112 protein-coding genes, 2 tRNA genes and 1 pseudogene (2 of these 115 cut by a window edge) are annotated in these 112661 nt (G+C 62.0%); 64 read left to right on the plus strand and 51 right to left on the minus strand.

Features of this window, described 5'->3' with window-relative positions; translation table 11 throughout:
* Positions 1-725: the 3' portion of a PEP-CTERM-box response regulator transcription factor gene (prsR, locus tag ACYU81_RS12235; RefSeq protein ID WP_460987829.1), read on the plus strand. The gene continues 607 nt to the left of window position 1, outside the view; the window shows 725 of its 1332 coding nt (coding positions 608-1332); its start codon lies off the left edge, out of view; the stop codon is at positions 723-725.
* A gap of 4 nt (positions 726-729) precedes the next feature.
* Here the strand turns inward: prsR and ACYU81_RS12240 are convergent, their stop codons facing one another.
* Positions 730-1074, minus strand: coding sequence for a GntR family transcriptional regulator (locus ACYU81_RS12240; RefSeq protein WP_460987830.1), 345 nt, complete (start codon positions 1072-1074; stop codon positions 730-732).
* Between the two features lie 71 nt (positions 1075-1145).
* Positions 1146-1724 carry a nitroreductase family protein gene (locus ACYU81_RS12245; RefSeq protein WP_460987831.1) on the minus strand — a complete coding sequence of 193 codons (579 nt, stop codon included), beginning with the start codon at positions 1722-1724 and terminating at the stop codon, positions 1146-1148.
* A 108-nt stretch (positions 1725-1832) separates the two neighbouring features.
* Here ACYU81_RS12245 and ACYU81_RS12250 point away from each other — a divergent pair, with 108 nt between their 5' ends.
* A complete protein-coding gene (locus ACYU81_RS12250; protein WP_460987832.1) occupies positions 1833-3404 on the plus strand; it encodes a peptide MFS transporter in 1572 nt (523 codons plus the stop codon).
* 4 nt (positions 3405-3408) lie between these two features.
* On the opposite strand, the gene ACYU81_RS12255 is transcribed toward ACYU81_RS12250, so the two are convergent.
* Positions 3409-3879: an SH3 domain-containing protein gene (locus tag ACYU81_RS12255; protein WP_460987833.1), complete on the minus strand. Its 471-nt coding sequence runs from the start codon at positions 3877-3879 to the stop codon at positions 3409-3411.
* Between the two features lie 125 nt (positions 3880-4004).
* Here ACYU81_RS12255 and ACYU81_RS12260 point away from each other — a divergent pair, with 125 nt between their 5' ends.
* Positions 4005-5003, plus strand: coding sequence for a 2-hydroxyacid dehydrogenase (locus tag ACYU81_RS12260; protein ID WP_460987834.1), 999 nt, complete (start codon positions 4005-4007; stop codon positions 5001-5003).
* Between the two features lie 20 nt (positions 5004-5023).
* Here ACYU81_RS12260 and copC read toward each other — a convergent pair whose 3' ends face one another.
* Positions 5024-5431, minus strand: a complete 408-nt coding sequence (gene copC, locus ACYU81_RS12265; RefSeq protein ID WP_460987835.1) for a copper homeostasis periplasmic binding protein CopC — start codon at positions 5429-5431, stop codon at positions 5024-5026.
* A gap of 102 nt (positions 5432-5533) precedes the next feature.
* On the opposite strand from copC, the gene ACYU81_RS12270 reads away from it, so the two are divergent.
* From ACYU81_RS12270 to ACYU81_RS12285, 4 genes are all read left to right on the plus strand, one after another.
* Entirely contained in the window at positions 5534-7267 is a 1734-nt protein-coding gene (locus tag ACYU81_RS12270) for a copper resistance system multicopper oxidase (protein WP_460987836.1), read from the plus strand.
* Positions 7264-8172 (plus strand): copper resistance protein B, encoded by a 909-nt coding sequence (locus ACYU81_RS12275; protein ID WP_460987837.1) that lies wholly within the window; start codon positions 7264-7266, stop codon positions 8170-8172. Before ACYU81_RS12270 ends, ACYU81_RS12275 begins: the two co-directional genes overlap by 4 nt.
* A 108-nt stretch (positions 8173-8280) precedes the next feature.
* Entirely contained in the window at positions 8281-8466 is a 186-nt protein-coding gene (locus ACYU81_RS12280) for a DUF1328 domain-containing protein (RefSeq protein ID WP_062120434.1), read from the plus strand.
* Positions 8467-8470: 4 nt separating this feature from the next.
* Complete coding sequence (locus tag ACYU81_RS12285; protein WP_460987838.1) at positions 8471-8674, plus strand: DUF5818 domain-containing protein; 204 nt, start codon at positions 8471-8473, stop codon at positions 8672-8674.
* 26 nt (positions 8675-8700) lie between these two features.
* Here the strand turns inward: ACYU81_RS12285 and ACYU81_RS12290 are convergent, their stop codons facing one another.
* Complete coding sequence (locus ACYU81_RS12290) at positions 8701-8979, minus strand: hypothetical protein (protein WP_460987840.1); 279 nt, start codon at positions 8977-8979, stop codon at positions 8701-8703.
* 383 nt (positions 8980-9362) lie between these two features.
* On the opposite strand from ACYU81_RS12290, the gene acnA reads away from it, so the two are divergent.
* The 3 genes from acnA to ACYU81_RS12305 all read left to right on the plus strand — a co-directional run bounded on the left by acnA (position 9363) and on the right by ACYU81_RS12305 (position 13198).
* Positions 9363-12032 carry an aconitate hydratase AcnA gene (acnA, locus tag ACYU81_RS12295; protein ID WP_460987841.1) on the plus strand — a complete coding sequence of 890 codons (2670 nt, stop codon included), beginning with the start codon at positions 9363-9365 and terminating at the stop codon, positions 12030-12032.
* A gap of 134 nt (positions 12033-12166) precedes the next feature.
* Positions 12167-12424 carry a CBU_0592 family membrane protein gene (locus ACYU81_RS12300; protein ID WP_460987843.1) on the plus strand — a complete coding sequence of 86 codons (258 nt, stop codon included), beginning with the start codon at positions 12167-12169 and terminating at the stop codon, positions 12422-12424.
* A gap of 72 nt (positions 12425-12496) precedes the next feature.
* Positions 12497-13198 (plus strand): glutamine amidotransferase, encoded by a 702-nt coding sequence (locus tag ACYU81_RS12305; RefSeq protein ID WP_460987845.1) that lies wholly within the window; start codon positions 12497-12499, stop codon positions 13196-13198.
* Between the two features lie 184 nt (positions 13199-13382).
* Here the strand turns inward: ACYU81_RS12305 and ACYU81_RS12310 are convergent, their stop codons facing one another.
* A complete protein-coding gene (locus ACYU81_RS12310; protein WP_460987846.1) occupies positions 13383-14039 on the minus strand; it encodes a glutathione S-transferase in 657 nt (218 codons plus the stop codon).
* Positions 14040-14162: 123 nt separating this feature from the next.
* On the opposite strand from ACYU81_RS12310, the gene ACYU81_RS12315 reads away from it, so the two are divergent.
* A complete protein-coding gene (locus ACYU81_RS12315) occupies positions 14163-15386 on the plus strand; it encodes a polyhydroxyalkanoate depolymerase (RefSeq protein ID WP_460987847.1) in 1224 nt (407 codons plus the stop codon).
* A gap of 7 nt (positions 15387-15393) precedes the next feature.
* Here ACYU81_RS12315 and ACYU81_RS12320 read toward each other — a convergent pair whose 3' ends face one another.
* The 5 genes and pseudogenes from ACYU81_RS12320 to ACYU81_RS12340 form a co-directional block, all read right to left on the minus strand.
* Complete coding sequence (locus tag ACYU81_RS12320) at positions 15394-15753, minus strand: YbaN family protein (protein WP_460987848.1); 360 nt, start codon at positions 15751-15753, stop codon at positions 15394-15396.
* On the minus strand, positions 15753-17057 hold the full coding sequence (locus tag ACYU81_RS12325; protein ID WP_449474606.1) for a sensor histidine kinase: 1305 nt from the start codon (positions 17055-17057) through the stop codon (positions 15753-15755). The genes ACYU81_RS12320 and ACYU81_RS12325 overlap by 1 nt, the downstream gene beginning before the upstream one ends.
* Before the next feature lie 159 nt (positions 17058-17216).
* Positions 17217-17882, minus strand: coding sequence for a response regulator transcription factor (locus ACYU81_RS12330; protein WP_449471888.1), 666 nt, complete (start codon positions 17880-17882; stop codon positions 17217-17219).
* Positions 17883-17918: 36 nt separating this feature from the next.
* Positions 17919-18255: pseudogene (locus ACYU81_RS12335) on the minus strand (hypothetical protein).
* A gap of 45 nt (positions 18256-18300) precedes the next feature.
* Entirely contained in the window at positions 18301-19032 is a 732-nt protein-coding gene (locus ACYU81_RS12340) for an SIMPL domain-containing protein (RefSeq protein WP_460987849.1), read from the minus strand.
* A gap of 141 nt (positions 19033-19173) precedes the next feature.
* On the opposite strand from ACYU81_RS12340, the gene ACYU81_RS12345 reads away from it, so the two are divergent.
* The 4 genes from ACYU81_RS12345 to ACYU81_RS12360 all read left to right on the plus strand — a co-directional run bounded on the left by ACYU81_RS12345 (position 19174) and on the right by ACYU81_RS12360 (position 23000).
* Positions 19174-20955, plus strand: coding sequence for an ABC-F family ATP-binding cassette domain-containing protein (locus tag ACYU81_RS12345; RefSeq protein ID WP_460987850.1), 1782 nt, complete (start codon positions 19174-19176; stop codon positions 20953-20955).
* 26 nt (positions 20956-20981) lie between these two features.
* Complete coding sequence (locus ACYU81_RS12350; RefSeq protein ID WP_460988185.1) at positions 20982-21707, plus strand: VIT1/CCC1 transporter family protein; 726 nt, start codon at positions 20982-20984, stop codon at positions 21705-21707.
* Between the two features lie 40 nt (positions 21708-21747).
* Positions 21748-22293 carry a glutathione peroxidase gene (locus ACYU81_RS12355; RefSeq protein ID WP_460987851.1) on the plus strand — a complete coding sequence of 182 codons (546 nt, stop codon included), beginning with the start codon at positions 21748-21750 and terminating at the stop codon, positions 22291-22293.
* Between the two features lie 68 nt (positions 22294-22361).
* On the plus strand, positions 22362-23000 hold the full coding sequence (locus ACYU81_RS12360) for a trimeric intracellular cation channel family protein (protein ID WP_460987852.1): 639 nt from the start codon (positions 22362-22364) through the stop codon (positions 22998-23000).
* Positions 23001-23079: 79 nt separating this feature from the next.
* Here ACYU81_RS12360 and sppA read toward each other — a convergent pair whose 3' ends face one another.
* Positions 23080-24963, minus strand: coding sequence for a signal peptide peptidase SppA (gene sppA, locus ACYU81_RS12365; protein ID WP_460987853.1), 1884 nt, complete (start codon positions 24961-24963; stop codon positions 23080-23082).
* Positions 24964-25116: 153 nt separating this feature from the next.
* Between sppA and gpmA the strand changes: the two genes are divergently transcribed.
* The 8 genes from gpmA to ACYU81_RS12405 all read left to right on the plus strand — a co-directional run bounded on the left by gpmA (position 25117) and on the right by ACYU81_RS12405 (position 33265).
* A complete protein-coding gene (gene gpmA, locus ACYU81_RS12370; RefSeq protein ID WP_460987854.1) occupies positions 25117-25803 on the plus strand; it encodes a 2,3-diphosphoglycerate-dependent phosphoglycerate mutase in 687 nt (228 codons plus the stop codon).
* Positions 25804-25884: 81 nt separating this feature from the next.
* Positions 25885-26376, plus strand: coding sequence for a 5-(carboxyamino)imidazole ribonucleotide mutase (gene purE, locus ACYU81_RS12375; protein WP_460987855.1), 492 nt, complete (start codon positions 25885-25887; stop codon positions 26374-26376).
* A gap of 1 nt (position 26377) precedes the next feature.
* The gene (locus tag ACYU81_RS12380) at positions 26378-27448 is read left to right on the plus strand and encodes a 5-(carboxyamino)imidazole ribonucleotide synthase (RefSeq protein WP_460987856.1); all 1071 of its coding nucleotides are present in this window, start codon (positions 26378-26380) and stop codon (positions 27446-27448) included.
* A 119-nt stretch (positions 27449-27567) separates the two neighbouring features.
* Positions 27568-28236 carry a dihydrofolate reductase gene (locus ACYU81_RS12385; protein WP_460987857.1) on the plus strand — a complete coding sequence of 223 codons (669 nt, stop codon included), beginning with the start codon at positions 27568-27570 and terminating at the stop codon, positions 28234-28236.
* A gap of 53 nt (positions 28237-28289) precedes the next feature.
* A complete protein-coding gene (locus ACYU81_RS12390; RefSeq protein ID WP_460987858.1) occupies positions 28290-29231 on the plus strand; it encodes a bifunctional riboflavin kinase/FAD synthetase in 942 nt (313 codons plus the stop codon).
* A gap of 116 nt (positions 29232-29347) precedes the next feature.
* A complete protein-coding gene (gene ileS, locus ACYU81_RS12395; RefSeq protein ID WP_460987859.1) occupies positions 29348-32197 on the plus strand; it encodes an isoleucine--tRNA ligase in 2850 nt (949 codons plus the stop codon).
* A gap of 142 nt (positions 32198-32339) precedes the next feature.
* On the plus strand, positions 32340-32852 hold the full coding sequence (lspA, locus tag ACYU81_RS12400) for a signal peptidase II (protein WP_449471899.1): 513 nt from the start codon (positions 32340-32342) through the stop codon (positions 32850-32852).
* Entirely contained in the window at positions 32852-33265 is a 414-nt protein-coding gene (locus ACYU81_RS12405) for a DUF3035 domain-containing protein (RefSeq protein ID WP_460987860.1), read from the plus strand. The genes lspA and ACYU81_RS12405 overlap by 1 nt, the downstream gene beginning before the upstream one ends.
* A gap of 12 nt (positions 33266-33277) precedes the next feature.
* Here the strand turns inward: ACYU81_RS12405 and ACYU81_RS12410 are convergent, their stop codons facing one another.
* The 8 genes from ACYU81_RS12410 to ACYU81_RS12445 all read right to left on the minus strand — a co-directional run bounded on the left by ACYU81_RS12410 (position 33278) and on the right by ACYU81_RS12445 (position 41372).
* Positions 33278-33607: an ArsR/SmtB family transcription factor gene (locus tag ACYU81_RS12410; protein ID WP_460987861.1), complete on the minus strand. Its 330-nt coding sequence runs from the start codon at positions 33605-33607 to the stop codon at positions 33278-33280.
* Complete coding sequence (locus ACYU81_RS12415; protein ID WP_460987862.1) at positions 33594-34049, minus strand: SRPBCC family protein; 456 nt, start codon at positions 34047-34049, stop codon at positions 33594-33596. Before ACYU81_RS12415 ends, ACYU81_RS12410 begins: the two co-directional genes overlap by 14 nt.
* Before the next feature lie 63 nt (positions 34050-34112).
* Positions 34113-36047: a 1-deoxy-D-xylulose-5-phosphate synthase gene (gene dxs, locus ACYU81_RS12420; RefSeq protein ID WP_460987863.1), complete on the minus strand. Its 1935-nt coding sequence runs from the start codon at positions 36045-36047 to the stop codon at positions 34113-34115.
* Between the two features lie 49 nt (positions 36048-36096).
* Positions 36097-36561 (minus strand): Fur family transcriptional regulator, encoded by a 465-nt coding sequence (locus ACYU81_RS12425; protein WP_449471907.1) that lies wholly within the window; start codon positions 36559-36561, stop codon positions 36097-36099.
* A 46-nt stretch (positions 36562-36607) separates the two neighbouring features.
* Positions 36608-36934, minus strand: coding sequence for a DUF423 domain-containing protein (locus tag ACYU81_RS12430; RefSeq protein WP_460987864.1), 327 nt, complete (start codon positions 36932-36934; stop codon positions 36608-36610).
* Positions 36931-38751: a cation:proton antiporter domain-containing protein gene (locus tag ACYU81_RS12435; RefSeq protein WP_449471911.1), complete on the minus strand. Its 1821-nt coding sequence runs from the start codon at positions 38749-38751 to the stop codon at positions 36931-36933. The genes ACYU81_RS12430 and ACYU81_RS12435 overlap by 4 nt, the downstream gene beginning before the upstream one ends.
* Entirely contained in the window at positions 38751-39173 is a 423-nt protein-coding gene (locus tag ACYU81_RS12440) for an iron-sulfur cluster assembly scaffold protein (protein WP_449471913.1), read from the minus strand. Before ACYU81_RS12440 ends, ACYU81_RS12435 begins: the two co-directional genes overlap by 1 nt.
* A 138-nt stretch (positions 39174-39311) precedes the next feature.
* Entirely contained in the window at positions 39312-41372 is a 2061-nt protein-coding gene (locus ACYU81_RS12445; protein WP_460987865.1) for a transglycosylase domain-containing protein, read from the minus strand.
* Between the two features lie 108 nt (positions 41373-41480).
* Between ACYU81_RS12445 and ACYU81_RS12450 the strand changes: the two genes are divergently transcribed.
* Complete coding sequence (locus tag ACYU81_RS12450) at positions 41481-41663, plus strand: hypothetical protein (RefSeq protein WP_460987866.1); 183 nt, start codon at positions 41481-41483, stop codon at positions 41661-41663.
* A 10-nt stretch (positions 41664-41673) separates the two neighbouring features.
* Here the strand turns inward: ACYU81_RS12450 and ACYU81_RS12455 are convergent, their stop codons facing one another.
* Complete coding sequence (locus tag ACYU81_RS12455; protein WP_460987867.1) at positions 41674-42969, minus strand: MFS transporter; 1296 nt, start codon at positions 42967-42969, stop codon at positions 41674-41676.
* A gap of 146 nt (positions 42970-43115) precedes the next feature.
* On the opposite strand from ACYU81_RS12455, the gene pgsA reads away from it, so the two are divergent.
* From pgsA to ACYU81_RS12470, 3 genes are read left to right on the plus strand one after another with little or no spacing between them, the layout of a single operon-like run.
* Entirely contained in the window at positions 43116-43679 is a 564-nt protein-coding gene (gene pgsA, locus ACYU81_RS12460; RefSeq protein ID WP_460987868.1) for a CDP-diacylglycerol--glycerol-3-phosphate 3-phosphatidyltransferase, read from the plus strand.
* A 3-nt stretch (positions 43680-43682) separates the two neighbouring features.
* Positions 43683-43943: a MoaD/ThiS family protein gene (locus ACYU81_RS12465; protein ID WP_460987869.1), complete on the plus strand. Its 261-nt coding sequence runs from the start codon at positions 43683-43685 to the stop codon at positions 43941-43943.
* Positions 43940-44383, plus strand: coding sequence for a molybdenum cofactor biosynthesis protein MoaE (locus ACYU81_RS12470; protein ID WP_460987870.1), 444 nt, complete (start codon positions 43940-43942; stop codon positions 44381-44383). The genes ACYU81_RS12465 and ACYU81_RS12470 overlap by 4 nt, the downstream gene beginning before the upstream one ends.
* Before the next feature lie 3 nt (positions 44384-44386).
* On the opposite strand, the gene ACYU81_RS12475 is transcribed toward ACYU81_RS12470, so the two are convergent.
* Both ACYU81_RS12475 and ACYU81_RS12480 read right to left on the minus strand, forming a co-directional pair.
* Positions 44387-45313, minus strand: a complete 927-nt coding sequence (locus tag ACYU81_RS12475) for a hydrogen peroxide-inducible genes activator (RefSeq protein WP_460987871.1) — start codon at positions 45311-45313, stop codon at positions 44387-44389.
* A 39-nt stretch (positions 45314-45352) separates the two neighbouring features.
* Positions 45353-46126, minus strand: coding sequence for a sulfite exporter TauE/SafE family protein (locus ACYU81_RS12480; protein WP_460987872.1), 774 nt, complete (start codon positions 46124-46126; stop codon positions 45353-45355).
* Positions 46127-46282: 156 nt separating this feature from the next.
* On the opposite strand from ACYU81_RS12480, the gene epsC reads away from it, so the two are divergent.
* The 3 genes from epsC (at position 46283) to ACYU81_RS12495 (ending at position 48386) form a co-directional block, all read left to right on the plus strand.
* Positions 46283-47005 carry a serine O-acetyltransferase EpsC gene (gene epsC / locus ACYU81_RS12485; RefSeq protein ID WP_460987873.1) on the plus strand — a complete coding sequence of 241 codons (723 nt, stop codon included), beginning with the start codon at positions 46283-46285 and terminating at the stop codon, positions 47003-47005.
* Positions 47005-47349 carry a DUF2794 domain-containing protein gene (locus ACYU81_RS12490; protein WP_449471930.1) on the plus strand — a complete coding sequence of 115 codons (345 nt, stop codon included), beginning with the start codon at positions 47005-47007 and terminating at the stop codon, positions 47347-47349. Before epsC ends, ACYU81_RS12490 begins: the two co-directional genes overlap by 1 nt.
* A 92-nt stretch (positions 47350-47441) precedes the next feature.
* Positions 47442-48386, plus strand: coding sequence for an NAD(P)H-dependent flavin oxidoreductase (locus tag ACYU81_RS12495; protein ID WP_460987874.1), 945 nt, complete (start codon positions 47442-47444; stop codon positions 48384-48386).
* Here ACYU81_RS12495 and ACYU81_RS12500 read toward each other — a convergent pair.
* On the minus strand, positions 48369-49289 hold the full coding sequence (locus tag ACYU81_RS12500) for an alpha/beta fold hydrolase (RefSeq protein WP_460987875.1): 921 nt from the start codon (positions 49287-49289) through the stop codon (positions 48369-48371). The two genes, ACYU81_RS12495 and ACYU81_RS12500, sit on opposite strands and share 18 nt — an antisense overlap.
* Positions 49290-49438: 149 nt before the next feature.
* A complete protein-coding gene (locus tag ACYU81_RS12505; protein WP_460987876.1) occupies positions 49439-51403 on the minus strand; it encodes a hybrid sensor histidine kinase/response regulator in 1965 nt (654 codons plus the stop codon).
* 224 nt (positions 51404-51627) lie between these two features.
* On the opposite strand from ACYU81_RS12505, the gene ACYU81_RS12510 reads away from it, so the two are divergent.
* A tRNA-Gly gene (locus ACYU81_RS12510) sits at positions 51628-51701 on the plus strand.
* A gap of 8 nt (positions 51702-51709) precedes the next feature.
* Here the strand turns inward: ACYU81_RS12510 and ACYU81_RS12515 are convergent.
* The 7 genes from ACYU81_RS12515 to cyoA form a co-directional block, all read right to left on the minus strand.
* Positions 51710-52243: a response regulator transcription factor gene (locus ACYU81_RS12515; RefSeq protein ID WP_460987877.1), complete on the minus strand. Its 534-nt coding sequence runs from the start codon at positions 52241-52243 to the stop codon at positions 51710-51712.
* Positions 52233-53561 carry an ATP-binding protein gene (locus ACYU81_RS12520; RefSeq protein ID WP_460987878.1) on the minus strand — a complete coding sequence of 443 codons (1329 nt, stop codon included), beginning with the start codon at positions 53559-53561 and terminating at the stop codon, positions 52233-52235. Before ACYU81_RS12520 ends, ACYU81_RS12515 begins: the two co-directional genes overlap by 11 nt.
* Positions 53558-54220 carry an SURF1 family protein gene (locus ACYU81_RS12525; protein WP_460988186.1) on the minus strand — a complete coding sequence of 221 codons (663 nt, stop codon included), beginning with the start codon at positions 54218-54220 and terminating at the stop codon, positions 53558-53560. Before ACYU81_RS12525 ends, ACYU81_RS12520 begins: the two co-directional genes overlap by 4 nt.
* Before the next feature lie 50 nt (positions 54221-54270).
* Positions 54271-54660: a cytochrome o ubiquinol oxidase subunit IV gene (gene cyoD, locus ACYU81_RS12530; protein WP_460987879.1), complete on the minus strand. Its 390-nt coding sequence runs from the start codon at positions 54658-54660 to the stop codon at positions 54271-54273.
* A complete protein-coding gene (cyoC, locus tag ACYU81_RS12535) occupies positions 54657-55301 on the minus strand; it encodes a cytochrome o ubiquinol oxidase subunit III (RefSeq protein WP_460987880.1) in 645 nt (214 codons plus the stop codon). The genes cyoD and cyoC overlap by 4 nt, the downstream gene beginning before the upstream one ends.
* A gap of 6 nt (positions 55302-55307) precedes the next feature.
* Entirely contained in the window at positions 55308-57326 is a 2019-nt protein-coding gene (gene cyoB / locus ACYU81_RS12540; RefSeq protein WP_460987881.1) for a cytochrome o ubiquinol oxidase subunit I, read from the minus strand.
* A 207-nt stretch (positions 57327-57533) separates the two neighbouring features.
* Positions 57534-58676 carry a ubiquinol oxidase subunit II gene (gene cyoA, locus ACYU81_RS12545; RefSeq protein WP_460988187.1) on the minus strand — a complete coding sequence of 381 codons (1143 nt, stop codon included), beginning with the start codon at positions 58674-58676 and terminating at the stop codon, positions 57534-57536.
* Positions 58677-58842: 166 nt separating this feature from the next.
* Between cyoA and ACYU81_RS12550 the strand changes: the two genes are divergently transcribed.
* Positions 58843-60174: an MFS transporter gene (locus ACYU81_RS12550; protein WP_460987882.1), complete on the plus strand. Its 1332-nt coding sequence runs from the start codon at positions 58843-58845 to the stop codon at positions 60172-60174.
* Here ACYU81_RS12550 and ACYU81_RS12555 read toward each other — a convergent pair.
* The 4 genes from ACYU81_RS12555 to ACYU81_RS12570 form a co-directional block, all read right to left on the minus strand.
* Entirely contained in the window at positions 60171-61016 is an 846-nt protein-coding gene (locus tag ACYU81_RS12555) for a glycosyltransferase family 2 protein (RefSeq protein ID WP_460987883.1), read from the minus strand. The genes ACYU81_RS12550 and ACYU81_RS12555 overlap by 4 nt on opposite strands.
* Positions 61017-61020: 4 nt before the next feature.
* Entirely contained in the window at positions 61021-62295 is a 1275-nt protein-coding gene (locus tag ACYU81_RS12560) for an ammonium transporter (protein ID WP_460987884.1), read from the minus strand.
* 324 nt (positions 62296-62619) lie between these two features.
* Entirely contained in the window at positions 62620-63297 is a 678-nt protein-coding gene (locus ACYU81_RS12565; RefSeq protein ID WP_460987885.1) for a head GIN domain-containing protein, read from the minus strand.
* Between the two features lie 141 nt (positions 63298-63438).
* A complete protein-coding gene (locus ACYU81_RS12570) occupies positions 63439-64665 on the minus strand; it encodes an NAD(P)/FAD-dependent oxidoreductase (protein WP_460987886.1) in 1227 nt (408 codons plus the stop codon).
* Between the two features lie 188 nt (positions 64666-64853).
* Between ACYU81_RS12570 and ACYU81_RS12575 the strand changes: the two genes are divergently transcribed.
* Positions 64854-66752, plus strand: a complete 1899-nt coding sequence (locus tag ACYU81_RS12575) for a potassium transporter Kup (protein ID WP_460987887.1) — start codon at positions 64854-64856, stop codon at positions 66750-66752.
* A gap of 57 nt (positions 66753-66809) precedes the next feature.
* Here ACYU81_RS12575 and ACYU81_RS12580 read toward each other — a convergent pair whose 3' ends face one another.
* Positions 66810-67241 (minus strand): universal stress protein, encoded by a 432-nt coding sequence (locus tag ACYU81_RS12580; RefSeq protein WP_460987888.1) that lies wholly within the window; start codon positions 67239-67241, stop codon positions 66810-66812.
* 242 nt (positions 67242-67483) lie between these two features.
* Here ACYU81_RS12580 and ACYU81_RS12585 point away from each other — a divergent pair, with 242 nt between their 5' ends.
* Both ACYU81_RS12585 and ACYU81_RS12590 read left to right on the plus strand, forming a co-directional pair.
* A complete protein-coding gene (locus tag ACYU81_RS12585) occupies positions 67484-67771 on the plus strand; it encodes a type II toxin-antitoxin system RelE/ParE family toxin (protein ID WP_449471955.1) in 288 nt (95 codons plus the stop codon).
* Positions 67771-68070, plus strand: a complete 300-nt coding sequence (locus ACYU81_RS12590) for a HigA family addiction module antitoxin (RefSeq protein ID WP_460987889.1) — start codon at positions 67771-67773, stop codon at positions 68068-68070. Before ACYU81_RS12585 ends, ACYU81_RS12590 begins: the two co-directional genes overlap by 1 nt.
* A gap of 160 nt (positions 68071-68230) precedes the next feature.
* On the opposite strand, the gene ACYU81_RS12595 is transcribed toward ACYU81_RS12590, so the two are convergent.
* A tRNA-Met gene (locus ACYU81_RS12595) sits at positions 68231-68307 on the minus strand.
* A 230-nt stretch (positions 68308-68537) separates the two neighbouring features.
* On the opposite strand from ACYU81_RS12595, the gene ACYU81_RS12600 reads away from it, so the two are divergent.
* The 5 genes from ACYU81_RS12600 to trxB all read left to right on the plus strand — a co-directional run bounded on the left by ACYU81_RS12600 (position 68538) and on the right by trxB (position 73750).
* On the plus strand, positions 68538-69947 hold the full coding sequence (locus tag ACYU81_RS12600; RefSeq protein WP_460987890.1) for a circularly permuted type 2 ATP-grasp protein: 1410 nt from the start codon (positions 68538-68540) through the stop codon (positions 69945-69947).
* Positions 69948-70074: 127 nt separating this feature from the next.
* Positions 70075-71007 (plus strand): alpha-E domain-containing protein, encoded by a 933-nt coding sequence (locus ACYU81_RS12605; RefSeq protein WP_449472041.1) that lies wholly within the window; start codon positions 70075-70077, stop codon positions 71005-71007.
* Positions 71008-71023: 16 nt separating this feature from the next.
* Complete coding sequence (locus tag ACYU81_RS12610; RefSeq protein ID WP_460987891.1) at positions 71024-71896, plus strand: transglutaminase family protein; 873 nt, start codon at positions 71024-71026, stop codon at positions 71894-71896.
* 24 nt (positions 71897-71920) lie between these two features.
* Positions 71921-72658, plus strand: coding sequence for a peptidase (locus ACYU81_RS12615; RefSeq protein WP_460987892.1), 738 nt, complete (start codon positions 71921-71923; stop codon positions 72656-72658).
* A 129-nt stretch (positions 72659-72787) separates the two neighbouring features.
* Positions 72788-73750 (plus strand): thioredoxin-disulfide reductase, encoded by a 963-nt coding sequence (gene trxB / locus ACYU81_RS12620; protein WP_460987894.1) that lies wholly within the window; start codon positions 72788-72790, stop codon positions 73748-73750.
* Between the two features lie 174 nt (positions 73751-73924).
* Here trxB and ACYU81_RS12625 read toward each other — a convergent pair whose 3' ends face one another.
* Together ACYU81_RS12625 and ACYU81_RS12630 are read right to left on the minus strand one after the other, a co-directional pair.
* Complete coding sequence (locus ACYU81_RS12625; protein WP_460987895.1) at positions 73925-74215, minus strand: phosphopantetheine-binding protein; 291 nt, start codon at positions 74213-74215, stop codon at positions 73925-73927.
* A gap of 29 nt (positions 74216-74244) precedes the next feature.
* On the minus strand, positions 74245-75252 hold the full coding sequence (locus ACYU81_RS12630; RefSeq protein ID WP_460987896.1) for a GNAT family N-acetyltransferase: 1008 nt from the start codon (positions 75250-75252) through the stop codon (positions 74245-74247).
* A gap of 50 nt (positions 75253-75302) precedes the next feature.
* On the opposite strand from ACYU81_RS12630, the gene ACYU81_RS12635 reads away from it, so the two are divergent.
* The 19 genes from ACYU81_RS12635 to ACYU81_RS12725 all read left to right on the plus strand — a co-directional run bounded on the left by ACYU81_RS12635 (position 75303) and on the right by ACYU81_RS12725 (position 99037).
* Positions 75303-76835 carry an acyl-CoA ligase (AMP-forming), exosortase A system-associated gene (locus ACYU81_RS12635; protein WP_460987897.1) on the plus strand — a complete coding sequence of 511 codons (1533 nt, stop codon included), beginning with the start codon at positions 75303-75305 and terminating at the stop codon, positions 76833-76835.
* A complete protein-coding gene (locus ACYU81_RS12640) occupies positions 76832-78064 on the plus strand; it encodes a pyridoxal-dependent decarboxylase, exosortase A system-associated (protein WP_460987898.1) in 1233 nt (410 codons plus the stop codon). Before ACYU81_RS12635 ends, ACYU81_RS12640 begins: the two co-directional genes overlap by 4 nt.
* Positions 78065-78197: 133 nt before the next feature.
* Positions 78198-78842 carry an XrtA/PEP-CTERM system exopolysaccharide export protein gene (locus tag ACYU81_RS12645; protein ID WP_449472051.1) on the plus strand — a complete coding sequence of 215 codons (645 nt, stop codon included), beginning with the start codon at positions 78198-78200 and terminating at the stop codon, positions 78840-78842.
* Between the two features lies 1 nt (position 78843).
* Positions 78844-80361, plus strand: a complete 1518-nt coding sequence (locus ACYU81_RS12650; protein ID WP_460987899.1) for an XrtA system polysaccharide chain length determinant — start codon at positions 78844-78846, stop codon at positions 80359-80361.
* A gap of 11 nt (positions 80362-80372) precedes the next feature.
* Positions 80373-81290 (plus strand): P-loop NTPase, encoded by a 918-nt coding sequence (locus tag ACYU81_RS12655; RefSeq protein WP_460987900.1) that lies wholly within the window; start codon positions 80373-80375, stop codon positions 81288-81290.
* Positions 81287-82870: a hypothetical protein gene (locus ACYU81_RS12660; RefSeq protein ID WP_460987901.1), complete on the plus strand. Its 1584-nt coding sequence runs from the start codon at positions 81287-81289 to the stop codon at positions 82868-82870. The genes ACYU81_RS12655 and ACYU81_RS12660 overlap by 4 nt, the downstream gene beginning before the upstream one ends.
* A 19-nt stretch (positions 82871-82889) precedes the next feature.
* Positions 82890-84101 carry an XrtA/PEP-CTERM system-associated ATPase gene (locus tag ACYU81_RS12665; RefSeq protein WP_460987903.1) on the plus strand — a complete coding sequence of 404 codons (1212 nt, stop codon included), beginning with the start codon at positions 82890-82892 and terminating at the stop codon, positions 84099-84101.
* Positions 84102-84110: 9 nt separating this feature from the next.
* A complete protein-coding gene (locus ACYU81_RS12670) occupies positions 84111-84959 on the plus strand; it encodes an XrtA system polysaccharide deacetylase (protein ID WP_460987904.1) in 849 nt (282 codons plus the stop codon).
* Entirely contained in the window at positions 84956-86026 is a 1071-nt protein-coding gene (locus tag ACYU81_RS12675; protein ID WP_460987905.1) for a FemAB family XrtA/PEP-CTERM system-associated protein, read from the plus strand. Before ACYU81_RS12670 ends, ACYU81_RS12675 begins: the two co-directional genes overlap by 4 nt.
* Complete coding sequence (locus ACYU81_RS12680; RefSeq protein WP_460987906.1) at positions 86023-87252, plus strand: TIGR03087 family PEP-CTERM/XrtA system glycosyltransferase; 1230 nt, start codon at positions 86023-86025, stop codon at positions 87250-87252. The genes ACYU81_RS12675 and ACYU81_RS12680 overlap by 4 nt, the downstream gene beginning before the upstream one ends.
* Positions 87249-88784 carry an exosortase A gene (gene xrtA, locus ACYU81_RS12685; RefSeq protein WP_460987907.1) on the plus strand — a complete coding sequence of 512 codons (1536 nt, stop codon included), beginning with the start codon at positions 87249-87251 and terminating at the stop codon, positions 88782-88784. The genes ACYU81_RS12680 and xrtA overlap by 4 nt, the downstream gene beginning before the upstream one ends.
* An 11-nt stretch (positions 88785-88795) precedes the next feature.
* A complete protein-coding gene (locus ACYU81_RS12690; protein ID WP_460987908.1) occupies positions 88796-90691 on the plus strand; it encodes an XrtA/PEP-CTERM system amidotransferase in 1896 nt (631 codons plus the stop codon).
* A gap of 94 nt (positions 90692-90785) precedes the next feature.
* Positions 90786-92135 (plus strand): sugar transferase, encoded by a 1350-nt coding sequence (locus ACYU81_RS12695; RefSeq protein WP_460987909.1) that lies wholly within the window; start codon positions 90786-90788, stop codon positions 92133-92135.
* Positions 92135-93268, plus strand: coding sequence for a glycosyltransferase (locus ACYU81_RS12700; RefSeq protein ID WP_460987910.1), 1134 nt, complete (start codon positions 92135-92137; stop codon positions 93266-93268). The genes ACYU81_RS12695 and ACYU81_RS12700 overlap by 1 nt, the downstream gene beginning before the upstream one ends.
* A 63-nt stretch (positions 93269-93331) precedes the next feature.
* Positions 93332-94084 carry a class I SAM-dependent methyltransferase gene (locus tag ACYU81_RS12705; protein WP_460987911.1) on the plus strand — a complete coding sequence of 251 codons (753 nt, stop codon included), beginning with the start codon at positions 93332-93334 and terminating at the stop codon, positions 94082-94084.
* Between the two features lie 29 nt (positions 94085-94113).
* A complete protein-coding gene (locus ACYU81_RS12710; RefSeq protein WP_460988188.1) occupies positions 94114-95403 on the plus strand; it encodes a hypothetical protein in 1290 nt (429 codons plus the stop codon).
* A complete protein-coding gene (locus tag ACYU81_RS12715; protein WP_460987912.1) occupies positions 95400-96545 on the plus strand; it encodes a glycosyltransferase family 4 protein in 1146 nt (381 codons plus the stop codon). The genes ACYU81_RS12710 and ACYU81_RS12715 overlap by 4 nt, the downstream gene beginning before the upstream one ends.
* Positions 96542-97294 carry an FkbM family methyltransferase gene (locus tag ACYU81_RS12720; protein WP_460987913.1) on the plus strand — a complete coding sequence of 251 codons (753 nt, stop codon included), beginning with the start codon at positions 96542-96544 and terminating at the stop codon, positions 97292-97294. Before ACYU81_RS12715 ends, ACYU81_RS12720 begins: the two co-directional genes overlap by 4 nt.
* Positions 97295-99037, plus strand: a complete 1743-nt coding sequence (locus tag ACYU81_RS12725; RefSeq protein WP_460987914.1) for an MFS transporter — start codon at positions 97295-97297, stop codon at positions 99035-99037.
* A 1-nt stretch (position 99038) separates the two neighbouring features.
* Here the strand turns inward: ACYU81_RS12725 and ACYU81_RS12730 are convergent, their stop codons facing one another.
* Together ACYU81_RS12730 and ACYU81_RS12735 are read right to left on the minus strand one after the other, a co-directional pair.
* Positions 99039-100733: an amidohydrolase gene (locus ACYU81_RS12730; protein WP_460987915.1), complete on the minus strand. Its 1695-nt coding sequence runs from the start codon at positions 100731-100733 to the stop codon at positions 99039-99041.
* The gene (locus ACYU81_RS12735; protein ID WP_460987916.1) at positions 100730-101599 is read right to left on the minus strand and encodes an NAD(P)-dependent oxidoreductase; all 870 of its coding nucleotides are present in this window, start codon (positions 101597-101599) and stop codon (positions 100730-100732) included. Before ACYU81_RS12735 ends, ACYU81_RS12730 begins: the two co-directional genes overlap by 4 nt.
* 97 nt (positions 101600-101696) lie before the next feature.
* On the opposite strand from ACYU81_RS12735, the gene ACYU81_RS12740 reads away from it, so the two are divergent.
* Positions 101697-102944 (plus strand): threonine ammonia-lyase, encoded by a 1248-nt coding sequence (locus tag ACYU81_RS12740; RefSeq protein WP_460987917.1) that lies wholly within the window; start codon positions 101697-101699, stop codon positions 102942-102944.
* A gap of 124 nt (positions 102945-103068) precedes the next feature.
* The gene (locus ACYU81_RS12745; RefSeq protein WP_460987918.1) at positions 103069-103887 is read left to right on the plus strand and encodes an arginyltransferase; all 819 of its coding nucleotides are present in this window, start codon (positions 103069-103071) and stop codon (positions 103885-103887) included.
* 36 nt (positions 103888-103923) lie between these two features.
* Here ACYU81_RS12745 and ACYU81_RS12750 read toward each other — a convergent pair whose 3' ends face one another.
* The 5 genes from ACYU81_RS12750 to ACYU81_RS12770 all read right to left on the minus strand — a co-directional run bounded on the left by ACYU81_RS12750 (position 103924) and on the right by ACYU81_RS12770 (position 106898).
* Positions 103924-104301, minus strand: coding sequence for a VOC family protein (locus tag ACYU81_RS12750; RefSeq protein WP_460987919.1), 378 nt, complete (start codon positions 104299-104301; stop codon positions 103924-103926).
* Between the two features lie 54 nt (positions 104302-104355).
* A complete protein-coding gene (locus ACYU81_RS12755; protein ID WP_460987920.1) occupies positions 104356-105207 on the minus strand; it encodes an RcnB family protein in 852 nt (283 codons plus the stop codon).
* 124 nt (positions 105208-105331) lie between these two features.
* Positions 105332-105820, minus strand: a complete 489-nt coding sequence (locus tag ACYU81_RS12760) for a GAF domain-containing protein (protein ID WP_460987921.1) — start codon at positions 105818-105820, stop codon at positions 105332-105334.
* Positions 105821-105829: 9 nt separating this feature from the next.
* Complete coding sequence (arfB, locus tag ACYU81_RS12765; protein ID WP_449472081.1) at positions 105830-106234, minus strand: alternative ribosome rescue aminoacyl-tRNA hydrolase ArfB; 405 nt, start codon at positions 106232-106234, stop codon at positions 105830-105832.
* Positions 106221-106898, minus strand: coding sequence for an RluA family pseudouridine synthase (locus ACYU81_RS12770; protein WP_460987922.1), 678 nt, complete (start codon positions 106896-106898; stop codon positions 106221-106223). The genes arfB and ACYU81_RS12770 overlap by 14 nt, the downstream gene beginning before the upstream one ends.
* Positions 106899-106962: 64 nt before the next feature.
* Between ACYU81_RS12770 and ACYU81_RS12775 the strand changes: the two genes are divergently transcribed.
* Entirely contained in the window at positions 106963-107949 is a 987-nt protein-coding gene (locus ACYU81_RS12775; RefSeq protein ID WP_460987923.1) for an acyltransferase family protein, read from the plus strand.
* A gap of 104 nt (positions 107950-108053) precedes the next feature.
* Here the strand turns inward: ACYU81_RS12775 and wrbA are convergent, their stop codons facing one another.
* Positions 108054-108653 carry an NAD(P)H:quinone oxidoreductase gene (wrbA, locus tag ACYU81_RS12780; RefSeq protein ID WP_460987924.1) on the minus strand — a complete coding sequence of 200 codons (600 nt, stop codon included), beginning with the start codon at positions 108651-108653 and terminating at the stop codon, positions 108054-108056.
* 113 nt (positions 108654-108766) lie between these two features.
* A complete protein-coding gene (locus tag ACYU81_RS12785; RefSeq protein WP_460987925.1) occupies positions 108767-109486 on the minus strand; it encodes a pirin family protein in 720 nt (239 codons plus the stop codon).
* A gap of 108 nt (positions 109487-109594) precedes the next feature.
* Here ACYU81_RS12785 and ACYU81_RS12790 point away from each other — a divergent pair, with 108 nt between their 5' ends.
* Together ACYU81_RS12790 and ctrA are read left to right on the plus strand one after the other, a co-directional pair.
* On the plus strand, positions 109595-110488 hold the full coding sequence (locus ACYU81_RS12790; RefSeq protein WP_460987926.1) for a LysR family transcriptional regulator: 894 nt from the start codon (positions 109595-109597) through the stop codon (positions 110486-110488).
* Positions 110489-110697: 209 nt separating this feature from the next.
* Positions 110698-111405: a response regulator transcription factor CtrA gene (gene ctrA, locus ACYU81_RS12795; protein ID WP_196226306.1), complete on the plus strand. Its 708-nt coding sequence runs from the start codon at positions 110698-110700 to the stop codon at positions 111403-111405.
* Between the two features lie 204 nt (positions 111406-111609).
* Here ctrA and ACYU81_RS12800 read toward each other — a convergent pair whose 3' ends face one another.
* Both ACYU81_RS12800 and ACYU81_RS12805 read right to left on the minus strand, forming a co-directional pair.
* The gene (locus ACYU81_RS12800) at positions 111610-112299 is read right to left on the minus strand and encodes a hypothetical protein (protein WP_460987927.1); all 690 of its coding nucleotides are present in this window, start codon (positions 112297-112299) and stop codon (positions 111610-111612) included.
* Between the two features lie 100 nt (positions 112300-112399).
* On the minus strand, positions 112400-112661 hold the final stretch of the coding sequence (locus ACYU81_RS12805) for a S8 family serine peptidase (RefSeq protein ID WP_460987928.1). 974 nt of this gene lie beyond the right edge of the window; the window shows 262 of its 1236 coding nt (coding positions 975-1236); the start codon falls outside the window, past its right edge; the stop codon is at positions 112400-112402.

Below are 112661 nucleotides of genomic sequence, written 5' to 3' on the forward strand. Positions count from 1 at the left end.
TCGCCGTGAACTGCGCCGCGATCCCGGAGGTGTTGCTGGAAGCCGAACTGTTCGGGCAGGACGGTGCGCCGGGCAAGATCGAACGCGCGCAGGGCGGCACGTTGTTTCTGGATGAAGTCGGCGAATTGCCGCTGGCTTTGCAGATGAAGCTGCTGCGCTTCCTGCAGGATCGAACGGTCGCTAGCGGGCGGGAGACGGTCATGGTGGACACGCGCATCCTGTGCGCAACGCATCAGGACCTGGAGGAGATGATCCGCGCGGGCGACTTCCGCGAGGACCTATATTATCGCCTCGCCGAGATTGTCGTGCGGATACCACCCTTGAAGGATCGGCCCGGAGACCCCGCCTTGCTGGCGCGTCATTTCCTCAATCGCTTCGCCAAGGAAATGAATCCGCAGGTCAAGGGGCTGGCCCCCGACGCTCTTGCCGCGCTCGATGCATGGACGTGGCCGGGCAATGTGCGCGAGCTGGAAAACCGCATGAAGCGCGCGGTGATCATGGCCGATGGCAAGCATGTCACGGCCGCCGATCTGGACCTGGATGGCGACCGGACGGAGGGCAGCGACTTTGTGAATCTGAAGGCCGCGCGGGAAATGGCGGACCGGCGCGTCATCCGGCGGGCGATCGCTCGGACGGATGGGAATATCTCAGGCGCGGCGAAGATGCTGGGGATCAGCCGACCGACGCTGTACGACTTGCTCAAACAATATCAGATACAGGGTTGAGACATCAGGCTAGTTCAAGCCCGAGGTCCTCAGCCGAAATGCCCAGCCGCTTGATCTGATCGGCGACGGGCGGCCATAATTCGTCCAGAAACCGCCGCCGTTCCGCTTCGCGCAGGCGGCGCGCGGCGCCTTCGGCCACGAACATACCGACCCCGCGCCTGACCACTATCAGGCCGTCATCCTGAAAACATTGATAGGCCTTTGCGACCGTCAGCGGATTGGCGCCTTCTTGAGCGGCGAGCGCACGCACGGAAGGGAGGATGTCGCCATCGCGATAGCTGCCGTCGAGTATCGAAGCGGCGATGATATCGCGAAGCCGCAGATAAACGGGTTTTGACTCATCGGCCATGAGTGCATCAGTGCCATAATACAGCGATGCAGGCAATGCGGTGGGCCGAGTCCGCCACCGCAATCGCCTATCTATCTGTCCCAAATGGAAACTATTTTGTCATATTCTGGCCGAGGCCGCTCTTCCTGTGGCCGTCCCGGCGTGCCGATGAAGACGAATCCGGCAAGGCGTTCCTCGCCTTGCGCAAAGGCCTTGCGAACATCTTCGTTATAGGCTGGCCAGCCGGTCAACCACCCCGCCGCAAAGCCCAGCGCATGGCTGGCGTGCAGCAGGTTCATGATCGCCGCGCCCGCGGACAATTGCTGTTCCCAGACCGGAATTTTGCTGCCAGCGACAGGATTGGAAAGAGCAACGATGAGGGTGGGCGCCTGATGGGCGAACTGGCGCATCGCCTCCAGTTCAAGCCGCGCTGCATCCGGCTTCTCGCGTCGATAGGCGTCCTCCAGCAGCGTGGCGAGGCCCTCGCGCTTGTCGTCCGGAACGATGACGAACCGCCAGGGCGCCAGCTTGCCATGATCGGGCGTGCGCAGCGCGATCTCCAATATCTCGCGCAACTGTCCGGCATCGGGGCCGGGCGCGATAAGGTCGCGCGGTTTGCCGGAACGGCGGGTGCGCAAGAGCGAGAGCGGGGTGGTTGCATCGTTGAACATGGCGCTCCAAATGGCGCGGCTCCGCGCAGGGCGCAAGTGCGGCCTGCTTTGACAGGGGCGGGATTTCCGATCTAGGCTTCGTATCACCTTGGTCCGGACGGGAAACGGATGGCGACCTCATCACCTATGACGCCCGCTTCGGGCAGAACATGGCTTGGCCATCCGCGCGGGCTGTTCCTGCTGTTCTTCGTCGAAATGTGGGAGCGCTTTTCCTTCTACGGCATGCGCGCACTGCTGATCTTTTACCTGACGCAGCATTTCCTGTTTTCCGACCGTGACGCCGCCCATTCTTACGGCGCCTACATGTCGCTAATCTATATCTCGCCCCTGATGGGTGGCTATCTGGCCGACCGTTATCTGGGGCAGCGCAAGGCGGTGCTGTTCGGCGGCATCGTCATCGCCGCCGGGCACATCATCCTGGGCATGGAGGCGGACGGGTCGGCGAACAGCATGGGACTCGGCCTCTTCTGGCTGGGCCTTGCGACGGTCATCGTCGGCACCGGATTTCTGAAGGCCAGCGTATCGGCAATGGTGGGACAGCTTTACCCGCGCGACGATATGCGGCGCGACCCGGCCTATACGATCTTCTACATGGGCATCAATGTCGGCGCCACGATCGGGCCAGTGATCTGCGGCTATCTGGGACAGCGCTGGGGCTGGCATTGGGGCTTTGGCGCGGCGTCTGTCGGAATGATCGCTGGCGTCATCGGCTTTGTCCTGTGCAAGCCGCTGCTGCAGGGCAGGGGGGAGCCGCCCGATCCGGCGCGGCTGGCGGAGCGGGTCGGCGGCATCATCAGCCGGGAATGGCTGGTCTATCTGTCCAGCCTTCTGTCCATTCTGCTGTGCTGGCTGCTGATCCAGCAACATGCGGTTGTCGGGTGGATGCTGGCGGGCGCGAGCGTGCTGATGGTGCTCTACATATTGTGGGAAGCGTTCGGCCGGATGGAGCGGATCGGGCGCGACCGCATGCTGGCGGCGCTGTTCCTGCTGGTGATCAACCCGCTTTTCTGGGGCCTGTATGAGCAGACGGGTTCTTCGCTCAGCCTCTTTACCCACCGCTACACGGATAGGAACATTCTTGGCTTCGAAGTGCCCGCTTCGATGTTCCAGTCGGTCAATGCCGCCTATATCCTGATCTTCGGGCCGGTCATGGCCGCCTTGTGGATCGCGCTGGCGAAGAAAGGGCGGGAACCATCGACGCCTGCCAAGTTCGGTCTGGCGCTCATATTGGTCGGCGCGGGGTTTTTGATATTGGTGGCAGGGGCTGGCATGCCCGGAACGCTGACGCCTATCCTGTTCATCTTCCTTCTCTATCTTTGCCACACGCTGGGAGAATTGTGTCTGTCTCCGGTTGGTCTTTCGGCCATGTCGAAGCTGGCCCCGTCGCGGATGATCGGCCTGATGATGGGGATATGGTTCCTGGCGATGGCGCTTGGCGAATATGTCGCCGGGATGATCGCGGCTGCCACCGGCGGCACGGAGGGCGCGGCATCGCGGGACGGCGTGCTGAGCGTCTATGGCGTGATCGGCTGGTGGTCGATCGGTATCGGCGTCTTCGTGATGGTCATCGCGCCGTTGGTGAAGCGGTTGATGCATGCCGATAAGCTAGGCGGCGAAGAGGCTGAGACGCAGCGGGATAGCTTCGCCATAGTCGATCGTGCAAGCGACGAACTGGCCTGAACCGTCAGGAGGTAGCACCCCAAATGTCGGTGGCGCGGACGAAACCGCGCTGACCGCCGACGTCAAAACCGCACCAGCCATCATTGCAGGATGACAGCCGACCGACCACGCCCTTTTCCGCGCGGAAAACGGTGCGTGCCCCATCGCGCGCGGAATCCCGCATGGGCGCGACCGATGCGGTGACGATGGCGGTCGGCGTGTCGCTGAGCAGCCGGACGTGCATCCAGCCCTGCGTGCCGCCCGGATCCTCAATCTTGCGCCACAAGCCCAGGACCTGCACCACCTTCACGGGCAAGTCGCGGCGGCGATAGACCCAGCTTGAAGGATAATCCAGGCTGGGTCCGACGCGCATGCGCGCTTCGTCCTGGTTGAGCGAGGCCCAATAGGGGACGGGTTTGGATGGCGCTGCCGATGTGCCGCTGGCGAACCACAGTGCGGCGGCGACGATCCCCGCTTGAGGCAGATACCTCTTCATCCCCGATCTTTTCCTCTTGAAGTGACAGCCGGTTATAGCGTCGGGCCGATGCGCCCGACAACCATTGTCTTGGGCCTGTGCCATAAGCGCTTGACCACCGCCATCGCCAGGAATAGCGGCTGATCATGGCCAAGAAACCGCGTCCCGCCAAGCCGCGCGTCGTCGTGACGCGCCGCCTGCCTCCCAATGTCGAGGCACGGATGGCCGAACTGTTCGATACGGTTTTCAATGTTGGCGATGTGCCCATGGACCGCACGGCGTTGACCCGGGCGATGGCGCAATGCGACGTGCTCGTGCCTTCTGTGACGGACCAGATAGACGCGGCGCTCATCGACCTTGCGCCCGAACGCCTGCAACTGATCGCCAGCTTCGGCAGCGGGGTCGATCATATCGACCTTGGCGCGGCACGGCGGAAGGGCATCATCGTCACCAATACGCCCGGCGTGCTGACTGAAGACACCGCCGACATGACGATGGCGTTGATCCTGTCCGTACCCCGCAGACTGGCCGAGGGTGAGAAGCTGGTGCGATCGGGGACCTGGTCCGGCTGGAGCCCATCCGGCATGCTGGGCCATCGCATCGGCGGCAAGAAGCTGGGCATTATCGGCATGGGCCGGATCGGCCGGGCGGTCGCGAGGCGTGCGGCGGCCTTCGGCCTGTCGATCGCCTATCATAATCGCCATCGTCTGCCCTTTGAGGTCGAACAGGAGCTGCATGCCACATGGCACGCGGATGTCGATACGCTGCTGAGCGAATGCGACATCGTGTCGATTAACTGTCCGCTCAATGCCGACAGCAGGGCATTGATCGACGCGCGGCGCATCGCGCTGATGCGGGCGGATGCCTATCTCATCAACACCTCCCGCGCGGAAATCACCGACGAGCCTGCGCTGATCGCGGCGCTGGCGGAGGGGCGGATCGCCGGAGCTGGGCTGGACGTCTATGCGCATGAGCCAGCCGTCGACCCGCGCCTGCTCGCGCTGTCCAACGTGGTGCTGCTGCCGCACATGGGATCGGCGACTTTCGAGGGACGGGACGCCACCGGCGCCCGCGTCATCGCCAACATCCGCAGCTGGGCCGACGGACACCGCCCGCCCAATCAGGTGTTGGAAGGCTGGGTCTAGATTGCAGGCGGTGGCGCGGATTATTTGACCGTAAAGCTGTATTTCCCCGAAATCTTGTGTTGGTCGGCGCCAGCCGCATGCCAGTTGAGGTCATAGCTGCCCACCGGCAAGGCGCGGGGGAGGGTGACCGTCAAGGTCCTGCCATCGCCTTCGACCGACGTCTTGAAGCCCTTGATTGGCATGGGCGCGTGGCTGGCCATGCCCGGCATCCCTGTCATGACCAGATCGACGCCGCTCAAGGTCGGAAGCAGCTTTTCGGAGAAGGTCAGGCTGAGCTTTGCAGGCTTGCTGACGGTTGCGTTGGGCGCAGGGGTGGAAGACAGCAATTTCGGCTGTGCGCTTGCCAGGGAGGGCATGGCGGCCAACATAAGGGCGGCGGCGAACAGGGTAGGGCGCATGATGCTGAACTCCGGTAATATTTGGGTCATGGAATATGGGCGGCTTCCCTGACCTCGCAAGGATGGGCATAAATTTTTGCATGAGGCTTTGGAAGGTGCAGCACATATCTTTCGGGAAAGGGGACTGGGATCATGAGCGGCCTTGACCGTCGGGGCGTGATCCGGGGATTGGGCGGCGTTCTGGCGCTGAGCCCGCTATTCCCTGCCTGGGCGCGAAGTGGCACTCCGGGACTGACGCTTCAATCAGGGGTATTGAGCGGCGAAGATATCGCGCTGACCATCAACGAAGGGCATTTTTCCACGGGCGGACGCTCGGCGCATGCAGTCATGGTGAATGGGACGTTGCCCGCGCCGCTCATCCGGTTGAGGGAAGGGCAGAATGTCCGGCTGTCGGTCAGTAACAGGCTGAAGGAAGATACGTCGATCCACTGGCATGGGCTGATCGTGCCTTTCCAGATGGACGGCGTGCCGGGCGTCAGCTTCCCCGGCATCCGGCCGGACGAGACTTTCACCTACGAATTTCCGGTGCGGCAATCAGGCACCTACTGGTATCACAGCCATTCGGGCATGCAGGAAGCGGTCGGCCATTACGGCCCGATCGTCATCGATCCCGCCGACGCCGACCCGGTGGAGGCGGATCGCGAGCATGTGATCGTCCTGTCTGACTGGAGCCCGATCCACCCCCATATGCTGCTGAAGCGGCTGAAGCAGATGGGCGGCTATTTCAACATGCAGAAGCAGACGCTGGCCGGGTTGCTGGCGGGCAAGGATCAAACCGCAAAAGAGCGCCTGCAATGGGGCGCGATGCGGATGGACCCGACCGATATATCGGACGTGACCGGGTCGACATACAGCTTCCTCGTCAATGGGCACGGCACAGCGGAAAACTGGACCGGCCTTTTCACGCCGGGTGAGCGGGTGCGCCTGCGGATCATCAATGCTTCGGCCATGACCAACTTCAATGTCCGGCTGCCGGGGCTGGCGATGACGGTGGTGCAATGCGACGGCCAGCATGTACAGCCGGTCGGAACGGACGAGTTCCAGATCGGCATCGCGGAAACCTATGATGTCGTCGTTCAGCCCGCCGAGCCTAAGCCCTATGGCTTGATTGCGGAAGCGATCGACCGGTCTGGCCTGGTCCGCGCTACACTGGCGCCGCGCATGGGTATGGCTGCGGAGGTGCCAACGCTACGTGAGCGTCCTCTATTGGGCATGAAGGATATGGGCATGGACATGTCCGGGATGGACATGGGGCACGGCGGCGTCATCGACCTCAGTCAGCCTGCCAATGAAGGCATGTCTGGACATTCCATGAAGATGCGGGACAAGTCCGTCGCGCCGCAGGTCAGCATGGGGCCGGGCGTCGCCACGCTTTCTCCCATGCCTGTGGATCGAACGGCTGATCGGCCGACGGGGCTGGAAAATGTTCCGCATCGCGTGTTGACCTATGCCGACCTCAAATCACTGCATCCGCACAAGGACCGGCGGACGCCATCGCGAACGCTCGACATCCATCTCACCGCGAACATGGAACGCTATATGTGGTCGTTCGACGGGGTGAAGCTATCCGACGGCGCCGAGCCTATCCCGTTCCGCCACATGGAGCGGGTGCGCGTGAACCTTATCAACGACACGATGATGCCCCATCCCATCCATCTGCATGGACATTTCTTCGAACTCGTGACGGGGGCGGGCGAACATAACCCGCTCAAGCATACGGTGAACGTTCTTCCCGGCGGCAAGGTGAGTTTCGACCTTACCGCCGATGCGTTGGGGGACTGGGCATTTCACTGCCACATGCTGATGCACATGCATGCGGGGATGATGCGCGTCGTGACGGTACGTCATGAGGGGACGGCGGCATGAGGTTCGCCGTCGCGGCGCTGCTGCTGCTTTCTCCCACGCTCTCCGCTCAGGCTCAGCAGATGGATCACAGCCACATGCACCATGACGCCATGGAGCAGGCGCCGCAGGAGGAGGGTCAATCCCCTACAGATGCGAGCAAAGCTGAGCCTGCTGCGGACCAGGATATTCCTAAAGGAACGCCGCCAGCACCGCCCAGCGACCATGCCGCCGATGCCTTCTACAGCGCGGACGAAATGGCGCGCGCCCGTGCCGCCATGCTCGAGGAAAGCGGCGGGATGCGTTTTTCCAAACTGATGTTGGACCGGCTGGAATATCGTGCAGGCAGGGGGGGCGATGCCTATCATTGGGAAGGCGAGGGCTGGATCGGCGGTGACATCAATCGCCTGGCTTTCAAATCGGAAGGCGAGGGCAAGAAAAGCGGCAGGGTGGAGCATGCGGAGGTGCAGTCGCTCTACAGCCGGGCGATCGATCCCTGGGTCAATCTGGAGGCAGGCGTGAGGCAGGACTTGGGTCCCGATCCCGACCGCACCTATGTGGTCGCCGGGATTGATGGCCTTGCTCCCTACTGGTTTGAGGTGAGCGCTCAGGCGTTCCTGTCCAACAAGGGTGACGGGCATTTGCGGCTGGAGGCGAGCTACGACCAACGCATCACGCAGCGCCTGATCCTGCAACCGGCGGCGGAAGTTAACTTAGCCGTGCAGGATGTTCCAGAACTTGGCATAGGATCAGGATTGTCGGACGTCGAATTGGGGCTGCGGCTGCGCTATGAAATCGCCCGCGAGTTTGCGCCTTATGCAGGCGTGAATTGGGAGCGCAGGCTGGGCGGAACGGCTCGCATGGCAAGGGCCAGTGGGGATAACGCATCTGTCGCCAGTTTCGTGATGGGCGTTCGTTTCTGGTTCTGAGCGCACGTTTCTGAAGCGAGGGGAATAGATCGCAGTCCTAAGGGCTATGGAACCGGCTAGCGCCGTCATCGGTTCAGACAATATCTATTTATAGCGAAGGATTACATCATGATCCGTCTTGCCATCATTTCGCTGGTGATCGCTGCGGTGCTGGCCATTCTCGGCTTTGGCGGCGCGGCTGGCACCTTTGTCGGCATTGCAAAGATTCTCTTCTTCCTGGCGATCGCGCTGTTCGTGATCTTCCTGGTCCTCGGTCTGCTGGCTGGAAAAGGGATCAAGAACGCCATAGATTGAGTGCATGATCAAGATTGGCGCTGGAGTTGACGAAACCGGTAGGCTGACGCGAGACGAAGCCGGTTTCCTGCTCCAGCGCGATCTGGGCGGGACTTTCCGCCTGATTCTGCTGCGCGTTCCTGTAGACCATGTGGAAAAGCGCGTTCGCGTGCAGGGCTATTATGCAGGCGATGAAACCGTGGAGGTGGAGGGCGTCGCTGCCATTTGAATTAGTCCTTTGGCAGCGATCATGATTCAGGCGGTTAGGGGATCACCCGGCGGAACGGTCGTGTGAGTGTGTACGAAACGTGCGCAGGCGCCCACGCCGCGGTTATTTTCAAGCGGCAGGGCGGTTTCGCAATAGGCGCATTCGGCCATCAGACGGCCTACCATCCATTGGCTTCGGCCGCAGCTGGGGCAGTGATTGGCTTCCCCGACATGATAATGGATGATGTATCCCCTTAGGGCCGGGTCAAATGACTTGCCGGTCACGAGGTTGGAAACTGGGCGCATCGTCTCTTCCTCCTCAGACATATTTTATCGGTCATCCAGCGAAGAATATCATCGATATTTCAAAACACTGCGATACAACGACTTAAGTCAGAGCGCGCGACCCGCTTTATTTCCTGGTAACCCGCTCCGTCTGCCAGAACGCGATTACACCTCAATGTATCCCGCGTGCAGGGATGCCGTCTACAATAAAGATTTGCAGAACGTCCCATTTCGCGCCTTCGCATTGACTTGGCGACGGCAGTCGCTATGGCGGCGGCCATCAAGGGACATACCCGCTTCGGCCATCGGTTGGGGCGCATCCCGCCATCTTGCCCCCCGTCATCCGATGTGCGGGTCAGGCTCCCGGCGGAATGTCGTTATCCTCCTAGCCCCTTGGCCGGGCATTGCGAGGAGACGCACGACTCATGACCGCCATCGGACAGGACACTCTCGGCACGCGCGACACTTTGAAGGTCGGCGGCAAGGACATTGCCTATTATTCGCTGAAGAAGGCTGCTGCGAAGCTCGGCGACGTTTCGCGCCTGCCTTTCTCGATGAAGGTGCTGCTGGAAAACCTGCTCCGTTTCGAAGATGGCGTGACCGTCACGACCGACGACATCAAGGCGATCGTCGATTGGCAGAATGACAAGGGCAAGGCCGAGCGCGAGATCCAGTATCGCCCCGCGCGCGTGCTGATGCAGGACTTCACCGGCGTTCCCTGCGTCGTCGACCTCGCGGCGATGCGCGACGCGATGACCGCGCTGGGCGCCGACGCCAGCAAGATCAACCCGCAGGTTCCCGTCCACCTCGTCATCGACCACTCCGTCATGGTCGACGAATTCGGCACGCCCAAGGCGTTCGAACAGAATGTGGAAATCGAATATCAGCGTAACATGGAACGCTACGACTTCCTGAAGTGGGGCAGCAAGTCGCTCGCCAACTTCTACGCCGTGCCCCCCGGCACCGGCATCTGCCATCAGGTGAACCTGGAAAATATCGCGCAGGCCGTGTGGTCGAGCGAAGGCCCCGATGGCGTTACCGTCGCCTATCCCGACACCTGCGTCGGCACTGACAGCCACACCACGATGATCAACGGCCTGGGCGTTCTGGGCTGGGGCGTCGGCGGCATCGAGGCGGAAGCCGCGATGCTGGGTCAGCCCGTCTCCATGCTCATCCCCGAAGTCGTCGGCTTCAAGCTGACCGGCGAACTCAAGGAAGGCGTGACCGCCACCGACCTCGTGCTGACCTGCACGGCCATGCTGCGCCAGAAGGGCGTCGTCGGCCGCTTTGTTGAATATTTCGGTCCCGGCCTTGCCTCGCTGTCGCTGGCCGACCGCGCGACGCTTGCCAACATGGCACCGGAATATGGCGCGACCTGCGGCTTCTTCGGCATCGACGACAAGACGCTGGATTACATGCGCCTGACCGGCCGTACCGAAGAGAATATCGCGCTGGTCGAAGCCTATGCCAAGGAGCAGGGCTTCTGGATCGACCCCGCCGTTGAGCCGGTATTCACCGACACGCTGGAACTGGACCTCGCCACCGTCGTCCCCAGCCTCGCCGGTCCGAAGCGTCCGCAGGACCGCGTTTCGCTGCCCGAAGTTGATGATGTGTTCAACGCCGACCTGGCGAACGTCTACAAGAAGGCGCAGCAGCGGGTTCCGGTTGAAGGCAAGGATTTCGACATTGGTGACGGCGACGTTACCATCGCCGCGATCACGAGCTGCACCAACACGTCGAACCCCGGCGTCATGGTCGCCGCTGGTCTGGTGGCCAAGAAGGCGAACGAACTGGGCCTGAAGCCCAAGCCTTGGGTCAAGACATCGCTTGCACCCGGTAGCCAAGTGGTTACCGATTATTTCGCTAAGGCTGGCCTTCAGGAGCACCTCGACGCTGTCGGCTTCAACCTCGTCGGCTATGGCTGCACCACCTGCATCGGCAACTCCGGCCCGCTGGCTGAGCCGATCAGCAAGGCGATCAACGACAACGGCCTCGTCGCCGCAGCCGTGATCTCCGGCAACCGCAACTTTGAAGGCCGCGTGTCGCCGGACGTTCGCGCCAACTTCCTCGCCTCGCCGCCGCTGGTCGTCGCTTATGCGCTCAAGGGCACGGTGATCGAGGACTTCATCACCACGCCGATCGGTCAGGGCAAGGACGGTCAGGATGTATATCTGAAGGACATCTGGCCGACCAATGACGAAGTCGCCACCACCATGGCGGGCTGCATGGACCGCCCGATGTTCCAGGCGCGCTATGCCGACGTCTACAAGGGCGATGCGCACTGGCAGGCGATCGACGTCACGGGTTCGGCCACGTATAGCTGGCAGGCCGGTTCTACTTATGTCGCCAACCCTCCCTATTTCGAAGGGCTGAGCATGACCCCGGCGCCGGTCACCGACATTGTCGAAGCCAAGCCGCTGGCGATTTTCGGCGACTCGATCACCACCGACCACATCTCGCCGGCCGGTTCGATCAAGGCGACCTCGCCCGCTGGCAAGTGGCTGAGCGAGCATCAGGTCGCGCAGGCCGACTACAACAGCTACGGCGCGCGTCGCGGTCATCATGAAGTGATGATGCGCGGCACGTTCGCCAACATCCGCATCAAGAACCTGATGCTGGACGGCGTTGAAGGCGGCATGACCCGCTATGACGGCGAAGTCATGCCGATCTACGACGCGGCGATGAAGCACAAGGCGGACGGCACTTCGCTGGTCGTCATCGGTGGCAAGGAATATGGCACCGGATCGTCGCGCGACTGGGCGGCGAAGGGCACCAACCTGCTCGGCGTCCGCGCCGTGATCGTCGAAAGCTTCGAGCGCATCCACCGTTCGAACCTGGTCGGCATGGGCGTGTTGCCGCTCCAGTTCAAGAATGGCGAGAGCAAGGACACGTTCGGCTTCACCGGCGATGAAACCTTCACCATCCAGAATGTCGCTGGCCTCAAGCCGCGTCAGGATGTGGATGTGATCGTGAAGCGCGCCGATGGCTCGACCTTCACCTTCACCGCGCTCTGCCGGATCGATACCGTCAATGAGCTGGAATATTTCATGAACGGCGGCATCCTTCAGTACGTCCTGCGCAAGCTGGCTGCCTGATCAGCCGGGGATAATTGCTAGAGAAGAAGGCTCTCTCCGAAAGGAGAGAGCCTTTTTTTATGGGCATCTCTGCGGCCTCTCCGCCACCGCGAAAACTATTCACGCCTTGCCCAAGTCGCTGATAATGGGTCGGCATGACAATTTTCATCGAACTGGTCGGCTGGCTCGGCGCGCTTCTGGTTTTGGGCGCCTATATCCTCGTTTCGGCCGGGCGACTGTCGGGCAGCTCAGTGGTTTTCCAGTGGATGAACGCGCTCGGCGCAGCTTTCTTCGTGCTCAACACCTGGTGGCATGGCGCTATTCCATCCATGGTGCTCAACATCGTCTGGAGCGCTATCGGTTTTACGGCCCTGTGGCGGATTTGGCGGGCCAAGACTGCGAATGGTCGATAGGAGGGTTATCGCCTCCTCAAGAAAGGCTGGGGTGGCGGGCGCACGTTCGATCGATTAGGCATCTCATCAGCAATGAAAAAAGCACTGATCGTCCGTCATGTGCCGCGAGAGGGAGCGGCCGGGTTTCTCCAGCCGATCGAGGCGGCTGGCTATGAGATTGAGCGGATCGATGTCGCCAGCCCCGAATTCGCCCATGTGGATTTGTGTACGCCCGATCTGCTGATCATGATGGGCGGCCCGATGGGCGTTTATGAGCATGACATTCATCCCTGGATTCCGGTGCAGATCGATAAGCTCGCCGCACGGCTGGAACAGGACCTGCCGACTCTGGGAGTATGCCTGGGCAGCCAGATGATCGCGGCGGCGCTCGGCGCGCGCGTTTATCCCGGTGAGGCGATGGAACTCGGCTTCGCACCTGTCACGCTGAACGGATCGGGCGCGGATTCGCCTCTGCGGCATATTCAGGACGTGCCAGTGCTGCACTGGCATAGCGATACGTTCGAGCTGCCGCGCGGCGTTGAACTGCTGGCCTCAACCGATGCATACGCGCATCAGGCATTCCGCCGGGGCCGCAATCTGCTGGCGCTGCAATTCCATGCCGAGATGGGCGAGGACCCGCGCTTTGAGGATTGGTTGACCCATTTCTGGGCCGATCTGGACATCGCCAAACAGTGCGGCGTGGCCCTGCGGCGTGATCATGATGAACATGGGCCGGGCGCGGTCGCGGCGGGCCGCGCGATGATCGGCGATTGGCTGGCGAAGTTAAGCGGTTGACGGGCTGGGCCGGAATTTAGGGCCGATCGACATTCAGGAGATGGCGTGTCGAAAATGGTGGTTTTCCGTGACCCTTGAGGCGAGTCACGCGCCTCGCTTCAACGCAGCGTACTCAAAGTACGTGAGCACCGGAAGCGCGGAGAGCCGCCATTTGCAGGCCGCCAGAACTGAATGTCGATCGGCCCTAGAATTCGACGTCCAGTTCCTCGACCTCATCCGGTTCTTTCCGGGCATCGTCGATCCACTCGCGCATCAGGTGCCAGCTGTTGACCGTGTTGCAATAGGCGGCCGCAGGACCTTGCAACGCCACGGCATAAGTCAGAAACCGCTGTACGACGGGCGCAAACATGGCGTCCGCCACGGTGGGGCTGTCGCCGAACAGCCAAGGGCCGCCGTAGGATCCCAGGCATTCGGTCCAGATCGCCTCGACCCGCTCAATATCCGGCTTGGCCCCTGAAAAGATCGGGAACTTCTTGTGCCGGACTTTCAGGTTCATCGGCAGGGCAGATCTCAGGTTGGCGAAACCGGAATGGATTTCACCCGATATGGAACGGCAATGGGCGCGCGCGATGCGATCCTTGGGGTACATGCCTGCGTTCGGATATAGTTCATGCAGATATTCTGCGATGGCCAGCGTGTCCCAAACGCTCGCGCCTTCATGGGTGAGGCGCGGCACCAGCACGGAAGGCGTCAGCAGCAAAAGCTCAGCGCGGTTTTCCAGATTTTCCAGCGCCACCATCTTCTCGGTGACGCGTAGTCCGGCGAGGCGGCACAGCAGCCAGCCCCGCAGCGACCAAGAGGAATAGATCTTGCTCGATATGGTCAATTCCGCAACGGCCATGACGATCCTCCCGATGTTTATAGTTTTCCATCAAACATGATGCAGCGCAATACGGAAAAATCAGTATAACGAACGACGGCGGCCGAATCGGCCGGGGGAACATTTTGGGGCGCCGTTCATATTATGACGATGCTGTATAGTGGCTATCAGGCTCTGGAAGACATGCTGGCTCCCGCGCGCTTCGGCGCCGAACTGGCCCTGAATCTCCGCGACAAGATGGGTCCGGTGGCTGATTGGCCCATGCCGCGCCGCATGTTCGCGCTAATGGACGTATTCCAAGGTGCCCGGCTCACGCACAAGCGTCGCGCCTATGGCGTCAACGAAGTCCGCAGCGGCAACGCCCTTGTTGCGGTGCGGGAAGAAGTGGTCCTTGACCTGCCCTTCGGCAACCTGCTTCACTTTGCGAAGGACGATGTCGAAACGGAACAGCCCCGCGTGCTGCTCGTGGCGCCGATGTCGGGCCATTTTTCTACCCTATTGCGTAACACCGTGCGGACCTTGCTGCGCGACCATGACGTCTACATCACTGATTGGAAGAATGCGCGCGATGTTCCGTTGTCGGCAGGGCGCTTCGGCTTTGACGACTATGTCGATTATGTCATCACCTTCATGCAGGAGCTTGGCCCCGGCGCGCACATGCTGTCCGTTTGCCAGCCCTGCGTACCGGCCTTTGCCGCTGTCGCGCTGATGGCCGAAGATGGCGATGCCGCGACACCACAATCCATGACGCTGATGGGCGGCCCGATCGACCCCCGTGCGGCGCCGACCGTCGTGAACGAATTGTCCAACGAGCGGCCGATTGAGTGGTTCGAACGGCAACTCATCACTTCCGTCCCGATGCGTTATCGCGGTGCCGGGCGGCGGGTCTATCCGGGCTTCCTGCAACTGTCCGCCTTCCTGTCGATGAACCTGGAACGCCACGGTGCCCAACATCGCGAGCTTTATCAGTTGCTGGCGGATGGGAAGGAAGAAGAGGCCGAGAAGATCAAGGATTTCTATCAGGAATATTTCGCGGTTCTGGACATGACCGCCGAATTCTACCTGGAGACGGTTGAGCGCGTGTTTCAGCGGACTCTTCTCGCGAAGGGCGAACTCAAGCACCGCGGTCGACTCGTCAATCCGGGTGCCATTCGCAAGACGGCGCTGCTGACGGTCGAGGGAGAGAAGGACGATATCTGCGCGGTCGGGCAAACGGCGGCGGCGCACGCGCTTTGCACGGGATTGCGGCCTCATCTGAAGCGGCATCACCTGCAAATCGGCGCCGGTCATTATGGCGTGTTTTCCGGTAGTAAGTGGGAGAAGGAAGTTTTCCCGCAGGTCCGCAACATGATCTTGGCGATGAACTGATCGAGGGCTAAGCGCCGCCTTCCGGTCGCGACCATATCCATGTTCCGCCAATTAGTGCGGCCGCGACCGGGACCAGGAACCAAGGGAAAGGCACCAGGAACAGCGCCAGCACTGCGCTGAATGTGAAAGCCGCAAGCGCCGCCTGCTTTCCCCGGCGGCTGATCGCACCCTTGTCGCGCCAACGGCGAATATGCGGCCCGAAATGCCGATGATCGAGCAGCCTGGCTTCCAGCGCCGGGCTTGACCGGGCGAAGCAGAACGCCGCCAATATCATGAAGGGCACCGTGGGCAGCAGGGGGAGGACAATGCCCAGCGCGCCAAGGCCCAGCGACATAAAGCCGACGGCAAGATAAAGCGCCCGCCTCATCAGGCGGCGGGCAGTCGCAGCCGCACCATCAGCCCGCCCAGATCTTCACTTTCCTCCATCGCCACCGATCCGCCATAGATTTCCGCGACGTCGCGCACGATGGCCAGGCCAAGGCCGGTGCCGGGCTTACCGGAATCCAGCCGGACGCCACGGTCGAAGATGCGGGTCCGTTCCTCCTGCGGGATACCCAGGCCGTCATCTTCGACCAATATCTCGACCATGGTTCCGGCGCGGCCAACTGTGGCGAACACGCTGCCGCCACCATATTTTGCCGCGTTTTCGATAAGGTTGCCCAGCATCTCGTCCAGGTCCTGACGCTCCACCCTGACGGCAACCTCCTTGTCGCCATCCATGTCGATCCGCGCTTCGGGATAGAGGCGCTGGACGGCGCGCTCGACCGCTTGCAGGCTTGTCCATACTTCCGCCCGGCTCTGCGCCGCGCCGCGCCGCCCGACCGCGCGGGCGCGTGCCAGATGGTGATCGACCTGCCTGCGCATCGTCGTGGCTTCCCGAATGACGGTTTCCCCAAGGTCCGCCGATTGCGCGGTCGCGGCGTTCATGATGACGGTCAGCGGCGTTTTCAGCGCGTGGGCAAGATTGCCCGCATGGGTTCGCGCCTCTTCCGCCTGCCGCTCATTATGAGCGAGAAGGGCGTTCAGTTCCTCGACCATGGGTAGCACTTCGGAGGGCATCGGTTCGGTGACGCGGCTCTTTTCGCCCGCCCGCATCCTGACGATTTCCTTGCGCACCCGGCGCAGCGGCCTCAGTCCGTAAAGCGTCTGAAGCGTGGTCAGTACGATCAGGCCGAGCGCGAGAAGGGCAAAACTCTGGGTCAGCGTGGATCGCAACGTGGTGATCTGGTCGTCCAGCCCGGCACGGGCAGCCGCGACCATGAACATCCAGCGCGTATTCGAACCGGGCAGAACGATGGTCCGCTCCATGATCCGCAAGTCTTCGCCCGGAAACTGCTTGCTGTCATAAGCGTGGAAGCTGCGATCATCATGCTCGGGCAGCACCCTCAGTGCCCGGTCCCATAGCGAGCGCGATCGCCAATCCTCATGCCCCTTGGCGCTGATCTGGTAATAGAGACCGCTGTTGGGCTCCAGAAAGCGCTGATCGGCAAGCGGGCGATTGAACAGCACTTCGCCATCCGGCCCGATCTCGGCCGAAGCGATCATCGCCGTCAGAACATAATTGAGCCCGTCGTCGAAATTGCGTGTGATTGCCTGCGACAGGACACGGTCAAGCGCCAGTCCGCCACCCAGCAGCAGGATGCTGATCCACAGCGCCGCGATGCCGATCATGCGCCGACTGAGCGACCCGGTCGAATGGACCGTGGGAGGGGAGGCTGGACTGGTCATTACAGCTGTCTGTTGCCCACTCCGTTCGCCCGGGCTTGCCGAAGATCGTCCCGGCAGAAAAGGGGGCTTTGGCGGAACCAGCCCGAGGCAGAATTTGAGACCTTAGCGGGCGGGCTCGTCCAGGCTGTAGCCAAGACCGCGTATCGTCGTGATGACGTCCGCGCCCAGCTTCTTGCGGATGCGGGTAACGAACACTTCGATCGTGTTGGAATCGCGGTCGAAATCCTGATCGTAGATATGCTCGATCAACTCGGTGCGGCTCACCACCTTGCCCTTATGGTGGAGAAGGTAGGACAGCAGCTTATATTCCTGCGCAGTCAGTTTTACCGGCTCGCCCTTCAGCGTGACCTTGCCCGAGCGCGTGTCCAGCCGGACGTCGCCCGCGATCAGTTCGCTCGATGCATTGCCCGAAGCGCGGCGGATGAGCGCGCGCAACCGCGCGATCAGCTCTTCGCTCTGAAACGGCTTGGCCAGATAATCGTCCGCGCCAGCGTCCAGCCCTGCGACCTTGTCGGACCAGCTGTCGCGCGCGGTCAGCACCAGTACCGGGAAGCTTCGTCCCTCCTTGCGCCAGCGGTCCAGCACCGTCAGCCCGTCAATGGTCGGCAGGCCAAGGTCGAGGACCACGGCATCATAGCTTTCCGTCGTGCCCAGGAAGTGTCCATCCTCGCCATCGGTCGCAAGGTCGACGGCATAGCCTGCGCCCTCCAACGTGTTGCGGAGCTGTTGCCCAAGGCTTGGTTCATCTTCGACGATCAGCAGACGCATATGGCTCCGTTTCTGTGTATTTTGCCCATTGGCGCGTCAGTGCGCCCAGCCGGTTATATCGCCTGTGCGCCCGTCCGCATCAACCCAAACCACCTTGCCGTCCTTCACATATTTCAGGCGATAGCGGTTGGAGGATGGATTGAATTCCGCGCCGAGGTAGGTCGCCCCGCCCATGGCGGCATCTACGCGCCGCTTGATGAGGGAAAATGGCATGGTCTGCCCGTCCAGCATAGCCCGGCGCGCCGCGTCCTGCTCGCCACGCTGACCGGCCTCAGCGGAGGAGGGCACTGCCACCATCGCGGCGATGGCGGCCATACCCGCAATCAGGCTGCTAAGCTTCATCGTCATGTGGCATGCCATAGGCGACAAGCATTGAACAGGTGGTGAATGGTGGCGTCAGCGCGGTGACAGGTGCCGGTCAGCGTTCCAGCGCATATTGGACGGTCAGCGTCACGGACGATCCAACCTGGCCCGGTTCCACCGGCGTCGCCTCCGCCGCATCGGCCTTGAAGCGTGCTGTCATCATCGGCATCGGCGGACGGCCGCCGCTGTTGCTCTCCGCGATGGAGACGAGCCGCGCGGTACGGTAGCCGGCCGCCTGCGCATAGAAGTCCGCCTGCGCCTTGGCGCTCTTCAACGCAGCTCCGCGCGCCTGGACCAGCATCGGGGTCGGGTCCTCGATGGAGAAGGATGGGCCGTTGACGTTGGTCGCGCCCGCTTCGACCAGCGTGTCGAGCAGTTGCCCCGTCTTCTTGATGTCGCGCAGCTTGATCGTCAGCTGGTTTGACGCTTCATAACCAATGAAACGAGGCCCGGCAGGCTGACCGTTCTGATTGCTGTAGTCATATTGGGCGCTGAGATTAATGCCGCTCGTCTGGATGTCCTTCTTTGGGATCCCGGCCTTGGCAAGGGTGGCGATCAGCCGGTCCATCTTCACCGCATTCTCGCGCATAGCCTGCGCGGCTGTGGGCGCGCGCGTTTGAACGCCCGTGCCGATTACGACCTGATCCGGCGCCGCCTCGACCGTCTCGGTTACGTTGAGCGTCACGACAGGAGCGGTCTCGGCGATGGTCACGTTGGTCTGCGCGACCGCCATGGCAGGAATCGATACCGCGGCGGCGGCGGCCATCAGGGCCAGGGCGGACTTCATGAGCGTATCTCCTTGAAAAGCGATGCAGCCCGTTTGTAACGGCTGCGATGAATGGACGCTGACAGGCGTTGAAAGCCGTCAGACAGCATCCGGTTCCACGCACTCTTGCCCCGACGCGCCGGAAGTCCTAGCTGCACGGCCATGGCCGCCCCTATATTCTCCTTCGAAAATCTTGGTCTCAGCCAAGGAAGCCATTGGCTTTTCCGTCATCTCGACATTTTTGTCGGCGATCGTGACCGGCTGGCGCTGATCGGCCGCAATGGCGCGGGCAAGACCACGCTGTTGAAGCTGATCGCGGCGCAGATCGAGCCTGACGAAGGGACGCGATCGGTTCGTCCGGGCGCGCGCGTCATCATGCTGGAGCAGGACCCCGACGTCAGTAGCTTCGCCACCCTGCATGATTTCGCGCTGGCGGGCGAATATGCACCCCCCGCGCATGAGGTGGAGGCGATCGCCAGCCAACTCGGCATCGACCTGTCGCGCGAGGCCGCGACCGCCAGCGGCGGTGAGCGCCGCCGCGCAGCCATTGCCCGCGCGCTGGCGAGTGAGCCCGACCTGTTGCTGCTGGACGAGCCGACCAACCATCTCGACATCGACGCCATCGATTGGCTCGAGGGCTGGCTTGCCCGTTATTCCGGTGCATTCATCGTCATCAGCCATGATCGCGCTTTCCTGACACGCCTGACGCGCCAGACCCTGTGGCTGGATCGCGGGTCGATCCGCCGCAGCGAGATCGGTTTTGGGGGTTTCGAAGAGTGGATGGAGGCCGTCTATGCTGAGGAGGCCCGTGCCGCCGAGAAGCTCGACGCCAAGCTAAAGATCGAGGCGCACTGGCTGGAACGCGGCGTCACCGCGCGCCGCAAGCGTAATCAGGGGCGTCTCGCCAAGCTTTGGGAAATGCGGGCGCAGCGCGCGGCGATGGTCGGTCCCCAAGGCGTCGCGAAGATCGCCGTCGCTGCCGACGACAGCAAGACCAAGAGCGTCATCGCCGCCGAACAGGTGACCAAGAATTTCGGTGACCGCACGGTCATCAAGGACTTCTCCCTACGCATCCAGCGCGGCGATCGCATTGGCATCGTCGGCGGCAACGGCGCTGGCAAGACGACGCTCCTGAAACTCCTGACCGGCGAACTCGCGCCTGATAGCGGCGTCGTCAAACAGGCCAAGTCGCTCGACATGATCTTCATCGACCAGCAGCGCAGCCTGATGCAGCCCGATAAGCGTGTCCGCGACGTGCTGGCGGAGGGCGGCGACTGGATCGATGTGCGGGGCGTGCGAAAGCATGTTCACGGTTATCTCAAGGAATTTCTCTTCGACCCCTCGCTGGCCGAGGCGCGCGTGGGCACGCTGTCCGGGGGCGAGCGGTCACGCCTGCTCTTTGCCCGTGAGTTCGCCCGCGAATCGAACCTGCTGGTGCTCGACGAGCCGACCAACGACCTCGACCTCGAAACGCTCGACCTGTTGCAGGAAGTGATCGCGGACTATGACGGCACGGTCCTGATCGTCAGCCATGACCGCGACTTTCTGGATCGCACGGTGACGGTGACGCTTGGTCTGGATGGTTCGGGGCAAGTCGATGTGATCGTCGGCGGCTATGCCGACTGGGTCGCCAAGCGTCAGCCCAGGAATGCGCCCCGGACGGAGAAGAAGGCTGCCGCCGCTCCGCCCCCGCCAAAATCCGCGTCGACCAAGCTTAGCTACAAGGATCAGCGGGATCTCGACTTGCTGCCCAAAACCATCGAAAAGCTGGAACAGGACATTGTTCGCGATGAGGAGGCATTGGCCGACCCATCGCTCTACACTCGCGATCCTAATCGTTTCGCGGCGCTGACAAAGGCGATCGAGCAGGCGCGCGCCGACAAGGATTCGGCCGAGGAACGCTGGCTGGAACTCGCGGAAAAGGCCGAGGGACTGAGCGGCTGAACGAAGGGGAAAAGGGAATGGCGGTGATGGACGGATCAGATTCAGGCGCTCTTGACCAGGCGCGCTCGCATCATGCCGTTCATTATGTCAATCGCGTCGGCTGGCTGCGCGCGGCTGTCCTCGGCGCGAATGACGGCATCGTATCGACCGCCAGTCTGCTTGCGGGTATCGCCGCGTCGGGCGCGTCGCGCGAAACCATTCTGCTGTCCGGCATAGCGGCCCTGTTTGCGGGCGCCATGTCGATGGCGGCGGGAGAATATGTGTCGGTCAGCGCGCAATCGGACACGGAACGGGCCGATCTCGCCAAGGAAAAACATGCGATTGCTCAGCAGCCAGATGTGGAATGGCAGGAGCTGCGCGGCATCTATATCGAGCGGGGCCTCACCCCCGAACTGGCTGGAGAAGTCGCGCGACAATTGATGGACGCCGATGCGCTTGCCGCCCACGCCCGCGACGAACTCGGCATTTCGGATATCAGCACGGCGCGGCCGGTTCAGGCGGCACTGACTTCGGCAGCCACCTTTTCCGTCGGTGCGATCGCTCCGGTTATCGCGGCGGCGGTCAGCCCGGCTCCCCATGCGCTGGCGAGCGTCGTCGTGACCTCGCTAATCTGTCTTGCTCTGCTGGGCTATGCAGGCGCGCGGCTGGGTGGAGGCAAGTTAGGCCGGTCGGTCGGCCGGGTGCTGTTCTGGGGCGTGCTCGGCATGGCGATCACGGCAGGTGCAGGCAGGCTTTTCGGCGCGGCGATATGATGGCAAGGTCCGGGCCATCCGGATTCCCAAGGAGAAGATCATGACTGCGATCCAGCAAATTCCGCTCAAGACGATCAATGGCGCCGACGCCAGCCTCGCCAACTATGCGGGGAAGGTGGTGCTGGCGGTCAATGTCGCCTCCAAATGCGGCCTGACCCCGCAATATGAAGGGTTGGAAAAGCTCTACCGCGATTACAAGGACAAGGGGCTGGTGGTTGCTGGCTTCCCGGCCAACGACTTTGCCGGCCAGGAACCGGGTAGCAATGACGAGATCGCGGAATTCTGCACCACCAATTTCGGTGTCGATTTCCCCATGTTCGAAAAGATCGTCGTGACCGGCCCGGAAAAGCATCCGCTCTACGCCGCCCTGACCAGCGAGCAGCCCAAAGCTGCGGGTGAGGGCGATGAATTTCGCGAAAAGCTTCGCGGCTATGGCATGACGCCGACCGAAGAGCCCGAAGTGCTCTGGAATTTCGAAAAGTTCCTGATTGCCAAGGACGGCTCCGTCGCCGCGCGCTTTGCGCCCGGCACGACGCCTGATGATCCGGCGCTGGTATCCGCTATCGAGGCTGAACTGGCGAAATAAGGGACAGGCATCGGGGTCGGCGCTGTTCATGGCGCCGACCCGGATGTCTCGCCGTTGCTGGTCGCCTCATGCTTTCGCCCGCCACCGCCTTTCAACAGATCGGCCCGGTGCTGGAAACGCTCAGCATCGTCGGGATTTTCGTGTTTGCGGCGTCTGGGGCGCTGGCGGCGGCCCGGCTGGGGCAGACGCTAGTGACCTTTGCGTTCTTCGCGCTGGTGACGGGGGTAGGGGGCGGCACCCTTCGCGACCTGTTGATCGGCGCACCGGTTTTCTGGGTGCATGATCCCGTTCCGGCAATCACATGCATGGTCGCGGCGCTCCTGATCTGGTTCACGCCGCGCCGCTTGTGGAGCGATCGCGCGCTCGATTGGCTCGACGCCATCGGCCTCGTCTCCTTTGCCGTGTTCGGAGCCGCCAAGGCGATGAGCTACGGCATTCCGCCCTTCGTTGCCGCTCTGATGGGCGTGGTCACCGGCTGCGTCGGCGGCATCTTGCGCGATCTCCTCGCCCATGAGCCGTCCATATTGTTGCGCCCCGAACTTTATGTAACGGCAGCGGCCCTCGCTTCCGGCTTGTTCGTCATGCTGCGCTGGTGGGGGCTGGACGTGCCGGTAGCGGGCGTCGTCGCGGCGCTGCTAGGCTTCCTTTTGCGCGCCTTCGCGATCTGGCGAAGCATTGGCCTCCCCACCTACAAAGCTGATCGTTAACAGTTCAGAACGCATAAATCCTCCCCATCGCAGATGGGGAGGGGGACCGCCGCAGGCGGTGGAGGGGAAAAGCGCTACATCACCGCCAAAGGCTGGCAAGTAACCCCATCAGGCCCCGCTCATCGGCGGCACTCACCCGCCGCGGTGCGCCATAGCCTCGGCATTCCAGGCAATCAGCCCGCACACCCGCGCCACTGATCAGTCCACGCATATCCGCGACAGCCTGCATGGCCCAACGCCGCTGGATCATCGCCTGCCTGCTCAACATGTCGCGGGGAGCATCCACATCCTCATCGTCCCGTTCTGACATCGACTTGATGAGCTCGGCGAACTTGTCGGGCTCCTTCTCGATACGGTAAACCTTCGCCTTGGCAGGATCGATCTTGGCCATCTTCGCCGCTTCGGCGACGGCTTCCTCCAACCCGCCGAAGCGATCGACCAGCCCGATCTGCCGCGCCGTGCCGCCGTCCCACACGCGGCCTTGAGCAATGGCGTCGATCTGCTGAGGCGATTTACGCCGTGCCTGCGCGACCAGCCCCACGAAACGGCCATAGATATCCTCGATCCCCATCTGCATGATGCGATCGAATTCAGGCGTCGTGCCGCCCGCAATGTCCGGCTGCCCTGACAGCGGCGTGGTCCGCACGCCATCGGTCGTGATGCCTAGCTTCGCCAACGTTCCTTCAAAGCTCGGCAATATCCCGAACACCCCGATGGAGCCGGTAATCGTGTCCGGTTCGGCAAAGATCAGGTCGGCAGGCGTCGAAATCCAGTAGCCGCCGCTCGCCGCGACATTGCCCATCGACACGACGATCGGCAGGCCCTCGCGCTTGGCTTCCATGATGGCCTGCCGAATCTTTTCCGACGCCATGACCGAACCGCCGGGGGAATCGACCCGGACGACCAGCGCTTTCAGGTCCTTTTCCGACAGCGCCTTGTAGAGAAGAGCCGAAATCGTATCACCGGCTGCGCTACCCGGCCCACCATCTCCATCGACGATGTCGCCCGCCACGGTAATCACGCCGATCTGGCCATCATTGGGCGCGCGGTGGGCCTTCGCATAGCTTCTGAGGTCGATGCTGGCAAAATTACCCACCCGATCGTCAGAAGGTTCGCCGGCCACCTCGGCGACGCGTTTGCCGAAGGCTGCTTCGTCGCCCAGTCGATCGACAAGCCCAGCGCTCTGCGCCGCCTTGGCGAGATTGCCGCGCGCAGCTTCCGCCGCACCCGCAGGATTGGCGGCATAGGCGGCCAGCTTCGCGCGCGGCCGTGCCTTGCCAACTTCCTCCTGCCAATCCTGCCACAAGGCATTGGCCAGCGCCTGATTGGCCTGGCGCGCTTCGGGCGATTGATCCGTCCGAATGAAGGGTTCGACGAAGCTCTTATAGGTGCCGACGCGATAGACATGGGTGTTGACGCCCAGCTTATCGATCAACCCCTTGTAATAAAGGCCAGAGCCGCCGCGCCCGAGGATCGCTACGCCGCCAAGGGGATCGACCCATGCCTCGCTGGCATGGGCGGCCAGTTGATAGCTGTCGTCACTATAAATGGTGGCAAAGGCGAAGACCGGCTTCTTTGCTGCACGAACGGCATCCAGCGCCTTGCCCACGCGGGAAAGCGCCACCTGGCCGCCGCCCAGGAACCCGTCGAGGTTCAGCACAACCGCCTTGACCTTGCCATCTGTCTTGGCCGCATCCAGCGCGTCCACGATCTCGGAAAGGCGATATTCCTTCGTCTGCGGCCCGGACGATGTCAGCAACGAAAAGGGGTCCACCTCTGCCGGTTGCTCGACAATGGTGCCGTCCAGCTTCAGCAGCAGTGCGCCACTGCTCACGCTGCGCGCGGGCTTGGGCGACCATGAAAGCGCCGCATAAAGCAGACCGAAAAAGCCAAGCAGGAACAGCAGAACCAGCCCGTCCTTGACCGCGACCAATATGCGCCAAACGCCCTTCACAAATGCCAAATTGCCGCTTCCTTATGCTTAGCTGTCCGAGCTATCCGATCGTCCGGCCGACTGCAATGTGGGACGCTCCGCTCGGCGCACAAGCTTGCGCCCGTCATTTCCGGCGTTATGGGAGGCGCCAACATTCGCGCTTATGTGCAGGAGAAGCGTTTCATGCCCACACTCGTTCTCATCCGCCACGGCCAATCGGCCTGGAACCTGGAAAATCGCTTCACTGGTTGGTGGGACGTCGACCTGACGGAAAAGGGCGTGGAGGAAGCGCGGGCTGCTGGGCAATTGATGTCGACAAAGGGCCTCGACTTCGACCGCTGCTTCACCTCGGTTCAGACCCGGGCGATCAAGACGCTGAACCTAGCGCTTGAGGAAATGGGCCGCCTCTGGCTCCCGGTCGAAAAGGACTGGCGCCTCAATGAACGCCATTATGGCGGCCTCACGGGCCTCAACAAGGCGGAGACGGCGGCTAAGCATGGCGACGCGCAGGTGAAGGTCTGGCGTCGCAGCTTCGACATTCCGCCGCCGGTGCTGGAGCCGGGCGGCGAGTTCGACCTGTCGAAGGACCGCCGCTATGACGGCATCGCCATCCCCTCGACGGAGTCCCTGAAGGACACCATCGCCCGCGTGCTGCCCTATTGGGAAAGCCGCATCGTACCGGAGCTGAAGGCGGGCAAGCGCGTACTCATCTCGGCTCATGGCAATTCGCTGCGCGCTTTGGTGAAGCATTTGTCGGGCATTCCGGACGATGAGATCACGGAACTGGAAATCCCGACCGGCCAGCCGATCGTCTATGACCTTGCCGACGATCTGACCGCCAAGGACCGCTATTATCTGTCGGAGCGTTAAGTCCGCAAATCCCGCATTGCCCCTTGCCGGTCGTCCGGCTAAGGGGCTTTGCTTTCCGCGCCATCAGGGGAAGTCAGGCGAATGACCGGAGAGAGCGCCGCCACCGTCGGCATTATCATGGGATCGCGATCCGATTGGGAAACCATGCGCCACGCGGCCGAGACGCTGAGCGCGCTTGGCGTCCCGCACGAATGCAAGGTCGTGTCCGCTCATCGCACGCCGCAGCGTCTCTATGACTATGCCACCGGCGCGGTTTCCCGTGGTCTGAAGGTCATCATCGCCGGGGCAGGGGGCGCGGCCCATCTTCCCGGTATGACCGCGTCTATGACCCGCCTTCCAGTTCTTGGCGTGCCAGTGGAATCCAAGGCGCTGAAGGGCATGGATTCCCTGCTCTCCATCGTCCAGATGCCCGGCGGCATCCCCGTCGGAGCGCTAGCGATCGGCAAGCCCGGCGCGATCAATGCGGCGCTGTTGGCGGCTTCCATCCTCGCCACCACCGATGAGGCATTGGCCGAACGTCTGGACATGTGGCGCGAAAAGCAAACCGACGATGTCGCGGAGACGCCAGAATAAGATGACGACCATCGCGCCCGGTTCCACCATCGGCATCCTTGGCGGCGGCCAGCTCGGCCGGATGATCGCGATCGCCGCCGCGCAGCTTGGCTACCGCACGCATATCTACGCGCCGGAAGAGAGCGGACCCGCCGCTGACGTGTCCCGCTGCTGGACTCGCGGTGCCTATGAGGATGCCGCCGCGCTCGCCGCCTTCGCCGACAGCGTCGACGTCGTCACCTACGAATTCGAGAATATCGACCCTTCTGCCGTCGAAGTCCTCTCCACCCACGGCCTCGTTCGCCCCGGCGCGCAGGCGCTCCGCGTGGCGCAGGACCGCCTCGCCGAGAAGAATTTCGTCCGTGATCTCGGCGGCCTCACCGCGCCCTTCGCGTCGGTCGAAAGCCTCGGTGATCTCAACAAGGCAATCGCCACGATCGGCAGCCGTGCGATCCTGAAGACCAACCGCATGGGCTATGATGGCAAGGGGCAGGCGCGCCTCAATGATCCGGCGGACGCTCCTGCCGCCTGGAACGCCATTGGCCAGCAAAGCGCGATCCTGGAAGGTTTCGTGACCTTTGAGGAGGAGTTTTCCGTCATCCTCGTGCGCGGCGCAGGTGGCGAAGTCCGCTTCTGGGACTCGCCCGCCAACGTCCATGTCGATGGCATCCTCTCCACTTCTACAGCTCCCGCTGGCCCCCGCATAGAGGCGCAGGTGGAGGCGGCGCGCGCCCTCGCCGCGCAGGTGGCGCAAGCGCTTGGCTATGTCGGCGTCCTGACGCTTGAATTCTTCGCTAGCGCCGATGGCCCCGTCTTCAACGAAATGGCGCCCCGCGTCCACAATAGCGGCCACTGGACGATCGAAGGCGCAGTCACCAGCCAGTTCGAAAACCATGTCCGCGCCATTTGCGGCCTCCCATTGGGCGACACCAGACTGGCGGCACGGGGCGTGGAAATGCACAACCTCATCGGTGAAGAAGCCGACGCTTGGGCTGCGATCCTGTCCGATCCCGCCGCCCACCTGCATCTTTATGGCAAGCATGAAGCCCGCCCGGGCCGCAAGATGGGCCACGTCACCCGGCTGACCCTGTGAACAACTTATCCCCAGTTTGCTCCACAGCAAATTTGGATCGCGTGAACATGATATGACAGTCGGGCTATCGCCCGCTGCACAATCTTCATACCCTAGTTTGAGATTCGGGGTCAGGTAATATGAAGCGGTTAACGTCTATCGTAGCTTTGAACAAGGAAGGCGCCATTGGCTGCCATAATGGCCTGCCTTGGCGGTTGAAAACCGATCTGCGGTTCTTTCGAAATCAAACGATCGGCCAAGTGGTCATCATGGGCCGTAAAACACTGGACTCCATGGGACGTCCACTTCCTAATAGGCACAACATAGTCTTATCGCATAACAATGTTTTATTCGCGAAGACGCCGAACAGTGAGGTTGCGACAAGCATATCTGAGGCCTTGGTTATTGCCCATCGCCGCAAAGAGGATGAGGTTTTCGTCGTGGGCGGTGCGTCAACTTATAAGCAGTTTTCGCCGCTTGTTGACCGGTACTTAATTACCATTGTCGATAAAGAGGTTCCTGATGCTGACGCATTTTTTGATCAGAGCATTTTCAGTATAGAATCTGACTGGGAGTGGAAGCGATTAGATGACGTTAGGTACGACCCTGATCACGATGAAGCCCCGTTTCAAACATTTGAGATGCTGCACAGGCGGCCAGATGATATGGCGGCAGCGAGAAGCACACTCATCAGTGATTATGAATCCCGATTCTTGAATCGGCCGGGGAAGGCCAAGCGTAGCGGAGAAGAATCCAATCTTCAGAGTGCGTCGCCGCTTTTTGGATTTGCAAAATTGAAGGTCGGCTGATTGGCGGTTGCGCCGCATTGCCAGCGCCCGACCATCTCCCTATAGCCAGCGCCATGGAGCGGCTGGAAAGCGGCGCCCCGATCCCTGCCCATTTGCGCGGGAGCATCATGGCGCTGGGCAATTTTGACGGATTTCACCTCGGTCATCAGGCTGTCGTTGGCCGCGCGGTGGAGCGTGCCCGCGCGGAAGGCCGTCCCGTCATCGTCGCGACGTTCGACCCGCATCCGATGCGCCTGTTTCGCCCGGAAAACCCCTGGTTCCGCCTCACCAGCCTGGACCAGCGGCAGCGCCTGTTCGCCGCCGCCGGTGCCGACGCGATGTTGGTATTCGCCTTCACCCGCCAACTCGCCGCCTTGAGTCCTCAGGATTTCGTCGATCTGCTGGTAGACGGCATGGGCGTCGCGGGTGTGGTCACGGGACAGGATTTCACCTTTGGCTACGGCCGCACCGGCACTGTCGCCACGCTTGCCGAACTCGGCGCCGCACGAGGCATGAGCGCCGAAGCTGTCGCGCCGATCACGGACGAAGGCGGGGAGGTGGTCTCCTCCAGCCGCATCCGTACCGCGCTGAAAGCCGGAGACTGCGCCACGGCAACGCGCCTGCTGACACGCCCCTTCGCTGTACAGGGGCTGGTCCAGCATGGCGACAAGGTCGGCCGCACGATCGGCTTCCCCACCGCCAATGTCGATCTCGGCCATTACATCCGCCCGGCCTATGGCATCTATGCGGTACGCGGCCTGCTGCCCGATGGCCGTGTCCTCGATGGCGCGGCCAATCTCGGCATCCGCCCCAGCTTCGATCCGCCGAAGGAATTGCTGGAGCCGCACTTCTTCGATTTCTCCGAAAGCCTCTACGACCACTGCATCGAGGTGCAGTTGATCGAATTCCTCCGGCCCGAAGCGAAATATGAAGGGCTCGAAGCCCTCACCGCCCAGATCGCCAGGGACTGCGACGCCGCGCGGCAAATCCTTGCGAGAACGCCGCACCTCGCCTAATGCCCGCCCATTCATTTCCAACCCCGTTCGCTTCGAGCGAAGTCGAGAAGCAGATAGTGCAGCGCCGCGTTTCTCGACTGCGCTCGAAACGAACGGAAGTCTGTAGATAGTCCCACATGACCGACCAGCCTCGCCAAGAAACCAAAGACTATAAAAGCACCGTATTCCTTCCCGTAACCGACTTCCCGATGAAGGCGGGCCTTGCGCAAAAGGAACCGGCGATCCTCGCGCGCTGGGAAGAAATGGACCTGTACGGCAAGCTGCGCGAACGGCGGAAGGGCCGCGAACGCTTCATCCTCCACGACGGCCCGCCCTATGCCAATGGCGACATCCACATGGGCCATGCGATGAACAAGGTGCTGAAGGACATCATCGTCCGCAGCCAATCCTTGCTTGGCAAGGACGCGCCCTATGTCCCCGGCTGGGACTGCCACGGCCTTCCGATCGAATGGAAGATCGAGGAGGAATATCGCAAGAAGAAGCAGAATAAGGACGAGGTTCCCGCGCAGGAATTCCGCGCCCAATGCCGCGCCTATGCGGACAAGTGGGTCGGCGTGCAGAAGGAGCAGTTCAAGCGCCTCGGCGTCATGGGCGACTGGAACGATCCCTATCTCACCATGAAGTTCGATGCCGAAGCTACCATCGTGTCTGAACTGCTGAAGTTCGCTGAGAGCGGCCAGCTCTATCGCGGCGCCAAGCCCGTCATGTGGTCCCCGGTCGAAAAAACCGCGCTGGCCGAGGCGGAAGTCGAATATGAGGATATCGTCTCGACGCAGATCGACGTGGCGTTCGAGATCGTCGAAGCACCGAACGCGCCTGAACTGGTCGGCGCGCATGCGGTGATCTGGACGACGACGCCCTGGACGATCCCGGTCAATCAGGCTTTGGCCTATGGGCCGGAGGTCGACTATGTGTTGCTTGAAGGGGAGGGCCGCAAGTTCATCGTCGCCGAAGCGCTGATCGGCGCGTTCAAGGAGCGCTCTGGTCTGGTCCATGCCCAGCCCCACAAGCACTTCAAAGGCGCCGAACTCGCCGGAGCCGTCGCCCGCCACCCGATGCACGCCCTCGGCGGCTTCTTTGCCAAGCCGCGCCCGTTCCTCCCGGGCGATTTCGTCACCACCGACGCGGGCACCGGCCTCGTCCACATGGCACCCGACCATGGCGAGGACGACTTCGCGCTCTGCAAGGCGAACGGCATCAACCCGGTGTTCGCCGTCGAGAATGACGGGAAATATCGCGAGGACTGGCTCTGGCTCGGCGGTCAGGGAAGCGTCATCAATCCGAAATTCGTCAGCAAGGACGGCCCGATCTGCACCGATCTGCGCGAAGCGGGCGGCCTGCTCGCCGCGTCCGATGACTTCAAGCACAGCTATCCCCATAGCTGGCGCTCCAAGGCCAAGATTATCTTCCGCTGCACCCCGCAATGGTTCATCCCAATGGACCGCGCGATCAGCGATGGCGTAATCCCACGCTGCGCCGAGGAAGAGGCCATCCTCGCCCGCCAAGGCAATGGCGCGACCCTGCGTGGTACGGCGCTCGACGCGATCGAGAACACCCGCTGGGTGCCCGAACGGTCGATCAACCGCATCCGCTCGATGGTGGAGGGCCGCCCCGACTGGGTCATCAGCCGCCAGCGCGCCTGGGGCGTGCCTATCGCCCTCTATGTCCACCGCAAGACCGGCGAGTATCTCGTTGATAAATCCGTGAATCAGCGTATCGTTGAAGCCTTCAAGGCAGGGGGCGCGGATGCTTGGTTCGGCGCTGACCATCAGGCGTTGCTCGGCCCCGACTACGACCTCAACGACTATGAGGTGGTCAACGACATTCTCGACGTCTGGTTCGACAGCGGTTCGACCCACAGCTTCGTTGTAGAAAGCCGCTATGGCGAAGGCGTCCGCGCCGATCTGTACCTCGAAGGGTCCGACCAGCATCGCGGCTGGTTCCAGTCCTCCCTGCTCGAAAGCAGCGGCACCCGTGGCCGCGCGCCTTATGACGCCGTCCTCACCCACGGCTTCGCGCTGGACGGGCAGGGGCGCAAAATGTCGAAGAGCCTCGGCAATGTAGTCGATCCGCTGAAGGTCATCGCCGAAAGCGGCTCCGACATCCTGCGCGTATGGGTTGCCAGTACCGACTATTTCGATGACGTCCGCATCGGCAAGGAAGTGCTGGCTGGCTCATCCGACGCATACCGAAAACTTCGCAATACTTTCCGTTACTTGCTAGGCGCTCTTTCGGATTTTTCGGAAGATGAGAGGCTGCCCGTCACGGAAATGCCGGAGTTGGAGCGCTACATGCTCCACCGCCTCGCGGCTCTCGACGCAGAGCTTAAGGGCGTGGTCGAAAAGGCTGCGGGAAGCGAAAACTGGCTAGAGTTCAGCCGCTACACCCGCGCGCTGTTCGATTTCGCCAATAGCGACCTCTCGGCCTTCTTCTTCGACATCCGCAAGGACTGCCTCTACTGCGACGCGAAGACCGATCCCAAGCGCCGTGCCTATCGCACCGTGCTCGACACGCTCTTCCACGCGCTCGTCCGCTACGCCGCGCCGATCATCCCTTTCACGGCTGAGGAAGTTTGGCAAAGTCGCTATCCAAACCACGAAGAAAGCGTGCATTTTCTGGAATGGCCAGAGGTTGACGCAGCTTGGCTTAACCAAGGCTTGGACGACAAATGGACTGAAATCCGCAACCAGCGTGATCAGGTCAATGAAGCCATCGAACCCCTCCGCCGCGAAAAGGTCATCCGCTCCAGCCTTGAAGCCGATGTGGCCATGGGCATGAAGGTTGCCAGCGACGGTGTGAACTTCGCCGAAATCGCCATCGTCGCCCGCATCGAAACGGGTGTCGGAGACGGCATCGTGGTCAAGCCGAGCGAGTGGCACAAATGCGGTCGCTGCTGGCGTCTGCTGCCCGAAGTCGAGGAGGACGGCACACTCTGCAACCGCTGCGACGAAGTGCTGGCAGGTTGAAAACCTTCTGTCCTACAGGCGCAGGCTTCGGCTATAGCCCACGGCCTACCGCCCGGCGGCAGGTGAACAATATTATGATGGCGCTTTTCAGGGATATGTTCGTGTCACCTTCATCACCAAAAAAGCATGCGGTGCGCCACTGATGGCAACTGTCAATCACCGCCCGCTCGGCCTGATCGTCGCGATCGTCACGCTCGCGCTGGACCAGCTCATCAAATACACCGTCACCTATCCGCTCGCACTCAAGAGCCGGATGGATGAAGGAATTGAGATTCTGCCGATCTTCCGCCTGCGCTGGCTGGAAAATCGCGGTGTTTCGATGGGCTTCTTCCATGCCGACACGAACATGATGCGTTGGCTTCTCGTGGGCATGACGATGCTGATCGCCGGCTTTGTCGGCGTGTGGATGTGGCGGGAAAAGGCGCGGCAGGATGTCGCGGCCCTTGGGTTGGTCCTTGGCGGAGCCATTGGAAATATCGTTGATCGTGTTCGCTTGGGCTATGTCGTCGATTATGCCGATCTGCACTTTGGCGAATGGCGGCCCTTTCTCATATTCAACCTGGCCGACGCCGCGATCACGATCGGCGTGCTGATCCTGCTTGCACGGGCGTTGCTGCTGCGCGAGAAGAGCGCAAAGACGGAGTCACTGAACTGATGCGTAAACTGATCCTCGCCGCTGGCCTGATTTCCATGCTGTCCGCCTGCGGTGGCGGCGGCGGCCTGTTTAACCGGGCTCGCCCCGATGAGTTCGCCGTCTCGCGTCAGGCGCCGCTGGTGATCCCGCCCGATTATGCGCTGGTCCCGCCTGCGCCGGGTACGCCCGCCGCTGCGTCGGTTGATTCGAGCCGTGCGGCTATGGAAACCATGTTCGGCGGTCCTGCCCCGCGCAGCGCGGCTGAAAGCGCGGCGTTGAGCGAAGCAGGCCGTGCCAATGCGGCGGCAGGCATCCGCTCCTCAGTTGGCGATCCGGGCACGGAAGTCGTCGATAAGGGCGCCGCGACCCGCGAAATCATCGCCGCGCCGGAAGGTGACGGGCAGGACGCCCGCGCTGCGATCCCGCAGCAGTAAGGCAGTAAGAAGCTAGGGCTGGCTCTCGACGAAGTTCTTGAGCCTGCCCAAAGTCTCGTCCCACTGGCTTGAGACCTGAGCAAGCCAATCCCGCGCGTCCGTGATCGCCTCAGGCTCGAGGGTGAAAAGCACCTCACGCCCGGATCGTGTGCGGCGCACCAGTCCCGCGCCCAGCAGGACGTCGAGATGCTTCGCGACCGCTTGGCGGCTGATCGGCAGGCCATCGCCTAATTGCGTGATCGATCGTCCCGTCCCCTCGGAAAGCCGCCCAATCAGCCCCAAGCGTGTGGCGTCACCCAATGCGGCAAACAGCTGCGCAGGTGCTTCCTCAATCTTCAACATATTCTCGGATATTCTTCACCTGCTCTGCCCAACCACCGTCGTTGGAGCGCATGACATTACTCCTGCGCGGCTCAGGCACCTTGTCAAACCCGCTTTCCGTGACCGTCAGCAATGTGCCGCTGCCCGCGGGTTCAAGCAGAAACTCGACCAATGTCCATTCCGGCACCGGTACGCCGCTTTCCATCAACTGCTTGTCTCCGCCAGTCGCAGGCCATTCAAAGGCAAAGCGCCTCATGGGCTCGATTGCAACGACCCGCGCTTCCCAGCGATATTCTTCAAAACCGGGATAGGTCATATGCCCCGTCGATGCCTGACCCGCGACAAAAGGCTGATCCAGAGCGACCTGAAACCAGGCTCCGAACTTTTCATGATCAATCAGCGCGTCCCAAACTCGTTCGACCGACGCGGCGATTTCGATGCTTTTACTGATAGAATCCACCATATAAGCAACCTCCAGGCTGCTTATATGCGTTTTGCTTCCTGATATGCAACCATTTGGTTGCTCCTAGGCCCGGGCTTCTGACGCTATACCGGCGCTGTTATGCCGTAACGCCGTCAACACGGTGTCGATGATCGCTGCTGCATCCAGCCGCGCGTCTGCATATTGCAATTCCGGCTTGTCCTGATCCTGGAAAACATCCGGCAGGCGCAGCGTACGCAGCTTCAGGCCATTGTCGATCAGCCCCAGATCACTCGCCAGCGTCAACACATGGGCGCCCAAGCCCCCGATGGCGCCTTCCTCTACCGTCACGGCAACTTCGTGGGTGGTGAGCAGGCGACGGATCATCGCTTCGTCCAAGGGCTTGGCGAAGCGCAAATCCGCTACCGTGGTGGATAGGCCCTTCGCTTCCAGCGCCTCAGCGGCGCGCAGCGCTTCCTCAAGACGGGTGCCGAGCGACAATATGGCGACTTGTCGGCCGTCCCGGACGATTCGTCCCTTGCCGATCTCCAGCTTCTCGGGCGTCGCGGGTAACGGCACGCCCACGCCATTGCCACGTGGATAACGGACGGCGATCGGCCCGCTGTCATGAGTGGCGCAAGTGCGGACCATGTGGACCAGCTCTGCTTCGTCGGAAGCGGCCATAACGACCATATTGGGAAGCGTGGCGAGGTAGGTGATGTCGAAGCTGCCCGCATGGGTTGAACCGTCTGCACCCACCAGCCCGGCCCGATCGATAGCAAAGCGCACCGGGAGATTCTGGATCGCGACATCATGCACGACCTGATCATAGGCGCGCTGGAGAAAGGTCGAATAGATCGCGCAGAAAGGCCGCATGCCCTGTGCCGCAAGCCCAGCAGCGAAGGTCACCGCATGCTGTTCGGCAATCCCCACGTCGAAGGAACGTTCAGGGAAAGCCTCCGCGAACTTGTCGAGACCCGTACCCGACGGCATGGCAGCGGTAATCGCGCAGATAGTGCTATCGCGCCGGGCTTCGGCGACCAGGGCGTTGGCAAACACCGCAGTATAGCTGGGCGGCCCCGGAGGTGCCTTTGCTTGCGCCCCGGTGATGACGTCGAACTTCTGGACGCCATGATATTTGTCGGCTGCTGCTTCCGCTGGAGCGTAGCCCTTGCCTTTTTGGGTCACGACATGAACGAGGCACGGCCCTTCAGCGGCATCGCGAACATTTTCCAGAACGGGTATCAACTGATCGAGATTATGGCCGTCGATCGGACCCACATAATAAAAGCCGAGTTCCTCGAACAAGGTGCCACCCATCGCCATGCCGCGAGCAAACTCATCGGTTTTGCGGGCGGCATTGTGGAGGGGGCGGGGCAGTTTGCGGGCGAGGCGCTTGGCAAGGTCACGCAGGCCCAGAAATTCGCGGCTCGATACCAAGCGCGCGAGGTAGGCGGAAAGGCCGCCAACCGGGGGGGCGATCGACATGTCATTGTCGTTCAGGATCACGATCAGCCTGTTTCCGGCCTCACGCGCGTTGTTCATGGCTTCATAGGCCATGCCCGCTGACATCGCGCCATCGCCGATCACTGCTATGCCCTTGCCCGGCTTGCCTGCGAGCTTGCTGGCCACGGCAAAGCCCAGTGCCGCGCTGATGGATGTCGAACTATGGGCCGCGCCGAAGGGGTCATATTCACTTTCGGCCCGCTTGGTGAAGCCCGAAAGGCCGCCGCCCTGGCGAAGGGTACGGATGCGGTCGCGCCGACCGGTCAGGACCTTATGCGGATAGCATTGGTGGCCCACATCCCAGACCAGCTTGTCATTGGGCGTGTCGAAAACATAATGGATGGCGGTGGTGAGTTCGACCACTCCCAGCCCTGACCCCAGGTGGCCGCCAGTCACCCCGACGGCAGAAATCACCTCCTGCCGGAGTTCGTCGGCAAGCTGAGGGAGCTGCTCGGGCTTGAGCGTGCGCAGATCCGCGGGCCAGGTGACCTGGTCGAGCAGCGGCGTTGTGGGACTGTCATTCATTAAAGGCATAGACTCCCAAGCGCGCTAAGCCGTTCCGGATCAAAGCGCAACGCCTGCGTCACGCCACGCACTTGGCGCAGGTCCCGAGTATCTCGATCACGGGCCGTTCTGCCCGGAATCCTTGATGTTCCGCCACGGCGCGAACGTTGTTCGTCACCACATCGTTATCGACATGGGTCGCTTCCTTGCAGTTGCGGCAGACGAGGAAGATGCAATCGTGATGGCAGCCCGGATGGGCGTTGGCGATATAAGCATTCGCGCTTTCCACGCGCATGGCGATGTTGTTCGCCACGAACAGATCGAGGATACGATAGACGCTGTTCGGCGCCACTCGCTTTCCCCGAACCTTGGAAACGCTGTCGGCAATGTCATAGGCCGACGTCGGCTTTTCTTCGGCGGCGAGCGCGTCGAATATCGCAGCGCGCATGGGCGTCCACTGCTCGTTCTGAGCTTCCAGCGCGTTGCGGGCTGCGTCGGCCAGGCTTGCGCCAGTGGGTTCGTGATGATGATGGTGTTCGGCCATATGGGTCAATCTATGCGTGGGCGGGTTTGGGGGCAAGGGTGGCCTGTCAGCCGCGCCAATAGGCCCAAGCCGCCCACAACCACCCCGCAATCATCAACGTGCCACCAATAGGCGTCACGGCGCCCAGCCAACGCGGACCTCCCATGGCCATGGCATAGAGGGTGAATGCAAAGATCGCGGCGCCCACCAGAAGCAGCAAAGCCGGGCCGCGCGCGCCATTAGCCAGCGCCAACGCGGCAACCGCGTGGATCAGCTGATATAAGCCGCCAGTCCGCAACCATTCAGCTGCTTCGTGACTGGATGCACCATGGGCGCCGAAAGCGCCAGCAGCGATGGCGAGCGCCGCCGAAAGCGAGGCCAGGACCGGGATCATGCGTTTTCCTCTTCTTCTCCCCGAGCCATCAGGCGCATCCGCCTGCCGGGCCTGAACATCAGTTCCTTGGCGGCCAGCAACGTTCCTTGCTCGCCCTGGACCGTCAGCCGCTGATCATCATTTTCGCGATATTTGCGCTCAACCTCTTCTATTTCCGCCTGTGGCACGCCCAGCGTGTCCATCGCCTGGATCCCCATGCAAATTGCGGATTCGAAAACCTCACGAACCACTCCCGCAAGATCCATGTCTTTCAATGCGAGCAACTGCCGCCGATCGAAGGCGCGAACGAGCAGTGCGGCCTGAGGGAATGCCTCGGCGATAGGTTCCAGTATCCGGCTGTCCAGCGACGGATCATCATGGCAGAAAGCGATCAAGCGGGCTTCCTCGGCTCCGGAACGGCGGAGCAAATCGATTCGCGTGCCATCGCCATAATAGACTTTCATGTCGAACCGGCTCGACACCTCGATCTGGGCGGGCTTCTTGTCGATCAGTACGACCTCGAACCCGTGCCCCATCAGCATCTGGGCGACAGTTTGTCCGAAACGCCCATAGCCCACGATGATCGCGGTTCCGCGCGTTGCCTCGTCCGGGCCGACGGGGTTCTGCTGACCTTTCGGCTGCGCGAACTCCAGCCTTCGGGCAAAGAGCATGAGAAATGGCGTCGTGGCCATGGAAAAGGTCACAATCGCGCTGAACAGGCTGGCACCTTGAGGAGCAATCAAAAGGGCGTTTTGCGCCTGGGCGAAAAGAACAAAGCCGAATTCGCCGCCCTGGCTGAGCAACAGGCCCGCACCGATCGCCTGCGTCCATTCCATGCCAAACAGCCGGGCAAGGCCGGTGATCAGCAATGCCTTTGTCATGACGAGCATCGCCGCCATGCCGATGACGAACAAGGGGTTCGCCGCGACAGCATGCAGGTCCAGCACCATCCCGACCGCGAGGAAGAACAGACCCAGCAGGATCGATCGGAATGGTTCTACATCCGCTTCGATTTCATGCCGATAGGGGGAGTCGGCCAGCATCACGCCTGCGACGAACGCGCCCAGCGCCGTCGACAGGTGAAGTGCATGCATGAGGGCAGCGGCGGCAAGAACCGTGAACAGTCCGACTGCCACGAACAGTTCACGTTCGCCCAACCGTCCCACTAGCTGAAGCAGAGGGCGCAGGATGAAACGCCCAGCCAGTACTAGTCCTGCAATGGCAGCAACCGTGTAGCCCGCAAGCTGGATGCCTGGAGGACCTCCAACATCTGCGGGGTTGCGTGACAATGCCGCCACTATGGTGATTAGCGGGACGATGGACAGATCCTGAAAAAGCAGGATCGAAAAGACTTTCTCGCCAAAAGGAGAGTTGATGCGTCCACTGCTTTTAAGGCTGGGCAGAACCTGTGCCGTGGAAGACAGCGCCAGGGGGAGGCCGAGCGCGATAGCTGCGCCCCAGGTGAAGCCGGTCGAAAAATAGATGATCGCGGTCAAAGCCAAACCGCACATCACCACTTGGGCAAGGCCGAGGGCGAAGATGTCTCGCTTCAGGCGCCATAGCCGTGCCGGATGAAGTTCAAGGCCGACGAGGAAAAGCAGCAGGACGATGCCGATTTCCGCGATCGCCAGCTTCGATTCCGCCCCGCCTACAAGGCCAAGACCTTGTGGGCCGACCAACGCCCCGGCAACCAGATAGCCCAGCACTGCGCCAAGGCCGAAACGGCGAAACAGCATGACGAACAGCACCGCCGCCCCCAGCAGGATTACGCCTTCAGACAGCAGGAGGTCGGTCGCGTTGAGGGGCGCGTGCGCCGCCGCCGCAGGGGGAGTAGGCATCAGGCCTCCGCCGCGCGTGCGGCTTCTGCCACCGCCTCGAAACTAAGCCGGATGGAGGCGTGACGCGCCGGATATCCACGAGCGGGAGCGAGGACGGTCAACCCCGGCCAGAAATTCAGATCATCGCCTTCGCCAGCGAGATACGCAGTCAACTTGTCTCGCGCGGTCTCGAGTTCGGCTGCTGTCAGGCCAATTGCCTGAGCCGACATAAGCGCAGCCGAAGCCTGGCCGAGTGCGCAGGCTTTAACGTCCAGACCTAGCTCGACCAGCTTCCCGCCTTCCATTCTTACGTCTGCTGTCACTCGCGATCCGCAAGTGGGCGATCGTTTTTCTACGGTTGCCTGCGGCTGTGCCAGTCGCCGGTGATGCGGGATGCTGGCGGCGAGGCGCAATATGTCCTTGTTGTAGAGGGGGGCGCTCATACTTCCCCTGTAGGACAGCTAGGCCGCCTGAGAAAGGCCGCAGATATCATCGGTAGATTATTCGCAGTTTGGCTGCGGCATTGGCGGCATGTCGTCGCGCCGTGGCATGCCGCCAGCCCAGCTCACCCGTCAATCACGTCAAGGTTCCTGGTCTCCATCGGTCGGCTGTGTCGGCACGATCCGCGGCGGCGGCGTAGCCGGAACGGCGGGGGAGGGTGGCGCTTCAGGCTGGCCGATGGGCAGGCGCAGCTGATTGGGGCCTATGTTGACCGACACCCCGTCCTCATCGACACCCAGGCTCATATTGCCCAGGCCCCCTTCCACCGTCACATTGGCGATTGCGTTGACGAGGTCGCTATCCTGTTGTTCGGGCGGTGTTTCGACAGGTTCGTTGATTGCTCCGGCCATGAAGTTTCGCCAGATGCGCGCAGGAACGCCGCCGCCTGCCGCGCCGCCGGGGAGCGGGGCATTATCATCATTGCCGATCCAGACGGCCGTCACCAGCCCACCGGCATAACCGACGAAGATCGCGTCACGGCTATCCTGGGTGGTTCCCGTCTTGCCGAATGTGCTGGTGCGAAGTGCCGCTGCGCTGCCCGTTCCCCGGTTTGCGGCTGACGACAACAGATCGCGGATCATTTCAAGCTGATCCTGGCTGAAGTGACGCTGACGGCTCATCAGTCGGCCGAACCACCCCTGTTCTTCCGGAGGCAGGCCGTGGGCGATGACGGGATAGGCACCCGCAGCCACGGTGGCATAAGCCTGCGCCAGCTGGATGAGCGGAATTTCGGACGTGCCCAGCGCAAGGCTGAGATCTTCTGTCAGCGGTGCCGTGATGCCCAGGTCGCGCGCGACCTTTATGACAGTGTCGACGCCCACCTTTTGTGTCAATCTGACTGCCGCCACATTGCTCGACGCCGCGAATGCCTGACGCAATGTGATGCGGCCGCGATATTTGCCGCCGTGGTTGGCGGGCCGATAGGTCCCGCTGGTGATCGGCGTGTCCTCGATAAAATCCTCCGGCGTCATTCCGGATCGGAATGCGGCCAGATATACGAATAGCTTGAAGGTCGATCCGGGCTGCCGCTTTGCTTGCACGGCCCGGTTGAAGCTGCTCGCGCGATAATTTTTGCCGCCGACCATGGCCACGACGCTGCCGTCGGGCTTCATCGCCACCAGAGCTGCTTCGGCTTGGCCTAGAGGTGCCCGGCGGATTGCCGCTTCGGCCAGGCGCTGGACCCGCCAGTCGAGCGTCGTTGGAACACTCTGTGCTCCATAAACCGCGCCCGCGCGGTCACGCGCCTCGGGCAGCACCCAGTCGGCGAAATAGGTGCCGGTCGTCGGATCGGGCGTTTCGCGCACGTCCAGCCGCGCTGGGCGCAGCCCGTTGCGTTCGGCCTTGCTGATATAGCCAGCGTCCACCATCGCCTGCGTCACCAGGGCGGCGCGCTCCCGTGCTCCTTTCAGATTTGTAGTCGGCGCAAGGCGAGAGGGCGCCTTCAGCAATCCCGCGAGCATTGCGGCCTGCGGAATGGTGAGCCGTTCGGGCTGGCGGCTGAAATAGTGCAGCGAAGCCGCGCGCAATCCATAGACATTGTCGCCGAAATAAACGTTCGACAGATAGCGTTCGAAAATCTGATCCTTGGTCAGCCATGCTTCCAGCCAGAAGGCAATAAGCGCCTCCCGCGCTTTTCGTCCGAAAGTTCTGTCGCTGGAAAGGAATACACCCTTGGCAAGCTGCTGGGTGATGGTGCTCCCGCCCTGCGACGAACCGTCCGACCATAGATTATGCCAGGCGGCTCGTACTATGCCTCTCGGATCGACGCCCCAATGGCTGTAAAAGCGCCTGTCTTCGATCGCCATGAAGGCTTGGGGGACATGTTTGGGCAGATCTGCCATCGAAACGGGGCGATCGATTATCGCGCCGCGCCGGGCGATGAGATGGCCGTCGGCCGACATGAGGCTGACGCTTGGCGGCGCGATCGGCTTCAACGATCGCGAAAGCGGTGCGGTGACTGCCAGCCAGGCTATCACGAGCATCAGCAGTGCGAGCAGTCCAGCGACGATCCATCCTGTGACATGCAGCCGCCTTCGCCATGGCGTGGATGGAGCGAAGGCGCTGGGCGGCCCTGCTCCGAACTTGCGGGGTGGCTGATCGGGCTGAGGCGCGGGCAGGGGATCTTTCATTGGCTCCAGCATGCTGTATTATCAGATTGATACAGTCAATAGCGTCCTGTCTCGGGACACTCTCGGGTTAACCACGATAATGGGTGGCCGAAATGGTGAATCAGGCGTTAACTCGATGCCATGCGAACGCGTCCGCTTATCCTTACGAACGAAGCTGCCCGCCATCCCTTTCGTCAGCGGCTGCCTCGTCATGTCCTGACGGTGGAGGATGCTTTGGCCTCTACCTCGGACGAGAGTGACTGGAAGCTGTTTGTTCTGAGCTTCTGTGCATTTTTTACGGCCTTCTACAGCTTCATCTTCTGATCCGGGGCCTTCAGTCGCAGGCTTTGTGAAGGGTCCATGCGATCCATGCGCAGGGGAGGCATAGCGCCGCCACCAGCAAAAGCTGGTCGATGACAGACATGCCTGCGATGCTCAGGCCAATTGCAAAAAATGATCCCAGAACCATGGCCCCTGAATTGACGATGTTGTTAGCGGCTACGGTGCGGGCAGCCTCGCACTTTTCGACCGTCGTCGTGAGGAATGCGTAAAGCGGCACCACGAACATGCCGCCGAATGTCGCCACACCAAGCAGGCATGCCGATAATGCTAGCGCCAGGGGATGGGCAAGAAAGCCCTTGAGCGAGAGCATCGCGCCGCTTCCGTCAGGCGTCCATAGATCACACACAATGTGAAACGCGACGATGCACAGACCCATGCCAATGACGGATGCGGGTGCGTAACGCGCCGACACATGCCCCTGTAGCAGCCGGTTGATCGCGATCGACCCAATCGCGATGCCCACGGAAAAGATCGCCAGGAACAAGCTGGCCACCGACTTGTCCGCCGCCAGCACATTTTTGACGAGCGGCGGGAACTGGATGAACAGGATTGAGCCGACGGCCCAGAAGACGCTGATTGCCATGATGGCCAGATAGAGGCGCCGGATATGCATTGTACCCCGCACCAGCGCGATCGAAGACCGGATGATGTGGAAGTCGATCGGCTGCCGTTCGAGCAATGAAGGCGCGGGTGGAACTTCCCGGCCTGCCACATAGCCGATCGCAGCTGTCACGACGATGCCGATGGCTGCGACCTCCACGGGAATCAGGCCCGCCAGGATCGTTCCGGCAAGGATGGCGATATAAGTTCCAGCCTCTACCAGGCCTGTGCCGCCAAGCACTTCGTCATCATGCAAGTGCTGAGGCAGGATGGCGTATTTGATCGGGCCGAAGAAAGTGGAATGGACGCCCATGGCAAAGAGTGCGCAAAGCAACAGCGGAATGGCCACGCCATGGATCGCTATGCCGCTCCAGATCAGCCCCAGGCCAACGGCGCCAACCAGCATTATGGCGATCTCGGCTGCTTTTACATATCGTATGATGACGGCCTTGTCCCGCTGATCGGCGAGTTGGCCCGACAGCGCGGACAGAAGGAAAAACGGCAGGATGAATATGCCCGTCGCCAACGCGCTGAACCAGGTTTCCGACCGTTCGTCATTATAGACGCTGTACACGACGAACAGCACCATCGCATTTTTGAACAGGTTGTCGTTAAAGGCCCCGAGCAATTGAGTGATGAAAAGCGGCAGGAAACGTCGCTTGTTAAGGAGCCTGAGTGAGGCTTGCATAGGCAAGAAGGTCTTCTTCGCTGTGGACGAGCGGAGCGGGGTCTAGCGGCTGCCGCGTCGGCTGTCCAACGCATCCGGATGAGAAGCAGTCGAGCCCCTCATCACGGCTGCTTGTGCTATGCGGCGGACTGTGGCAGTCCGCCGCCATGCTGACGCTGCCCAATCTGCTGACGCTTTCGCGGATACTGACCGTCCCGTTGCTTGTCGCGTTGCTCTGGCCCGCAGAGGTCGGTGCTCGCTGGACGACCGGCTATGCCTTTGCCTTTGGGCTTTATTGTTTGATGGGCATCACCGACTATTTCGATGGCTATCTGGCGCGAGCCCAAGGGACCGTTTCGAAGCTGGGCGTTTTTCTGGATCCCATCGCCGACAAGATCATGGTTGGCGCAGTCATCCTGATGTTGGCCGCCACTCGCGACATCGCGGGTATTCACATCGCTGCCGCCATGATCATTCTACTGCGTGAAATCGCCGTGTCGGGGCTGCGTGAGTTTCTTGCAGGACTTCAGGTTTCGGTGCCGGTGTCCCGTCTGGCCAAGTGGAAAACCACCTTTCAGTTGATAGCCTTGGGCGCACTGATTCTGGCGGGCGCGGTGCCCGCATTTCCCCTGGTTCAGTTGCTGGGTATCGTGACCCTCTGGGCCGCAGCAATACTGACTTTGATCACCGGTTGGGACTATCTGCGGGTCGGTATCAAGCATATGGACTGATGCGTGGTTAAACTCGAAATCCTCTATTTCGCTTGGGTGCGAGAAAGCATCGGCTGCGATGGTGAACAGGTCGATCGGCCTGGCGCCGATATGAGTGTCGCAAATTTGATTGCGCAGCTTGCGGAACGGGGAGGCCGCTATGCTGAGGCGTTCGGTGATACTGGGCGGCTGCGCGCAGCGTTGGATCAGCGCTTTGTGCCACTCGAAACGTTGATCGGGCAAGCGAAGGAGCTGGCGATCTTTCCCCCGGTCACTGGCGGATGAACCGCGCTGCCATCCAGACGGAGGATTTCGACGTCGGCGCCGAGTTGGCGCTGCTGGAAGCTGCGGGAGGCGGGGCTGTTGCCAGTTTCACAGGGGTCGTGCGCGGCGATAATGCGCTAGTTTCACTCGAACTTCAGCATTATCCGGCGATGACGGCAGCTCAGGTCGAGCGGATAATCGACCAAGCGACCGCGCGTTGGCCGCTTTTGGCCGTGAGCGTGATTCATCGCTTTGGAAAGCTTAAGCCAGGTGAGCACATCGTTTTTGTCGGCACGGCCTCTCGTCATAGGGCAGCCGCGCTGGAAAGTTGCGCCTTTCTGATCGATTGGCTGAAGTCTGACGCGCCCTTCTGGAAGAAGGAGCATTTTGCCGATGGAGCGGCCGCCTGGGTGGAGGCGCGCGTCGAGGATGAGACGAAGGCGCGCGATTGGACCCGCTGAAGATCAGGCGGCTACACTGGATTGCGGCAAATCGGCGGCATCGCGCAGAAGTTCGGCGAGCAGGCGAAATTCCTTTTCCCTCGGACTATTCTTACGCCAGACCAAAGCAATGTCACGGTGCGATCGGTCGGATCGCAGAGGCCGTACGGCGATCTGTGTGTGATCCAATATACCGCCCGTAATGGCCATTTCCGGCATGATCGTCATACCAAGGCCATTATCGACCATCTGAACCAGTGTATGGAGGGAAGTGCCCATCATCATCGCGCTCGAACGGATTTCGGGGCGGTTGCACGCGGCAAGAGCATGGTCCTTCAGACAATGACCATCTTCCAGTAATAGCAGCTTCGTCTCATCGATCATGTCAGGCGCCACCCACTCGGGCGGGTCGCGTGGATCATCTTGAGGAAATGCGACATATAGCCGGTCCTGGAACAGCAGTTCGCTGTCCAGCTCCCCGGTGGGAAAGGGTAGGGCAAGGAGGACACAGTCCACGTTGCCGTGACGAAGTGACTCGATTGCCGTCTGCGTCGTCTCCTCCCGGAGGTAAAGCTTGAGTTCGGGCCTGTCCGCTCTCAGGCGGGGGAGCAGGCGAGGCAGCAAGAAAGGCGCGATCGTTGGGATCACGCTCATGCGCAACTCACCGGTGAGCGGCTTGCCCGAGGCTTCGGCGATAGCCGCAAGTTCCTCCGCTTCGCGCAGAACGCGATGCGCTTTCTCCACGATACGGTCGCCGAGAGCCGTGAAGCGCACCACCCTTCGCGTCCGTTCAACCAGCGTCACGCCGATCAGCGATTCCAGTTCGCGGATACCCGCCGAAAGCGTGGATTGCGTGACATAGCAGCTGTCGGCTGCCTTGCCGAAATGCCCATGCTGCTTCAGCGCAACAAGATATTGCAGCTGTTTCAGCGTGGGCATGTAACTCGACATCGATCGCCTTTCTCGATTAGAAAGCCGAAGATAAGAGCGTCAGCCGATATATCCAAGCCATTTGGCTACGCCGAATAGGGATGTAAGCGTCAGGATTGTACCAACCGCTGTGAATAGCATCCGAGGTGCGACATGACGGGCAAGCATTGCGCCAAAGGGCGCAGCTACTATGCCTCCGAGCAACAGACCGACGGTGTAGGTCGTGAAAGCCTGCCAGCCCAGATGAAGGATGAAGGTGAGGCTGATCGCTAGCGTCAGCACGAACTCGACGGTGTTGACCGTGCCGATCGTGTGCCGTGGACTGGACCCTTGGATAAGGAGGTTCGAAGTAACGATCGGCCCCCAGCCGCCGCCGCCCGAGGCGTCCATGAAACCGCCGACGAGGCCAAGCGGCGCCACCCACTTCGGGTCTCGTGGATGAGGTGGCAGATGAAAGCCGCGCCAGATCAGATAAACGCCGATTGCGGTCAGGTAGAGTTGAACGAAAGGTTTGATCACTGATCCGTCGATGTTCGAAAGAATGTAGGCTCCCGTCACGCCGCCAATGACGCCGGGAATGATGAGGCGTGAAAATAGCCGCCAATCCACGTTCCGGTGGGCGATGTGGCTTATGGCTGAGACAGCGGTCGTGAAAGTTTCGGCGGCGTGTACGCTGGCGGACGCTCTGCTTGGCGGCACGCCCAATGCGAGAAGCAGGGTGCTGGAAATCACGCCGTACGCCATTCCCAAAGCCCCATCGATCATTTGGGCTCCGAAACCGATCAGGATAAAGGGTAGAAGTTCGCTGAGATGAGCGAGGATGGGATCGGTCATTCAAAGGCCCCTGTTGATTGTCTACCGCATTGCTTGGTATATCATAGCTCTCCAAGAAACATTCTGTTTTATGGTCAAAAGCCGAAATAGCCACGCATCTGGAAAATGGATTATCGCAGGCCTATGTAGTAGCCTTCGGTTTTCAGGGGCCGCTGCATGCTGCGCAATCTTATTGGCTATTTGGACTCGGTCAAATCGCGTGACCCGGCTCCGCGCTCGCGGGCTGAAATCCTCCTGTACCCGGGGGTTTGGGCTCTTGGGTTTCATCGCGTTGCGCACAGGCTCTACGGCCTTCGGCTCTATTTCATGGCGCGCGCGGTCAATCATTTTTCCCGCTTTCTCACCGGCAACGACATCCATCCCGGTGCGCGCATCGGCAAGCGGTTCTTCATTGACCATGGCTTCACAGTGATTGGTGAAACGGCTGAAATCGGTGACGATGTCACTCTTTATCAGAATGTGACACTTGGCGGGACCGATCCCGCGAACGGCATTGCAGGCAAGCGGCACCCGACCCTAGCCGATGGGGTCATCGTCGGATCGGGCGCTCAGGTGCTTGGTCCTGTATATGTCGGCGCGCGCGCGCGCGTGGGTGCTAACGCAGTGGTCACGAAAAATGTGCCCGATGGCGCAACCATGGTCGGTATTCCGGCTCGGCAAATGGTTGTCGATGTCACCGCTTATCAGCGTGAATTCCTGCCCTATGGTACGCCCTGTAGCGACTGCCATGATCCGGAAAAATATAAGCTGGAACAGCTTCAGCAGGAAGTCGAGCACTTGCAGAAGCGATTGGCAGAGCTGCTTGAGCAACGACAGGAAGGGTCTCATGAGCCTCATGATGACGACATTCCCTTGTTTCGGGAGCGTGGGCGCGCCTGATGAGCAATGTGACCCCGTTCCCATCTCAAGCCAATCCGATGGGGCAGACGGGGTTCGACCGACTGGAATTGCAACGCATCATGGATCTTTATGGCCGGATGGTGTCCGCCGGTCATTGGCGTGACTATGCGATTGATCTTGGCCATGACGCAGCAGTTTTTTCCGCCTTTCGGCGGGCCGCCGAACGCCCGGAATATCGCATCGAGAAGCGGCCTTCGCTCCGTCACCGGCAAGGAATGTGGGCGCTGATCGGGGAGGCCGGGAGCATCCTAAAACGAGGTGCTGAACTTCAGGGCATTCTTGCGCCCGTCGAACGCAGATTGCTTAAGATTGTGCGGGATTAGCGCTGTTTCTAATTGCAAGTGTCCGATATCGCGAAGACCAAAGGTGGCCGCCGATAAGGGGTGCCAGAGCCAATGACGAATAAGGCCGATTGATGACTTTGCCGAAGCTGCTTGAAGATCGTTTATCCCTGCCGCTGATAGCGTCTCCGATGTTTATCGTGTCCCAGCCCGCGCTTGTGATTGCTCAATGTCGCGCTGGCATCGTAGGCTCGTTCCCTTCGCTCAACGCACGGCCTTCAGGCGTGTTCGAAGAGTGGCTTCAACTTCTCCGCCGGGAGCTGACTGAGGATGACGCGCCTTTCGCGGTCAACCTTATCGTCCACAAGACAAATGCCCGCTTGGAGGAGGATCTGGCTCTCTGCGTGAAATATCGCGTCCCGATCGTGATTACCTCGCTGGGCGCTCGCGCCGACGTCAACGAAGCTGTCCACAGTTACGGTGGCCTTGTGTTCCACGATGTCATCAACAACATGTTCGCGAGGAAGGCGATCGAAAAGGGGGCAGACGGCCTGATTGCGGTTGCTGCGGGGGCAGGAGGCCATGCTGGCACATTGTCGCCGTTCGCGCTGGTTGAAGAAATCCGCGCGTGGTTTGACGGCCCTTTGATCCTGTCAGGTGCGATCTCAACCGGCCGAGCGATTGCCGCTGCCCGCATGATGGGGGCCGATCTGGCCTATATGGGTTCTGCTTTCATCGCGACGGAAGAAGCGAACGCCGACCCCAAATATAAGCAAATGATCGTAGACAGTAGCGCGGCGGACATCGTCTATTCGGATCACTTCACCGGCGTTCATGGCAATTATCTGAGACCGAGCATTACGGCAGCCGGGCTGGACCCCGACAAGCTGGCGAATGCCGCCGGCATGGATATCGCCGCTATGGCGGAGGATGAGAAAAAGGCCTGGCGCGACATTTGGGGGGCGGGCCAGGGCATTGGCGCGGTCGAGAAAATTCAGCCCGCCGCTTCATTCATAGAGCAATTGAAGGCGCAGTACCTTGATGCCATTGCATCCTTCCAGTCAAAGGAAGGCGCGTAGTGCTGCAAGGAATGCGTCAAACCGGTCGTGGTGCAACCAGTGTCCGGCTTCGCCAAATTCTACCAGTCGCGCATCACGGAAGTGCGCTGCCCTGCCGTCATTCACCGGATTCGATGCCCAACTGTCCAGACCCAAGCAAAGGAGTACGGGGCAGTGAACCCGCGACCAGAACTGAGGTAGATCATCCCCAACCATGTCTTGCGGCGGCGTTTGGCGAAGATATGGATCGAACTTCCAATCATAGCTGCCATCTTCATTGCGGTTCACGCCATGAACCGTCAGATGCAGCGCTTGTTCTCCTGACAGGTGGTCGTTCCGTTCCCGCATGCGCGCGACTGCCGCTTCGAGCGTGGGATAGTGACGCGGCTGCCTGCGAGCGCTCGCGCGGCGCTGCTCGATCCATTCGCGCCAGCGATCGGGTGCGGGATGGGCTGCCCTGTCCTTAAGCCTCTCGGGGGAAAGGCCCAGCCCCTCGATCGCGACCAGGCGGTCGACGCGCTCCGGGAAGAGCCCCGCATAGCGCAACGCGATAGACCCTCCCAACGAATGGCCCACCAGAACAACCTTGTCCCGCCCAACCTGCTCCACTAGCTGGGCGAGGTCATAGACGAAGTCCGCCGTAAGATAGGTGCCTTCGGTAGACCATGCGCTGTCGCCATGGCCCCGAAGATCAGGAACCACGACATGGAAGTCACGCGCGAGTGCCCGGGCCGTCCAATCCCAACTACGCGCATGATCCAGGGCGCCATGCAACAGGATCAAGGTGGGAGCGGAGCGGTTCCCCCAATCCACATAATGCAGGCGAGTGCGCAGCGAAGTGAAGAAATGTGATGTCGGGCTTAGGGTGGCGACGTTGTCCGGACATTCGCCAAGCGGGCTGGCAAAATTTGGGGTGATATTCATGTCCTCGGGAGCACTCCGCGATTCTGGACGGCCAGCATCATAACTTAATCATTATAGCAGCATTTTTGAGAAAATTGATGGTGATAGTGAGCGGGGTGCCCGCTCTTAGCGTACCAAAGTGGGAGATGCTGAAGAAATGATTGGGTCGATCAAAAGCCTTCTGATCGCCCAAACGGAATCACCCGGTCAGCGGCCCGATCATGATGGGCCAAGGCCACCATGCGCGCTAGATCGGCCTGTTTGAATGGCTTGTCGAGCCTCAGCCGTTTTGTGGCGCCGGTGGGCAGTTCAGCATATCCCGTGATGATGATGACGGGCAAGCCGGGATGGCTTTCAGTCAGGGCGTCCGCCAGTTGCGCTCCCGTCATATGAGGCATTGCGTGGTCGGTGATGACAAGATCCACGTCACCCTCTGTCAGCATTCGTAGGGCATCAACTGCTGACCCTGCCTGAAATACGGCATGTCCCAATTCCTCGAGCATGCCCGCCGTGTTTGTGAGAACCAAGTCATCGTCATCGACCGCCAATATGACAAGCGGCTGATCTGTGGGCTCAACGATGGTCGGACTTTGGCACTCGTCCTCCTCCGCGTCGATCTCATCAGCAGCCACTGGGAGCCAGAGTGAGACAGTCGAGCCCTGTCCCGGCTCGCTTGAGATGATCAGCGACCCGCCGCACTGCTGGGCAAAGCCGTGGACCATGGAAAGGCCGAGGCCAGTGCCCTTGCCTACGCCTTTGGTGGTGAAGAACGGCTCACGAGCCCGAGCGAGGGTATGTTCATCCATGCCTTCCCCCTCGTCGATGACCGAAAGGCGGACATAATGGCCACAGGGTAAATCAGGCCGTTGTTCGGCCGTAAGATGAGCCTCGGCACCTTCGACAATGATCCGGCCTCCGTCCGGCATCGCATCGCGAGCGTTCACGGCAAGGTTGAGCAGCGCCAGTTCCAGCTGCGCTGGGTCCGCATGCGCGGCGCTGAGGGACAGGGGGAAACGAGTCTCTATTGTCACAGTGGAGCCCAAGGTCGATTTCAGCAACCCGGCCATGTTTCGCACCAGGGCGATGCAATCGATGCTGGCCAATTTCAACTCCTGGCGCCGGGCAAAGGCTAGCATGCGCTGGGTCAAGATGGCCCCGCGATCGGCCGCGGTCATCGCATTGTCGATATAGCGCGAAATGTCGGCTCCGGTTTGTAGCCGCTGCCTTGCAAGGTCCAGGCTTCCCATGATGACGGCGAGCAGGTTGTTGAAATCATGAGCGACGCCGCCCGTCAGCTTGCCGATCGCATCCATCTTCTGCGATTGGAAAATGGCTTCACGCGCTTCTTCCAGTGCCAGTTGAGATTCCCGTCGCTCGGTTAGATCACGCGTGATCTTGGCAAAACCTATGAGGTGGCCCATGGGATTGCGAATGGCGTCGATGACGACGTTGGCCCAAAAGCGCGACCCGTCCTTGCGAATGCGCCATCCTTCCGCTTCAAAACGCCCTTCTCGGGTTGCTGTTTCAAGAGCGCGGGATGGTATCCCGGCCATGCGGTCTTCTTCCGAATAGAAGCGGGAGAAATTCTGGCCCAGTATCTCGTCTGCGGTGTATCCCTTGAATCGCTCTGCGCCCGCGTTCCAGCTTGTGATGGTGCCCACGGGGTCGAGCATATAAATCGCATAGTCGGTGACGCTTTCCACCAGCAGGCGGAAGCGCTCTTCGCTTGCCCGTAGCGCTTCATCGGCCACCCGCCGTTCCGTCAGGTCGCGCGTCACCTTGGCAAAGCCAATCAACTTGCCTGCGGGGTCGCGGATGGGGTCGATGACGACGCTTGCCCAGAAGCGCCCGCCATCCTTGCGCACGCGCCATCCTTCGGCTTCGAACCGCCCTTCGTGTTCCGCTGTTTCGAGCGCAAGGGCAGGGATGCCCGCCGCCTGATCTTCCGGGGTGTAGAAGCGGGAGAAATGTTGGCCGACAATCTCTTCGGCCTCATATCCCTTGAACCGGCGCGCTCCTGCGTTCCAACTAACGATCGTGCCATTGGTTGAGAGCATGTAGATCGCGTAATCAGTAACGCTCTGGACAAGCAATTCGAAGCGGTTTCCAGAGTCCTCCGGCGCCGCCGTGTTCATAAGTTCCCCATTAAGTTATTGTATCTTATCAAAACGGACAAACACCCCGAACGGTTCATCGTTCCGTTGGTGAGCTGTCAATCTACCACCCAGCCTATATCGCTCTATTAACTAAAGCATATTTTTGAGGGGTTTGAGGAAAAGAGTCCACGCGGGGAGCTTTTCAGCGGGGCTGAGGGAGGTCGTTGACCTTCCCCGGATCAGCCGCTAATCCCGGCGGCGTCGCGGGTGTAGCTCAATGGTAGAGCTTTTGCTTCCCAAGCAAGTGACGAGGGTTCGATTCCCTTCACCCGCTCCACTCTTGCATCAGCCGACCTGCCGCTTGGCGAGCTTTCTTGCCAACGTCCTGCGATGCATGCCGAGGCGGCGCGCTGCTTCGGATATGTTGAAGTCGCTGTCCTTCAACACCTCATGAATATGTTCCCACTCGAGCGTCTTGATCGATGTCGGACGTGGGGCGAGGGGCGTCGATGGGTCGCCGGTCGACCGGGCGAATGCTGCTTCGATGTCATCCGTGTTTGAAGGCTTGGCGAGATAATGCGAGGCGCCGAGTTTGATCGCCTCGACAGCGGTCGCGATGCTTGCGAAGCCGGTCAGGACGACGATCAGCATGTCAGGATCATGGGCATGAAGCGTCTGGACGCAAACCAGGCCGGACTCAGATGCGAGCTTGAGATCGACTACTGCATAGTGGGGACGGTGTTTCTCGAGCAGGGCGAGAAGGGTGGCATGGTTGTCAGCGGTCAGGACCTGATAGCCGCGCCGTTCAAAAGAGCGCTTGAGCGTTTTGGCGAAGGCTTCGTCATCCTCGACAAGGACCAGCAGCCGGTCATCCTCCATTGGGCAACTCCTCTTCGAAGGCGACTGTGCTGAGCGGAAGGCGGAGCAGGATGAGTGCGCCGCCGTCTGCGCCGTTGCTGGCGGAGACGTTGCCGCCGAGTTTTCGGACCACGTTTACGACCAGGAAGAGGCCGAGGCCGCTGCCTTGCTTGCCTTTGCTGGAGCGGTAGGGTTTGCCGAAATCGGCGAGCATCTGTTCGCTGAAGCCCTTGCCATTGTCGCGGACGGCGATGTTGAGTGAGTTGCTATCGCGACCGACGAGTAGGTCGATGTAGGTGGCACCTGCTTCGCGGGCGTTGTCGAGGAGGTTTGTGATGGCTTGGCGGATAACGGGATCGGCGATGATGCGGGGGTAATCGTGGGGGCCGAAATCGCAGCGGAGGGGGATGGTGGGATTGGTGGAGCGCCAGCTTTGGGCGATTTCAAGAATGAAATCGCGAATTGGCGTGACTTTTGGAGCTTCGCCTCGGGCTTCGCCGGAGGAAATGAGAATGCCTGTCAATATCTGTTTACAGCGTTGGACGGCTGCCTGCATCTCGCCGACCTCCTCGAGAAGCGAGGGGTGCGCAGTGATTTCGGGCATGTGGCGCCAGTCGCCTAGCACGACCGCGAGTTGGGAGAGGGGGGTGCCGAGTTCATGGGCCGCACCTGAGGCGAGGAGGCCCATGCGGACGATATGTTCTTCCTCCGCCGCCTGCTGGCGTAGCTGGGCGAGATAGGCTTCGCGGGCCTGGAGGTTTCGGGTCACCCGGCTCATGAAGAGGACGAGCAGCACCGCGATCATGGCAAGGCAAATCCAGGTGCCGAGGATGTGGAGGTCGAAGAGGTGCCCCTCCAGTGCGTCGGTAAGCTCCAGTGGCCGATAGACGACGGACAGTATCGCGGCGCAGAGCAGCGACAGAAGGACGATGCCCCAGATGCTCCAACGGTCGAGCAGCACCGCGCCCAGCGCCACTTGAAGCAGGTAGAGCGCGATGAAGGGATTGGTCGCGCCGCCGCTGAGATACAGTTGGGTTGTCAGCAAGAGCACGTCAAAGACGAGCGCCAGAAACAGCTCGATATGCGCAACGTCGGTACGGCGGCGCAGCGTTGCGAAGGTGGCGACATTCACCGCTGCGCCGATCGACGCGACCAGCAGCATGGCGGCGACGGGCAAGCTGATCCCCATGCCCCAATGCACGAAGAGGATCGTCGCGACCTGTCCGGCGATCGCGATCCAGCGAAGCTGGGCGAGCAGCGCCATATTCTTGCGCCCGGCCGCGTCCGCTGGCCATTGGCTGGGCAGCAGGCGGGCGCCGGTGGAAAGCCACCGCTTCAAGACCGTCTTTCCTTCCATTCATGGCGCATGACGAAGATGTAAGCGCCAGCCGCCATCGCCGCCAGCGCGAACCATGTGAGAGCGTAGGAAAGATGGCTGTTGGGGAAGGTCAGGACGGTCAGGCCGCCAATGGGCAAGGATGCTGGCGGGGCGTCGCGTTCGGCATCGATGAAATAGTTGGCGACCGGCTCGCGAAGCTGGCGCGCTGCGGCGATGGCGCCGATGTCGCGTGAGTACCAGCGGTTCGCGGCGGGATCATTGCTGCGGAGGAAGCCGCCGCCCGGTTCGTTGAGGCGCATGAGGCCGGTTATCTGGACGCTCCCTTCTGGCCGTGAATAGCTGTTCCGCGCATCAGGCGGGATGAAGCCGCGGTTGACGAGCAGGGTGAAGCCGCGATCGGTCATGAGCGGAGTAAGCACCCAGAAGCCCGCCCCCCGAACCGTCGAAGCCTGCACCAAAGTCGCGCGGTCGTGCAGGAAATGGCCGGTAGCGAAGACCCGGCGATAGGCGTCGTCGGCACTGGCCGACGCGGGTACGGGGACGGGGGCGGCGTGGACGCGGCTTTCGACCTTTTCGATCAGGTCGCGCTTCCAGGCGAGGCGATGGATTTGCCAGACGCCAAGACTGACCAGCCCCGCGACCGCCAGGGCGGCGGCCATCGAGAAGATGATCAGGAACCCCGCCGAGCGACGGCGGGGTCGGGGGTCTGTCACGGCATCTGGCTCATGTCATGCACGCTCATATCCATTTGCGGCATCATATTGTGGTTGAGATGATACATGACCCAGATGGACCCGGCGAGCGTGATGACGACCAGCACGATCGTGAAGATCAGCGCCAGCATCGTCCAGCCGCCTTCCGAGCGGGTGTTCATGTGCAGGAAGTAGATCATGTGGACCAATATCTGCACGACCGCGAAGCCCATGATGGTGAAGGCGGTCAGTTGCGGATCGCCCAACACTCCCGTCATGACGAGCCAGAAGGGGATGGCCGTCAGGATCACTGACAGGCCGAAGCCGATCATGTAGCTGCTGAAGGTGCCATGGGCAGGGGCGTGCCCATGATGATCGTCGTGATGGCTGTGGTCGTGCGCGCTCATCGCAGCATCCCCATGAGATAGACGAAGGTGAAGACGCCGATCCAGACGACGTCGAGGAAGTGCCAGAACATCGACAGGCACATGAGGCGGCGCTGGTTGGCGGGGATCAGGCCCTTTTTGGCGACCTGCACCATTAGCGTCACCAGCCAGATCGTGCCGAAGGTGACGTGCAGTCCGTGCGTGCCCACCAGCGTGAAGAAGGCCGACAGGAAGCCCGAACGCATCGGGGTCGCGCCTTCATGGATGAGGTGCGCGAACTCGTACATCTCGATCGACAGGAAGGCGAGGCCGAATAGGCCCGTGATAGCCAGCCAGCCCTGTGTCGCGGCCACCTTGTTCTTTTCCATCGCCAGCATGGCAAAGCCATAGGTGATGGAGGAGAAGAGCAGCATCGCGGTGTTGAGCGCGACGAGCGGCAGGTCGAACAGGTCCTTCGGGCTCGGCCCCGCCGCATAGCTGCCGCCCAGCACCGCATAGGTGGCGAACAGGCAGGCGAAGATGAGGCAATCGCTCATCAGGTAGATCCAGAAGCCCAGCATGGTGCTGGACCCTTCCGGATGGTGGGGCTCATGTTCCAGATGGAAGAGCGGGTTGCCGTCCTTGTCGAGGAAAGCGGCGTCTACGGTGGGTGCGCTTGCCATGATGGTTCAGCCCTGCATCGCGAGGCTGCGCGTGCGCTCGCCCTCTGTGCGCTCGACCACATCCTTGGGGATGTAGAAGTCGCGCTTGTAGTTGAAGGTGTGGCCGATCGCGACGGCGAGGATGCCGATGAAGCTGAGGCCTGCGAGCCACCACATGTACCAGATCATGCCGACGCCGAAGGCCACCGACAGGCCTGCGATGATCACGCCGGTGCCGGTGTTGCTGGGCATGTGGATGGCTTCATAGCCCGAGAGAGGCCGCTGATAGCCGCGCTTCTTCATGTCCGCCCATGCGTCGCCATCATGGATGACGGGTGTGAAGGCGAAATTATAGTCGGGCGGCGGCGAGCTGGTCGCCCATTCGAGGGTGCGGCCGTCCCATGGGTCGCCGGTCGTGTCGCGCAGCTTGTCGCGGTTGATGATGCTGACGGCGAACTGGATGAGCATGCAGGCGATGCCTGCCGCGATCATGAGGGCGCCGAGGGCCGCGATCTGGAACCAGATTTGCAGGCTTGGATCATCGAACACGCGCATGCGGCGGGTGACGCCCATCAGGCCGAGGATATAGAGCGGCATAAAGGCGACCCAGAAGCCGACGACCCACAGCCAGAAGCTGCGCACGCCCCATGTCCGGTCGAGCTTGAAGCCGAATGCCTTGGGCCACCAGTAGTTGATCGCCGCGAACAGGCCGAACAACACGCCGCCGATGATCACGTTATGGAAATGCGCGATCAGGAACAGCGAGTTGTGGAGGACGAAGTCGGCGGGCGGCACCGCAAGCAGCACGCCGGTCATGCCGCCGACCGTGAAGGTCAGCATGAAGGCGACCGTCCACATCATCGGCAGCTCAAAGCGGATGCGGCCGCGATACATGGTGAAGAGCCAGTTGAAGAGCTTGGCCCCGGTCGGGATCGAGATGACCATCGTCGTGATGCCGAAGAAGCTGTTGACGCTGGCGCCCGAGCCCATGGTGAAGAAATGGTGCAGCCAGACCAGGTAGCTGAGGATCGCGATGACGACCGTCGCATAGACCATCGAGGAATAGCCGAAGAGGCGCTTTGACGAGAAGGTCGAGGTGACTTCACTGAACACGCCGAACAGCGGCAGGATGAGGATGTAAACCTCCGGATGGCCCCAGATCCAGATGAGGTTCACGTACATCATGGGGTTGCCGCCCATGTCGTTGGTGAAGAAGGCCGTGCCGACATAGCGGTCGAGGCTGAGCAGCGCGAGAACGGCGGTCAGGACCGGGAAGGCCGCGACGATCAGGATGTTCGAGCAGAGCGACGTCCAGACGAAGATGGGGAGCTTCATCATGCTCATGCCGGGTGCGCGCATCTTTACGATGGTTGCGATGAGGTTGACGCCGGATAAGAGCGTGCCGATCCCTGCTATCTGGAGGCCCCAGATATAATAATCGACGCCGACTCCGGGGCTGTAGGCGATGCCGGAGAGGGGTGGGTAGGCGAGCCAGCCGGTGCGGGCGAACTCGCCCACGAACAGCGACATCATGGTGATGACGGCGCCTGCCGTGGTCATCCAGAAGCTGAAATTATTGAGGAAGGGGAAGCTGACGTCGCGCGCGCCGATTTGAAGCGGGACCATATAGTTCATGATCCCGGTGATCATCGGCATCGCCACGAAGAAGATCATGATGACGCCGTGCGCGGTGAATATCTGGTCGTAGTGATGCGCGTTCAGATAGCCTTCCGAGCCGTTGAACGCCCATGCCTGTTGCAGGCGCATCATGAGCGCATCGGCGAAACCGCGCAGGAACATGATGAGGCCGAGGATCATGTACATGATGCCGATGCGCTTGTGGTCGACGGTCGTGAACCAGTCGCGCCACAGCATGCCCCAGAGGCGATATTTGGTGACAAGGCCAAGGACCGCAGCGCCGCCGATGACGACCGCGACGAAGGTGCCCATGACGATCGGCTCGTGGATCGGAACGGCGCTCCAGTCGAGGCGGCCGAAGATCAGTTTCCAGATGCCGCTGTTTTCGGATGCGGGATGAGGGGACATGGGGGTCAGGGCCTTGGGAGGGAGGGGGAGGAGATTTTCTTGAGCCCCTCCCCTTGAGGTTCAAACGAGGCACGTGACTCGTTTGAAGGGTTGGGGTGGGGGCTGGCCGGGTAGCGCAGCGCTTGGGGCGAAGCCCCACCCCCGGCCCTCGAACGGAGTCGCGTGCCTCCGTTCGACCTGAAGGGGAGGGGTGAATTAGTGATCAGTTCAATGCCCATGATGACCGCCTGCATGTCCATCGGCATCCTTCTGCCCCGGAGCCTCATGGCCTTGCGCAGCAGGCGTGCGCTCGGCGGCTGGCGTCATGCCGACGGGTTGGGCGATCTCACCCTTCTTGCCGGATTCGACGGGGTGAAAGCCGCCGACATCGATGGTGCCGTCATGGCGCAAGCCTTCGGTATCGCGCGCCGATTCCTTGCCGCCGCCGCCCATCATGTCGGTCATCATGACCTCATCCATGCAGCGCTTGCCGGGCTGGGCGCACATGTTGAGTGCGGCGTGGAAGAGCTTTGGCTCGACGCCTGCGAAATACATGGGCGGCACTTTTTCGCTCGGCTGCTCCAGCTTCACATAGGTGGCGCGGTCGAGTTTTGCGTTGCTGGCCTTCACCTGCGCTACCCAGCGGTCGAAACCGGCCTGATCCATCGCCTTGAAGCGGAAGCGCATGTGGGAGAAGCCTGCGCCGGAATAGTTCGCCGAGAAGCCTTCGAAATTGCCGGGCTTGTTGGCGACGGCGTGAAGGACCGTCTGCATGCCGGGCATGGCGTAGATCTGGCCGGCCAGCGCGGGCACGAAGAAGCTGTTCATGAGCGTCGCGGAGGTGATCTTGAACTCGATCGGCTGATCGATGGGCGCGGCGAGTTCATTCACCGTGGCGATGCCGAGTTCGGGGTAGATGAACAGCCATTTCCAGTCGAGCGCGACGACTTCGACCTGGAGCCGCTTGGTGGTGGGTTCGACCTTGCGCTCATGGTCGAGGCGCTCGATGGGACGATAGGGATCGAGCAGGTGGGTGCTGGTCCAGGTGATGGCGCCAAGCGCGATGATGATCAGCAGCGGGGCGGACCAGATCAGCAGTTCAAGGCTGGTCGAATGGTCCCAATCGGGATCATAATCCTTCGCCTGCGCCTTTTCCCGGTAGCGCCAGGCGAACCAGATGGTCGTGGCCATGACGGGCAGGATGATGAGCAGCATGAGCAGCGTCGAAATGACGATCAGGTCACGCTGCTGCACTGCGACATCGCCCGCGGGGGACATGACCACCCAGTTGCATGCGCCGAGCGGCAGTAGCAGCAAGGGCGCGAGTCGGCGCAGAAAAGCTCGGGAAAAGGGGCGAGGGCGTGCGGTCATGAAGCCCGGATAAGGGGGATGCTTGGCGATCGACATTGGACCTTTTGTCCTATCCCCTCGCAGGCGCAAAATGGGGCAATGGCCTTTCGACCACCGGGGCGATTCGCTATGCTGCAACGATGTTTGGCATGGATCGTTCCCGCAGCATGAAGGCCAGTCCAGACCGATGAACGCCGCGACCACCACGCCATCCTCCACGCAGATGGAGCGCGACGCACGCCTTGTGACGGCGCGGGACCATAAGGTCGCGCCGGGCGAGATTGCCATTGGCGTGATCATCGGGCGGACGTCGGAATTTTTCGACTTCTTCGTCTATGCGATCGCGTCGTGCATCGTTTTTCCGGCGCATGTCTTTCCCTTTTTGAGTCCGCTGGCGGGGACGCTGTGGTCCTTTGCCATCTTCGCGCTGGCGTTTGTGACGCGGCCGATCGGGTCGTTCATCTTTATGGCTGTGGACCGGGCCTATGGGCGGGGGGTGAAGCTGACCATCGCGTTGTTCCTGCTGGGGGGATCGACGGCGTTTATCGCCTTCCTGCCGGGATATGAGACGGTGGGCATCTGGTCGGCGGTGCTGCTCGCGGTGTTGCGGGCGGGGCAGGGGATTGCGCTGGGCGGGACGTGGGACGGGCTTGCGTCGTTGCTGTCGCTGAACGCGCCGCAGAACAAGCGCGGCTGGTATGCGATGATGCCGCAGCTGGGCGCGCCCCTGGCGCTGGTGGTGGCGAGTGGGCTGTTCGCTTTCTTCCTGTTCAATCTGTCGCGGGCTGATTTTCTGGATTGGGGCTGGCGCTATCCCTTCTTCGTGGCGTTCGCGATCAATGTGGTGGCGCTGTTCGCGCGGTTGCGGATCGTGGTGACGCATGAGTTCGAACGGCTGTTCGAGGCGCGTGAGTTGCAGCCTTCGCCGGTGCTGGAGACGGTACGGACGGATGGGCGGAATATCGTCATCGGCGCGTTCGCTCCGCTGGCGAGCTTTGCGCTGTTTCACATGGTGTCGGTGTTCCCGCTGTCGTGGATCGCGCTTTATACGAAACAGCCACTGGAGCGCTTTCTGGTGATCGAGGCGATCGGGGCGAGCGTGGGCGTGCTGGCGATCGTCGTGTCGGGGTTTGTCGCGGACATGGTCGGGCGGCGCAAGCTGCTGGCGTGGTCAGCGCTGGGGATCGGGATATTCAGCATCGCTGCGCCGCTGCTGCTCAATGGCGGGGAGCTGGCCGAGATCGCGTTCATGATCCTGGGGTTCATGCTGCTGGGATTGAGCTTTGGGCAGTCTTCGGGCGTGGTGGCGTCCAACTTCTCGACGGCTACGCGCTATACGGGGTCGGCGCTGACATCGGACCTTGCGTGGCTGGTGGGGGCGGGCTTTGCCCCGCTGGTGGCGTTGGCGCTGTCGGTCACGTTCGGTTTGGCGGCTTCGGGCGCTTATCTGTTTTCCGGCGCGGTTGTGACGGGGCTGGCATTGTTCATCAACAAGGAGCTGGCGGGCAAGGACCGCTAAGCGGCTGCCTGCCTCATCCGCGCTAGCGCCTTGCGGTCGAAAAACCCGGTGGGACCGGAGCGCGGGGCGAGGTGGGGGAGCCATGCGGCGTAGAGGCTGCGCAGTTCGCGCGGCAGGCCGTCAGGTCCTTGCCTACCCATGATGTCGGACACGATGCGGTTCTGGAAGAAGCGCAGCGAATAGTTGGTCATCCGGCGATATTGCATGCGCCAGCTTGCAGGGTTGGTGAGGCGGACGGGTTCGCAGAGGAAGCCTGCCTCTTCGCATGGCGCGACACGCTCACGCTGCCATGCGGTGTCGGTTTGCAGATCGGTATGAGCCCAGGCCGCGACGAGGCCGTCGTCACCGATCAGATCGTTGGGCAGGCGCAAGGCCCGCGCGCGGATGCGGTTCACGAAATGGCCCGAGAGGGCGTAGAGGTCGCCGAAGAGACCGCCGTCTGTTGACAGAAGGTGGCGGTAATGCGCGGCCATGCGGCCATTTAGCGGCATGCCCGCCGCCGCGTTGATCCCGTCGCCTCCTACCGCTGCCACCAACGCGTCGATGGAGCCGGGGGCGATCTGGGCGTCGCCGTCGAGGAGGATGACGGCTTCGTCGGTTCCGTCCAGCAGATCATGGATCAGGTGGTTCCATGTTCGCGATTTGCCGCCCTGGGCGATGTCATGCACGCGGACATTGGCGCGTCCGGCTGTGATGTCGCGGGCGCGGGAGGCGGAGGCGTCGGTCGAGCCATTGACGAGGACATGATAGACGGTGTCCGCCCGGTCCAGCGGGAGCGAGGCGAGGCAGGTGGCGATCCGCCGCTCCTCCTGATGGGCGAAGATGCCGACGGCGATGCTCATGATGTCAGCGGAAGTCCCAGCCTTGTTGGCCATGGTCGACCTGATCAAGGCCCTCTGCCGCTTCCTCTGCCGTTAGACGCATGGGCAGTACGACCGATAGCAGCAGCGCGACGATAGAGGTTCCCGCCATTGACCAGAGGGCGGCGGCGATGACACCGGCCAATTGGCTCAGCATGGCCGCTATGAGGCTGATGTCGCCTTCGAAACCGACGCCGCCAAGGAAAGGCTGAACGAAGAGGGGCAACAGCAGAGCGCCGATCAGGCCGCCGAGCCCATGCAGCAGAAACACCGACGCCGGATCATCGACGCCGCGTCCGAACGTTGCCTTTGCGATGCGGCAGAGAAGCGCGGCGACAAGGCCGATCAGCATTGCGCCTCCGGGACCCGAAAGAGCGGCCGAGGCAGATATGGCGGCGAGACCAGCGACGGCGCCCGACATGATGCCGGTGGCGCTGATGCGGCCGGTCGCGGCGCGATCCGACAGTGCCCATGCGAGGGCGCCCGCGCAGGCAGCGAAATGTGTGTTGAGGATGGCCGTGGCGGCATTGTCCGTGGCGCCAAGAGCCCAGCCGCCGGAAATGCCCGCCCAGCCGACCCAGATCAATGCGCCACCCGCGAGGCTGAGTACAGGTGCGTGGCTCGTGGCGGCATGCCGGGGGCGGCGGCCGAGGATCAGGGAGAGTGCGAGCGCTGAAAAGCCTGCGCTCATGTGCATGACGAGGCCGCCGGAAAAGTCGATGACGCCGAGCGCTGCAAGCCAGCCGCCGCCCCAGATGCCATGAACCAGCGGGGCATAGACGATCAGCAGCCAGAGCGGGGCAAGGGCCGCCATCCAGCCGAAGCGCGCGCGTCCCGCCGTGGCGCCGGGGAGGAGGCATACGGCAAAGAGTGCCAGGGCCATCTGGAACAGGACGAAGGCGGATTCGGGAACGGTCAGCCCAGCCTTCAGGGAGCCGAGGTTGGCGAGTAGGAGGTTCGCTCCGCCGCCCAGCCATGCGCTGCCCGGTGCGAAGCTGAGGCTATATCCGGCGATGGCCCAAGCGAGCGATGCGCCCGCCGCGACGACGAGAAGCTGGGTGCTTGCCGACAGTGCGCTTCGCACATTGACGAGGCCCGCGTGGCGCAGGAGCAGGCCCGGAAGCCCGGCGAGCAGTATGAGGAGGGCGCAGAGGATCATCCAGGCCGTGTCTCCGCTGTCCGGGACGGCCACCGCTACCTGTGCTTCTGCCGTTTGGGGCGAGGCCATGAAGAGGAAGAGGAGGAGGGCACGAGCGAACATGGGACGATCCGATATGTCTGGTGCCCTATGGTCTATGGGGTGGCGGTAAACACTTTGATAAGGTTAGTGGGGGTGGGGATGTGGGGGCGGGGTTTTCAAGAAAGAGAAGGGGCTTCGACAAGCTCAGCCCGAACGGGGTTGCGTGATCGCGACAAAAGCCCCGGCGCGCTAGAGCATGCTCATATGTGAGTGATCGTCACCCCGGACTTGATCCGGGATCCCGCTGCCTCGGCTGCGTCAGAAAAGGAGCGGGACCCCGGGTCGAGCCCGGGGTGACGGAAAATCAGCCTTAATGCCGATGCTTCCGTGTAAGACGATCAAGCTCTAATAGGCTTCGCCACCGCAGGAGATGCGGCCCGTGCCGCGATTTTCGACCTGGCAGGCGGCCTTGCCGACTACGGTGACGTCACCCGAGCCTGATGCCGATATCTTGGCGGTCACGTCTGCGGTCAGGGCGACATTGCCGGGGCCGTCATTGCTGACCGTTGCCTGGCGGACGCGCAGGCCATCGGCAGCTACGGCGCCCGGACCATTTACCCGCACTGTCGCTGTTGCGGCTCGCCCGGCCAGCGTGGCGCGGCCTGCGCCGGCGAGGCCGAGGCTAAGCTGATCGAGGTCAACCGCCGCGACGCTGACGTCGCCATTGCCGCCAAGCACGATTTCTCCGCGCAATCCCTTCATCCGACTGACCGAGATGGAGCCGCCGCCCGTCAGCACCAGCCTTTCAAGCGTGCCGGTCGAGAGCCGGACGGTGGCACGGCCGCCGCTTTTCTCGCCGGGTTGGGCGCGGTCCATCCTGATTGTCAGCAGACGCCCCGATACATCGATGTGCAGCCGTTCGATCAGCGATTGGTCGCCATCGACTTTGGCGGAAGCGCCAGCGCCGGTGGTGATGATCACCTCCACCGGCGCATCGACCCGGATGGCGTCGAAGCTGGTGATGGTATAGCCGCGCGTTGCAGCCATGGCCGGTAACGGTAGCAGCGAAGCGGCTACTATCATGAGGTGGAGGGGCTTTCGCGATCGACCTGTCATGATGCCGCCCTACCGCAAAACGCTTTCGACAAAGTTGATAGCGTCGTGCCTTGAGGCGGCAAATTCCCACGCGATCAAGTTGATCAGACGCCGCAAAGAGGGGCTTCGTCAGGCGAGGCCGACTTCCTTCAGCGGGACCGAGGAATCGGCCAGCTGCGCCTGATCAAGCAGTGCGCCGGAAAGGACGTGGGCGCGGCCCTGCACATAGTCCTTCACTGCATTGACGCAATCGAGCGCGATGAGCTTTCCGGCCTTCAGATATAGGACTGAGAAGCTGCGGGTTGCCGGATCGCCGCGCAGGATGGTGTGGTCATGTCCGATCGAAAGGCCCACGGTCTGGAGCTTCAGATCATATTGGTTGGACCAGAACCAGGGCACGGCGTCATAGGCTTCTTCCTTGCCCATGATGTGAGCGATGGCCGTTTTTGCCTGATCATTGGCGTTCTGCACTGACTCAAGGCGCAGCTGGGCGCCGCGCGCGAAGCGGTTGGCGTGGGATGCGCAGTCGCCGACAGCATAGATGTTGGGCAGGCTGGTGCGGCAATATTCATCGACATCGACGCCATTGCCGCCAACAGCGCCCGCTGCGATCAGCGGGCCGGTTTCGGGGATGATGCCGATGCCGACGATCACCATGTCGGTTTCGATCCGCTCGCCATCCTGCATCAGCACGGCGGTCGCCTTGCCGTTCTGCACCTCGATGCAGTCCATCTTGGCACCGGTGCGCAGATCGACGCCATGGGCGCGATGTTCAGCTTCGTAGAAGCGGGAGAGTTCTTCCCCGGCGACGCGGGCGAGGACGCGATCGAGCGCTTCGAGCAGCACGACCTTCTTGCCGAACTTCGTCAGGACGGCGGCAGCTTCCAGCCCGATATAGCCGCCGCCGATCACGACGACATGGTTGATCTGGTCCATCTTCGCCATCATGGCGTCGACATCGTCGCGGCGGCGGACGGCATGGACGTTGGGCGCGTCGGCGCCGTCGCAGGTCAGCATGCGCGGGCTGCCGCCCGTGCACCAGATGAGCTTGCCGTAGGAGATATGCTCGTTGCCGACGGTGACGGTCTGGCTTTCCGGATCGACAGCCTTCACCCGGTGGCCGAGCAGCATGTCGATCTTGCGCTCTTCCCAGAAGGCGGCGGGGCGGATGAGGATGCGATCGAAGACCTTGTCGCCCGCGAAATATTCCTTCGACAGCGGCGGGCGCTCATAGGGCGGGTATTTTTCGTCACCGATCATGGCGACGGACCCTTCAAAGCCGAGTTGACGAAGCGAAATGGCCGCCTGCGCGCCTGCATGACCCGCGCCTACGATCAGAACGTCATAATGGCTCATCGGCCAGCATCCCCTCAGTCCAAGTTGCTGCCGTCCTTGGCGCGCTTTCCCCGGACTGACAAGGGGTAGGGGGACTTTTGAAGTTAGCGGGGCAAAATATAAAATAGCGGATGGCCGCCTGTCCCCCATGGCGCTGCCATCCCTGACTGTGGCATAGGCGCTCGCCAAAGTTGGGGGTTTTCTGCCTTATGGCTGACAAGGATTTGCCGGTTAGCGGGGGGAGCCATGCAGCGCATGGTCCGCTACACGGCCTCGCGCTCGGCGCGTTGGGGGTGGTGTTTGGGGACATCGGGACCTCTCCACTCTATGCGCTGAAGGAAAGCTTTGTCGGCCACCATCCGCTGACGGTTGACCCGGCCCATATCTATGGCGTGCTGTCGTTGATCTTCTGGACCATGACCATGGTCGTCACGGTCAAATATGTGTTCATCATCCTGCGAGCCGACAATAATGGCGAGGGCGGCAGCATGGCGCTGCTGGCGCTGATCGGGCGGCGGATGGGCGAGACGCGCTGGACGCCGACGGTCGCGGCGCTGGGCGTGCTTGCCACCGCGCTCTTTTATGGCGATGCGATCATCACGCCGGCGGTCTCTGTCCTCTCGGCGGTAGAGGGGCTGACGGTGGTGCAGGCGGGGCTGACGCCGTTGGTGCTGCCGATCGCGATCGTGATCCTGATCGCCCTGTTCGTGATCCAGAGCATCGGCACGGCGCGAGTCGGTGCGCTGTTCGGGCCGATCATGGTGGTCTATTTCCTGGCGCTCGCAATTCTGGGCGTCACCAATATATGGCGGCACCCGGAGATCTTCGCCATCGTCAATCCATGGTGGGCGCTGCGCTTCTTCCTGATCGACCCTAAACTGGCGTTTCTGGCTTTGGGATCGGTGGTGCTGGCGGTGACGGGGGCGGAGGCGCTTTATGCCGATATGGGGCATTTCGGGCGCAAGGCGATCAGCATCGCGTGGCTTTACGCGGCGCTGCCGTGCCTGATGCTCAATTATCTGGGGCAGGGGGCGTTGCTGCTCGATGAGCCAGCGGCGGCGCAAAATCCGTTCTTCCTGCTTGCCCCCGAATGGGCGAGGCTACCGCTGGTGATCCTAGCGACCTTGGCGACGGTGATCGCGAGCCAGGCGGTCATATCCGGTGCCTTTTCCGTGACGCGGCAGGCGGTGCAGCTGGGTTTCCTCCCGCGCCTGCGCATCCTGCATACCAGCGCATCGGCGGCGGGGCAGATATATATGCCGCTGATCAACTGGACGCTGCTAGTGCTGGTCATCATGCTGGTGCTGGGCTTTGGCAGTTCGAGCAATTTGGCGGCGGCCTATGGCATTGCGGTCACTGGCACGATGGTCATCACCACCTGCATGATGGGGGCGTTGATGTTCAGCGTCTGGCGCTGGAACCCGTTCGTCGCGGGCATGGTGACGGGCCTGTTCCTGATCATCGATGGCGCATATTTTCTGTCGAACGCGACGAAGATTCCGGATGGCGGATGGTTCCCGCTGCTGGTCGCGGCCATAGCTTTCCTGGTGCTGACGACCTGGGCTTCTGGGCGACGGATCATGCGTAACCGTCTGCGCGAAGATGCGATGGACCTCGACTTGTTCATCAAGTCGGCCGGAGCCTCGTTGAAGCGAGTGCCGGGCACGGCGATCTTCCTGTCCTCAACGACGGAGGGCGTTCCTCCGGCCCTGCTCCACAACGTCAAGCACAACCGCATCCTGCATGAGCGCAACATCATCCTGACCGTGCGCGCGGAGGAAGTCCCGCATTTGCCCTATGAAGGCCGTACCAGCGTCGAAGATCATGGCGCGGGTTTCTATCGCCTGATGCTGCGTCATGGTTTCATGGAAAATGTCGATGTGCCCGCCGCGATGAAGGCGGTACGCGACTGCGGCGGGCCGATTGGCGTTGCCGACACCAGCTATTTCCTCAGCCGGGAGACGTTGGTGCCGTCATCCCGGCCCGGCATGGCCATCTGGCGCGAGCGGCTGTTCGCCTGGATGGTGCGTAATGCGGAAAGCCCGATGGCGTTTTTCAAGCTGCCGACCAATCGGGTGGTGGAACTGGGATCGCAGCTGGAAATCTGATCTAGCGATCACGCCGATTGCCGATGGCGGGCAAGCCATCGGCTGGCGGGGCATCAGTTAGCCGATCTCTTTCTGACGAGCGATGAGCACGCTGATCGGCGAATTGCGGACGATCGCGGCGGCGTTGGAGCCCAGCACGCGGGATGAGAGCGACGGTTGATGTGATCCGATAATGATGAGGTCGGCGCCCACCCGCTGCGCTTCATCCAGAACTTCATCGCGCACTCGGCCGCGATGGGATGCGAAAGTGGCATGGGTCAGGCCGAACTCGGCTTTCCATTCGTCGACTTGTCGCTGGGCCTCTGTGATCTCCTGCGTGTCGAAGTCGACGGTGATTGCGCCTTCATAATTCACTGGCAGAAAGTATCGCACATAAAGGATATGCACTTTCGCGCCGCCTGCGGAAAGCGCTGCTGCTGCTTCCAGCGCGGACTTTGCGTGATCAGGATCATGGATGTCGATAGCGACCAATATAGATGAAAAAGCCATGGTCTCTCCTTTCTTGACCATGACTTCTATCAGGAGGGGCGAGCCGAAAGGTGTAGCGTCTGTAACAAAGAGTTTCAGCCGAGATGACAGCGCGCAGATGTCCCGGCGCCGGACGCCAAAGAGCGTGAGGATGGCGCGATTGGTGCGAATCTGAAGGATTGCCGGAGGTAGGTCCCTCTTTTGTTAACCGCAAAATGTAAAGCCACACTTGACATGAGTGTGTAAAGCGCTACTTTCCATCTATGGAGATCGAGAGCATCAGCCACAAAGCTCTGCGGCGGTTTGTTGAGACAGGCAAAGCCAAAGGACTACCTGGCGATCTGGTCGATCGGCTGTTCAAGATGGTCAACTTCATCATTGATGCCGACACGCTGGACGAACTTTCAACACCTCCAAATTACGGGCTTCACCCCTTGACCGGCGACCGTGCCGGGACATGGGCGATGACCGTGACTAGAAACTGGCGCCTGACCTTTTCGCTTGATGAGCAGGGCGCCGTCGTAGATCTGGACCTGGAGGATTATCACTGATGGCTATCAAGATTCATCCGTCGTTCGCGGTCCATGCGGGCGAATGGCTCAAGACCGAGATTGTCGAGGCGCATGGTGTTTCGATCAACGATCTGGCCGAAGCGTTCGGCGTCAGTCGGCAGTCGATCAGTTCGCTTCTGAACGGGCGGGCGGCCCTTTCGGCTGATATGGCGATCCGCTTCGAGCATGCCTTTGGTGTGAAGGCGGAGACGCTGATGCGGATGCAGGCGCGCTACGAGTTGGGCAAGGCGCGCGAGCATGAAGCCGATCTGGCCGTGCGGAGCCTGATCGCTGCGTGAAATAGCGTCCGCGTCATGTTGCATCCATGCTGCATGAAGGCGCCGTAACCTAACGAATTTGACGAAATTCTGCGGATTTCACGGGACACTGTGAACATCAAAAAAGGCCGTGCTTACGGCCGGCCCGAAGGCAAAAATCAAGGATATCCAGGCTTTCCGATGGTAGCGGAGGAGGGACTTGAACCCCCGACACGCGGATTATGATTCCGCTGCTCTAACCAGCTGAGCTACTCCGCCCCATGGGCTGCGCCGGGCAGTCGCCCTGCGGTGCGCGCGCTATAGGCAGAGCGACTTGTGGGGTCAACGGGGTTTGGCGACGGCTGTGCAAATTCTCTTCAGGGAAGGTCACCGGACGTCGTGCGCGGGGAAATCTTGGGCGGCGGCCTTTTTGCGCTTGCAATCGTTCTGTCACGTTGCACTAATGTTGCAATGCACAACCGGGCTCTGCCCGAGGGAGGATCGACGCTTTGCCCTTCCACGAAATGTTTGAGCCGGATGGTTCGATACGGCCTTGCTATGCCGAAGTGCAGAATTGGGTGGATCGGACGGGCATCGCCGGGCTCAACCGCAGGTTGGATGAAGCGGAAGCGATCTTCAGACGTATCGGCATTACCTTTGCGGTCTATGGTGAGGGCGGCGATCCGGAGCGATTGATCCCGTTCGATCTGTTGCCGCGTATCTTCACCGCGCAGGAATGGCGCGTGCTGGACCGGGGCATCCGGCAGCGGGCGCGGGCGTTGAACGCGTTTCTGCACGACGTCTATCATCGGGGCGAGATCGTGAAGGCGGGGATCATGCCTGCCGACATCATCTACCAGAACAGCGCCTATCTTGCCGAGATGGCGGACTTCACCCCGCCGGGGAAGGTGTACAGCCATATCGTCGGAATCGACATTGTCCGCACCGGGCCTGCGCGGTTCGAGGTGCTGGAGGATAATTGCCGCACGCCGTCGGGCGTTTCCTACATGCTGGAAAATCGCGAGATCATGACGCGCATGTTCCCCGAACTGTTCGCGCAGGGGTTGGTGGCGCCGGTCGATGATTATCCCGCTGAACTGCTCAAGAGCCTGAAGGAAGTCGCGCCGCCCGCGTGCAAGGGTGATCCTGTGGTCGTGCTGCTGACGCCGGGATCGCTCAACAGCGCCTATTATGAACATAGCTTCCTGGCCGATCTTATGGGCGTGGAGCTGGTGGAGCCCGCGGACCTGTTCGTCGATGAGGATCGGGTGTGGATGAAGACGACGCTTGGCCCCAGGCAGGTCGATGTCATCTATCGCCGGATCGATGACGAATATCTTGATCCGCTGGTGTTCCGGCCCGATAGCCTGCTGGGCATTCCCGGCATCTTCAACGTGTATCGTAATGGCGGGGTGACGCTGGCTTCGGCGCCGGGCGCGGGGATCGCGGATGACAAGGCGGTCTATATCTACGTTCCGGAAATGATCCGATTTTACCTGGGTGAACAGCCGATCCTGGGCAATATCCAGACATGGCAGTGCGGGAAGCCGGACGAATGCGCCTATGTGCTGGAACATCTGCACGAACTGGTGGCGAAGGAGGTTCATGGGTCGGGCGGCTATGGGATGCTGATCGGCCCCAAGTCCACCAGTGCGGAAATCGCCGCTTATGCGGAGCGCATCAAGGCTAATCCGGGCGAGTTCATCGCGCAGCCGACGCTAGACCTTTCGACGGTGCCTACCCTTGGCCCGGCTTCGGTGGTCGGGCGGCACGCGGATTTCCGGCCCTATTGTCTGGTGGGCAAGCAGATCAGGCTGGTGCCGGGCGGGCTGACTCGGGTTGCGCTGACCGAAGGGTCGTTGGTGGTGAACTCCAGTCAGGGGGGTGGGGTGAAGGACACATGGGTGTTGCAGGATTGACGGAGGTGCGCGTCCCTTTTCTTCATCGTCATCCCAGCGAAAGCTGGGATCTCTTGAGGCTGCGTGGTGCCGGTGGGCCTGAGATCCCAGCTTTCGCTGGGATGACGGGGAGGAGGTGGGTGCGCCCATGCTGAGCCGGACTGCCGAGAATCTTTACTGGATGGCGCGTTATATGGAGCGGGCGGAGGCTACGGCTCGTTTGCTTACCATGGGACAGCGCATGGCGATCCTGCCGGGGGCGCACCATCGCGACGAATGGCGGTCGGTCGTGCGGGCAGCCGGGGTCGATGGCCTATTTCCCGAAGGCATACAGGTGGCCGAGAGGGACGCCATATCCTATCTGATGCTGGACCTTGATAATTCCAGTTCCATCCGGTCCTGCCTGCTGAAGGCGCGCGCCAATGCCAAGTCGGCGCGCACCATGCTGACCCAGGACATGTGGGAGGCGCTGAACGAAGGGTGGCGCAAGCTGGACAGCTATGATGTGGGTGAAGCGCGGCAGCAGCTTCCGGCGCTGATCGATTGGGTCAAGACGCGGGTCATGACGTTCCGGGGTGCGGCGCATTCCGGGCAGTTGCGCAATGAAGGGCATGACTTCCTGCGGGCCGGGTCGGCGCTGGAGCGGGCGCAGATGACGTTGCGGCTGTTGGACGTTAAATATTATGTATTGCTGCCAGAAACCGAGGTGATCGGGGGCAACCGCGATCATTATCAGTGGACGTCGGTGCTCTACGCTCTGTCTGGAGCACGGGCCTATCATCATGTCTATGGCGGCACTTATACGCCCTGGCAGATCACCGATTTCCTGATGCTGAACCGGCTTTTCCCGCGCAGTGTGGCCTATTGCTATGAACAGCTTGCCTATCGGCTCAATCGGCTGGCGGGTTGGCACAATGGGCGGGGCACGTGCCATGAGACGGTGCGGCAAATGGTGAACGATCTGGAACAGTTGGACAGCGGAGAGATTTTCCGCGTCGGTCTGCATGAAACCGTGTTGGGCGGATTGAAGATGACCAACCAATTGGGCGCGGAGATCGCCCAAACCTATCATTTCGGATGAAGGAGCGCGGTACGCCTTGAAACTGCTGGTCCGCCACCAGACGACTTATCGTTATGCCGCGACGGCAGGCCGGGTGGCGATGCGCCTGAAGCTGATGCCGATCGACACGGCCTCGCAAAGGGTGCTGGAATGGCGGGTCAGTGTGAATGGTGAGCCGGTTGAAGGTTTCCGCCGCAACAGCTTTGGCGAGATGGAGGCTGTCTGGATACGGCATGACCGGCTGGACAATGCGGTGGTCGTTGCCGAAGGGTTGGCAGAGACGAACGAAACGAGCGGCGTTCTGGGCCATGGAAACGGTGGGGTGCCTTCGCTCTATTTTCTGCGGGAAACGCAGCTGACCCGGACTTCCGACGCCATTCGGGACATGGCGCTTTCCCTGCCGGATGATGGGGGGACGCTTGCGCGGTTGCATGCCTTGTCGGCGGCGGTCAGCGACGCTGTGGCTTATCGGGGTGGAGTGACGTCTTCGGATACCACGGCGGCGGAGGCCTTCGCGTTGGGGGCGGGAGTTTGTCAGGACCATGCGCAGATATTCATTGCGGGCGCGCGCGCCCTCGGCATCCCGGCGCGATATGTGACGGGATACCTGCTGGCTGAGGGGGGCATTGCCCTGCATGAAACCCACGCCTGGGTTGAGGCGTGTGTGCCGGATCTGGGCTGGGTCGGGTTCGATCCATCAAACCGGGTCTGTGTGACGGAACGCTATCTGCGGCTGGCGTCGGGCCTGGATGCCAATGCGGCGGCGCCCATCCGGGGGTCCGTGACGGTGGCGGGCGATATCTGGATTGACGCGGACGTCCGGATCGCGCAGGCGGAGGACGGGGTGGAAGAAAGGCAGCTGCAACGGCAGCAACAACAAAGCCTTCAGCCTGCCATCCCGCAGGGTTGAACGGATATAGGAGCCCGATGGGCGATGACCTATTGTGTGGCGGTGCGCGTGGACCAGGGATTGGTCATGCTGTCGGACACTCGCACCAATGCGGGGATGGACAATATCGCCCGCTTTCGGAAAAGCTTTACCTATAGCGTGCCGGGCGAACGGTCGCTGGTGCTCATGTGTTCGGGCAACCTGTCCATCACGCAGGGCGTCAAGACGATGCTGGGCCGCGCGATCAAGGATTCGCAGGTCGATCCGGACGTTGAAAGCATCCTGAATTGCGCGACGATGCACCGCGCGGCGCAACTGGTGGGGGATGCGATGTGCGAGATGCAGCAGCATTATCGCAGCACCATCGAGATGCAGGGATCGGGTGCGGACGCGTCGATCCTGCTCGCGGGGGAACGGCGGGGGGGCAAGCCGCGCCTCTACCTTATCTATTCGGCGGGCAACTTCATCGAGGCGACGGAGGACACGCCGTTCTTCCAGATCGGCGAGCATAAATATGGCAAGCCGATCCTGGACCGGATCATCAAGCGCGAGACAAGTCTGGAGGACGCGACAAAGGCGGTGCTGGTGTCGATGGATTCGACGTTGCGATCGAACCTGTCGGTCGGCATGCCGCTGGACCTGACCGTGATCGAGCGCGGCCAGTTCGATTTCCGTGTCCGCACCCGTATCGAGGCCGATAACGAGGAATTTCAGCTGCTTTCGCTCAGTTGGTCGGCGGCGCTGCGCAAGGGGTTTGAGGACCTGCCTAACGTCATTGACTGACGGTTGGAGTGGCAGGGGGAGGCGGAGCTTGCCCGCGCCCAAGCAATTCCATGCGATAGTCAGGCTTGCGCGCCCGGCGCCGCTGCCTATTTCATCCCGACAAACGAATCCAAAGAGCTGGGGAATTTGATGACCGCTACCCATTCCACTCGCATGCTGATCCTCGGTTCGGGGCCGGCCGGGCTTTCGGCCGCCATTTATGGCGCGCGCGCGGGGCTGGCTCCCATCGTGGTGCAGGGCATGCAGCCGGGCGGGCAGCTGACCATCACGACCGACGTCGAGAATTATCCTGGCTTTCGCGACGTGATCCAGGGGCCGTGGTTGATGGAGCAGATGCAGGCGCAGGCCGAGCATGTCGGCGCGCAGATGATGTATGATCAGATCGTCGATGTCGATTTGTCGGAGCGGCCCTTTCGCCTGACGGGCGATAGCGGGACGCGCTATTTTGCCGACTCTCTGGTGATCGCGACGGGCGCGCAGGCGAAATGGCTGGGTACGGAAGGCGAGCAGCTGTTGCAGGGCAAGGGCGTTTCCGCCTGTGCAACCTGCGATGGCTTTTTCTATCGTGGCAAGAAGGTGGTGGTGATCGGTGGGGGTAACACCGCTGTCGAGGAGGCGCTGTACCTTACCAATCACAGCCATGACGTCACGCTGATCCACCGGCGCGATTCGCTGCGGGCGGAGAAAATCTTGCAGCAGCGGCTGTTTGCGCATCCGAACATCAAGGTGCTTTGGAACCAGAAGATTGAGCGGTTCGTGGGTGGCGGCAATCCGGAAGGGCTGGTCGGCGTCGATCTGGTCGATACGGTCACGGGCAAGGCTTCGCATATCGAAACGGATGGGGCTTTCGTGGCGATCGGGCATCAGCCTGCGACCGAGCTGTTCGTGGACAAGCTGCCGATGGATGAAGGTTATCTGGTCGTGGAGCCGGGTACGACGCATACGGCCATACCGGGCGTGTTCGCGGCTGGCGACGTCAGCGACAAGATTTATCGGCAGGCGGTGACGGCGGCGGGCATGGGCTGCATGGCGGCGCTGGACGTGGAGAAGTTCCTGGCCGAGGCGGACTTCGAGGCGATGGCGGCTGAGTGAGCGGGGCAGAGGCGAGGCGCGCTGCGTGCCTCGCCTGGTTAGTGAACGGGAGCTTACTACTCTCCGTTCGCCCTGAGCTTGTCGAAGGGCTCTCCTCGTCCTTCAAGGAAAGAAGAAGGCTTCGACAGGCTCAGCCCGAACGGGGATTAGGTGTCTGATAGACTGGGGAAGCGCTCAGGCCTCTATCTTCGTCCGCGCGAAGGCAACCAGCGTGCCGAAGGTCTCGAAGGTTTCGCCGTCGATGTCATCATCCTCGATCAGGATGTCGAGCCGATCTTCCATCTCCGTCAGCAGCGTGGCAACGGCCATGGAGTCCAGTTCAGGCAGAGCGCCGAACAGGGGCGTCTCGGCGTCGAAGGCATCGACGCGTTCCTGCGACAGGGCCAGCACATCGCGAAGCAGATCGCGCATCGCGTTTGACATGTCGCTTGTCCGGTCGACCGGCATAGAGGTTTTCGCCCGCATGATGGGGGGCTTACCTAATCGTTCCGCCTTCAGCCCACAAGGGCGGAAATCGCGGTTCGCGCGGCGGGAATCCATGTCGAGGCAAATCGCGGATTGAAGAAGTCGAGACGGTAGAGCGTCTGGCGCTGTTCCATCCATTCCGCCTTGTAGGGATTGTCGCCGGTGCCATAGTCGATCACGCTGACCCTGTCGGTATCTATGGCGTGGGCGAACATCGCGTGGCTGAGCAATGTGCCCGGAGAAGCGCCGTCGAAGGCGCGATCATGCGCCAGCTTGTGGATGAGGGCGACGTCATTTTCGACGGTCCAAAGCTGGGTCGCCACTGGCTGGCCGTTGAGGCGCGCGAAGCCGAGCCGTAGGGTTCCGGCGGCACCCTCACGTTCGGCCAGGGCGCGCAGGAAGGAGAGGCCGGGCTCGGGCTGCTTCCAACTGCTCGCATGTACCGTCACATAGTCGTGCCACAGCGCGTCATCGACCTGATCGCGAATCTCGATGGTGAAACGGCTGGATCGGGCCTTGCGCTGGACCTGATTGCGCAGGCGGCTTGGCCGATTCGCCCAATAAGCGGCGAAGTCGCGGCCGTGCAGGGCGAGCATATGGCGTCCACCCATGGGCCGGCGTACGCCGAACCAGCCGCTACGCCGGAAGGCATCGAGGAGCATTTCCGCCGTATCGCCGACCGGATAAAAGTCGATGTGGCGGCCGGTCTTGAACAGTTCGGCGGCGAGTATCTCTGCCAGACGGCGGCGCATTGGTTCATCAGGATCGCCGAGATATATCGGCGACCAGGCGAAGCTGTACCAGTTGGCAAGCGCGCTCTGCCGCTCGGGAGAGGGCGATAGCAGGAATAGCCATGCCTCGACCTGTCCCTCGATCGCCTGAAGGACGCGGATGGGCTGATGCGCGAAGCAATGTTCGTGCAGCGATTCGAACCAGTCGATGCGGTCGAACAAGCAAGCCGTCGCGGCGCGATCCATCCGTCCGCCCAGCGCCTGCCGGGCATCTGCGATCGTACTGTATTCCCTTGTGACCAGCAAACCATTATCTCCCCGGCACTGTCCCAATGCCTTAGGTGAAAAGTCTGGAAATGGAGTTAAGCAGCGCCGCCCTGATCGATGGCGAGGAAATTCGCCCGATCGACCACCTGTTGTTGCGGGGTGAGGCGGCGCGTCCGGCGCTGGATGGCCGTTCGGGATTGCAGGATTATGCCGAACTGGAGACGACGCTTGGTCGGTTGGCGGGGTGGCTGGCGGGATTCGGGCTGGAAAAGGGCGCGCGGGTTGCAAGTTGGATTGCCAAGGGGCCGGTCGCTGCGCTGATGCCATTGGCGGCCCCACGCGCGGGGCTGGTGCATGTGCCGGTCAATCCGCTGCTGAAGCATGCGCAGGTTGCGCATATCCTTGCCGACAGCGGCGCGCGGTTGTTGATTGGTACTCCGGCGCGGCTTGATACTTTGGAGCAGGGTGATGTTCCGGGTGACTGCCGTTTGTTGCGGGAGGAGGATGCGGCGGCGGCCGCGAGTGGTGGGGATGGAATGCCGCCCTCCGAGGCCGGGCCGCATGATCTGGCGGCGATCCTCTATACCAGCGGTTCGACCGGGCGGCCCAAGGGGGTGATGTTAAGCCACGCCAATCTGTGGCTCGGCGCGGCGAGTGTGGCTCGTTATCTGGGCCTCAATGCCGAGGACAGGACCTTGTGCGTGCTGCCCTTCAGTTTCGATTATGGGCAGAATCAGTTGTTTTCGACTTGGTATGCGGGCGGGTGCGTCTATCCGCTCGACTATCTGACGGCGCGTGACGTCATGAAGTCAGTGGACAAGCGTGACATCACGACCTTGGCCGGGGTGCCGCCGCTTTGGGTGCAGTTGACCGAGCTCGAGTGGAAGCCGGAAGTGGCGGGGAAGCTAAAGCGTTTGACGAATAGTGGAGGCGCGCTCACCCGGCCTTTGGTGGCTAAATTGCGCGACCTTTTTCCCGAGGCCGACCTTTATCCCATGTATGGGCTGACCGAGGCTTTTCGATCGACCTATCTGCCGCCAGCCTTGGTGGACAGCTATCCAGACTCGATGGGGTCGGCGATACCGCATGCGGAGATACTGGTTGTGCGGTCTGATGGCAGCCTGACGGACGATGATGAAGCGGGTGAGCTGGTTCATTGCGGGCCGCTGGTGGCGCAAGGCTATTGGCGGGATGAGGCGCGCACGGCAGAGCGGTTCAAGCCTGCGCCGTCATCCTCTCGCTATGGCGGCATGGCGGTTTGGTCAGGGGATAGCGTGCGGCGGGATGGGCAGGGGCTGCTCTATTTCGTTGGGCGCGATGACGCGATGATCAAATCCTCGGGCAATCGCATCAGTCCGACCGAGATTGAGGAGGCGGCGGTCGCGGTGCCTGGGGTGGCGGAGGCCGTCGCGCTGGGGATTAAGGATGAACGGCTGGGGCAGGCGGTGTTGCTGCTCATCCGATCTGGCGACGCTGAGGCTGAGGCGACGGTCGAGGCGAGGTTGAAGACCGAATTGCCGAACTTCATGCAGCCGCGGACGATCATCAGGCTGGTGGATTTTCCCCGGACGCCTAATGGCAAGATCGACCGAGTGGCACTGGCCAAGGAATATGACAGATGAAGCCGATGGGACCTGTTCCGCCCTTTTTCGAGGGTGAGGAAGGCATGTTGCTGATCGGCGGATGCGGCGCGGCGAGTCTGGTGGATGAGGCGGGGGATACGCCGCTGTTCGTCTATGACATGGGGATTGTTGAGCGGCAGGTGCGCGATTTGCGGGAGGCTATGCCGCCGCAATTGTCGATCCATTATGCGGTGAAGGCGAACCCTTATCCGGCGCTGCTGGAACGCATGGCGCGGCTGGTTGACGGCTTTGACGTGGCTTCGGGCGGGGAAATGGCGCGAGCGCTGGAAGCCGGGATGGATGCCGCGCATATGAGCTTTGCCGGGCCGGGCAAGCGTGATGACGAACTCGCCGCCGCGATCGACGCTGGCGTGACGCTGAACCTGGAGTCGGAGGGTGAAGCGCGGCGTGCGCTTGCCATTGCCGAGAAGCGGGGGCGGACGCCCCGGCTGGCGGTGCGGGTCAATCCGGATTTTGACCTGAAAGGGTCGGGCATGCGGATGGGCGGCGGGGCTAAGCCCTTTGGCGTCGATGCGGATCGGGCGGCGGGGCTTGCACGGTCACTGATCGATGGGGGAGCCGATTGGCGCGGCTGGCATATCTTTGCCGGATCGCAGGCGCTGGATGCGGAGGCGCTGATCGACACGCAGGCGGCAACAGTGGGATTGGCGGCGCGGCTTTCCGACGCCGTGGGAGCCACACCGCCGCTCGTCAATCTGGGTGGGGGATTTGGTATTCCCTATTTTCCTGGCGATCAGCGGTTGGAAATTGCGCCGATCGGGGAAGCGCTGGGCCAGACGCTCCATGCGCGTCCTGACATATTGGCGGAGAGCGAGTTTGCGATGGAGCTTGGCCGCTGGCTGGTGGGGGAGGCTGGCGTCTATCTGACCCGTGTGGTCGATGTGAAGCAGAGCCAGGGCGAGACGTTCGTCGTGGTAGATGGTGGATTGCACCATCAACTGGCGGCGAGCGGCAATTTCGGAACGGTGGTGCGGCGCAACTATCCGATGGCGGTGGCGAACCGTTATGGCGCGCCGCCTGCGGAGGAGGCCGTCACGGTCGTAGGGTGTCTTTGCACGCCGATCGACAAGCTGGGCGACAAGGTTGCTTTGCCGCCGGTGGTGGAAGGGGACCTGATCGCGATCTTCGCGGCGGGGGCCTATGGCGCTTCGGCTAGTCCCGCCGCCTTTTTGGGGCACCCGCCCGCGCTCGAACTATTACTTGGCTGATATACCAATAGTTTGACGCCTAACCGTATCTTTACCCTTTAGCGGCAAGAAGAGGCCCAAAGCCCATCGCTTTGCGGCCGCTTCACCTGTCTGGCGGCCGTGCTGGCGTGCGGCCGCATGATGAGGTGAAGATATGCGTTTCCTGTCGGTTTCCCGGGCTCTGATCGGCGCATCGTTGCCTGCTTTGGCGCTGTCGGGCTGCGCTTCGGGAGGCGGTGGCCCCCAGTTGCCCTCTGCGTCCTTTGTGGCGCAGCAGGAAGGGCCGGGCGAGGAATATGTGATCGGGCCGCTCGATGACCTGACCGTATTCGTATGGCGCAACCCGGAATTGGGTGCGAAGGTTCAGGTGCGGCCGGACGGGCGGATTACCACGCCGCTGATCGCCGACATGCCGGCCGTGGGCAAGACGCCTAAGCAGCTGGCCGACGACATGAAGGTGGCGCTCACCAAATATATTGAAAATCCGCTGGTGTCGGTGATCGTCAACAATTTCTCGGGCACTTTCAGCCAGCAGGTGCGGATTGTCGGCGCGACCGAAAAGCCTGCCTCCATTCCTTATCGCGCTAACATGACGCTGCTTGACGCCATGATCTCCGTCGGGGGGCTGAGCGAATATGCGGCGGGCAACCGGGCGCGGCTCGTTCGCTTCAACAAGGAAGAGGGCAAGCAGCAGGAATTCAACGTCCGTATCGGCGACCTGCTGAAGCGCGGCGACAGCAAGGCGAATGTCATGCTGGCCCCGGGCGATGTCATCATCATTCCGGAAAGCATGTTCTGATATGGCCGGTCTTTACGACGAACTGCTGATCGCCCTTCACGGCATATGGACCCGGCGCTGGCTGGCGCTGGCCGTGGCGTGGGGCGTGTGCATGCTGGGGTGGCTGGGTGTCGCTCTGGTGCCCAACAGCTATGAAAGCAAGGCGCGGGTTTATGTGAACACGCAGTCGCTGTTGCAGGACAAGGTCGGCATTACGCAGGTCCAATCGCAGCAGGACCTTGATCGCGTGCGCCAGACGCTGGCCAGCACCGCGAATCTGGAGCGTGTGGTCAAGGAAACCGACCTTAACCAGACGATCAGCGGCCCGCGCGACATGGCGGCCAGGATCACGGCGCTGCGTGAAGGCATCACCGTGATGGCGCAGGCTGACCCCAGCATGATCGACATCAGCGCCAAGTCGGCGGACTCCAGCCTTTCGGACGGAGCCAATGCGCGGATCGCCCAGCAGGCGGTGCAGAAGCTGATCGAGATTTTCCAGGAAACGAACCTGTCCTCCGACCGTGTCGAGACGAAGCAGAGCCTTGCTTTCCTTGACCAGCAGATCGCGGCGCGCGGTCGTCAATTGGCCGCCGCAGAGCAACGTCGTGTCGAGTTCGAGCAGCGCTATGCCGGGATGCTGCCGGGCGCGGGCTCCATCGGTCAGCGCATGGACGCGGCGCGGATGGAGATCAACAATATCGAATCGCAGCTGGTGCAGGCGTCGAGCGCGCTGAGCGCCATGAACGGCCAGCTTGCCGGAACACCGCAGGTGTTGCCGGGTGTTGGCGCGTCGGGTGGTCCTTCCGCACTGGCGCAGGCGCAGGCGGACCTTGCCGGGATGCGCGCGCGGGGCTGGACCGCCGACCATCCCGATGTGATTGCAGCCCAACGGCAGGTCGATGCGCTGCGCCGTCAGGGCGGCGGTGGTGGCGGGGCGAGCGGTTCGCCCAATCCGGCTTACCTGTCGATCAAGTCGATGCAGGCGGAACGGGCGGCCACAGTTCAGGCGCTACAGACGCGCAAGGCGCAGCTTCAGGCTGACTTGAACGCTATGTCATCGCGCCAGACTGACGAGCCGGGCCTCGCCGCCGAGCAGGAGAAGCTCGACCGCGACTATGAGGTGCTGAAGACGCAATATGACAAGCTGCTCGCTGATCGCGAGGATGTGCGCCTGCGCGGCGATGTGAAGACCGAAACGGGTTCCGTCCAGTTCCGCGTGATCAATCCGCCGAGCGCGCCCACCGCGCCGTCCGCGCCCAACCGGCCGCTGTTGCTGCTGGGCGTGCTGATCGTCGGGATCGGCGCGGGCGTGGGTAGCGCCTTTGCCATGGGGCAGCTCAAGGGCAGCTTCCCGACGGCGGCACGGCTGGAGCGGGCGGTTGGATTGCCGGTCATCGGTTCCATTACGCAGACGGTTAGCGCCGCGCAGAGGGCGGTCGAGAAGCAGCGGTTGAAATGGTTCGCCGGTGCGAGCGGGGGGCTGGCGGCGCTGTGTGTGCTGCTGATCCTCGTCGAATTCATCCAGCGTGGCATGGCCTGAGGAGCGGCAAGATGAACAAGCATAGCTCCCTTTCCAAAGGTTCGCTGATCGAGCGGGCGACAGAAATCTATGATTTCAGCGCGGCCTTGCAGGGGCGTGCCGCTCCTGCGGTTGAGGTGCCTGCTGGCGAGCCTCTGCCTTCGGTGGTGGAAATCGCTCGGCCGGTGGCGGCGGAGACGGGATATCGCGCGCCTGACTGGCGTGGGCCGGTGCAGAGTATCGATCGGGTCGCTCTGGCCGAAAATGGTTGGCTGTCGCCCGATAGTCCGGCGACGGGGATCAGCGAGGAGTTTCGGCTGCTGAAGCGCGATCTGCTGGCGCAGCTTGGTGATGATCCGCGCGGCAATCGCGTGCTTGTCTGCTCAGCGCATAGCGGGGAGGGCAAGAGCTTCTGCGCGATCAATCTGGCGCTGAGTTTGGCGGCGGAGAAGGATCGGGAGATATTGCTGGTCGATGCTGACTTCGGCAAGCCGGGCATTCCCGAGGCGCTGGGGCTGACGAGCGGGCCGGGGCTGATGGACGCCATCGCCGATCCGTCGGTCGCGATCGAGGATTGTGTGATCCGGACGGACATTCCGTCCTTTGCCGTCCTGCCTGCGGGGCAGCGCAGCAACAACGATACCGAATATCTGGCTTCGGCGCGGACGGAAACGTTGCTTCGCCGCCTGACCGAGGGACGGCCGGATCGGGTCATCCTGTTTGATTCGCCGCCTCTTCTTGCCGCTTCGGCGGGCGCCGTGCTGGCGAGCCATGCCGCCATCGCGTTGCTGGTGGTGCGCGCCGATCAGACCAGCGAAAGCGCGCTCCGTGACGCGGCGGGGATGCTGAAGGCGGCTGGGCAAGTGCAGTTGTTGCTGAACGGCGTCACCTTCTCGGCCAGCGGCCGCCGCTTTGGCAGCTATTATGGCAAGGGGAGCGACGACGCATGATGCTGCGTACTTCCCTGGGGTTGCTGGGCGCGCTAGCGCTCGCCGCTTCGCCCGCCATGGCGCAGGAGCGAAAGGTCGAAGTCACGCCCTATCTGGGCGTCGATCAAACTGTGCTCGTGCCGCTGAAAGGCGGTGGCGATGTCCTGACCTATACCAATGTGACGGCGGGATTGACGGCGCAGTTGCAGACGCGCCGTGTCGAGGCGGTCGCTGACATTCAATATAATCACAGCTTTGGCTGGGGGCGTGAGGCCAGCGATCAGGATGTGATCAGCGGTATCGTGTCGGGCCAGTATCTGGTGTCGCATGGGCTGACGCTCAATGCGGGCGCGCTTGCGACGCGCATACGCACCGATGGCCTGTCGGGTGCGGCGACGCTGAACGATAGCCAGACGAGCCAGGTTTATGCCGGTTATGTGGGGCCGTCCTATGCCTCATCCTTCGGCGACATCGACGTCACTGCCTCTTATCGGCTCGGCTATGCGCGGGTGGATGAGGATGTGAATGCTGATTTTGCCGGAGCGCCTAATGTCGGCTCATTCGCCGATTCCGTTTCGCATAGCCTGGCCGGTTCGGTCGGCGTGGCGCCGGGTGTCTGGCTGCCGCTCGGCATCGTGGCGAGCGCTGGCTATGACCGGGAAGATGCGAGCGAGCTTGATCAGCGGTTCGAGGATGCGTGGGGCCGCGTGGATGCGACGCTGCCGGTGTCGCCGACCGTCGCCCTTGCCGGCGGTGTAGGCTATGAACGGATCAAGATCAGCCAGCGTTCGCCTGAGCTTGACGGGAGCGGCGTGCCGGTCGTTCGCAACGGCCGTTATGTCACTGACGACAGTTCGCCGCGTGCGCTGATCTATGATTTCGATGACATCATCTGGGACGTTGGTGTGCTCTGGCGGCCCAACCGCCGCACCTCGCTGGAAGCGCGGGTCGGCGAACGCTATGGCGGCATGACTTACACGGGCAGCTTCGTATGGCAGGGTCGCGGCCAGTCCTTCGCGCTGGTGGTGTTCGACGGCATCGACAGCTTTGGGCGGATCATCACGTCCAATGTCGCGGCGGTTTCGGGCAGCAGCCTGAATGTCGTGCGCAACCCATTCACGGGCGATTTCACCGGTTGCGCCTTCTCGCAAAGCGGCGGGGGGCAGTGCTTCAACGACGCGCTGACCGGGGTTACGGATGCGAACTTCCGCTACCGGGGCGTTGCCGCCCAATATGCGGCGCAGCGGGGGCCTTGGGGCCTTGGCGTCGGCCTTGGCTATTCGCAGCGCAAGTTCGTGACGCCTTCGGGTCAGACGGTGTTCGTGCGCGGGACGCGGGATCAGAATTGGTATGGCACCGCCTCGCTCAGCTATGTGATCGACAGTCGGTCCAGTCTGGATAGCGCCGTCTACGCCAATTATTTCGATGCGAGCGGCGCGCGGCTCGATGTGCTGAACCTCGGCGCATTCACCAGCTACAACCGCCTCATCAACCGCAATCTTCAGGCATCCGCTTCGCTTGGGCTCGATAGTGCCAAGGCGGATGATCTGGATGCCGTCATCAACGCCATGGGCCAGGTCGGCCTGCGGTACAGCTTCTAATCGCGTCCGGAGACGAGAGATGTACGACCAGTTCTACGGATTTGAGGGCCGCCCTTTCCAGCTGACACCCGATCCGCATTTCTACTTCGAAAGTGCGACGCACAGGAAGGCGCTGTCCTATCTGGGCTACGGCCTGGCACAGGGTGAAGGCTTCATCGTCATCACCGGCGACATCGGGGCTGGCAAGACGACGCTGGTCGGGCACCTGATGGCGACGATCGATCCGGCGCGGCTGACCGCCGTCAAGATCGTGTCGACGCAGGTGGGCGGTGACGACATGTTGCGCCTCACCGCGCAGAGCTTTGGCCTGCCGACCGACGACATGCCCAAGGCGCAGATTTTGCGGCAGATCGAGGCGTTCCTGCATGGGCAGGCGCGGGCGGGGCGGCGGTCGCTGCTGATCGTTGATGAGGCGCAGAATCTTTCGGTCTCGGCGATCGAAGAGCTGCGTATGCTTTCCAACTTCCAGCTGGGCGGGCAGTCGCTGTTGCAGATATTCCTGCTGGGCCAGCCGGAATTTCGCGATCTGCTGAAGTCCGCGCAGTTGGAGCAGTTGCGGCAGCGCGTGATCGCGACCCATCATCTCGATCCGATGCAGCCGGACGAGATCGAACCCTATATCCTGCATCGCCTGTCGATCGTCGGGTGGAATGGCGATCCGCAGTTCACGCCGGAGGCGTTCGCGGCGATCTATGCCGCGACCGGCGGCGTGCCGCGCCGGGTCAATGTGCTGGCCAGCCGCGTGCTGCTGCTCGGCGCGCTCGATCAGCTGTCGGAGATCGATGCGGCGGCTGTTCAGGCGGTGATCGAGGATATGGGCGCGGACAGCGATGTTGCCGTGCAGCCGATGCCGTCATCCGTGTTGGATCGCGCGGAGGAGGCGCCTGCTGCGGCTCCGGTTGCGGCGCAGGCGGAACCTGCGCGCGAGACGTTGCGCGCAGAACTCAATGCGCTGCGGTCGCGTCAGCCCGAGCCATCGCCCGCTCTGATGGACGAGATCGCCACGCTGCGCGCGGAGGTCGACTCGCTGCGGATCGAACAGGTCGCCATCCAGGCAGTGGACCCCGAGGCGCTGAAGGACTGTTTCACTTTGATCGAGGAACGGCTCTCCTCGCTCGAGTTCCGCGTGGGCGAACAGGATACCGCGCTGCGCCGGGTGCTGACGTTGCTGGTGGACTGGGTGGAGCGTGAACAGCGGATGGGCGACGCGCCGCGCAGCGCTGCTGCCTGACGCTTCATCATGGTGCTGAATGCCCTGTCGGTCGATGTGGAGGACTGGTTTCATGTCGGCGCTTTTGAGCGCACGATCAGCCGGTCTTCGTGGGACGGACTGACGCATCGGGTGGAGCGCAATACGGATGCGGTGCTGGCTCTCTTTGCCGAGGCGGGGGTCAGCGCGACATTCTTTACGCTGGGATGGGTTGCGGAGCGTTATCCTGCGCTCATGCGGCGGATTGCCGGGGCGGGGCATGAGGTGGCGAGCCATGGCTATGACCATGCGCGGGTCTTCACGCTGAGCCCGGAGGTGTTTCGCACGGATTTGCGGCGGGCGCGTGCCTTGCTGGAGGATGCCAGCGGGCAGCGTGTAATTGGCTATCGCGCGCCGAGTTTTTCGATCGATCATCGGACGCCTTGGGCGCACGCCATATTGGCGGAGGAGGGCTATCGCTATTCCAGCAGCGTCGCGCCGATCCGGCATGACCATTATGGCTGGCCTGAATCGCCGCGTTTTGCCTGGCGGCCGGTGACGGGGAGTGATTTGCTGGAGCTGCCGGTGACGACGGCCGAGTTTGGCGGGCGGAGGCTGGCAGCTGGCGGTGGAGGGTTTTTCCGCTTGCTACCCTATGGCTTTTCCCGCTGGGCTATACGGCAAGTGAATGGGCGGGAGAAGCAGCCCGCCATCATCTATTTCCATCCCTGGGAGATTGATCCGGATCAGCCACGGGTGGCGGGAGCACCGCTTCGATCGCGCCTGCGCCATTACAGCAATCTGTCCGTCATGGCGAACAAGCTGCGGCGGCTGACGCGGGATTTTTCCTGGACACGGGTGGATGCGCTGGTCGCTCGTGAGGCGGAGTTGGCGGCATGAGGCCCGATTGCGGAGCAGGTGTCGGCGTGGTCACGCTCGACCTGGATGATCCGGCGCAGGTGGCTGCGGCAGATGCTTTTGTGAAGAGCAGCGTGGACGGAACGCCTTTCCATCGGCCTGCCTGGATCAAAGCGATTGAGCGTGGCACTGGCAATCGCGCGCATATGCTGGCTGCTGTCGCTTCGTCGGGGCAGATTGCAGGCATTTTGCCGCTTACCCATATGAAGAGCCGATTATTTGGTCAGGCCCTGGTTTCGTCCGGCTTTGCCGTCGATGGCGGGATACTGGCTAATGACCATGCCGTTATCGCGGCTCTTGCCGGTGCAGCGCAGCGGGTTGCTGGGGATATCGGCGTGTCTTCTGTCGAACTGAGAGGTGGCGAGCTGCCGGGTGAGGGCTGGACGCTTCATCAGGACAGCCATCTTGGCTTTGTCCGGCCGATTGCGGCGGATGATGAGGCGGAGTTGCTCGCGGTCCCGCGTAAGCACCGGGCCGAACTGCGGAAGGCGCTCGCCAATCCCGCGCTAAGGGTGGAGGTTGGGCGGGACGAGCGGTTCCTGCGCGCGCATTATGATGTTTATGCGCAGAGCGTCCGCAATCTGGGGACGCCGGTTTTTCCGAGGCGCCTGTTTCGCGAAGTGCTGGCGGCGTTCGGCGAGGATGCCGACATATTGATTGTCTATGAGGGCGACCGGCCGGTTTCGGGGGTGCTGACGCTCTACCATCAGGGGCGGGTCATGCCTTTTTGGGGCGGGGGTGTCGCGGATGCGCGGCGGCTGCGTTCCAACGAGCTCATGTATTACCGGCTGATGGGCCATGGCCGGACGCGCGGCATGCGCCTGTTCGACTTCGGCCGGTCCAAGACGGGAAGCGGGCAGGCCGTGTGGAAGAAGAGCTTCGGCTTTGATCCAGTGCCGCTGGCCTATCATAGCTGGTCGGCGACGGGCGAGCGGCGCGACATCAATCCCAACAGCGCGCAATATCAGCGCCGCGTGGAGATGTGGAAGAAGCTGCCGCTGCCGATCGCCAACCTGATCGGGCCGCTGATTTCGCGGGGGCTGGGATGACGGGCGAGATAGTTTTCCTCTGCCACCGCATCCCCTTCCCACCCGATCGGGGCGACAAGATTCGTTCCTATCACATATTGAAGCGGCTGGCGGAGATAGCGCCCCTGCATGTCGGCTGCTTTGCGGATGATGATCGCGATCTGAGCTTCGCATCGGCCATGGCGGAGATGACGGCGAGCCAGTGCGTGCTGAAGCGCAACCGTTCGCATGTGGTAGCGGGTCTCGCTGGGCTGGCGAAGCGGCAGCCGATGCTGGTGTCCCTCTTTGATGATCCGCGCATGCATCAATGGGTGCGGAAGATTTTGGCGGAGCGTCCGATCGCGGCGGTGATGGGCTATTCGGTGCAGATGGCGCATTTCGTGCCCGACCTTGCCGATGGCGTTCGCTTCGTCATGGATTTCGTCGATTTCGATTCGGCCAAATATGCGAGCTATGGGGTGGCAGGCGGTGGTCCTATGGGGTGGATCAACCGGCGCGAAGGGCGGGTTCTGCTCGATTTTGAGCGTGCCACTGCCGAGCGCGCCGACGTCAGCGCTTTCGTTAGTGAGACCGAGGCCGCGCTGTTCCGGCAGGCTGCGGGCCTGAACGCCGCGCGGGTCATCGGCATGGATAATGGTGTGGCGCTGGATTATTTCGATCCGGCGGCCGAATTTGATGGGGTTGCGCGGCCGGCAGGTCCGCTCGTCGTGTTCACCGGACAGATGGACTATCGGCCCAATGTCGAGGCGGTGGAAAGCTTTGCGCGCGATAGCTTGCCAGCCTTGCGAGCCAGACATCCCGAGGCATGTTTTGCCATTGTCGGGCGTAATCCTTCGCCGCAGGTTAGTGCGCTGTCGCAGTTGCCCGGCGTCGTTGTGACTGGCGCGGTGCCGGATGTTCGCGGCTGGCTGGCGGCGGCGGATATTGTGGTTGCGCCGCTTCGGATCGCTCGCGGCATACAGAATAAGGTGCTGGAGGCGATGGCCATGGCGCGGCCCATAGTCGCGTCGCCGCAGGCGGCCGAAGGCATCGATGCGCAGGATGGAGCGCATTTCCTCATCGCGACTGATCCTGTCGAAGAGGTCGAGAAAATATGCGCGCTGCTGGCCGATCCTGATCGGGCGCGGCGTCTGGGCGAGGCTGCCCGCTCGCGAGTGGAGCAACGCTATCGCTGGTCGGAAACGCTTAAGGGCTTGCCGGATATGCTGTTCGGTCCTGTGTCCGCTTTAGGCAGCCGGGCCGCATGACTGACAGGACTCTGCCTTTGTCTCGAGCGCGCAGCGTTGGCGTGGAAGGCTGGCGCGGGCATCTCGCCGCGCTTGGTGTTCTGGCGTTCCTGATCCTGACGCTGTTCCATCGCGATGCGGCGGGAATGGTATCGATATGGTGGAACGCGTCCACTTTTGGCCACTGCCTCTTCATCCCGTTCCTGATCGCGTGGCTGGTGCAGCAGAGACTTCCCGGTTTGCGCCAACTTGAGCCTGTCGCATGGGCACCCGGATTGATCTGGATGGCGCTGGGCGCGTTCGCCTGGCTGTTGGGAGCGGCGGCGGGTGTCGCTGTGTTCCGCCACGCCGCGATCATCCTGATGTTGCAGGGTTGCGTCGTCACGTTGCTCGGGCCTGCCGTGGCGAGGGCGCTGCTGTTCCCGCTCTTCTACGCCTTCTTCATGGTGCCGGTGGGGGAGGAACTGGTCGCGCCGCTGCAATTGATCACGGCGCGGCTGTGCATGGTTTTTCTCGATATTGCGAGCGTTCCGGCGCATCTGGACGGCATCTTCATAACGACACCCACCGGCTATTTCCGCGTGGCCGAGGCGTGTTCGGGCGCGAAGTTCGTGATTGCGATGACGGCCTATGGCGCGCTGGTCTGCAATGTCTGCTTTTCAAGCTGGCCGCGTCGCATCCTATTCATGGCCGGTGCGCTGATATTGGCGGTTCTGGCCAATGGATTGCGTGCGTTCGGGACGATATGGATCGCGCATCTGACCAATATCGAGGCCGCTGTCGGCTTTGACCATGTCATGTATGGATGGGTCTTTTTCGCTATCATCATGGCGGTGGTGATGGCCGCAGCCTGGCCTTTTTTCGACCGACGGCCTGGTGATCCATGGTTTGATCCCACCCGGCTTGGGAGTCTCGCTCGTGGTCGCCTCCCGCTTCTTGTCGCAGTTGGTGCAGCGAGCGTGTTGGTGCTTGCCGCGCCCGTCTGGCTGATCGTGAGCGCGGCGGCGAGCAAGCCGCTGCCCGGCGCGCCGACTCTCCCGGCGGTCAAGGGCTGGGCACCGACTTCCGCGCAGCCCCCATACCCGTGGAGGCCGCGATTCGATGGCGCGGATTATCTTGTCCTCGGGCGCTACCGAAACGCGAGGGGAGATGTCGTCGATCTCGCCATCGCCAGCTTTGACCGACAGGATGAGGGGCGTGAGCTTGTGGGCTTTGCTCAGGGCGCTGCCAATCCCGACCAGCGCTGGTCATGGTCCTCGCCTGCTCCCGCTCCTGCGTACGGGCTGGGCGAGCAGATGACCGCCCCCGGCCCGGTGGTCCGCCATGCCGTCAGCTTCTACAAGGTGGGCGACGGCCCCGTCACCGGCAGCGCGCCGCGCGTGAAGGTCGACACGATGCTGGCCCGGCTGCTCGGCCGCGACCAGCGCGCCGCCGCGATCATCGTCTCGGCGGAAGAGGGGCAGGAGAAGCCCGCCGACGCCGCCATCGCGCTGTTCCTGCAAGATATTGGCGATGTGAAGGATTTGGCTGACCGCAGCCTCGGCATCCGCTAAAGCCCGTTCGCATGTGCGGGACAGCGGGCATCTTCCACCTTGAAACGGCCAAGCCGGTCGATCCGGCGCGGGTTCGCGCTATGCTGGACGTGATGCCGCATCGCGGACCCGATGGCAGTGGTGTGTGGACGGCGCCGGGCGTCGGGCTGGGCCATGTGCGCCTTTCCATCATCGACCTTGGCGGCGGGGCGCAGCCCATGCTGACCGAGGATGAGAGTCTGGCCGTCACCTTCAATGGCGAGATTTATAATTTCTCCGAAGTTCGCGCGGAGCTGGAGGCCAAGGGCCATGTGTTCTGCACGGACAGCGATACGGAGGTGATCCTTCACGGTTACCGCCAGTGGGGCGAGGCCTGTGTCGAGCGGTTCCACGGTATGTTCGCTTTTGCCCTGTTCGACGCGCGGGCGCAGTCGCTGTGGCTGGTGCGTGACCGGCTGGGGGTGAAGCCGCTTTATTATGCGCAGCTTTCGGACGGCAGTTTGATCTTTGGGTCGGAATTGAAGAGTTTGCTGGCTCACCCGCTGCTGCGCCGCGCGCCTGATCTAGCGGCGGTGGAGGATTTCATGGCCTATGGCTATGTGCCCGACGACGCCTGCATCGTGGCGGGCGTGCGCAAGCTAAAGGCGGGGCACACGCTGCGGCTGGTGCGTGGGCGGCCCGTGCCGCAACCGCAACGCTATTGGGATGTGAGCTTCGCTGAACGCAGCAAGGCAAAGCCCGAGGCGCTGGAGGAAGAGCTGGTGGCCCTGATGCGGCAGGCGGTCCGGTCGCGCATGGTTTCCGACGTGCCGCTGGGAGCATTTCTGTCTGGCGGGGTGGATAGTTCCAGCGTCGTTGCCCTGATGGCGGAGGCGTCCAATCAGGCGGTCAAAACCTGTACCATCGGCTTCGATGTCGCGAGCCTGGACGAAAGCGCCTATGCCGACCGGATTGCCAGGCGCTTTGCTACCGACCACCGTATGCGGATCGTATCGCCCGATGATTATGGGCTGATCGATACGCTCGCCTATCATTTTGACGAGCCTTTCGCGGACGCCTCCGCGCTTCCCACCTATCGGGTGTGCGAGCTGGCGCGGGAGAAGGTGACGGTCGCCTTGTCGGGCGACGGCGCCGACGAAGCCTTTGCAGGATATCGCCGCCATCGTTTCCAGATGCAGGGGGAGCGGGTGCGCAGCCTCATCCCCGCATCGGTGCGCGAGCCGCTGTTCGGCACCTTGGGCCGCTGGTATCCCAAAGCCGATTGGGCGCCCCAAGCGCTGCGGGCAAAGTCGACCTTCCTCGAATTGGCGGGTGAGGGGAGCGAGGCTTATGCGGCATCCGTCAGCGTGACACCTCATGCCCTGCGACAAAGGCTGTTCAGCCAGGATATGCGCAGTCGGCTGGGCGCCTATCGGGCGGAGGATCGCTATATCCGTGCCATGGCGGAAGCGCCCGCGCGCGATCCTCTCGACCGGGCGCAATATGCCGACATTCATATCTGGTTGCCCGGCGACATCCTGACCAAGACCGACAGGATGAGCATGGCTGTGGGTTTGGAGGCGCGCGAGCCTTTGCTGGACCACCGGCTGGTGGAGTTCGCCGCCCGCTTGCCAGTTGCCCAGCGTATCCGGGGGAATAGCGGCAAATATCTGATGAAGAAGGCGATGGAGCCATATTTGCCCCACGATATTCTCTATCGTCAGAAAATGGGCTTTGTCACGCCGATCAGCAACTGGTTTCGCGGGCCGCTCGCGGGGGAGGCGAGCGCCATTGCGGGTGGCTCGGCGCTTGCCCGAACCGGCTGGTTCGACGCCAAGGCGCTGGGGCGCATCGCGGCCGATCACAAGTCCGGTATGGCCGATCATGGCCGCTTGCTTTGGCAACTGCTGATGCTGGACAAGTCGTTGACCCGCTTGTTCGGCCTTTGACCGGCTGGCAAAGAAGGCGCTTTCACGCAAAGCCTTGCATGGCAGTCCCGCCGGTGCCAACGGAGCGGGCGGGTTAAGGACAAGCAGGACGCAAGTGACAGTTTCGAAGGAAATAGTTCGAGCGCGACTATATCTGCTGTGCCTCCTTGGAGACCTGGCAGGGTTGTTCCTGTCATTTTTGCTGGCGAACTGGTTTGTGCTGGGCGCGCTGCTGGGCGAGCCCGGGAAGCCGCATGGCCTCGTGATGTTCGCCATGGTCGCGCCGCTTTATATATTGCTGGCGGTGCAGGGCGGGGCTTACGGCATTCACATGCTGGACGACATCCGGCGGGGCATCTTCCGTGGGCTGCTGGCGCTGGCGCAGGCGGCCTTGCTGATGCTCCTGGTGGTCTATTTGGGCAAGATCGCCGAACAGCTTTCGCGTTTGACCTTTGTCGTCGGCCTTGGCTTTTCGGCGATCAGCGTCGCGCTGGTACGGCTGGCGATTGCCCGGCTTGGCGCTCGCTTGCTGGGCGAGGTGCCGCACCTTACCGCCGTCATCATGGATGGCGTGGAGATAGAGACCGGCCCGCATATGGAAGTGATCGACGCGGCCGCCGCGAACTTGCGGCCTGCCAGCCACGATGCCGACATGGCGGCACGGCTGGCGGCGGCGGTCGGCATGGCCGAGCGAGTGATCGTCGCCTGCCCGATGGAGCGGATGAGCGACTGGTCGGTGGCGCTCAAATCCCTGTCCGCGCGCGGTGAGATCGTGGTGCCCGAATTGCTGCGTTTCGCGCCAGCGCGCGTCGATGAGTTCGATGGGCAACCGACCATCATCGTGGCGGGCGGCCCGTTTCAGTTCCGGGACCGCATCATAAAGCGGATTTTCGACATCATTGTCGCGACAGCCGCGACCATCGCCATTTCGCCGGTGCTGATTGCCGCTGCGCTGGCGGTGAAGCTGACCAGCCCCGGACCTGTCATCTTCAAGCAGCCCCGGATCGGACGCGATGCGCGGCCCTTCAATATCTACAAGTTCCGGTCGATGCGGATCGACGTGGCTGACCACAAGGCTGACAAGCTTACCGCGCGGGATGATGATCGGGTGACGCCGGTCGGACGCTTTTTGCGCCGGACGAGCATCGATGAACTGCCGCAGCTTTTCAACGTGCTGCGCGGCGACATGAGCATCGTTGGGCCGCGTCCCCATGCGGCAGCGGCCAAGGCGGGCGACAGCCTCTATTGGGAAGTCGATGAGCGTTATTGGGAGCGGCATTGCATCAAGCCGGGCATGACCGGCCTTGCGCAGGTTCGCGGTCATCGCGGATCGACCGACCATCATCAGGACTTGATCGACCGGCTCCAGTCGGACCTTGAATATGTGACGAAATGGTCGATCTGGCGCGACCTGCGTATCATCATGGCGACCATCGGGGTGCTGGTGCATCACAAGGCCTATTGATGCACGGTGTGGACCTTATCCTTTTGCTCGTTCTTGTTGCGTCGGTCGTGGCGTTGCTGTGGCCGTTCCTCTTTTACCCGCTGATCCTGCGCGCATTGCCGACGAAGCCGGAGGCGGCGCGCGCGGGTGAGGTGCCTTCGGCTTCGCTGCTCTTCTGCGCTTATAACGAGGCGACGGCGATGCCGGAGAAGCTGGCCAATCTGGCGATGCTGAAGCGCCGCCATCCCGGCCTTGAGATTCTGGCCTTTGATGACGGCTCTTCCGATGAGACCGCGTCGCTGATAGCCGCGCGGAGCGATCTGGTGACGCTGATCCAGGGTCCGGGGCGCAGCGGTAAGGCGCATGGCATGAAGCAGCTTGCGGCGCGTGCTGTCGGCGACGTGCTGATCTTCACCGACGCCAATGTGATGCTGGACGAGGACGCGATCGGCCATCTGCTTGCTCGCTATGCGGATCCGCAGGTGGGAGGCGTTCTGGGTTCGCTGCATTATATGGGGGAGGGGGAAAGCGCGACGGCGTCGGTCGGTTCGCTCTACTGGCGGATGGAGGAGCGATTGAAGGACGAGGAATCGCGCACCGGCAATGTGCTGGGTGCGGATGGTTCGATCTTTTCCATCCGTCGCGCGCTCTATCCTGTGTTTCCTGACAGTGTGCTTGACGACCTGACGGTGTCGATGGCGGTGGTGTTCGCGGGATCGCGGCTGGTCAAGGCGAAGGACGTCATCGCCAGGGAAAGACTGGTTGCGGGCAGGGGCGATGAATATCGGCGGAAGGTTCGAATCGCCGCTCGCGCATGGCACACGCATCTGCACCTTCGGCCTCAGCTTCGGCGTATGAAGGCGCTCGACCGTTTCAAATATGCGTCTCGCAAGATCATCAGGTGGTTTGGGGGAATTTTCATCCTGACCGGTGGGCTTGCAGCCCTGTTGCTGGCTGTCCGCATTTCGCCTTTGCTGGCTCTGGGTGCAACGGTGCTCGCGTTACTTTTGCTGACGATGGGCTTGCGGGCGAAGTCGGGGCCTTTGGCGGCGGTGACCGATATTCTCATCGCCTATGCCGCGACGCTTCAGGGAGTCATGAAAGCCATGTCGGGCCGAACCGTCACTGTCTGGAATCCCGCAAAGTCACGCTGATCCCTCTCGCCAAAGGCGGGGCATCATGTATAGGCCCTCCCCAATGCTGATCGGAGCCAAGGCGTGATTACTTTCCAGCGGGTGGCGAAAGCTGTCGGCAAGCACCTGACCCGGACCATGCTTGTCCTGCGCAAGGCGATGGGCGCGCGCGCAAACCGGGCGTGCCCGGCATGTGGGCAGTCAGTCGTCGGCTTCTTCCGCTATGGCGAGAATGTGGAATGGGGGTGCCCAAGTTGCGGAGCCTCGCCGCGCGAACGGCTGATGAACCATTTGATCGCGGAAAAGGCCCTTATAGTTCCGGAGCATGGGTCCATCCTGCACATGGCGCCTAACGAAGTCAGCCTTGTCCGTCGCTTTTCCGCCGCCGCCGGTTATGTGCCCGCCGATCTTGATCCGGCGCGCTATTCGGTTCCCGGCATGCGCTGCGTGGACCTGATGGCGTTGGAGGAGGCTGAACAATATGACCTGTTCTACGCCAGTCATGTCATGGAGCATGTGCCCGACGATCATGCCGTTCTGCGCAATATCTATCGCGCGTTGAAGCCCGGCGGCGAAGCCTGGCTGATCGTGCCGCTGTGGGACAAGCCTACCGAGGATGGCAGCTTCGACATGCCGCCTCGGGAACGGGAACGGCGATTTGGCCAGTGGGACCATGTTCGCCAATATGGTCTGGATTTCGCCGATCGTATCCGGGCTGCGGGCTTCCAGTTGGAGGAGATCGACGCGAACGGCATTGATGCCGATACGCGCCACTTCTTTGCGCTGGATGATCGTTTGTTCCGCGCCCGCAAGCCCATAGGAAGCGCCGCCCGGTGAGCGCGCTGGTCGGCAGGACCATCGCGAGGATGGAAGGGTCTGCCCGGTTCATCGCCCTCATCAAGCTCGCCAATGTCGGGCTGACGCTGATCTGGGGTTTCGCCGTCACCTATGTCTTCGTGCGCGTCCTGCCGCTGCGCGAGTTTCAGGCGTTCCTGCTGCTGGTCGCCTTCGGCAACTTCACCATTTCGGCCGAGTTCGGCCTGACCAGCATCATCTATGCGCGGCTGCGGCGTCATTGGCTTGGCCATGGCGGAGATAGCGGGGATGGCTTCCGTTTTGAGGAAATGGGCGTCCTTTTCCTGTTCCTGGGCATGCTGATCCTCGGCGGCGTGGTGATCCTGCTCGTGGCGCTGGTGGCGGGCGGGATCGACACGACGATGCCGCTTCTCTTCATTCTTTTCTTCCTGTCCGCCTGCATCAACCTTCCGGCGTTGCTCGCGAAACGGGCGCTGGCGGCGGTCGATGGGAATTTCGTCTGGGAAGCGCTGGACTGCGTGCGGCGGATGATGACCATCGCGCTGCTGCTCCTTATCCTCAAAGGATTGGACGCGCGTCTTTCGGTGGCGCTGCAACTCATCATCAGCATGGCCGTGATCGGATATGCCATCAGGTTGGTGCATGGTCGGTTGGGTATGACGACGCGGCACTGGCTGGCCTTTCGCCGGGGCGGGGCATATGTGCGCACTCATTATCTGCGGGATATAAGTGCGTCGGCGCTCTTCACCGTGTCGGAGATCGTGGCCTATAATGCGCCCTATTTCACCATAGCGATCGCCACGCAGGATGCGCGGCCGATGCTGCTTTTCGATTTCCTGTTTAAGATGTCGCGGGCGCTTTCCATGGCCATCCGCGCGATGGTGGAGGCCGCGCTTCCTCGCATCACCCGTGCTTTTCATGGGGGAGACCGGACCCGCCTGCGCCAGTTGCTGACACGCGCACTGGCGGCCGGGTTTATCTTCGCCCTTGCCGCGTCGGCTGCGTTGCTGATGCTTGGGCAGTGGGTCTTCGCAAAGCTGTTCGCTGGACGAGCCGCCATTGGCATGACCGATCTGCTGCTGATTGATGGCGCTTTGCTGGCGCTGACGCTGATTTGCGTGTCGGTCTATGTCCAGGCGGCGCTTGGGCGCTTTTCTCATCTGCTCAAGCGCTCGCTTCCATTCCTGGCCGGATCGCTGCTGAGCGTGCCGCTGGCAATGCTTTTCGGTGACGGGTTCGACCAGGGCTTCCTCGCGATTTATGCGCTGACGATGATCGTGGTTGCGGCGCTCCATGGCCTGTCGTTGCGCCGTCTGCTGCAAGGTTCGGCCGCGCGATGAAGATCGCAATGGTCGATCCGTCCCTTTTTACCGGGCGATATGATGACAGCCTGTGCAGCGGTCTTGCCGCACAGGGCGCGGATGTGACCTTGTTCGGCCGCCCGATGCGATCAACTGACGCCATCGCGCCGGAGAATTATCGATACGAACCGCTCTTCTTCTGCCGAAGTGAAGCGCTGCGAGCGCGATTGGGGGAGGGTAAGGCCTTTCGTCTGATCAAGGCTGCCGAATATGGCGCCGCCTGCGCGCTTGGCCGGATCAGTGCGTTGACAGCGGCGGACGTTGCGCATTTCCAATGGTTGCCCCTCGCGCCTGCCGACCGGCTGCTGTTGCGCCGATTGAAGGGGCGGGTTCCACTGATCCATACGGTCCACAACGCGGATGCCTATCATGCCGATGCAGGGGTGCAGGGCAGGGGATATCGGGCTTTGCTCGATATGTTTGACGCGCTGATCGTGCATGGCGATACGACGCGCCAGGCTTTGGAGGCGCAGGGGATCGCACCTGCCCGCATTCATGTGACGCCTCACCCCCCGATGCGTCTGGCAGCGGCTATGTCGGCCGATCTGGCCGCTATTCCCGATCCCTCCGTCCCGCGCCTGCTCTTCTTCGGCACGATCAGGCCCTATAAGGGCGTCGATATATTGATCGAGGCTTGCATGTCGCTCTGGCGGGCGGGGCATGCTTTCGAACTGGTGGTGGCGGGTAAGCCCTTCATGGATGTAACGCCATTGCTGGAAAGAGTCCGGGCTGAGGGCTTTGCCGACCGGCTGATTGCCGATCTTGGCTTCCTCACCGAAGGGCGGCTCGACGCGCATATGGCAAAGGCCGACGCCATCATCTTCCCCTATCGCCAGATCGATTCAAGCGGCGCATTCCTGTCTGCCCTGCACCATGGCAAGGCGATGGTAACATCGGACATGGGTATGTTCGCCGCCTTGCCGGAAGGGGTGGCGATCCGCACAGCGGCCGGAAATCCGGACGATCTTGCTCAAGCCCTCTTGCGGCTAATCCAAAGCCCCGCCATCAGGCAGACGGCTGGCGCGGCGGCACGCGCCTATGGTGAGACTATGGGCAGTTGGAAGGACATGGCCTTGGCAACGATCGGCATTTACCGCTCCGTTATGGCCTCGCGCGCGTGAGCCGATATGTCCGCGAACTGGCCGACCGCGCGCTGGCGATCCGCCTCTCCATCGCCGGGCGGGTGCATCAATATCCGGAGATTCAGGCGCTTCGTCGGTTCCTTTCTGCCTTTGCGGTCGATTGCGTGTTCGATGTCGGTGCTAACCGGGGGCAATATGCGGTCATGTTGCGCAAGGATGTAGGCTTTTCCGGCACGATTCTGTCCTTTGAACCCAATCCCGATATTTTTGCCGAGCTATCCCGCCGGGCGGCCTCCGATCCCAAATGGCATGTGTTCAACCTCGCCTTGTCCGACTTTGAAGGAACGGCCAGTTTCAACATCATGGCGGCCGATCAATTCAGTTCGCTCAAGAAACCGTCGGATCGGCAGGATGCTATCTTCGCCGAGCGCAACAAGGTCACCCGGACGGTCGAGATGCAATGCAGGCGGATCGACACGCTTCTGCCGGAACTACGGGCGGAGCATGGATTTACCCGTCCGTTCCTGAAGATGGACACGCAGGGTCATGATCTTTCCGTTTGCGAAGGCGCGGGGGTCGCGATCGCTGCCATGGCGGGTGTGCAGACCGAACTTGGCGTGAGGCCCATATACGAAAACGGCACCGGTTATCAGGCGATGATCGATTGGCTGGAGCAAAAGGATTTCATCCCCTCGGCCTTTTTCGCCAACAACAAGGGGCATTTCCCGCTGCTTGTCGAAATGGATGGCATTTTCGTCAACCGGACGCTGCTGCCGCAGGAAAGCTGAATGTACGTTCCGCCCGCCCGGCCTATCGATGCCCGCCGCCTTTTCCTGGCGGGTGCCATCGGCCTGACCCTTTGGCTGGGCGCCACTTTCCTGTGGCATGTGACGTACCGGCAAGGTGTCAGCCTGGCCGTCATCCTGTTTCTGGATCAGGATTTCCCCGCGCTGCTGGGCGGGCTGTTACTGCTGACGCTGGCGGCGCTTTTTGCCGAGGGGATGGGGTTCCGCCTGCCAAAGCCCCGCGGGCGGGTGATCGTGCCGCTGATCGTCGTCTTTGGCCTCGTCGCCTGGGCGGGCCATTACTGGCTGTTCCAGAACTATTCGATTTCGCGAGACGAGGAAGTCGCGCGCTTTGCCGCCGCTTATATGCGAGAAGGATTGTTCGCCCGGCCGATCCCCGCCGAATGGGAAGCCTATCGGCGCGCGATCATGCCGGAATTCTTCTCTCCCTTCGGCGCTGCCGACTATTGGACCGCTGCCTATCTGCCGGTGAACAGCGCGATCCAGGCTCTGTTCTGGCAATTGGGAGACCCGAACCTGGCGGGTCCCGCACTGTTGATCGCCGGGCTCTTTGCCCTGTGGCGCGTGGCGCTGCATCTGTTCCCGACGCGGGACGATGCCGTTTGGGTGACGATGCTGCTTGGGTTGTCGTCCACGCAGCTCTGGGTCACGGCGATGACCCCTTATGCGATGACGGGCCATTTCGCGCTCAACATGGTCTGGCTCGCGCTTGTCCTCCGGGGCGGCGTAATCGGTCATGTCAGTGCTGGCGCGGTGGCGCTGGTGGCGGCTGGTCTGCACCAATGGCATTTCCCGCCCATCTTCATCGCGCCCTTCATCCTATGGATGCTCCTGTCGCGCCGCTGGGCCGTGGCCGCATTTCACGTCCTGATCCTGATCGCTATCGTTGTCGTGTGGGCAAAGCTTTGGCCCGGATTCCTTTTGCAGTCGTTAGGACCTGCCGCCGATGTCCGACCTTCCGCAGGGGTGGCGGACAAGGTCGGCAGCCTGTTCGAACGCTTGGGGGATCGCTGGCAACCGCTGGTCAACCTCAGCCGCTTTGCCGCATGGAACAACATATTGATGGTGCCGCTGGCGGCGCTGGGCGTGATGGCGATGCAATGGCGCAAGGCGTCGCGGGGGCAGGAAATCGCACTGCCGCTGGCGCTTGGCTGCTTTGCCGGTTGCGCGCTGGCGCTGGCGCAGGGCTATGGCTGGGGCTTTCGCTATGCCCATGGCTTCATCGGGCCGTTCTGCCTGCTGGCGGGACTAGGCTGGGCGCGTTTCCGTCCAGCGGCGATGCGGCCCATTTACCTGGCCGTTGCGATAACGTTGGCGATGAGCGCCTTTCTGGTCTGGCGCACGCATGTGTTCGTCGCGCCTTACGCAGCTAGCCATCGCATGATCGATGCGTCGAAGGCGGATGTCGTGCTGGTCGATCCGCGCGGCGGATTATATGTAACCGATCTCGTGCGCGGCCGGGACGGCGTGCCGGGGCGGCCCATGGTGATGAACCTTGGCATGTTGACGCTGGGGCAGGTGGACGAGCTTTGCCAGCATTATGTCGTCGAACTGTTCGACCGCGCCGAGTTCCGCCCGTTGGGCATACCGCTCGCTCGCTGGAATCTCGGGCGCATGGACGCGCTCCGCGCACATATGAAGGCTGCTGGATGCGACAAGCCGGTGTTGCCGCCGCTGCCTGAAACCATCGATGATGCGATGAACGCGTCGGGCGACGTGCTATAATCTAGGGCTTGGCGCCCTTCATGAAGACCCGCTTGCCGCCGATCCATGTTTCCAGAACCTGCGTCGCCCGTATGTCGACGGGACGAGCTATGGAGATGTCCCGGTCGATGAGGATGAAATCCGCCCTCTGTCCGGGGATCAGGCTGCCAAAACGCTTATCCGCGAAACCCGCAAAGGCCGCCTGCCGCGTATAGCCGTCAAGCGCTGCCTCAAAGCTCACTCGCTGTTCCGGCATCCATCCGCCTGCCGGTTCGCCGGTCGCATCCTCGCGGCTCATGGCGACGGCCATGCCGACAAAGGGATTGGGGTTCGTCACAGGCGCGCCAGAGCCGAACGCCAATGGTGCGCGATTGTCGAGCATCGCTTTCCACGCATAGCCGCCCTTCAACCGGTTCTCACCCATGCGCGCGACCGCCATGCGCCAGTTTGCGGCCTGAAGCGCGGGCTGCATTGACGCTATGACGCCATTTTGCCCGAAGCGGGGCAGGTCAGCTGGATCGACAACCTCCGCCTTTTCAACCCGCCAGCGCCTGTCGCCCTTGTAGGTTTGGCCCAGTTCCGTGATCGCATCCAGCAGTTCGCTGTTAGCCGCGTCTCCGGAGGCATCGACGGCGATCTGGAAATTGTCCATCGCCGCGCGGCTCATCATGTTGCGCAGCTGCGTGGATGGGATCAGCGAATATCCACGCTGCCCCGGTGCGTCGGCATAATCGGCCTTGAGCCATGCTCCGCGCGACGAGAGCGATCCATCCAACGCCAGTTTCAGTCCGCCCATGCGCAGCCGGTCATCATAGAGCCACGGCGTCGGCTCAGGTCCTGCAATCAGCACCATATTGTCGAGGCCCTGCGCATAGGAGATGATCCGCACGCGCAGCGCCCCCCGATCGGCCGAGCGGCGGAATGCCTGCCAATCCTCGATCGTGGTGCCCATGTCGGCAATGCCGGTGACGCCGTTCGCCAGCAACAATTGTTGCGCCTTTTCCAGCGCGATGTCCCGGTCCTTGGGAGCGGGAGGCGGGGCGACCCGCTGGATAAGGTCCATCGCCTTGCCAACGAAAACGCCGGACGGCTTGCCCCCGGTCATCTCGATCCGGCCACCGGCAGGCGCCTTGCTTGTGGCGCTGATGTCGGCGGCTTTCATTGCCGCTGAATTGGCCCAGCCCACTTGGCCGTCCGCGCTTTCCAGCCATATTGGGACATCGGCGGAGGCAGCGTCGAGATCGGCAGCGGTGGGCGCCCGATTAAGGCCCCAAAGCTCGGCATTCCATCCCCGGCCGATGATCCATTTCCGTCCGGGATTGGCGGCGACATATTCCCGTATCTTGCCCTGCGCGTCAGCCAGTGAGCGCGTGCCGGACAGGTCGAGCGTGATCTGCGTCAGGCCCAACGCCATGACATGGCCATGCGCGTCGATCAGGCCGGGGATCAATGTCTTGCCCCCGCCGTCCAGTTGGAAGTCGAGGCCCTTCGGCCAGCTCTGGCCCTTCTTCAGCTTTTTCTGGCGGGGCGGCGCTTCATAGCGTCCGGGCAGCAGCTTTTCGACCTTGCCCTCATCGTCGATCAGCAGAGCGCGAAAGCGCACTGTGCGTCCATTGGCGTCGACCGCGATGCCATTCACATTGTCGATGACCCCCGACGCCAAAGCGGGAAAGGGCAGGGCGAGCGCGGTGATAGCCGCCAAAAGGGCGGGCTTCATGCCTTGGTGATCCGCCTCACCAGCGCGCTTGTATCCTGTCGGCTTCCGCCCATCGCCTGCACATCGGCATAGAATTGATCGACCAATGCGGTCACCGGAAGGGTCGCGCCATTGGCACGCGCCTCTTCGAGGGCAAGGCCAAGATCCTTGCGCATCCAATCGATGGCGAAGCCGAAATCGAAACTGTCCTGTGCCATAGTCTTCCAGCGGTTATCCATCTGCCAGCTTTGCGCGGCGCCGCCGGACACGGCTTCGAACACCTTGTCCAGATCCAGTTCGGCGGCTTGCGCAAAGCGTAGCGCTTCGGAAAGCCCTTGCAGAACGCCGGCGATGCAAATCTGGTTCACCATCTTGGTCGTTTGCCCGGCTCCCGCACCGCCGACATGCACGATACGGGCGGCATAGCTTTGCATGACGATCCTCGCGGCCTCGACCGCTGGTGCCGTACCGCCGCACATGATCGACAGGCGGCCGTTTTCCGCGCCTGCCTGACCACCCGATACGGGGGCATCGACGCAATGAAGTCCGCGGCTTTCGCCTTCGACGAACAACTGCCGCGCGATCCGGGCCGATACCGTCGTATGGTCGATGAACAGGCTGCCCGGCTTCATCGTCCGGAACGCGCCTTCCTTGCCAACGGTGACCTGCGAAAGGTCATCGTCGGTGCCAACGCAGCTGATGACGATTTCGGCATCTTCCGCCGCCTTGGCAGGGGTGACCGCCACGGCGCCGCCATATGCCTCGGCCCACTTCTTCGCCTTTCCGATTGAGCGGTTGTAGACGGTCAGTTCGTGTCCAGCCTTCGCCAGATGCCCGGCGATCGGGCCGCCCATGACGCCCAGACCGATAAACGCGATATTAGCCATATGCCTCGTACAGTTAGCCGCGTGGCCTTTTGCCATAGGACGAGATTTCGCCAAGGGCCAGTTCCTTCCGAGGTAAATTTCCGCTAGGGGCGAGCGCATGAACACGTTGAGCAAGATCGAAAGCGCGATGCCGCTGCCCGTTACCGTCGATGACATATTGGCGGCGCGCGTGCGGATTTCGGGCGCGGTCGTGCATACGCCGACGCTGATCAGTCAGACCCTGTCCAATATGCTCGGCTGCAAGGTCTACCTGAAGTTCGAGAACCTCCAGTTTACCGCTGCCTACAAGGAACGCGGCGCGCTCAATCGCCTGCTTCAGCTGGACGCGGCGTCAAAGGAAAAGGGCGTGATCGCCGCTTCCGCTGGCAATCACGCGCAGGGGCTTGCCTATCACGGTCGCCGTCTGGGCGTGCCCGTGACCATCGTCATGCCCGTGACCACGCCGACGGTTAAGGTGACGCAGACGCAAGGGCATGGCGCGACGGTCGTGTTGCATGGTGAGAAGTTTGACGATGCCAGCACTTATGCGCGCCAACTGGCCAAGGAAAATGGCCTGACTTTCGTCCACCCGTTCGATGAACCCGACATCATGGCCGGACAGGGTACTGTCGCGCTGGAAATGCTGGAGGACGCGCCGGAAATCGACACGCTGGTCATCCCGATCGGTGGCGGCGGGCTGTTTTCCGGCATGGCCACTGCGGCCAAGGCGATGAAGCCCGACATCCGCATCTATGGCGTGCAGGCGGAGCTTTATCCGTCGATGTACAGCCATATCAAGCAGGCGAACCTGGCCTGCGACGGCGATACGCTGGCCGAAGGCATCGCGGTGAAGGAGCCGGGTGAGCTGACGCGCCGCTTTGTCGAGCGCTTGGCCGACGACGTCCTGCTGGTGGATGAACGGCATCTGGAGGAGGCGTTGAGCCTGCTGCTCCAGATCGAAAAGACCGTGGTCGAGGGCGCAGGCGCGGCTGGGCTTGCCGCGCTGTTGATGCACAAGGACATGTTTGCGGGCCGCAATGTTGGGCTCGTCCTGACCGGGGGCAATATCGACACGCGCCTGCTGGCGAACGTGCTGCTGCGCGATCTTGCGCGGTCGGGTCGTCTGGCGCGCCTGCGCATCATCTTGCAGGATCGCCCCGGCGCGCTGTTCCATGTCGCCCGCATCTTCGATCAGGAAGCGGTCAACATTCTGGAGTTGTCGCATCAGCGCATCTTCACCAATCTTCCCGCCAAGGGCCTTAGCCTCGACGTCGAATGCGAAACCCGCGACGGGGAGCATCTTGATCGCTTGATCACAGCCCTGCGCGCCGCCGGATATGAGGTAGCGCCGATCGAGGTTGCCTGATCGGCCTCCCGGCGTAGGGAGTACGCATTTTTTTCGTGGTAAATGACCTTTTCACGGAAGGCTGCGGGCGTCATAGTCTGTCCATGACTCAAGTTTCTCGCAGCGTTTTGACGGAGACCGTGGGGTGAGCGCACCATTTCGTTTTCCGCGCTTCTTTGTGACGAACCCCAGCCCGTGCCCTTATATTCCGGGCCGGAGCGAGCGGAAGGTCTTTACCGAACTTAACGGCGACAACGCGGCGGAACTTAACGATGCGCTCGGCCGCATCGGCTTTCGCCGCAGCCAGAATGTCGCCTACCGGCCAAGTTGCGCCGACTGCTCCGCCTGCGTATCGGTTCGTGTGGTGGCAGGAGAGTTCACGGCCAACGCCACGCAACGCAAGCTCATTCGCCGCAACAGCGATTTGATCGTCACGGCATGCAAGCCATGGTCCACCGAGGAGCAATTCGAGCTGCTCCAGCGCTATCTCAAGGCGCGCCATCCGGGCGGCGGCATGACCGAGATGGACGAGATGGATTTCGCCGACATGGTCGAGCAGACCCCGGTCGAAAGCCACGTCGTCGAATATCGCGAGCCCGGCAAGAATGGCCGCCCCGGCAAGTTGATCGGTGCATGCCTGACCGACCGGCAGGGCGATGGCCTGTCGATGATCTACAGCTTCTTCGACACGGAGTTGGAGCACCGCAAGGGTCTGGGCAATTTCATCATCATGGATCACATCCTGCGCGCCGCGAAGGCGGGCCTGCCCTATGTCTATCTGGGCTATTGGGTCGAAGGGTCGCAGCGGATGCAGTATAAGGTCCGCTACCGCCCGTTGGAAAAGCTGAGCCGCAGCGGTTGGGTTCGTTTCGACCCGCAGGAGCAGGCGCAGGCCATCCGGGGCGTAGTTCCTCGCGACGAACCGCCGTTGCCGATCGAACTGGCGGGTATCTTCCGGAAATAGCCTCCTCGGCCTCGACCGCCACAAGGCTGCATGCGTCTATCTCGCGGCAAAGGTCACAGCCTCGATCTTGTTTCCATCCGGATCGCGCACGAACGCCCCGTAATAATGGGCGTCGTAATTGGGGCGAACGCCCGGCGTGCCCTCGTCCGTTCCGCCAAGTTCCAGCGCCAGTCGATAGAACTCGCGGACGGCTTCGCGATCGGCCGCTTCGAAACAGATATGAATGCCGTTGCCGGGCGACGCTCGATCCCCATTCACGGGCGTTTCGACGCTGAACGCCACGTCCGTCACGCCATAATCCAGTGAATGCGGATAATCGCGTATGTTGCGATAGCCGAGCAGCGTCATCAGCGGGTTGTAAAACGCCCGCGCGCGTTCGACGTCATTTGTCCCAACCGACACATGATGGATCATGCCGTCTCTCCTGTCCTTGCCCACTGGGTCTTCAGACAGGCTAAACCCCTGATCCTATTTGCAGTTGCACCTGCGTTTGACGCCATGGCGACGCGTCGTCGTTTCGGTCACGTAGCTGGTGGTAGTGACCGTCGGCGTGATGACCACTGTCGTTGTCGTGGCACCCGGATAATAATAGCCGCCCGCGATGTAGCCGGGGGCCTGCGTCGTCGTCACCACCGGGGCGCCGGGGCCATCATGCCGAACGATCGGCGGTGGTGCGCCATAGGGCGGAGCGTCATAATCCACTCCATAGTTACTGCGCGCCTCGCCTTCGAAACGGCCTTCATATTCGCCGCTCACCGTGCGGCCGTTTTCGTCACGCCAGGTGCCGGTCCAGCGCCCTTCATATTCATGGGGTGGGGGCGGAGGCCCGTCATGCGCGGTCACATCATCATCATAGGGGACGCCGGGCCGGTCCGGTTCATGATCGGGGGCATCCCAATCGACGTCGCTGCGATGATCCCGGACGCGGCCGTGCCGATCGACCATCACGGCGTCGTCATAATAGCGGGACCAACCATAGCCATCGACGGGCGCGGGCAGGCCGTAGCGTCCATAATTGCCGATCCGGTAGGTGGGGCTCACCCAATAGGATGGCAGGACATAGCCCATGACCGGCCGCCGGTAAGCGCCCCAACCGCCCGGCGCATACCAGCCCGCGAACCAGCGACCCTGAACGCGCGGTCCCCAGCGGTGGACCATCGTTCCGCGGTGCATTCCGGCATGAACCGGCCGCATGCCGGAAAAACTCTTGCCCAGGGCAGGGAGCGTCGCGCCCGTTCCGGCTGCATCGCCCGCTAAAGCCGGTGTTGCGAGGCCGAGGGCAAGGCCCGTGCCCGCCAGCATGATGCTCCAGTTCCGCATGCAAAACTCCCCGTTGTTCATGGCTGCCTTGAGCATGGCCGTGACGTTAACGTCTGGTTTAGCATGATGATCCGCCTCGATCCACGCGGGGGGAACGCCCCGCCTGTTCCGAAACGGAGCAGGGTTATGAGGCGAGCCGAGTGCCGATCCGTTCGATCAGCATCTCAAGCCCATTCTGGTCGGCGATATCGAAACGCGCCGGGGCAGGGCTATCGAGGTCAAGCACAGCAACGACGCGGCCATCGACCGTCACGGGCACGACGATCTCCGACGCGCTGGCCGCATCACAGGCGATGTGGCCGGGGAAAGAGTGGACATCCTCGACCAGCTGCGTCTTTCCCGTGGCCGCCGCCGTGCCGCAGACGCCTCGGCCTAAAGGTATGCGGATACAGGCTGGCTTTCCCTGAAATGGGCCAAGCACCAGTTCACCTTCTACCATGCGATAGAAGCCTGCCCAGTTAAGGTCCGGAAGAAATTGCCAAATTAGCGCCGCGGCATTGGCCATGTTGGCGACAGCATCCGGCTCGCCGTCCGTCACTGCATCGACGGCCGACAGGAGGTCCGCATAGAGCGTGGACTTGTCGCCATCAGTTGGTGTCTTGAAATCAAACATCGGCAGTCCTCAATCCATCCGCACCTTGCCACGCCCCTGCTTCACTGAACTGCGCGCCTTCTTGGCGTCTACGCGGCGTGCCTTTGCCGCCTTGCCCGGCTTCGTGGCGATGCGCCGGGGATCGCGTTTGTAGGCCTCGACGATCATCTCGGCCAGCCGGTCGCGGGCATCCTGGCGATTGGCCTCCTGCGTGCGGAAGCGGGACGCCTGGATCACTATCTCCCCGCCAGAGGTCAGGCGTGATCCCGCCAGTTCCTTTATTTTGCGGAAGGCATGGACCGGCAATCCCAGCCGATAGAGGGCCACCCTTAGCTGAACCGCAGTGGCGACCTTGTTGACATTCTGCCCGCCGGGACCGCCAGCGGTGATGAAACGCTCCTCCAGCGCATCTTCCGGAATGTCAAAGTCCGGCATCGTCCAGATACTCCGGCCCGAAGCCCGCTGCCGTAAAGGTCGCGGGCAGGGGAGCTGTCGCCTCTGCTGGAGCCTTGCTCCCGCGCGGGACGCTGAGGAAACGGCTGTGTAGCAGCATTGGTCCCTCGCCGGTGCCATATACCGGGTCGCCAGCGATGGCGAAGCCCAAGCCATATAATGTGTGAGCGCGAATCTGATGGGTTCGTCCGGTGCGCGGTGTGAAGACCATCAGCGAGCGGCCGTCCTTCACCGCCAGCTTTCGCCATTCGGTCACAGCGGACTTCCCCTCTTTGGCCGCGATGATGCGCCAGCCCTTGGCCGCGCTGCTGACTTTCTTCAGCGACAGTTCGATCGTGCCGCTTTCGGCTTCCGGTACACCGTCCACGACCGCGACATAGCGCTTGCTGACCGTTCCCGCCTCAAACTCGGCGGCATAGCGCTTGTGCGCCTTGGGATTGCGCGCCAACAGCAGGCAGCCGCTGGTGTCCCGGTCCAGCCGGTGCACCGGCAGAGGCCAGCGCTGAAAGCCGAAGGTCAGTGACGAAAGGTGGTTCTCCAGGCTCAGCGAACCGTCGCGCGGCGCATCGACCGGCAAGCCGGCGGGCTTGTCGAGAATGATGGCTTCACCATCGATGAAGAGAACTCGGTCATGCAATAGGGACAAGGGGTGATTCCGAACCAGTTGGAAAGATTGACGGGCGCGCGCTGTCCTATAGGGCGAGGAAGCCATGGAGAACAGGGGGAACGAGGTCCAGCACAAGTCGGCGCCATCGGAACGGGTGCAGGGTGGCGGGCGGCTGGAATGGATCGATGTGGCGCGCGGCATTGGTATCATCGCCGTGGTGGCCGGACATGTGTGGAGAAGCGGCCCTCTCCGAGATGCGCTCTACAGCTTCCACATGCCGTTGTTCTTCCTGCTGTCGGGCCTGCTTTCGCGTCCTCAGCCGCCCAAAGGATTCGCCCTGCGGCAATTGGCGTCGCAGATGCGTCCCTATGCGGCCTTCCTGGCATTACTGATCATTGCGGATCAGATTATTGAGCCGATGAAGGGGCAGCGGCCTATCTTCAACCAATGGCCGGACGACATATTGCCGATCCTTCTTGGCGGATCATGGCTGCGCGGTCCCTATACCATATTCTGGTTCGTGCCCTGCCTGATGGCCGCGCGCATCCTGTTCAATGCGCTGCTGTCCCGTTGGCCCGATCCTCTCGACCGGCGCTGGCTTATCGCGATCATAGCTGTCTCTGTTGTAGCCTATGTAGCAGGGGAGGTTACCCAGACGTCCGTGTTGGGGTTGCTGTCCGTGCCCATGGCTCTTGTGCTGCTCTGGATCGGAGCCGTGTGGCAGCAGGTGCCGTGGAGGCATTGGATGTGGCTCCCATTGGGCGCGCTGGCTCTGGCGGGGCTATCCGGTCTGCTTCCCACGCTTAACATGAAGGCTGCCGATTACGGGTTGCCGATCCTGTCGCTCGCTTCGGCTGTAGCGACGTCGTTGCTGATCTTCCGCATTTCTGTCCATGTCGCGCCTTTTGGCGGATGGTTGGCGGCAGTGGGCAGGGCCTCACTTGTCATCATGTATCTGCACGTCGCGGTCATCCATTACCTGTCACCCCATTTGGACAAGCCTTGGTTGCTGCTCCATGCGCTGCTGTTGCCCATCGCCGTCTATTATCTTTTGCGCGCCAGCCCGGTCGGCGGTCGCCTGTTCCTCTGAAAAAAGAGGCCGGTGCATCCATCCTATGCACCGGCCCCTATCGTTGTGCCTTGCGACCCAAGGCTCAACCGCTGCACCGAGAGGGGAAGAGTGCAGCCAAATTTCTACCCGTGCAGCTTGATTGCCGTCTCCGCGATCCGCCGTCCCTGATACCGGGCGCCTTCCAGTTCATCCTCGTCAGGCTGACGGCTGCCGTCGCTATGCGCGATAGTCGTGGCGCCATAGGGTGCGCCGCCACGCACCTTGTCGACGCCCATCTGCCCGGCGTGGCCATAGTCCAGCCCCACGATCACCATGCCGAAATGCAGCAGATTGGTGATGATCGAGAATAAAGTCGTTTCCTGCCCGCCATGCTGGCTAGCAGTAGATGTGAAGGCGCCGCCCACTTTTCCGTTAAGCGCGCCGCGCGCCCAAAGGCCGCCTGCCTGATCAAGGAAAGCCGCCATCTGGCTCGACATGCGGCCGAAGCGGGTGCCGGTGCCGATGATGATTGCATCATAGTCGGCGAGTTCCGCCACCGACGCAATCGGCGCATCCTGCTCCAGCTTGAAGCCCGCATTTCGGGCGACCTCCAAGGGCGCGGTTTCGGGCACTCGCCTGATGTCAACCTGAGCGCCAGCGGCGGCCGCGCCTTCCGCAACAGCCTTCGCCATCGTTTCGATGTGGCCGTAGGACGAATAATAGAGAACCAGCACCTTAGCCATGAAGTGTCTCCAGTCTTGGTAATGCATTGATCGGAAAAAGGTTTCTTGAATAATGCGACCGCTCGCCCCCTCAGGGGGGCAAGGTGAGCGAGCGGCCGATAGGCCTTCCGGGCCTATTCGCTATCGACGAGGACGATTTCGCTATCCTCGATCGCGGTGATCGTGATGGGCTGGCCGCCCAGGATCGCAGCGCCGTCGCGCGCTTCAAAGGTCTGGCCGTTGATCTCGACCCGCCCAGTCGCGGGCACGAGATACAGGTGCCGTCCCTCCGCGCTTTCATAGGTCACGCTGGTGCCAGCCTTTATGGTGCCGCCCAGCAACCGCGCGTCGGCGCGGATGCGCAGCGCGTCCTGATCTTCCGCATAGCCGCTGGCCAGCACCACCAGACGTCCGGCACGATCGCCTTTCGGAAAAGGCTTGGCGCCCCAGCTTGGCGCGCCGCCCTGCGCCTTGGGAATGATCCAGATCTGGAACAGCGTGCTTGTCTCATCCTCCAGATTATATTCGGAGTGACGGATGCCGGTGCCTGCGCTCATCACCTGTACGTCGCCAGCCTCGGTGCGGCCCTTGTTGCCCAGGCTGTCCTGATGCGTGATCGCGCCCTTGCGAACATAAGTGACGATTTCCATGTCGCGGTGGGGATGTGGAGGAAATCCGGTGTTCGCCGCGATTTCATCGTCATTCCACACGCGGATCGCGCCCCAGCCCATGCGGTCAGGGTCATGATAGTCGGCGAAGGAGAAATGATGGCGGGCGTTGAGCCAGCCATGGTCGGCATGACCCAGCGTCTCGAAGGGGCGACGCTCGATGCGGTTTCCTGCGGCGGTGATCATATTTGTGCCTTTCGTTGCTGCGGGAAAAGCGTTCCCGCTTGCTTCCAACTGATTTAGCGATCAGGATCGTTTCTTAAACCGGCAGCATTGAAACGGATTGTTTCCTTTATGCGTCTTCCTGACCTTGAAGCCTGGGCGATGTTCGCCGCCGTCGTGGAGCATCGCAGCTTCACCGATGCCGCTAAGGCGCTCAGTGTGTCGAAAGCGACGGTTTCAAAGGCCGTCACACGCCTTGAGCAGCATCTTGAGACCAGCCTGTTTAATCGCACCAGTCGCCGCCTTGCCCTGACCGAAAGCGGCAAGCGTCTCGCCAGTCACGCCGCCCGGATTTTCGAGGAAGGGCAGGCGGCGGAGGAAGCTGCTCGCCAGGATACCGACGAACTGTCCGGAACCATTCGGCTAGGCGCGCCGATGACGTTCGGATTACTCCGCATCGCGCCGCTGGTCGCGCAGTTCGCCAAGCTTCATCCCGCCGTCGACATCAATCTTCATCTCTCTGACGCGCGGATAGACATGATCGAGATGGGGCTCGACGCCACCCTCCGCATTGCCGACATGCCCGATAGCTCGCTCCGCGCGAGGCGGTTGGGTGACGTCAAGATGCATGTCATCGCTTCTCCCGCCTATTTGGAGGAGCGGGGCAGGCCCAAGCATCCGTCCGACCTCGGTGCCCACGACTGTCTTTGCTATGCCAATGCGCCGACGCCTGACGTATGGCGCTTCTCGGGGCCGGGGCAGCAGAATGTCGTGATACAGGTAAGGGCGCGCCTAACCGTCAACAGTGGTGAAGCGATGCTGCCGGCGCTCCGAGCAGGCATAGGCGTTGCTCGGCTGCCCGATTTCATAGTGGGCGAAGCGCTCGCTTCAGGTAAACTGGAGGAGGTCCTGATCGACTGGAGGCCGCCGCCACTTGGCTTGCATCTGGTCACGCCGCCCTCGCGATTGCGGCCTGCGCGGGTCGAGGCGCTGCTCGACTTCATCGCTCGCAACCACGGTTGCTGAAGCTTCGTTGCGCAGGTGAATCTATCTTGACTCAAAATGAATCACTTCGACAATAAATCTTTTCAAACAGATTCAAATTCCCGCGACTCGCGCATTTCTGCGGGTTAGCGAAAAATTAACCTTTGTCCTTCAGAAGTTTTTTGGTTAATGAATTGGAGCAGACGCCGTTCTTAGGGGTTGACGGGATCTGCAAGGACAGGGGCTTCAATATGCGCGTTCTGCTAATAGAAGATGAACCGACAACGGCCAAGGCGATCGAGCTTATGCTCACGACCGAAGGCTTCAACGTCTACACTACGGACCTTGGCGAGGAAGGGCTCGACCTTGGTAAGTTGTATGACTACGACATCATCTGTCTGGATTTGAACCTGCCGGACATGCACGGCTATGACGTGCTGAAGAAGCTCCGCGCCGCCAAGGTGCAGACGCCGGTGCTTATCCTTTCCGGCATTGCGGAGATGGACAGCAAGGTTCGTTCCTTCGGCTTTGGCGCCGACGATTATGTGACCAAGCCGTTCCATCGCGAAGAACTGATCGCGCGCATTCATGCCGTGGTTCGCCGGTCCAAGGGCCATTCGCAGTCGGTCATCCGGACGGGCAAGCTGGCGGTCAATCTGGACGCCAAGACCGTGGAAGTGGACGGCAACCGCGTCCACCTGACCGGCAAGGAATATGCAATGCTGGAGCTGCTCTCGCTCCGCAAGGGCACGACCCTGACCAAGGAGATGTTCCTTAACCATCTCTATGGCGGCATGGACGAGCCTGAACTCAAGATCATCGACGTCTTCATCTGCAAGCTGCGCAAGAAACTTGCTTTGGCATGCAGTGGCGACAATTATATCGAGACCGTGTGGGGCCGTGGCTATGTGCTGCGCGATCCCGATGAAGCGGAAGAGGTCGCGACCAAAGTCGCCTGACCCTGCAACCTTGCGCGGGTGCCGAAAGGCCGGTGATCCTATGGGATCATCGGCCTTTGTCGTTGATGCGACCGTGCTCGATCAATCTCTCCTGATATGGAAAAGGGCCGGTGACCTCTTGGATCACCGGCCCTGTCTTGTCAGGCGGAGGGGCGGAAAGGGGGCGGGCTTAAAGCCCGAAGTGGGGAATCCGCCCGAGTGGGGTCAATTGTCCGCCTGACTGGACGACGTGCTATCGCTGGAGCCTGATGCGTGGCCGCTTCCCGATAGCGTGCCGGTTGCATTAAGCGCCGCGCCTCCATTGAGAGCGTTGCTGGCGCTACCGGCTGAGTTTGCCGCGCCGGACTGAGCCGCGCCAGACGCGTTACCGGCCGCCGATCCAGCACCGCTCAGTGCGCCACCGGCCCGGTTGCGTGCCGCTTGTGCGGTAGCGCTGGCTTGCCCTTGCGCCGCTGCACCTGCCGTGACCGCGCGATCTCGCGCTGCGCCCGCCGTCTGGCTGGCCTGATCCCGAACGCCCCGTACTGCATTGGCGACATCATTGGTGCCCAGCGTGTCGGCGGTCAGGCCACCGCTGGCGGATCCACTGGCTGAACCCGCCGCGTTTGCGCCGTGGCTCTTTCCCTTGTGGGTTACAGAGCCAGTCGCCGCACCGTCAGCCCGGCCAGAACCAGAACCCTTCGCCGCAACCCGCCCATTGTCCAGATCGATGCTGCGGTCGAGGCCGATGCCGCCCGAGCCGCTCAATGCGCCGCCGAGCGATCCACCAGCGCCGCCCAGAGCGCCGCCCAGGCCACCGCCCAGACCGCCACCACCACCCAGCAGCTGGGCAGACGCAGGAACCGCAGTCAGGGCGGCAAGGCAAGCAGTGGCAAGAATGATTGTCTTCTTCATCGATCGTCTCCTTGTTCGTTTTCGATCCGATGCAAGGACAACGGGATGGCGATGCAAATTCATCCCTGACGCCGAAATATTCTTAACAAGCAGCTGATATTCAATCCATATTTCTGCAATTGTCGCAGATAATACCATGCCCGAATGCCTTGCTGCTTTCCGGCTTGGCCTCCTCGATCAGCCCGCTCAGGCTACCGTTCACAAACAGCCGCCCCGCGACAAGCGGCGCGGCGAAAGAGGTGCCTCGCACGCTGCCCTTGCCGCCATCGGTGCGCGCGGCATTCATGTCCGCGCCGGGCGCCGCGAAATCCACATGCCGGGCGCGCCCCGCTTCGGGAAGCAAGCGCCCGCGGCCATCTACG

The organism is Sphingobium sp. TomTYG75 (assembly GCF_054771635.1).

Coding starts and splice junctions, on each gene's coding strand:
- ACYU81_RS12305 (WP_460987845.1), top strand. CDS start 12,497: ATGAAAAAAGCACTGATCGTCCGTCATGTGCCGCGAGAGGGAGCGGCC.
- ACYU81_RS12435 (WP_449471911.1), bottom strand. CDS start 38,751: ATGCCTACTCCCCCTGCGGCGGCGGCGCACGCGCCCCTCAACGCGACC.
- ACYU81_RS12495 (WP_460987874.1), top strand. CDS start 47,442: ATGACTTTGCCGAAGCTGCTTGAAGATCGTTTATCCCTGCCGCTGATA.
- ACYU81_RS12605 (WP_449472041.1), top strand. CDS start 70,075: ATGCTGAGCCGGACTGCCGAGAATCTTTACTGGATGGCGCGTTATATG.
- ACYU81_RS12725 (WP_460987914.1), top strand. CDS start 97,295: ATGTACGTTCCGCCCGCCCGGCCTATCGATGCCCGCCGCCTTTTCCTG.
- ctrA (WP_196226306.1), top strand. CDS start 110,698: ATGCGCGTTCTGCTAATAGAAGATGAACCGACAACGGCCAAGGCGATC.
- ACYU81_RS12790 (WP_460987926.1), top strand. CDS start 109,595: ATGCGTCTTCCTGACCTTGAAGCCTGGGCGATGTTCGCCGCCGTCGTG.
- ACYU81_RS12455 (WP_460987867.1), bottom strand. CDS start 42,969: ATGCAAGCCTCACTCAGGCTCCTTAACAAGCGACGTTTCCTGCCGCTT.
- ACYU81_RS12735 (WP_460987916.1), bottom strand. CDS start 101,599: ATGGCTAATATCGCGTTTATCGGTCTGGGCGTCATGGGCGGCCCGATC.
- ACYU81_RS12350 (WP_460988185.1), top strand. CDS start 20,982: ATGGACGGATCAGATTCAGGCGCTCTTGACCAGGCGCGCTCGCATCAT.
- ACYU81_RS12590 (WP_460987889.1), top strand. CDS start 67,771: ATGGCTATCAAGATTCATCCGTCGTTCGCGGTCCATGCGGGCGAATGG.
- ACYU81_RS12330 (WP_449471888.1), bottom strand. CDS start 17,882: ATGCGTCTGCTGATCGTCGAAGATGAACCAAGCCTTGGGCAACAGCTC.
- ACYU81_RS12785 (WP_460987925.1), bottom strand. CDS start 109,486: ATGATCACCGCCGCAGGAAACCGCATCGAGCGTCGCCCCTTCGAGACG.
- ACYU81_RS12490 (WP_449471930.1), top strand. CDS start 47,005: ATGAGCAATGTGACCCCGTTCCCATCTCAAGCCAATCCGATGGGGCAG.
- ACYU81_RS12270 (WP_460987836.1), top strand. CDS start 5,534: ATGAGCGGCCTTGACCGTCGGGGCGTGATCCGGGGATTGGGCGGCGTT.
- ACYU81_RS12505 (WP_460987876.1), bottom strand. CDS start 51,403: ATGAACACGGCGGCGCCGGAGGACTCTGGAAACCGCTTCGAATTGCTT.
- ACYU81_RS12715 (WP_460987912.1), top strand. CDS start 95,400: ATGAAGATCGCAATGGTCGATCCGTCCCTTTTTACCGGGCGATATGAT.
- ACYU81_RS12800 (WP_460987927.1), bottom strand. CDS start 112,299: ATGAAGAAGACAATCATTCTTGCCACTGCTTGCCTTGCCGCCCTGACT.
- ACYU81_RS12690 (WP_460987908.1), top strand. CDS start 88,796: ATGTGCGGGACAGCGGGCATCTTCCACCTTGAAACGGCCAAGCCGGTC.
- ACYU81_RS12280 (WP_062120434.1), top strand. CDS start 8,281: ATGATCCGTCTTGCCATCATTTCGCTGGTGATCGCTGCGGTGCTGGCC.
- ACYU81_RS12560 (WP_460987884.1), bottom strand. CDS start 62,295: ATGTTCGCTCGTGCCCTCCTCCTCTTCCTCTTCATGGCCTCGCCCCAA.
- wrbA (WP_460987924.1), bottom strand. CDS start 108,653: ATGGCTAAGGTGCTGGTTCTCTATTATTCGTCCTACGGCCACATCGAA.
- ACYU81_RS12650 (WP_460987899.1), top strand. CDS start 78,844: ATGGCCGGTCTTTACGACGAACTGCTGATCGCCCTTCACGGCATATGG.
- ACYU81_RS12240 (WP_460987830.1), bottom strand. CDS start 1,074: ATGGCCGATGAGTCAAAACCCGTTTATCTGCGGCTTCGCGATATCATC.
- ACYU81_RS12285 (WP_460987838.1), top strand. CDS start 8,471: ATGATCAAGATTGGCGCTGGAGTTGACGAAACCGGTAGGCTGACGCGA.
- ACYU81_RS12570 (WP_460987886.1), bottom strand. CDS start 64,665: ATGAGCCATTATGACGTTCTGATCGTAGGCGCGGGTCATGCAGGCGCG.
- ACYU81_RS12615 (WP_460987892.1), top strand. CDS start 71,921: ATGACCTATTGTGTGGCGGTGCGCGTGGACCAGGGATTGGTCATGCTG.
- ACYU81_RS12310 (WP_460987846.1), bottom strand. CDS start 14,039: ATGGCCGTTGCGGAATTGACCATATCGAGCAAGATCTATTCCTCTTGG.
- ACYU81_RS12260 (WP_460987834.1), top strand. CDS start 4,005: ATGGCCAAGAAACCGCGTCCCGCCAAGCCGCGCGTCGTCGTGACGCGC.
- ACYU81_RS12550 (WP_460987882.1), top strand. CDS start 58,843: ATGAACGCCGCGACCACCACGCCATCCTCCACGCAGATGGAGCGCGAC.
- ACYU81_RS12575 (WP_460987887.1), top strand. CDS start 64,854: ATGGCTGACAAGGATTTGCCGGTTAGCGGGGGGAGCCATGCAGCGCAT.
- ACYU81_RS12245 (WP_460987831.1), bottom strand. CDS start 1,724: ATGTTCAACGATGCAACCACCCCGCTCTCGCTCTTGCGCACCCGCCGT.
- ACYU81_RS12450 (WP_460987866.1), top strand. CDS start 41,481: ATGCGAACGCGTCCGCTTATCCTTACGAACGAAGCTGCCCGCCATCCC.
- ACYU81_RS12410 (WP_460987861.1), bottom strand. CDS start 33,607: ATGTTGAAGATTGAGGAAGCACCTGCGCAGCTGTTTGCCGCATTGGGT.
- ACYU81_RS12250 (WP_460987832.1), top strand. CDS start 1,833: ATGGCGACCTCATCACCTATGACGCCCGCTTCGGGCAGAACATGGCTT.
- ACYU81_RS12345 (WP_460987850.1), top strand. CDS start 19,174: ATGGCCGCCCCTATATTCTCCTTCGAAAATCTTGGTCTCAGCCAAGGA.
- pgsA (WP_460987868.1), top strand. CDS start 43,116: ATGCTGACGCTGCCCAATCTGCTGACGCTTTCGCGGATACTGACCGTC.
- ACYU81_RS12525 (WP_460988186.1), bottom strand. CDS start 54,220: ATGGCCGCCGCCCTGGCGGTCGCGGGGCTGGTCAGTCTTGGCGTCTGG.
- ACYU81_RS12585 (WP_449471955.1), top strand. CDS start 67,484: ATGGAGATCGAGAGCATCAGCCACAAAGCTCTGCGGCGGTTTGTTGAG.
- ACYU81_RS12515 (WP_460987877.1), bottom strand. CDS start 52,243: ATGGAGGATGACCGGCTGCTGGTCCTTGTCGAGGATGACGAAGCCTTC.
- ACYU81_RS12470 (WP_460987870.1), top strand. CDS start 43,940: ATGAACCGCGCTGCCATCCAGACGGAGGATTTCGACGTCGGCGCCGAG.
- ACYU81_RS12355 (WP_460987851.1), top strand. CDS start 21,748: ATGACTGCGATCCAGCAAATTCCGCTCAAGACGATCAATGGCGCCGAC.
- ACYU81_RS12665 (WP_460987903.1), top strand. CDS start 82,890: ATGTACGACCAGTTCTACGGATTTGAGGGCCGCCCTTTCCAGCTGACA.
- ACYU81_RS12645 (WP_449472051.1), top strand. CDS start 78,198: ATGCGTTTCCTGTCGGTTTCCCGGGCTCTGATCGGCGCATCGTTGCCT.
- ACYU81_RS12445 (WP_460987865.1), bottom strand. CDS start 41,372: ATGCTGGAGCCAATGAAAGATCCCCTGCCCGCGCCTCAGCCCGATCAG.
- ACYU81_RS12300 (WP_460987843.1), top strand. CDS start 12,167: ATGACAATTTTCATCGAACTGGTCGGCTGGCTCGGCGCGCTTCTGGTT.
- ileS (WP_460987859.1), top strand. CDS start 29,348: ATGACCGACCAGCCTCGCCAAGAAACCAAAGACTATAAAAGCACCGTA.
- ACYU81_RS12580 (WP_460987888.1), bottom strand. CDS start 67,241: ATGGCTTTTTCATCTATATTGGTCGCTATCGACATCCATGATCCTGAT.
- epsC (WP_460987873.1), top strand. CDS start 46,283: ATGCTGCGCAATCTTATTGGCTATTTGGACTCGGTCAAATCGCGTGAC.
- ACYU81_RS12635 (WP_460987897.1), top strand. CDS start 75,303: ATGGAGTTAAGCAGCGCCGCCCTGATCGATGGCGAGGAAATTCGCCCG.
- acnA (WP_460987841.1), top strand. CDS start 9,363: ATGACCGCCATCGGACAGGACACTCTCGGCACGCGCGACACTTTGAAG.
- ACYU81_RS12480 (WP_460987872.1), bottom strand. CDS start 46,126: ATGACCGATCCCATCCTCGCTCATCTCAGCGAACTTCTACCCTTTATC.
- ACYU81_RS12415 (WP_460987862.1), bottom strand. CDS start 34,049: ATGGTGGATTCTATCAGTAAAAGCATCGAAATCGCCGCGTCGGTCGAA.
- ACYU81_RS12760 (WP_460987921.1), bottom strand. CDS start 105,820: ATGTTTGATTTCAAGACACCAACTGATGGCGACAAGTCCACGCTCTAT.
- cyoB (WP_460987881.1), bottom strand. CDS start 57,326: ATGTCCCCTCATCCCGCATCCGAAAACAGCGGCATCTGGAAACTGATC.
- ACYU81_RS12640 (WP_460987898.1), top strand. CDS start 76,832: ATGAAGCCGATGGGACCTGTTCCGCCCTTTTTCGAGGGTGAGGAAGGC.
- ACYU81_RS12655 (WP_460987900.1), top strand. CDS start 80,373: ATGAACAAGCATAGCTCCCTTTCCAAAGGTTCGCTGATCGAGCGGGCG.
- ACYU81_RS12380 (WP_460987856.1), top strand. CDS start 26,378: ATGACGACCATCGCGCCCGGTTCCACCATCGGCATCCTTGGCGGCGGC.
- ACYU81_RS12670 (WP_460987904.1), top strand. CDS start 84,111: ATGGTGCTGAATGCCCTGTCGGTCGATGTGGAGGACTGGTTTCATGTC.
- ACYU81_RS12755 (WP_460987920.1), bottom strand. CDS start 105,207: ATGCGGAACTGGAGCATCATGCTGGCGGGCACGGGCCTTGCCCTCGGC.
- ACYU81_RS12675 (WP_460987905.1), top strand. CDS start 84,956: ATGAGGCCCGATTGCGGAGCAGGTGTCGGCGTGGTCACGCTCGACCTG.
- ACYU81_RS12385 (WP_460987857.1), top strand. CDS start 27,568: ATGAAGCGGTTAACGTCTATCGTAGCTTTGAACAAGGAAGGCGCCATT.
- purE (WP_460987855.1), top strand. CDS start 25,885: ATGACCGGAGAGAGCGCCGCCACCGTCGGCATTATCATGGGATCGCGA.
- dxs (WP_460987863.1), bottom strand. CDS start 36,047: ATGCCTTTAATGAATGACAGTCCCACAACGCCGCTGCTCGACCAGGTC.
- ACYU81_RS12710 (WP_460988188.1), top strand. CDS start 94,114: ATGGAAGGGTCTGCCCGGTTCATCGCCCTCATCAAGCTCGCCAATGTC.
- ACYU81_RS12340 (WP_460987849.1), bottom strand. CDS start 19,032: ATGAAGTCCGCCCTGGCCCTGATGGCCGCCGCCGCCGCGGTATCGATT.
- arfB (WP_449472081.1), bottom strand. CDS start 106,234: ATGCCGGACTTTGACATTCCGGAAGATGCGCTGGAGGAGCGTTTCATC.
- ACYU81_RS12775 (WP_460987923.1), top strand. CDS start 106,963: ATGGAGAACAGGGGGAACGAGGTCCAGCACAAGTCGGCGCCATCGGAA.
- ACYU81_RS12700 (WP_460987910.1), top strand. CDS start 92,135: ATGCACGGTGTGGACCTTATCCTTTTGCTCGTTCTTGTTGCGTCGGTC.
- lspA (WP_449471899.1), top strand. CDS start 32,340: ATGGCAACTGTCAATCACCGCCCGCTCGGCCTGATCGTCGCGATCGTC.
- ACYU81_RS12730 (WP_460987915.1), bottom strand. CDS start 100,733: ATGAAGCCCGCCCTTTTGGCGGCTATCACCGCGCTCGCCCTGCCCTTT.
- ACYU81_RS12660 (WP_460987901.1), top strand. CDS start 81,287: ATGATGCTGCGTACTTCCCTGGGGTTGCTGGGCGCGCTAGCGCTCGCC.
- ACYU81_RS12740 (WP_460987917.1), top strand. CDS start 101,697: ATGAACACGTTGAGCAAGATCGAAAGCGCGATGCCGCTGCCCGTTACC.
- ACYU81_RS12290 (WP_460987840.1), bottom strand. CDS start 8,979: ATGTCTGAGGAGGAAGAGACGATGCGCCCAGTTTCCAACCTCGTGACC.
- ACYU81_RS12360 (WP_460987852.1), top strand. CDS start 22,362: ATGCTTTCGCCCGCCACCGCCTTTCAACAGATCGGCCCGGTGCTGGAA.
- ACYU81_RS12315 (WP_460987847.1), top strand. CDS start 14,163: ATGACGATGCTGTATAGTGGCTATCAGGCTCTGGAAGACATGCTGGCT.
- copC (WP_460987835.1), bottom strand. CDS start 5,431: ATGACCCAAATATTACCGGAGTTCAGCATCATGCGCCCTACCCTGTTC.
- ACYU81_RS12680 (WP_460987906.1), top strand. CDS start 86,023: ATGACGGGCGAGATAGTTTTCCTCTGCCACCGCATCCCCTTCCCACCC.
- xrtA (WP_460987907.1), top strand. CDS start 87,249: ATGACTGACAGGACTCTGCCTTTGTCTCGAGCGCGCAGCGTTGGCGTG.
- ACYU81_RS12405 (WP_460987860.1), top strand. CDS start 32,852: ATGCGTAAACTGATCCTCGCCGCTGGCCTGATTTCCATGCTGTCCGCC.
- ACYU81_RS12555 (WP_460987883.1), bottom strand. CDS start 61,016: ATGAGCATCGCCGTCGGCATCTTCGCCCATCAGGAGGAGCGGCGGATC.
- ACYU81_RS12565 (WP_460987885.1), bottom strand. CDS start 63,297: ATGATAGTAGCCGCTTCGCTGCTACCGTTACCGGCCATGGCTGCAACG.
- ACYU81_RS12430 (WP_460987864.1), bottom strand. CDS start 36,934: ATGATCCCGGTCCTGGCCTCGCTTTCGGCGGCGCTCGCCATCGCTGCT.
- cyoA (WP_460988187.1), bottom strand. CDS start 58,676: ATGACCGCACGCCCTCGCCCCTTTTCCCGAGCTTTTCTGCGCCGACTC.
- ACYU81_RS12500 (WP_460987875.1), bottom strand. CDS start 49,289: ATGAATATCACCCCAAATTTTGCCAGCCCGCTTGGCGAATGTCCGGAC.
- trxB (WP_460987894.1), top strand. CDS start 72,788: ATGACCGCTACCCATTCCACTCGCATGCTGATCCTCGGTTCGGGGCCG.
- ACYU81_RS12425 (WP_449471907.1), bottom strand. CDS start 36,561: ATGGCCGAACACCATCATCATCACGAACCCACTGGCGCAAGCCTGGCC.
- ACYU81_RS12390 (WP_460987858.1), top strand. CDS start 28,290: ATGGAGCGGCTGGAAAGCGGCGCCCCGATCCCTGCCCATTTGCGCGGG.
- ACYU81_RS12255 (WP_460987833.1), bottom strand. CDS start 3,879: ATGAAGAGGTATCTGCCTCAAGCGGGGATCGTCGCCGCCGCACTGTGG.
- ACYU81_RS12320 (WP_460987848.1), bottom strand. CDS start 15,753: ATGAGGCGGGCGCTTTATCTTGCCGTCGGCTTTATGTCGCTGGGCCTT.
- cyoD (WP_460987879.1), bottom strand. CDS start 54,660: ATGAGCGCGCACGACCACAGCCATCACGACGATCATCATGGGCACGCC.
- ACYU81_RS12325 (WP_449474606.1), bottom strand. CDS start 17,057: ATGATCGGCATCGCGGCGCTGTGGATCAGCATCCTGCTGCTGGGTGGC.
- gpmA (WP_460987854.1), top strand. CDS start 25,117: ATGCCCACACTCGTTCTCATCCGCCACGGCCAATCGGCCTGGAACCTG.
- ACYU81_RS12440 (WP_449471913.1), bottom strand. CDS start 39,173: ATGAGCGCCCCCCTCTACAACAAGGACATATTGCGCCTCGCCGCCAGC.
- ACYU81_RS12275 (WP_460987837.1), top strand. CDS start 7,264: ATGAGGTTCGCCGTCGCGGCGCTGCTGCTGCTTTCTCCCACGCTCTCC.
- ACYU81_RS12625 (WP_460987895.1), bottom strand. CDS start 74,215: ATGCGGGCGAAAACCTCTATGCCGGTCGACCGGACAAGCGACATGTCA.
- cyoC (WP_460987880.1), bottom strand. CDS start 55,301: ATGGCAAGCGCACCCACCGTAGACGCCGCTTTCCTCGACAAGGACGGC.
- ACYU81_RS12750 (WP_460987919.1), bottom strand. CDS start 104,301: ATGATCCATCATGTGTCGGTTGGGACAAATGACGTCGAACGCGCGCGG.
- ACYU81_RS12475 (WP_460987871.1), bottom strand. CDS start 45,313: ATGTCGAGTTACATGCCCACGCTGAAACAGCTGCAATATCTTGTTGCG.